Below are 115,343 nucleotides of genomic sequence, written 5' to 3' on the forward strand. Positions count from 1 at the left end.
ACAATCTCTTGGGCGTTCACTTGCGTTCCCCCGAGCGCTGAATGACAGAGGAAGTGTAGCCAAGACCGCAGAAAAGTTATTTCGAGAACAGCACACTAGATATGTTTCTTTGTCAAAGCCCAATACTCCTCGATTAAGGCCCCAGCGATAAAACGTTCTAAAAAAAATAGTGCTTTCGCGAAATTGCGCCCAAGTACTTATGGTCGTGACCACCTCTAGCCGCGTCCAAGGAAACTTGGCTGAGATATCGCTCTCAGCTAGTCGCCCGAACACTCCGGATGCTTTGAATGCCGTTACCGGTGCATACTTTTCCAGTGCATAGGCCACGAACGCTTTGGCGATTTGCATAAGGTTAGGATTCAGGTGGAGCGCAGCCCAATCTATCTTCATAGCCGTTCCGCCGTCGTACCACGTCCAAACGCTCAATCGAGTATCGACGTACCTTGGCTGGTCATTAGTGCGAGTTCGAATCGCAACCTGAGCCGGGCCCTCGAACACGTAGGCCGGAAAAGAGGAGGAGGGTGAAGCGTGTTCTTGATCGGCTGAATTGGTCACAGCGAACTTCCTTAACTGTCGAGTCGGCTCCAGGCTGCCGAGGCACGCTGGGCGTTGTGGAGGTTGGCTGACTCGGCTAGATAACGACTTGCATAACGGCGTGGCATCGTCGAAGTGTCAGACCAACCGCAGACTCGTCGGAGTTCGTCCGTGGCCCGCTCGAGGTCATACCCACGCTTCTCGACCAGGTAAGCCAAAAAACGGTCGGCAAAGGTGTGGCGAAAGTCATGCGCGGAAAGTGTAGACAACAACCCCGGATGAGCCAGTTCAATGGTCAGAAACAGCCGATCAAGGATGTTAGACATCGCGCGGATCGACAGCGGAAGGCCTCGGTCAGAAATGAACAAATAGCGGTACAGCAATTTCATCGGTTTTCCGTCACGCAGTGGGCGTCGCTCGCTCTGAATATAGCGCTCGTAGACCTCATACAACTGTGTCGAGATACCTACGGTCCGCCCGTGTGTTTTCAGCGCAGGTTCTTCCGCGCGCGGGTCGCCGGGATCATGTTCGCGGTCATTGATGCTGACATAGGCATGCTGAGAACCCTGATTGATATCCGTGGTGTAAAGCTTCAGAAGCTCTCCGCGACGGATACCGGTCTCCAGCAGCAACTCAATCATTAGCCAATTGCGCAACTGCAGTCGTTCCGGAAACGGATTCTCCGTGGCGCCCGGGCGAATTAGTGCGCGAATGATCCGGAGTTGAGTATCTGTTAGGCTGCGGTAACAAGTGCGGTTTGGCCGAGCATTGATGATATGGCTCTCAAAGCGCCGCTCAATGACGTCGGCGACATCTGCAAATACCACCTCGATGTTAGCCAAGGTGGTTGAGTTTTGACGGGCGCGCGGGATGTAACGGGTGACACACCAGGACAGGTATTGCTTCAGCAATTGCAGGTACTGGTCACGAGTACGCGGATTGATCTGCGGAAAAGGTGCCGTTGCAGCTGTGCCGATTCGGGCGACCAGATTATCGGCCTGACGGCCGCTTTGGAGCCAAATCGCGTAACCATCCAACAAGGCGAGAATCGCCTCAAAGTGACAGGCCAAGATGGCCTCATCGATATCCAGATCGCGGGTTTTGGCATAGGTGTAGAAAGCCTGGATCGCACGCAGGTGTGCTGCGGCGGTGTTGTATGCACGATGCCTGAGCTTGAGCTGGACGTAGATGAATGGGACTAGCTTGGGCAATGGCGCCGCCTGACCATCCTGCACAAGCAGCGGTACACGCTGACCAGAAGCGTAACGGCACTGAATCAGATTCATCGGCGGCCACCTCACTCAAGGACTCGCCATGAACACGAAGGACATGGCCCGTTGAGAGATTGGACGTCAGAAGCGGGTTTGTCGAATCAGTACCTTATGAACCTCATGAACATTTCTGACATAGCATCTGGTTTAACATAATATACATTATGCGTAATTGTTGCTGGGTGTGTCGGCGTGAGTTGGGGGCAAATCAATAGCTGTTTCAAGTTGTGCTGAGCCCGCATGGGCTAGCCACTTTCGACTTTATATCTGTCTCAAGTGGCTAACGCCACAGTGCGATCTTTGGATGTCAGCTTTTACTTGGGAACACCAGCACCGTGCTCTGTGTAAAAACTTTACCGTCAATCTCAATGGTGGTTGTTTTAGTAATGCTCATCTTGTTGTGTAAATGGCCGGACGTGCTTGCTTTATCACGACGCAACAGACCATCCGTAAGAATATTGATGCCCAGCGCACCGCCTAGCAAACTGATCAATCCTGTAAGCAAGCTGATGACCTGAGCCAGTATGTCCACCGTGGGCTCAGAGATGTCGCGAATCAAGGCTTCTTCATCAGGGGGTGTTGAACAATCCCGGTTGCGCACTGTGTCTGCTTGGCACTGTGTTCGCCATGAGTTCATTAGGTTTTCGGCAATAGTCCCAGCTATCATTTGTTGCTGATTTTTGTAACTGTTAAAGGCGTACCACGATGCCGCGCCCGGGACTATTGAGATAACGACTAGCATCAAGCCCAGCAGTACATGCTTACGAGCCACTGTTTGTATCGTGAACGTTTTGTCGGAGCGAATGGCACGATAAATTAGCCCTGTGAAAACTACCCATGCCAAGAGTCCAGTGCCGCAATATGTCCAAAAATCATTTATATCCATGCCAGTCCCAGCTGTTCATAGTGGTGCTCTAGAGAGCCTTTGTTAAATACCATGATTTATATATAACTAAACTAAATGCCTGTTTAGTTTAGTTATATATAAAGCAAATTTAGTTTCTTTTTTTGTGCGCATTAAAGTTGCTATAACCCTTCCCTAATTGCGCCTGTTGCTTAAACCACTGCACGATTAACGAGCTGTCAGCATTAGAGTTGGCTGACGGCTGTAAGCACAGCGAGTAGTTGCCTCCCGTCTTCAACGGTTGACCAAAGGGCACAACTAGTACGCCTCGGTGGATTGACTCTTCGGCTAACGTCAGGTCAGTCATAGCCACCCCCAGTCCACGGGCTGCGGCGTCCAGTGCTAGCTCATCCAGGTTGAAAGGTATATGTCTGTAGTTTTCCAGCGCCCTGCCCCCATTAGCGGCTAACCAATCGACCCAGGCTTGTTTGTCTGCTGATCGATGCAGTAAAGGCACGTGTACGAGATCCTCCATCGAATTCAGTGGCCCCATGCCCGGCGCGCACACGGGCACCAATGCTTCGTCAAATAATGCCAGGCACGCGGGATCATCACTGGCTACAGGTAAATAGAGGATGTAGGCGTCACTGTCACTGGCAGGTTCGACCTCCTCAGTGGCTACCGTCTCGATAGACAGCGAAACGTCAGGGTGATGGCGGTAAAAATCACTTAATTTTGGTAGCAGCCAGCGCACTGCTAACGACACGTGCATGCGTATACGAAAAGGACGCTTGTGTGGTGAGAGCTGATTTTCGAGGTTTTTCAATTGCTCAAGGATGGTGCGAGCGCTGCTGAGCACCTGTTGGCCCTGTGCTGTCAGGCACACATTACGGCTGTTCCTGACCAGCAAAGGCACTCCGAAATGCCCCTCCAGTTGCTGGATTTTGCGGCTTACAGCGCTTTGGGTCAGGCACAATTTTGGGGCCGCCGCTGTAAAACTGCCAGCATCGGCAACCTCCACTAACGCTTGCATGGCTTGAAGATTAGGCACGTGGCGGACTTTATCCATGCGTTTTGCACATAGCTCAATGACTTAATAGCGTTGGTTATATCACTTGGTACAGCTTAGATTCCACACACAGCGCCTGCGTCTATAAAAATCCTATGCCAATCGTGCATGTATTAGCGCATTTTGCGGCAGACAACCATCAACGAGGTGATGCGTGAACAATGAATGTGGCTGGATCAGCCTCGCTGGAACGTCTCCCAATCGTGAATCGTTAAAAAAGACTGAAAAAACCGACTGGTTGATTGTGGGTGCGGGTATTACCGGTTTGTGTGCAGCGCATTCGCTTGCGCAGATGCACCCAGAGGCACGCATTGTGATTGTTGACCGCCAGCGCGCAGCGCAAGGTGCATCAGGACGCAATTCCGGGTTTGTGGTCGCGCACGAAAACCCGAGCGACGCCGAGTTGTTTGGCAGCTCAGGTTTTACTGACTTTGAAGTGGACACTTCTATTTCAGTGGCTGCCACCGAGGAAGTCCGCCAGCGCATTGAACAACACAGCATTGAATGCGAATACAGAGACTCAGGCTACTTTTTCGCTGTTAATGACCCGCGCAAGTTGACCCATGTGGAGGCAAAACTCAAAACGCTTCAGGCTGTGGGGGCCTCTGCTCATTTTCTGCAAGGCCAGGCGCTGGCCAGAAAACTGGGCACCGAGCATTACCATTCGGCTATTTGGTGCGGTAACGGCAATGCCCTGCTCCAGCCTGCCAAATATGTAAAAGGTTTGCTCGACGCGTTGCCAGCCAATGTGACGCTTTACGAGAACACTGAAATCACGGGGTATGAGCGCCTTGGCGGCGGCCGAATACGGGCCAAAGGAATCAACGCCAGCCTTGAGGCAAAACACATGTTGGTGTGTCTGAATGCGTTTATTCCGCGTGCCGCAATAGCCACCAGTAACACGTTTGCGATGGAACTCAGTGCCAGCCTCACCCGGCCTCTCAGTGACGAGGAATATCAGCGTATCGGCGAGGCGCAGCCCTGGGGCGTACTGTCGACCCGCCCTTTGGGTGCGACCGTGCGCTTGACTCCGGATCGCCGAGTGATGATTCGCAACACCGCAGAATATCGCACACGAGATTTGTCCGGCCTTGATCTTGAGGTCCGTCGAAAACACCATGTCCTTGGTTTGCAAAGACGTTTCCCCTGGCTTGTTGAGCAAGACATTCAATTCACCTGGACTGGCCACCTAAGCGCCTCTCGCAGCGGGCTGCCTTATTTTGCGAAGGTCGAAGACGGTGTGTTTGCGGTCGCTGGCTGCAATGGTTCTGGTGTTGCACGCGGCACATTATGGGGAAGGTTATTGGCAGAAATGGCCTCAGGAGTCAGTTCGCCTGCGTTGCAATCGGTGATAAGCAGAGCCGCTCCGGGCTGGCTCCCTCCCCGGCCCTTTTTTGACCTGGGTGCACGGGTACGCATGTGCGTCGAAGCGGTACGGGCTCGTACCGAAATCTAGGTTTTCAAACCGTATAAAAGAATAAAAACTCCTTCAAAGGGTGATCAAACATGCGAACTAACATGGTTTCTCTGGCGATATTACTTACAACCTTTTCAGCTGCCAGCAACGCAGAAGAAAGCGTCAATATTTCGAACTGGAACGGCTATATCGCCGATGACACCTTGACCACATTCACCAAAGAAACAGGGATCAAGGCCACGTATGACATTCACGACAGCAATGAGGTGCTTGAATCAAAGTTGATGACGGGCAATACCGGCTATGACGTCGTCAGCCCGTCCAACCACTTTTTGTCTCGGTTGATCAAAGCCGGTGCAATCCAGAAGCTCGACATAAATCAGCTACCGAACTGGAAAAACCTTGATCCCGTGTTAATGAAAAAACTTGAGGTCAATGATCCGGGCAATCAATACGGCTACCCTTACATGTGGGGTACGGCGGGTATTGGCTATAACGTTGAGAAGATCAAGGCGATTTTTGGTAACACGGATGTCACCCACTCCTGGAACCTGTTTTTTGACGAAGAAAACATCAAAAAGCTCAGTCAGTGTGGCGTTGCGATTATTGATAACCCTACGCAAGTGTTGCCCATCACACTCAATTACTTGGGGCTTCCCCACCATAGCCATGAGCCGGCAGATTATAAAAAAGCCGAGCAGGCTTTATTGAAAATCAGGCCTTATGTTCAATACTTCCATGCCTCCAAGTACATCAGCGATCTGGCTAACGGCAATATCTGCGCTGTGATTGGCTTTAACGGCGACGTGGTACAAGCGGCTACCAGCGCCAAAGAAGCCAAAAATGGGATCGACATTGCCTACTCGATACCGGATGAGGGCTCAACGCTGTGGCTCGACATGGTGGTTATGCCCAAAAGCGCGCCCCATCAAAAGAATGCGTATGCCTACATGAACTACCTGCTGACCCCGCAGGTAATTGCCAACATCAGCAACAGCATTCATTACGCTAACCCCAATATTGCGGCAGATGCTTTGGTCATACCTTCGGTCAAGCAAGACCCTGCGATCTATCCGCCTAAAGACGTGGTAGACAAACTGTTCACTGTCGAAGATCTGCCCCCCGCGATTGCGCGCTTAAGCACGCGGCTCTGGACCAAGCTGAAAAGTAATACCTAGCCCTACAACAAAAAGCGATCCGTCACGTTGCGCCTTTCATTGTCATCGCGCATGTCATAACTGACAGTGGTGGCAATGTTGGCGTGATGCGCCAGCTTTTGCGCAATCGACACGTCGTACTCTTCAATGACGCGGGTGATGAACGAGCGGCGAAAATCGTGCGGCATGATATTCACGCCCACCTGTTTGCCCCGCTGCTTGGCGATGTAATAAATGGCGTGTTTAGTGATGCGCTCTCGGGTGATGTGGTTGCCACGGCGAATTCGGTTAAATAAAAACTCATCGTCACTCACACCTTCTGGCAGGTTCGCGCGGCGAAAGGCTAGCCACGCTTCAAGTTTCTCAAATGCCCAAGCGGGGGCGAACTTGATCAGTTCTTTATTGCCTTTTCCCAGCACACGCAGACTGCGATCAACGGTATTGATTTGCTGCAAATCCATGTTGACTGACTCAGATTTGCGCATGCCTGAACCATACAGAATCGCAATAATGGCCGCATCCCTCAGCCCTTGCGGCCGAGGGTCAGCTGCGCACACTTCCATCAGCTCACGAATCAGTGTGCGACGCAGATTACGGCCCTTGGCCAAGCGCGAGCCGCCGCCCGCCTTCACAGCTCGAACCTTCATTAAATGGTCTTGGGTGATCAGGCTTTGTTGCCATGCCTGATTCATCACCCCGCGGATGGCATTTACGTATAGCGATGAAGTGTTGGGCGCATAACCGTCTTCACGTAGCGCAGCGACCAGCGCCGTGATGTGGCCCGGTTGCAATTGATGCCACGGAAATTCGTCGATTGAAGCGTCTTCAACGCCCAACCGGTCGGCAGCGTCCTGCAATACATAACGCATTGTTTGGCGGCTTGAGGGGGCCAGCCGCTCTAGATAGAGCACCACAGGTGCCTGGATCTGATTCAGCTGGATCGTTCCAGCCTGCGTTGTTGCGGAGTCAAAAGTCGACACAACCAATCTCGATACGGGTTAAAACAAGCTCGCAATATAACCCATGCTTATACATTTGCCGTGTACTTATAGCGTTTACGTTAACGGCGCATCAAACCCTCGGGCCAGCAGCAACGCCACGCCCAGCAGCATTAACGCAGTCGCTCGCTGCAATAAAACCTGGCGTTCCGGGCTTTGCAGCACGCGCTGAATCCGTTGCCCGAAGTAGCAATACAAGCAGCCGCTGGCAAACTGCAAAAGCAAAAAGGCCAGCCCCAGCACAGCAATATCCAGCGCCCGCGCCTCACTACCCTGCCCCGCAAACTGAGGGAACACGGCGCTGAACATGACGATGGTTTTAGGGTTTGAAAAACCGGTGAGCAACCCCTTGACAAAACGCCCCTTGAACCCGGTCTCCAGTGCTCGCAATGGTCTATCCAGACTAATACCGCGGCTGTTCCACTGCTTGTAAGCCAGATACAGCAGGTATGCCACCCCGATGTACTGAATCGTGCGACTGATTACCGGGTTCCCTTTGATCAGCTCAGCAAAGCCCACTGTAAAAATCAGAATGGACAGCAGGTACGCCGCGCTCGCGCCCAGTTGTACAGGCATTGAGCGCTTCAAGCCTTCCTGCATGCCAAACCCCATAAGTAGCAGCGTCATAGGGCCGGGGCTGAATGTCATGGTTGCGCAAAACATCAAAAAATAGGCAAAAGATGCGAGTGTCAGTTGGGTCGCCATCGGCAGGTAAATCCTTGTGGTTGCGCTCGAACGTACGCAAGCGGCCACGCACTCTAGACAGTCACTATCTCGTTTGGCAGATAAAGTCCGTACAAACTTGACCGGACTTTACTGGTAGCATCACCGGCAAAGTATGAGGTCCGGCATGCGCATTCCTGATATTGATTTCCACCCTGCTGCGTCCAAGGTTGAGCAAATTGTTCAAGCCCTCAGCGTCGCCATTGACCAAGGCCTGTTAGCGCCAGCAAGCAAACTGCCATCTGCTCGTGAGATGACCGAGCACTGGTGTGTGAGCAAATTCACGCTGATCGAGGCCCTTGATCGTCTTCGCAGCCAAGGCCGGATCACTTCCAGCCAAGGGCTTGGTTATTTTGTGGCGCCACAACTCGCAAGCCCTGCAAGGGCTGCTGGCCTGGACTTACTGCCACAGGATTTGACCAGCGTTTTGCGTCGCTCAATGATTGGCGCCAGCAGCGCGATGCGACCGGGCAGCGGCCACCTGCCTGAAAGTTGGCTGGAATCGGGGCCGTTGCGCTCCAGCCTGCGTCAAGCCAGCCGCTCGCCCCAGTTACGATTGGCGGGTTATGGCGATCCGAAGGGCTATTTACCCTTGCGGGTAGCTTTACAGCAAAAGCTGTTAAGCCAAGGCCTTGATGTTTCAGTTGAGCAAATCATTACGACGGCCAATACCGTGCAAGCGCTGGACATGTTGTTGCGCTTGCGTGTTCGTCCCGGCGACTGCGTGCTGCTCGACTCGCCCTGCTATTTCAACTTTCACGCTAATTTGGCGCTACAGGGTGTGCGAGTCATTACCCTTGAGCGCACGCACCAAGGGCTTGACCTGCAAGCGCTGGAAAGCATTTTCATCGAACAGCAGCCAGCGTTGTACCTGACCACCAGCATTTTGCATAACCCGACGGGGCACTCCTTTAGCCCGAGCCAGGCTTATGGCGTGCTGGAATTGGCCAAGCGCTATAACTGCCATGTGATCGAGGATGACCTCTACGGTGACTTGCACCCCAACCCACCCCCGCGGCTGGCTGCCTTGGCAGGACTTGAACAGGTGACATACCTGAGTGGTTTTTCTAAAACGCTGAGCGCTAACGTGCGCGTCAGTTATGTGGTCGCAGCCCCACAGCTGGCCGCTAACCTTACCCAGATGAAGCTCATGTGTGGCGGTATTACCTCTGAGTTGTTCGAGCAAGTGCTGTGCTCAATCCTCAACGACGGCAGTTACCACAAACATCGTAAGCGTGTAGTGCAAGGCTTGTTGACCTCGGGCGCACGGGTCACAGGCGAGTTGCAGCGGCTGGGGTTCACGTTACGCGGCCCTTACGAAGGCGGTTTGTTTATGTGGGTAACGCTACCAGCCGGTATCGATGCCCAAGCTTTGGCGCAGCACGCACTTGAGCATGACGTGGTGCTCGCGCCCGGCACTTTGTTTGGTTTTACTCCCGAGCTGCGGCACGCCATGCGTGTGAACGTGGCCCACAGCGACAGCTCGCAGGTGATGGCCGCATTAGAACGCTTGTTGGTTTAACGCAACTTGAGCGGGTCAACCAACCCGGCCGCAATCGCCATGCCCACCAAATCGGGCAGATGTTCAGCCTGCATACGCTTCATGACACGGGCTCGGTACAAGTCGATAGTTTTGGGGCTGACGGCCAGCAGTTCTGCAATTTCCCGGGTGGTATAGCCTTTGACCAGCGGCAGCAACACGTCTTGCTCACGCGGGGTCAGGCTCTGTAAACGGGCTGACAATTGCGTCAGCTCAAGGCTAGTGGTTTGTTGTGCATTGCCCTGGTGCAAGGCTTGTTGAACGCTGTCGAGCAGCATCTGCTGGTTGTAAGGTTTTTCGATAAAGTCATGGGCACCCGCTTTGAAGGCACGTACCACGATAGGTACATCAGCGTGCCCGCTGACAAAAATCACCGGCATGCTTATGCCCCGCTCTTGCAGTGCAAGTTGAACGTTAAGCCCGCCCATCGTCGGCATGCGAATGTCTAGGACAACACAAGCATTGAGCGTCGGATCGCATGCTTGCAAAAAAGCCTGCCCGCTGGTGAATGGCAAAGCATTAAGTCCCACTGATTCCAGTAACCAAACCGTTGACTCCAACATCCCTTGGTCGTCATCCACCACATACACCACGTGCTGCGCAGGAGTTGTCATTGTTTAAGCGCCTTGTTTTTGTTGTTGTGTGAGTGATCCCATCATTGGCAGCCTGCAAGTCAGCAACAAACCCTCGGCCTGCCTACAGGCATCCAGCTCCCCAGCAAAGCCTTCAATAATGCTACGGCTCATCGACAAGCCCAGCCCCAGCCCATCAGGCTTACTGGTGTAAAACGGCGTAAATAATTGTTCAAACTGCTCAGCACTCACACCCGGCCCTTGGTCTTGCACGCTGATGTGCAGCCAATGCGCGTCGTGGCTCTGCACGCGCAGTGTGATTGACGAAGGCTGCTGCAGATGCTGCTCACGATTGGCATCAATCGCATTGCGCAGCAAATTGAGCAAGACCTGCTCCAGCAACACTCGGTCAGCGAACACTAACGGCAAAATATCCGGCACATCTTGCTCAATCGTTACCTGCTGCTCTCGAGCTTCCCATGCGCACAAACTCACCGCCTGAGCGGCTATTTCGCGCACATCCAGCGCTTGCAGTGTGCGCCGGCCTTTGCGCAGAAATCCCCGCAAGCGCTTGATGACCTCTGAAGCATGATTGGCATGCAGGTTTATCCGCTCCAGCCCTTGAGCCACTCGTTCACGAGCCTGTGGGTTATCGCCCAAGGTTTGCAAATAGCGCTGGCTGGCATTGGCGTAGTTCACCACTGCGGCCAGCGGCTGATTGATCTCATGGGCGATGCCTGATGCCAACTCACCCAAGGTAATCAAGCGCGCGGTATGCGCCATTTCGTCCTGATGGTGCCGCTGTTGAGCCTCACGCAATTCGCGTTCGCGCATATCACGGGCTACCAAAGAGAAAAAGCGTTCACCCGAGCTAGAGCGATGCGCCAACAACAGTAATTGCACCGGTACCGAAGGTTGCGCGTTCAATGGCAATAGGCGGGTCTCGGTGCTCCATAAACCGTTAAGTTCAGCGCTGCGCCAGCCAAGGGATTTGAGCCGCTCAAGGTCTTTCGGACTTAAAAAAGCCTCAAGACATGGCATGGGTGCAGTGGGCGTGAGCCCAAGTATTCGGCGCCCCGCCGGGTTCAGATAAGACACGCCCCCCGCCGGATCAATAAACAGCACGGGGTCAGGATTAGCCTCAACCACATCGGCCAAACGCCGCTTGTTCTCTTCAGCTTGAACTCGTGCCGTGATATCGCGCGACACACTCACCACCTCAACCACCGCGCCAGTATAGGTTTCGCGAATCGCCCGGCTGGCGGTTTCAAACCACAAGTAATGCCCGGCGTGATGGCGAATGCGGTAGGTCATGGTGTGATAGCCATCGAGCTCTAACGCGTCGCTAGCCGGGCGCAGCACATGGGCCAGATCATGAGGGTGAAACAAGTGTTGAGCGCGGGTGCCGGTCAAATCTTCGGGCCAATAGCCAAGCAAGGTCCAAGAGGCCGGAGAAGCATCCAGAAAGCGCCCGTCCGGGGTATGGCGCGAGATCAGGTCGGTGGGGTTTTCAGTAATCAATCGATACAGGCGCCGTGCTTTGGCTGCCTCGCGGGCCGCCAGCAATTGGGCGCTGGCTTCACGCCCTCTGGCCAGCACGCACTGATTGTCAGGGTCAGGAATCAGCGTCCAGAGCCACAGCTGCTGATCACATTGGGCTTCAACCTTCTCAATCGCCCTTTGTTGTTGCAAGCAAGCGCGAACCAACTCAGGCGCATTGGCGGGCAACCAATCTTGCACATGGCTCAACGGTTTGCCCGCCAGCAGTTCCAACAAAGCCTGATTAGCCTGTAAAGGCTTTCCTTGCGCGTTGAGCACTACACTGGGTTGAGGGTCAAAGGTCATCAAAGCAAGTGCCATTGGGTGTCCTGAGTCTGAGTCGCGCTTTAGCATATAGAACAAATACTATATTGCTTAGGTATTACTTCCATATCAAACAACGAGTGAGCTATAAAGCAAGCCGGACATAAAACTGCACCCTTTGCTTTCGGCAAAGTGGGCAGCCATAGAGCTAACAATCAGCCACCGGAATGACCATCATGTCTATTTTTGAGCAAGGCCTCGGGCCTGCTGCTGTCAACCATATTGCCCTGTCACCTCTGAGCTTTATCGAGCGTACCGCCAGCGTTTACCCGGATTACCCTGCGATCATCCACGGGTCTATTCGCCGCAACTGGGCGCAGACCTATGAGCGCTGCCGGCGTTTGGCCTCTGCCCTGGCAGGGCGTGGTATCGGTAAAAACGATACGGTCGCCGTGATGCTGCCCAACATCCCGGCCATGCTCGAAGTGCATTTCGGTGTGCCCATGATTGGGGCCGTGCTCAATGCCCTTAATGTGCGACTGGATGCCGAAGCCATTGCATTTATGCTGGCTCACGGCGAAGCCAAGGTACTGATTGCTGATCGCGAATTCTATGACGTGATCCACACCGCCGTCGCCATGCTTGATCATCCTCCGTTGATTATTGATGTGGACGACCCCGAATACGGCGAAGGTCAGCAAGTCAGCGCATTGGATTACGAAGCGCTTTTGGCCGAGGGTGACCCTGCTTTTGAATGGCAATGGCCTGCCGATGAGTGGCAAGCGATCGCGCTCAACTACACCTCCGGCACCACCGGCAACCCTAAAGGCGTGGTGTACCACCATCGCGGGGCTTACCTCAATTCGTTGGGCAACCAAATGGTCTGGGCCATTGGTAATCACCCGGTGTATTTGTGGACCTTGCCCATGTTCCACTGCAACGGTTGGTGCTACCCGTGGATCATTACCGCATTGGCCGGGGTGCATGTATTTCTGCGTCGAGTAGACCCGCAGAAGATCCTCAACCTGATTCGCGAACATCAAGTGACGCATCTGTGCGGTGCCCCTATCGTGCTCAATGCGTTGGTCAACATGCCGCAGGCTGCCAAGGCCGCCATTGACCACCCGGTGCATGCGATGGTCGCAGGCGCTGCGCCGCCAGCCAAAGTTATAGGTGCCGTTGAGGAAATGGGCATCAAGGTCACCCACGTTTACGGCCTTACGGAAGTGTATGGCCCTGTGACCATCTGCGCCTGGCACGACAAGTGGGACGAACAGCCACTGGCTGAGCGCGCACAAATCAAGTCACGCCAAGGCGTGCGTTACCCCACCCTCGAAGGGGTAATGGTTGCTGACCCCAAAACCATGAAGCCCACCCCCCGTGACGGCGAAACGATGGGTGAAATTTTCATGCGCGGCAACACTGTGATGAAGGGCTACCTGAAAAACCCGAGCGCAACAGCTGAGGCCTTTGAAGGTGGCTGGTTTCACACTGGGGATTTAGCCGTGTGCCATCCCGATGGATATGTCGAGATTCGTGATCGTCTCAAAGACATCATTATTTCTGGCGGAGAGAACATCTCAACCATCGAAGTCGAGGGTGTGCTGTACCGCCATCCCGGTATTCTGGAAGCCGCTGTAGTCGCCCGCCCGGACGAAAAATGGGGCGAAACGCCCTGTGCATTCGTCACGCTCAAAGTCGATCATCAGCACACCCGCGAACAAGAAATCATTGCCTTTTGCCGTGAGCACCTGGCCGGGTTCAAAGTGCCACGCACCGTGGTATTTACCCTGCTGCCCAAGACCTCAACGGGCAAAGTCCAGAAATACGTGCTGCGCGACATGGCCAAAGCGCTGTAAATGCCCGCAAGTGCGTTCTTATTGAAGTGCAATAACGAGGTTTTGTGATGCCTGAATTCAACGCTCCGCTTCGCGACATGCGTTTTGTACTGCACGAAGTGTTTGAAGCCCCTGCCCTTTGGGCACGATTGCCTGCATTGGCTGGCCATGTCGATGCAGATACCGCCGATGCAATTCTTGAGGAGGCGGCCAAAGTCACCAGCCAGCTCATTGCCCCGCTTAACCGCAGCGGCGACGAGCAAGGCGCGCAATGGCACGCGGGCAACGTCACCACACCCGATGGCTTTAAATCGGCATACGCCACTTACATAGAAGGTGGCTGGGTCGGCTTATCGGGTAACCCCGAGTTTGGTGGCTTGGGCATGCCCAAAATGCTCGCGGTGCAGTTCGAAGAAATGCTCTATGGCGCCAACTCTAGCTTCGCCTTGTATTCAGCCCTGAGCGCCGGGGCTTGCTTGGCGATTGACGCCCACGCCAGCGAAACCTTGAAGCGCACCTACTTGCCTGCGCTGTATGAAGGGCGATGGGCGGGGTCAATGTGTTTGACCGAAGCCCATGCGGGCACTGATTTGGGGATTATCCGTACCCGTGCTGAACCGCAGGCTGATGGCAGTTTCTCCATCAGCGGCAGCAAAATATTCATCACTGGCGGCGATCAAGACCTAACTGAAAACATCATTCATCTGGTGCTGGCCAAGCTCCCCGACGCGCCAGCGGGCCCTAAGGGCATTTCGCTGTTCTTGGTGCCCAAGGCTCTGGTCAATGAAGATGGCTCCCTCGGCGTGGCGAACTCTGTTAGTTGTGGCTCAATCGAGCACAAAATGGGAATCAAGGCTTCGGCCACGTGCGTGATGAATTTCGATGGTGCCCGAGGCTGGCTGATCGGCGAGGCTAACAAAGGATTGGCGGCGATGTTCACCATGATGAACTACGAGCGCCTGTCGATTGGTATTCAGGGCATTGGCTGCGCTGAAGCTTCATACCAGAATGCACGCACCTATGCCCGTGAGCGCTTGCAAAGTCGGGCGCCAACGGGGGTTGTGGCTATCGATAAAATCGCGGACCCGATCATTGTTCATCCCGATGTGCGCCGCATGTTGTTGAGCATCAAGGCCATGACTGAAGGGGGTCGTGCTTTCGCCAGCTACGTGGGGCAACAATTGGACTTGGCCAAATTCTCTCAAGACCCACACGAGCAGCAGGACGCCAGCGCTTTGGTAGCCCTGCTCACCCCCGTGGCCAAAGCATTTTTTACCGACACCGGGTTCGACAGTTGCGTGCTTGGGCAGCAAGTATTCGGCGGGCATGGCTATATCCGCGAATGGGGGCAAGAACAGTTAGTGCGCGACGTGCGCATCGCGCAAATTTACGAGGGCACCAACGGCATTCAGGCATTGGATCTGCTGGGGCGTAAAGTGATTGCGAATTCGGGCACAAGCTTGCGCGTGTTTACGGCCCAAGTTCGCGCCTTTGCCCAACAGCCTGACAAACCTTACGCCACACAGTTGCTGGAGACCGTGCAGCGGCTAGAAGACTTGAGTGACTGGCTGCAAGCACGAGCCAAGCTCAACCCCAATGAAATCGGTGCGGCCTCGGTGGAGTATCTGCATCTGTTTGGTTATGTGGCATACGCTTATTTGTGGGCACGCATGGCCGATGTGGCGCAACGTTCGCTAGACGCTGATCCTGACTTTTACAGGGCCAAGCTGGCAACGGCCTCGTTTTACTTCGCCCGCTTGCTACCTCGAACCTTAAGCCTGGAGCAGTCGATTCGTGCCGGTAGCGAACCGTTGTTTGAGCTAGATGCCACGCATTTTTAAACCTTTCATAAAAACGGCGGCCTTTTGGGCCGCCGCGTAATCCACACACGCTATGCAGCCCGTTAAATACTCAGTGCATCCAGTACGAGTACCTCGCGATGCTCCAGCAAATCACCGACTGCTTCAGCCATCGCTCGATAATGCGGAGTGCTTTTATGGTGCTCAATCGCCTCCTTATTTGCCCAGCCTTCGATAAACACGAAGCGCTCTGGGTTGGCTTGGTCTACGTGCAAATCATAAAAATGACAACCTGCTTCGGCACGTGAGGGTTGCACGCAAGCCCGTAAGGCTTTCTCAAGTGCAGCGCCTTTGCCCGGCTTGGCGAGCAACGTGGCAACAATTTTTATTTCTTCAGACATTCGGGCTTCCTACAGGCTCGCGGCACTTTGCGATTTGAGCAATAAACGGGCAATTTCGTCTTTTACCAATAGTCGCTTCTCTTTGAGCTTCAATAACTGCTCATCCGAAACGCCAATTGCGTCGTTGGCCTCAGCCTTAACCACATCCTGGTCAGCCTGATCGTACTTTCTGAACAGCGCATCAAGATGATGATCTTGTTTGCGACGCTCGCTGGCGTTCTCTTTGCTGATACCCAAGTCCTGAAGCAGGTCATGTTTAACTGGCATATCTGCACCTCATTTACGCTTGCGTTAAAAAGTCAGGCTCTGATCGCAAGCCTGGTCGAAAAAAGGAGGCTTTGTCCTTGTACTCCCCTAAGCAATAGCACGCATTAACTCACTCAGAAAGCCAAGAGTGCTTTTAACCTTGGCCGGGGTAATTTTGTAAGGCGCGGGTCGCTGATTCGATGCAGCAGATCTGGCTTTAGCATCAGGAGTGCCAATTTAATGACTTGAGCCAGCAAAACAGCATTTTTTTGACAAATTAAGCTTTTTATCGTGGCTGATGCCCATTTCTCAGTGATAGGATGCTCAACATCCGACGTTTAAAGCGCCAACACAGTTGATACCTGAGGTGGAACAGAACAAGGAAGAGATTGAAATATCGCCTATGCTCTTTCAGTAACGCCTGAAATGTCATTTGTTTGACGTCAGATTGCGGGCACACCACCAATGCCAGCCCATCTGACTACCTGCAAAGTAGGGCTGCACTTGAGCGTATTGGATATTTTTAACCCCTAAGTATCCCAGGAGGGACGTTTCGCTTGGCTCATATCACTTTGGCCATCCACGGATTGCTCGACCAACAAATTGTGTTACGTGCAGGCGGCTTGTATTGGGTTACGGTCGACCAAGCTGCTGACGCAAAACTGCTCGCTAACCAGTTTATTGAAGCGATTCCAGAGCGTGTGCCCGCCACGCTGATCTCTTGTGCGAACACCCCGCAAAGCCTCATCAGCCGCCTTGCTCCTGACCGCGGCCCTGCAAAACTGCGTCTTTACGAAATCCCCAAGCGCGTTGTCAGATCGGCTCTGGAAACCCTGACACGGGAACTGAGTCGGGCCGGTGTTGCCCCCTCCAGCCAGATTTTGTTGGTATTGCCAACTGATAGCTGGGGCGACGCCGCTACCGCTAAACATCTGCAACGCTGGTGCGAGCGGATGCGCGTCTGGTTAGCCGAGCGCCAAGCAACCCTGCTGGTGATCGCACACGGCGAAGCCCTGCCCTTGCATCCCGAGTTATTGCAGCTCAACGAAACCCTTTCCGGCTTGAGTCGGCTGTACCGCCATAACGGGGATATTCGTTATCAACTGCATTTTTGGCACAACGAGTTGGGGGTGACGGCCGGGCAGGAGTTCAAGCTATCGGTGCAGAGCCAAGGGTTGACCTTGATCCCGAAAACAACGGTGGATACCCAGCCGCGAGTCGCTGACGACCAGCATGTGTACCTGGCTGAGCGCTCGGTACTTGAGGGCTCGCCTTCTTTATCCAAACATTGGTATTTGTTTGAAAACCGTCAGGCGTTACTCGAAGAGGCACAATCCGCTCATGCCGCGACCGTCGTGGTGGGCATCGACAACAGCTATCAATTGCTTGAGCTTGCGCAGCAGCTGCACGACTTACGTGAAAAATGCGGCCCGGCACTGAAAATCGTAGTGCGCGAAATGGAGCCTGCCGTGCGCTATCGCGATGAGCGTTTGTTGCTGGCCTGTGGCGCCAACCTGATTGTGCCTGATGGCACTCTGCTCTCACGTTTTTTGAGCATGATTGAAAGTGTTCAAGGCCAGCTCTGGCAATACAGCCAAAACAGTGACTTTGAAACCCTATTGCAGCGCCAGCGTCCGCCGCAAGTGCGTGGGCTGGTCAGCCCTCAAGTGTTCTTCGACACCCTTGAGCAGGTTTACAACGACAGCTCGGGCGAAGTGACTCATCAGTTGCTCAAGTTTCAACCGGTTCAAGGGCTCAGTGACGAGTTGTACTTAAACCAAATGTGCCTGCGCCGCTTTGGAGATATCGCCTGTCTGGTCAACGGTGAACTGTATTTGTTCTTGTTTGCTTGCCGTGCCGATGGGCTTGAACCTGCGCTGGGCAATATTTGCCGCCTGCCTTGGCGAGACTTATTCAGTCATCGGCAAATACTGTCAGGTTTGAGCGACTTATCTGAAGACGCCTTCATGCACGCACTGCCTGCCCCCCAGCATTTGCACATTCCGATTGAGCACACCGTCACCGAACCGCTGACCCCAGGCAATCACCCTCCGTTAACACCGCAAAGAATCACTTTGCCTGTCAGTGAGCTCACAACATGACGTTCATGAAGTTGCTTGATCTCATTGTCATCACCAGTGTGGTGAGCATTCTATTAACCCTGTTCTCGCGGCGTTTACGGGTGCGTTTGAAGATTCACTTCGAACAATACCTGCGACCGCGTTATATGAAATCACGCGGTGTTCGACGCCGTGCGCCTGCCAGTTCGTCTCAGAGAGCACCTGATGAGTCTGTTTAAGTCTCCCTCCTCCGCGCGGCAAATTTCCGGTCCATGGAAAGGCCTGGGGGCTTGGAATTTGTATTTTCTTGCCAAGTTTTTGTTGGCCTGGACCGGCCACTTAAATTTGCAGGTGCTGCCTAACGTGATCTTCGCGGTGGTGTTGCTGATTCCCATTGCACACCCGATGGTACGTCGCGCCCGGACACTGTTGGCAATCCCGGTGGCCATCGCGCTGCTGTACCAGGACACTTGGTTTCCGCCGTTCAGCCGTTTGCTTGCGCAGCCCGGTGTACTGGACTTCTCAGTGGACTACATCATTGAGTTGCTCGGTCGCTTCATTGACTGGCAGGTCTGCGCCATGTTGCTGGTGTTGATGGTCGGTTACCTGTTTTTCAATCAATGGCTGCGCCTGACCACGTTTACGCTGCTCGGGCTGTGCTGGTTAAGTGTGGGCAATCTGCAATGGCTGGTGCCGCAAGTCGCTGAACAGCCGGTGGCCAATGCCATGTCGGGCACGGCAACGCCAACGCCAACGCCAACGACTGTCGGCGCAGAGCCAGACGACGAAACGCTTAATGCCTATCTCGACACGTTTTACAAGAACGAAGCGCAGCGTAAGGTTGAGTTCAAGGAACCAGACGTCAAGCCTCCGCCATTTGACTTGCTGGTGATTAACATCTGCTCGATGGCGTGGGATGACTTGGAAGAAGTTGGTCTGCGCGACAATTCACTGCTCAGCCAAATGGACGTGATTTTTGACAACTTCAACTCGGCCACTGCTTACAGCGGCCCTGCGGCCATTCGCTTGCTGCGGGCAAGTTGCGGGCAGACGTCCCATGCGCAGTTGTACAAGAGCACCGCAGACCAATGCCTATTGTTTGATGACCTGCGCAAGCTCGGCTTTTCTGATGAGTTGATGCTCAACCACACCGGTGAGTTTGACGGGTTTCTTCAAGAAGTCCGCGAACAAGGTGAGCTCCCGCCGCCCGCACTGGGTGTCAACCCTGGCGTGCCACGGGCTTATGTCAGCTTCGACGGCTCACCGATCTGGCGTGACCGTGATGTATTGAGCAAGTGGTGGCAACACCGCTTGGCCGAAGACAAGCCGAATATGGCGCTGTTTTACAACACCACCACCCTGCATGACGGCAACCGCCAAGTGCAAGCGGATGGTGGCACCCAGCGCGCCGATTACAGCAGCCGGGCGCAAGTGTTGCTGGATGACCTGAATGCCTTCCTCAAAGAGCTGCAAAAAAGTGGGCGCCGCGTCGTGGTGGCCATCGTGCCTGAACATGGCGCAGCCCTGCACGGCGACCGCATGCAGATTTCCGGCATGCGTGAGATCCCTAGCGATTCCATTACTCACGTGCCGGTGGGCATCAAACTGATCAATATGGGTGACAGCGGGCAAACCGCGCCGCTGCACATCACTCAACCAAGCAGCTACTTGGCGGTCGCAGAGATCATTGCGCGTCTGTATGCCGACCCGGCGCTGGGCCAAGGTAAAACCGTTGATTGGTCAGCACTGTTGGCCAACTTGCCACAAACGCAAAAAGTGTCGGAAAACTCGGGAACCGTTGTATTGGATTACAACGGCAAACCCTATGTACGAATCAAGGAGGACGGCGGATGGCTACCTTACCCACAGCGCTTCAAATAAGTGCCGATGTCCTCTCGCGTAATGAGCGGTCAGATGATATTGCGCGGCTCAAGTCGATGATGAATCTGCCTGAGCTGGGGTATATCGATGTGTCCGCACAAATGGAGTTGCTCCAGGCCTTTGAGCGCTGGCCGCTACTGGCGCATCTGGAAGCGCAGCGCACACCGCAAGCACCTGAAGTTCAGCCACTGGACTTGCGAAAGCACTCGGAGAAAACTCAGTGACTGCGTTGAGCCTGCGAGGTATCCGTGGCGGGGGCGGCACCAGTTCAACGCTGGCCGCCTTGGGTTATGCCCTGCATACGCTGGGGCAAAAAGTGCTCGTGGTGGACATGTGCCCGGAAAACGCCCTCGGCTTGCACTTCAATCTTGACCTTGCGCCTTCCGGTGGTTGGGCGCGGGCTACGCTGGACCAACATCTTTGGCAGCAACAGGCATGGTCTGTGTTACCGGGCTTAAGCGTGTTGCCATATGGGCAGTTGGACATGGCAGAGCACAGTCAGCTGGACGCTCTGCTGCTCGCCAGCTCACAGTTGTGGAGCAAGCGGCAGGCCAGCTTGGCTGACGCTTATGACTGGGTGTTGTTTGACCTGCCGCAACGCTTGCAGGGGCATGCCACAAACCCGCGTTGCGATCTGTCGATCACAGTGATCAATGCCGACGCTGCTTGCCACGTACTGTTGCAACCTCAACTCACGCGCTCTGCGCTGATGATGGTTAATCGCTACGACCCCGGCATTAATTTACAACGTGATTTGGCACTCATTTGGCAGCACCGCTATGCAAGCTCATTGGTGCCAATCAGTCTGCATGCCGACGAAGCGATGGGAGAAGCCTTGGCCTGTCGTGAACCTGTGGGTCGCTACGCGCCGGGCAGCCTGATTGCTCAAGACATCATCAGTCTGGCCAGTTGGTGCCTGTTACGGGCCAGGAGGCTCGAATGATCGGCCGCTGGTTTCCTTATACGTACTTGCGCCGAGAGCAAAATTGCACGCGCTTTACAGCCTTCACCCTGGCGTTAATGCAAGCGCTGGGTTGGGTGTTTTTGCGCCTTGAATCTGCGAACTGGCAGGCACTGCGTGAGCAACACCGACGCTGGTATCCTCACTTGGCTGACAAACGCCCCACCATCGGCGATCCATTGCGTTATGCCATTCAGACGGTTTGGCTGCTGTTTGTGCAGCCAATCGACCACAACTTGGTTCGCCGCCAACGCGCTCGACGCCGCGTAAAGACGCAGCTACAGACTTATTTGCGGATATTGCAAAAGCCCTGGAATGTGCTGTCGGATGCCTTCGAGCGGTTGCCCAGCGCCATTGGTCCTCAGGTCAGCAAGGGCTCCCATTGGTGGGACGCCATGCGCCAACCCACACGCAAGATGCTGTATATCGCCATCGGCGTGATTGTGGTGGTGTTAACCCTGATTTGCGTGACCGAGCCTTTTGGCTATTTGGCGCAGTTGGTGTTTGTGGTGCTGTTGTGGGTGATCGCAATGCTGGTACGGCGTATGCCGGGCCGCTTCCCCACGCTGTTGTTGATATCGCTCTCGATCATCGTGTCATGCCGTTACCTGTGGTGGCGCTACACCTCGACATTGAACTGGAACGACACGCTGGATTTGGTGTGCGGGATGATTCTGCTGGCGGCCGAGACCTATTCCTGGCTGATCCTGATTTTGGGTTACATCCAGACCTCGTGGCCGCTTAATCGCCAGCCAGCGCAGTTGCCCGCTGACCCGCGTGAATGGCCGGTGGTCGATCTGCTGATTCCCACCTACAACGAAGAGCTGTCCGTTACCCGTGGCACGGTTTACGCCGCATTAGGCATTGACTGGCCCAGGGACAAATTGCGTATTCACTTGCTCGATGACGGCAACCGGCCCAGCTTCAAGGCTTTCGCCGATGAGGCAGGCATCAACTACATCGCCCGCACCGATAATCGCCATGCCAAGGCTGGCAACCTGAATCATGCGCTGACACAAATCGATGGCGAACTGGTGGCGATCTTTGACTGCGATCACATGCCTGTACGCTCTTTTCTGCAATTGACTGTGGGCTGGTTCCTGCGTGACCCCAAGTTGGCGCTGGTACAAACCCCGCACCACTTCTTGTCGCCGGACCCGTTCGAGCGCAACCTTGGCACGTTCCGTAACCGACCCAACGAGGGCGAGCTGTTCTATGGCTTGGTGCAAGACGGCAACGACATGTGGAACGCAGCGTTCTTCTGCGGCTCTTGCGCCATTGTGCGACGTACTGCGATTGATGACATAGGCGGCTTCGCCGTCGAGACCGTGACCGAAGATGCACATACCGCATTGCGCTTGCATCGGCACGGCTGGAATTCGGCCTACTTGCGGATTCCGCAAGCGGCGGGCTTAGCCACCGAAAGCCTGTCTGCCCACATCGGTCAGAGGATTCGCTGGGCTCGCGGCATGGTGCAGATCTTCCGTACTGACAATCCGCTGATGGGCAAAGGGCTGACGATTTTTCAGCGCATCTGCTACGCCAACGCCATGCTGCACTTTTTGGTGGGCTTACCGCGGATAATCTTCCTCACAGCACCGTTGGCGTTCCTGTTGCTGCACGCTTACATCATCTATGCCCCGGCGGTGATGATTCTGCTGTACGTGTTACCTCACATGATCCACGCCAGTTTGACCAACTCCCGGATGCAAGGCGCTTATCGCCAAACATTCTGGGGTGAGGTGTATGAAACCGTTTTGGCCTGGTACATCGCACGCCCCACCACCGTAGCCTTGTTCAGCCCTTCACGGGGTAAGTTCAACGTCACGGCCAAGGGCGGCATGATGGAGCAAAACCAGTTTGACTGGCAGACCGCTCGCCCTTATCTGGTGTTGTCACTGCTCAACGTGTTGGGTTTGGGTTTTGCCGTATGGCGCCTGTTTACAGGGCCTAAAGACGAAATCCTCACCATCTTGGTCAGCGTGTTGTGGGTCATTTATAACCTGCTGATTATCGGCGCGGCCGTCGCGGTGGCGGCTGAAGTGCGCCAGGTACGTCAGACGCATCGCGTGCAAACCCGTCTGCCGGGCGCCATCAAGTTGCTCGATGGTCACCGCTACCCTTGTGAATTGGTGGACTACTCCGATGGCGGGGTCGGTCTGATGTTGGGTCAAGCCTTGCAATTACCTGTTGGCACACCTGTGTCGCTGGTGCTTCAACGTGGTACCCGCGAGTTTGTCTTCACTGGCACCCTGACCCGCTCCCACGAGCTGTTTATGGGCTTGAATTTTTCCAAGTTGTCGCCCGAGCAAAAGGTCGAGTTTGTGCAATGCACCTTTGGCCGCGCCGATGCCTGGCTGGATCACAACAGCGGATTCGAAGCCGATAAGCCGATCCAGAGCCTTAGCGAAATCCTCGCATTGGGCGTCAAAGGTTATTACCGCTTGTATGAATACCTGCCTGCTTGGGTACGTCATGTTGCACGCCCGTTCATGCGAATTCTTCAGTGGCTGGGCAGCTTTTTGCCGCGCATGCCCAAAGCGTCCACCCCTCTTATTTCCCGGCCAGTGAGCAGATCATGAGTCGTTTCGCTAAAAAAACAGTATTTGCCAGCCTTGCGCTGATGACCTTTGCCACACAGCTGATGGCGGCTCCCCTGCCCTTGCCGAGCAATACGCCGGTGTCGCTGCCAACATCGGTGCCCGAGCAAACCACCGAGTCTCTGCCAAGTTGGACCGTTACTCGCACATTTGAGCAACTGGGCCGCAACGCTGACACGTTGCTGTTGGGGATCAATAGCGCAGAGCAAGTGGAATTCAGCCTGCGCCGCGATCGCATTGCCAGCGATGCGCACTTGCAGCTGGAGTACACCGCCTCGCCTTCGTTGATTCCAACCATTTCGCACTTGCGCGTGTACCTCAATGACGTGCTGATGGGCGTCTTGCCGATCGAGAAAGACCAGCTTGGGCGTAAAACCACCCAGCAAATGGCCCTTGATCCGCGCCTGATTTCAGACTTCAACCGCGTGCGTCTGGAGTTCATTGGCCACTACACCGACATGTGCGAAGACCCGGCCAACAACACGTTGTGGGTAAACATCAGCCGTGCCAGCAGCGTTACTCTGCAGGAACAGGCCTTGAGCCTGAAAAATGATCTGGCGTTCTTCCCGCTGCCGTTTTTTGACCCCCGTAACACCGGCAAGCTGGAGCTGCCGTTCGTGTTTGCCGCCAATCCCACTTTGGGTGAGCAAAAAGCCGCTGCCATTCTTGCTTCCTACTTTGGTAGCCAGTCCAACTGGCGCGGAGCTGAGTTCCCGGTACTGTTCGACGCCTTGCCGAGCGTACAAAACAAAGAAGCGACTCAGCCGACCATCGTCTTCGCCACCAACGATCACCGCCCAGCGTTCATGAGCGACTTGGAGAAGTTCCCAGCGGTGACTGCGCCCGTGGTCGAGCTGATAAACCATCCAAATGCGCCCTACAGCAAAATTTTGCTGGTAATGGGCCGTAACGAAGAAGACCTGACCACTGCTGCTAAAGCGCTGGCGTTGGGCGGCAATTTGCTGCGAGGTTCACGCGCCACCATCGACAAGGTTGAAGAGCTGCAACCCCGTAAGCCATACGACGCGCCAGCCTGGATGCGCACAGACCGGCCCGTGCGTTTTGCAGAGTTGATGAGCTACCCGCAGCAACTACAAGTCAGCGGCCTGCAACCACGGCCCATTACGTTGGACGTGAACTTACCGCCCGACTTGTTTGTGTGGCGCAACCAAGGTATCCCGCTGCGCACTCAATACCGCTACACCGCACCGACGGCTAACGATGATTCGCGTCTGAATATCAGCCTCAACGACCAATTCATCACCAGCCTGCCGCTGCAACGCAAAAACACCAGCAATCTGGAGGAGCTGCGTTTGGCCGTGCTGTCTAACGACTCGGCCAATGCCAACGACAAGTTGATTGTGCCGTCGCTGAAAATTGGCGACCGTAACCGCCTGCGTTTTGACTTCAACTTTGCCAGCACCGTCGGTAGCGCTCAGCGTGATCGTTGCCAGACCATCCTGCCGGCCAACACTCAGGCGATCATCGACGAAGACTCCACCATTGACCTGTCGGGTTATCACCACTACATCAGCATGCCTGACCTAAAGGCCTTCGCCCGCAGTGGTTTCCCATTCAGCCGCATGGCTGATATGTCGGAGTCCATCGTGGTGGTTGCGCCAAACATGTCGCCGACCCAAATCAGCACCCTGCTTGAAGCCGTCGCGGGTATTTCCGCTCGCACCGGCTACCCAGCGTTTGGCGTGCGTTTGAGCAATGACTGGGACAAAGCCTCCAAAGAAGATGCCGACGTGCTGTTGCTAGGCCAGATCGCACCAGATCTGCGCGACAACCCAGACCTGAGCGTATTGCTGCAACGCCAACACGACATGCTTGTTCAGCCCCACAGCAACACCGGCGTACACCCCAGTGATCGCCGTGGGCCATCCACTGATGCGCGCACTCAACCTGCCAGCCGGGTAGAAGTTACTGCGCAAGCGCCAATTGCCGCTATTTTGGGCATGCAGTCGCCGCATCATAACCAGCGCAGCATCGTCGCCTTGCTAGGCAATGACGACGCCGACTATGGGTTATTGCGTGAAACCTTGGGTGACACCGGCAAGTTGGACGCAGTGGCGGGCTCTGTCTCATTGATTCGAAGCAGCGGTGTGTACAGCCAAATGGTGGGCGATACCTATTTCGTCGGTAACCTGCCGTGGTGGTTGTTGCTGTGGTATCAACTCTCAGAACACCCGGTACTGTTGGCTGTGCTGGCGGTTATCAGTGTGTTGCTCAGTGCTTTCTTGTTGTGGCGTGCATTGAGCTGGGCGGCCCATCGTCGTCTGAACAAGGACGAATAAGCGATGAAACGGATTGCGGCCCTCGCCCTGACGTTGACCCTTGGTTTGCCCTGCCTGGCGAGCGCCGCAAGCTGCAACTGGCCCGCCTGGGACAGTTACAAGAACGCCATGATGACCCGTGACGGGCGCATCATTGACCGCTCTTCACCGGAGTTGATCACGACTTCCGAAGGCCAGAGTTACGGATTGTTTTTTGCCTTGCTTGGCAATGACCCGGACAGTTTCGCCACATTGTTGAACTGGACCCGAAACAACTTGGCCGAAGGCAGCCTTGAGGCTCATTTGCCCGCCTGGCTTTGGGGCAAATCAAAAGCGGGAAAATGGCAGATCCTTGACACCAACAATGCCACCGACGCTGATTTGTGGATCGCCTACACCCTGCTCGAAGCAGGACGTTTGTGGGGTAAACCTGAGTATTCGGCGCTGGGGCAAAACATGCTCTGGCGCAGCGCCGCCCAGAGCCTGCGCAAACTGCCAAAACTGGGCTTGATGCTGTTGCCCGGGGATGTAGGATTTGACAGCCCCGACGGTTGGCGCTTAAACCCCAGCTACTTGCCGCCGCAACTGTTGGCCCGCTTTGCGAAAATCTCACCTGTTTGGGCTGAAGTCGCCAGCAACCAACAGCGCATGCTGATCGAGGGCTCGCCCAAAGGGTTTGCCCCCGACTGGTTGCTCTGGAAGGCCGGTACGGGTTGGGCGCCTGACGCCAAAGAAGGCAGTGCAGGTGACTATGACGCCATCCGGGTGTACCTGTGGGTCGGGATGTTGGCGCACGACGCGGCTAATCGCCAAACCCTGCAAAAACACTTTATGCCTATGGTTGCACTGACCCAAACCTTGGGATATCCGCCGGAAAGTGTTGATGCCCAGACCGCTCAGTACACCGGCAAAGGCCCGGCAGGTTTTTCTGCGGCTATGCTGCCATTGCTGACCAGCACAGACTCGCCCGCCAAGTTGGTGCAACAGACCCGGGTGCAGCAAGATCCCCCCGCCCCTGATGCTTACTACAACCAGTCACTGCTGTTATTTGGCCAAGGCTGGGATGAACAACGCTATCGCTTTGACAAGGATGGACAGCTTTTACCGGCCTGGACTGACACATGCAAAAACTAAAGACATGGGCATTCGTGCTCAGTGGTTTGTCCACTGCCGCCTTTGCGCAACCGAGCAGCGTACAAGAGCAACAGCAATGGTTACTGGAGCAGGTGCGTGTTGGCGAGGCCATGTACCGCGAAGATTTGGTGCGGGACTCATTGGCCCGGCTTGAACTGATCGCCCCTGATGACCCGCAAGCGCTGGTGGCGTCAATTCGCCAAGCGCTGCTGGAGAAAAAACTGGAGGTTGCTCAAGAACGTTTTGCGCACTTGCAACAATTAGCGCCCAACTCGGCTGCGTTTCGTCAGGCGCAAAGCCTGATGAAGTTGCAAGACCCAGAGAGTCAAAAAGCCTTGCAACAAGCGCGCTTGTTTGCAGCTGCGGGCCGCCCTGAAGAATCGGCAGCTATTTTTGAACAATTATTCGGCGATGCACCACCCAACTTTGCCATCGCACTGGAATACCTGCGAATTCGCAGCAATATCCCCGGTCAGCGCCCCAAGGTGATCGATCAACTGCGCCAGTTGGATGGCCAATATCCAGGCAATGCGGGCCTTCGCCAAACATTGGCTGATCTGTTGTTCCGAGAAAAGCGTGCCCCTGAAGCGCTGGTCGTTTTAGAACAACTGTCTACCGACCCGCAAGCCAGCAATGCCGCTGCTGACCGCGAATATGAATACCTCAATACATTGCCGGTCGATCGCCAGACCTTGCTGGCATGGCAAGCATTCGTGAAACGCTACCCGGCGTCACCGACTGTGATTGAAGCCAACAAGAACTTACAAACCCAACAGCGATTATTGGCTGATCCTGCTTGGGTGGCCGGGGCGCAAGGCAAGCAGATGATTGAGCAATCGCGCACCCCAGTGGTTGCCGAAGGTTTGTTACGCCGTGCGCTCAAACATTACCCCGACGACCCAAGCCTTTATGGTGCGCTGGGCCTGGCCCTGCTTCGACAGAGCCGCTATGAAGAGGCCAACGCCACTTTTATAACAGCGCGCAACAAAGAGCAGGACACGTCCTATATGAGTCAGTGGCAAGACCTGATGGATGCCAGCCACTACTTGATGCTAATCAGCCAGGGTGAAAAGGCCCTGGACCGCAAAGACTTCGCCACTGCGCGCAAAGCGTTTCAGCAGGCGCGCACAGCCAAGCCTAACGATGCTGATGCGCTGATTGGTCTTGCCGGGGTTGCCCGAGGTGAGCTTAACGATATCCAGGCTGAAGCCTTGCTGTTGCAAGCGCGCAAACTCGAGCCCGGCAATGCCAGCGCAGTGCGGGCATTGGTGCGTTTGTACACCGCCCAGTCTGCTGAAAAGGCCAAGGCCTTCCTCGACAGCCTGCCCGCCTCCAGCCAAAAAGAATTCGCAGGCCTGCGCCAAACAATGGTGCTTGATGAGCTTAATCAACAGGCAGATGCCGCAACAGCCCGTAAAGACTGGCCGCAGGTGGTTAGCCTGTTGAGTAAAATCCGCAACATCACACCTGACGAGCCCTGGTTGACCTACCGCTTGGCCAATGCTCAACGTGAAATCAATCAGCCCGGCCCGGCTGACGACAGCTTTAAACAGTTGATGGCCCGCCAAGGGCAAAACCCGGAAGCGCTTTATGCCTATGGGTTGTACCTGTCGAGCACTGGCCGTGATGCCAGTGCATTGAGCACACTGGAGCGTCTGCCCGAAGCGCAATGGAGTGACTCCATGCGTGAGTTGGGCGCGCGATTACAGCGAAACGTCTTGGTTGCTCGCGCTGAAAGTCTGCGTACTGCCGGGCAAGAACAAGCCGCCATTGCATTGCTGATGCAAAACCCAAGCAACGAAGACCTGATGACTGTTGCAGGTTGGGCGCAGGAACGCGGCGACTATCGTCAAGCGCAAAACCTATACAGCCAAGTGCTACTAAAAGAGCCGAACAACACAGATGCGCGCTTGGGCCAAATCGAAACCCTGATTGCCAGCAAACAGCTTGTGCCTGCTCGTCAGCAACTGACGCAACTTCAACCTGCGCCTGACTCTGCACTGACGCCTTCACAGCAACGCCGTGTGGCCAACGCTTGGTCAGAACTTGGCGAGCCTGAAAAGGCCAGTGCGATGTTTGCTGAACTGCTCAAGACACCACAAGCCGACCCATTGATGTACCGTGATGCAGCACGTTTGATTTCCGCCAAGCAGCCGCAACAAGCTCTGGACTACTACGCCAAAAGCATGGCTGGGCAAGGGTTGATCACCCCTGAGCAGGCCAGCCCCCGTGACAACCGCGCCATGACTTTGGCCAGCCGGGCTAAAGACAATGACGACTGGATGGCAAGCAGTTTACGCAGTGATGTGGATGAGTTGTACCAGCGACAAAACCCTACCCTGCATCTGTACACCGACTACGGCTGGCGTTCGGATGACGCATCCAAAGGCACCTCCGATACCGATACCCGCACACGCATTTTGCAATTGGACTTACCGATTGCGGATGGCAAAGGTTGGGTGCGGGCTGAACAACTGAACATGAATGCCGGGGATTTTGAGACCAATGACGACGGGCGAGTGACTGAAGCCTATGGCACCTGCCAAGTGGGTCAAAGTAAGGATGGCGATACAAGGGGCTGCGCTGAAAGTTCGCAATCGGCGAAAGGCACAATGATGGCTCTGGGTTGGAAGAATTCACAGTGGGAAATTGACTTTGGCCGTACACCGGACACTTTCAAAGTGCCTAATTGGCTCGGCGGCATTGCTTACAGTGACAAAATCGGCTCATTGGGCTGGACACTGACGGGCTCGCGTCGGCCATTAAGCAACTCGATCGTTTCGTATGCCGGTGCTAAAGATCAGTTGACTGGCACCACTTGGGGGGGCGTTACCTCTAACGGCCTCACCTTGGGCCTGAGCCACGATGAGGGTGGCAAGGACGGTGTATGGGCCAGTTTCGGTCAACATTGGCTGCGAGGGCAGAATGTCGAAAATAACCATAAATCAACAGCGATGGCGGGCTATTACTACCGCCTTGTTGAGCGGGCCAACCATCGCCTGCGTACTGGGTTGACCGTTATGTACTGGGGCTATGACAGGGATTTAAGCGAATACACCCTCGGCCAAGGTGGTTACTACAGTCCCCAGCGCTACTACTCGATTGGGGTGCCAGTCAATTACGCGTGGCGCAGTGATAACTGGTCGTTGTCAGTGGAAAGCTCTGTGAGCTGGTCGAAGGCCAAAACCTCTAGCAGCAACCTGTACCCTTTGGACAACTCAAAACAAAAGCTCGACGAAATACTGGGTGAAAACGGCTATGACGTCATCGCAAATCCTGTTCTGGAGAAAGATGGCGGCAGCAGTAGTGGTATTGGTTACCGCGTGCAGGGGTTGGCTGAACGCAGATTGACCGAAAACTGGGTATTAGGTGCAGGCGTGCTTTATCAGCACAGCGATGACTACGCGCCCAGCCGGGCCTTGATGTACCTGCGTTACACCTTTGACGTGTGGAAAGGTAACTTGCCGGTACCCGTGCAGCCGTTGGTGCCTTACGCTGATTTCCGCTAGTTGATCGTGCCTACCTATTAATAATGCTCAGTAGATACCCGGCACAAGCCGGGTTATCTAGCAAGCAAGTACATGGAGGCTTGTTGGATCAGTTCTACGACACAAGTTCTTTGTGCATTAAGTGCTGATAAATATTTTTTCTTCGCTGGCCCAAGACCAATCGATTAACCGGGTGGTTAAGCCAGCGTTCCAACTGATCGCATTCAAGTGGCTTTTTGAGGCGTTTTTCTGCATTTTCGCGTGCTTTTTCCCACCATACGGGTGTGCAAGCCTGATCAAACGGGTTGGGATGAGGGTAGCAACCGTAGAGGATCTCGCGCATAAACTGGCGTTGCTGTTGGGGCAAGGCGAGTGTCACCACTTTATAAAGCAAACGCTGCAAGGCTGGTGGGCGTGGCAAAAAAGCAGTTACCAGACGCGTTTCATCCAAAGCAAAACTGCACGTTGGGTCAGCTTCGTGCTTATCCAACCATGCTTTAATTTTGGCGCGAAACAACGCCTTGCGGCTCCAGTAGTGGTGGATCAAGTCCGGGCAGTCGCTTACTTCTAGCGTGCGATAGGCTGCCACGGACAAACAAAACTCTTCTAGTGTGTAAGTCCCCTGGGCCAAGGGGTACAACTCATCCATCAGGGCAATGGATTGGTCTAGAACAGAGGCATCGTCTTTGTGCAGCCCTATCACCCCAGAGTTCAGGAGTGGCATCTGGTCGTCCGCCAGTTGGCGCTGTTGCAGCACCTCGGCCAATGTTCGGTAGAGGCACGCTTGTTTGTTAGCTCCGTAAGTCATGCTCATGGCGTTACATAAAAGAGTACCGGGCTTGACGCGGCGGAACAGTTCAAGTGGCGAGCCGTGGAAAAAGGTATCGGTATCAATCAACAACGTTCGTTCAGACTCGCGTAGCACGTGTTGCATCACTACGTGCTTTGCACGGAAGTGGTAGCCGTGCGGCTCAATCCAGCGTTGGCGCGTGCACTCGTCAAACTCACGCACCCGTACCGGCAAATTACGGTAAGGGGTCGGGTTGTCGGTGAACACCTGAATATCGAGCGCCTCGCCAGGCGTTGTACGCAAGCCTGCCAGCGCGCTGGCGATACTAAATAGCGCTTCTTGATGGTAGGTCGTAGCGCCATAAACTAAATAGACAAGTTGTGGCCGCGGTGTTGGACAAGAGATTGACATCTACTGCTAGTTTTCCGATCAAGTGGCATGTAAAAGAGGCCTTGGTATTCACCCAAAACACTCTTTTGAATGTGTTGTTATTGTTGATATTGCAGTTTTCGATTGTTTCAGGCGCTAAAACCAGAATTAAGCCGCGCAGTATATCGATGGCGAACTCCGGCATCCCTTGTTGTAATAAATGCTCACATATTTGTTATGCCAGCGTGCTGATGAATGGATTGGCAGCCGGTTTGTACCCTGCGCAGTTTCGGTCCAATGACGACTTCCCGATGCTGTTGCTTTGTACTGTTAATTCGACGATACCTTTTCACTGACTGGAGTGAGGCCGCGGGAGCCGTTGAACAGATCGATCGAGAGGTGCTTGAATTTACTGCTCAGTGTCATGCTTGCTACGAGGTAGTAAGCGTGCCTGGCCGAAGACAATCAAGTTTTGGGCCGCGCCTTCAGAACTTTAAGCTCAATGCCTCATCTATAGTGCTAGATGCCACTGAAGTGGTGGCTGGTCGGTTTCTACCCATAGAGGTAAATATAATGCGCATTACATTGGCTGTTCTTGCTCTGAGTGTGTTGGTTGCACAGGGCGCTATGGCCGCTGGAGATGGCACCTCTGCCGTCGGAGGCGGGGTTGGTGGCGTGTTGGGTAACATTGTTGGTCAGCAATTAGGTGGTTCTACGGGTGCCGCAGTGGGTGCCGGTGTTGGCGGTGCCGCAGGTAGCGCAATGGGTGCGCCCAAGGGCAATAAAACCGAAGCAGCCATAGGTGGCGGGCTTGGGTCCGCTGGCGGTTCGGTCATCGGTAACAAACTGGGAGGTACCACCGGATCTACCATTGGTGCAGGTCTTGGAGGTGCCGCCGGTGGTGCTGTGGGTAATAACCTTGCAGACGATGGCAGCAAACATAGCTCGGGCGGCAAGCATAAAAAGAGTAAGCATAAGAATAAACACCGCCGATAGACCGGTTTAAACCTATGTGGCAGCCCTTATTGGGCTGCTCATTGCACATCAGCGCGAATGACTGAATAAACGCGTGTATTACGCAATTTACCTTGAGCATTGTTTCGATCTTGTCTTAGGGTGCCTTCGAATTCAAAACCAGCTCGTTCGGCCAGTCGTTGACTCGCAAGATTTCGTTCATCCGTGGTCAGAAATACACGATTTGCATGCAAAGTCTTCATTGCATATTGCACCAATGCCTCTACTGCTTCAGTGATTAATCCGTCTCCAAGGCAATTAGTTCTCCCCCAGTAGCCGAGCTCAAAACGTCGCAAACCCCAGTGAACATAATGCAAGCCTCCGCCGCCTACTAATTTGCCGCTGGATTTAAGAATAAAAAACGCCATCAAATCTTCATTCATCAGAAACCGTGCGTAACCCTGACGGCACGATAACTCTGATTCATCTGCACTGGGGATGGGAGTTACCCACGCTAGCCAGTCTTTGAGGTGCTCTATAGACTCAACAATTGCTTGATTAAACATTACGCCATCACCAGGCTTGGCGACGCGAATCAGAAGGCGCTCAGTATGGATTTCTTCTGGGAGCTAATTGCGCGTGCACTGGGCAGGCAAGGCTTACCGATCGTCAGATTCGCGGGCACCTTAGGGCCTGGCATACGCGGCCTTCCTGCTGGATCAGAGCGCAATGAGTCCCTCATGGCGATAAAGCTGAACACCGTGCTAACCGTGAAATGGAGCACACCTTATTGCTGAACGTTAGCCCTGCGCACAAGAGCAATGCGTTGGCCCCGCAGACCTGCATGTCGCACAAGCATGCCGAGCAAGCGCTTCTCGCTCTATCGTTACGCGAGCGACCCCAGTACAATTGCCGCCATACATACGCGACCCTTTGCCTGATGACAGGAATAAATCCTGCTTTCATCGCAAATCAATTTGGGCATAGCGTGCAAATGCTGCTGTCCACCTATGCCAGATGGATCAGTTCCGCGTCTGACTGGAATGAAATATCCAAGTTCGAGATGTCGGAAATGGGTACTAAATAGGTACTGGCGCACCCCACGTAACTCTGTAACCCCCGCAGGATAACCCTTTGATCTCTACAGCTAACATCACGATGCAGTTCGGCGCAAAGCCGCTATTCGAGAACGTTTCAGTAAAATTTGGCGCAGGTAACCGCTATGGTTTGATTGGCGCCAACGGTTGCGGCAAGTCAACCTTCATGAAAATCCTCGGTGCTGATCTCGACCCGTCCGGCGGCCAGGTCATGCTTGAGCCGAACGTACGTCTGGGTAAGCTGCGTCAGGACCAGTTCGCTTACGAACAATTCACTGTGATCGACACAGTGATCATGGGCCACGAAGAGCTGTGGAAGGTCAAGGCTGAGCGTGATCGTATCTATTCGCTCCCAGAAATGACTGAAGCAGACGGTATGGCCGTCGCAGAACTCGAAACCGAGTTCGCCGAAATGGACGGTTATACCGCTGAATCCCGCGCCGGCGAACTGCTGTTAGGCCTGGGTATCGGTATTGAACAGCACAACGGCCCGATGAGCGAAGTCTCGCCAGGCTGGAAGTTGCGAGTGCTGTTGGCTCAGGCACTGTTCTCTGATCCCGAAGTGCTGTTGCTCGACGAACCGACCAACCACTTGGATATCAACACTATCCGCTGGCTGGAAAACGTGCTGACTCAGCGCAACAGCCTGATGATCATCATCTCTCACGATAGACACTTCCTGAACAGCGTCTGCACCCACATGGCTGACCTGGACTACGGCGAGCTTCGCCTGTTCCCGGGCAACTATGACGAGTACATGACAGTCGCGACCCAATCGCGCGAACAACTGCTATCAGAAAACGCCAAGAAGAAAGCCCAGATCAACGAGCTGCAAGCGTTCGTCAGCCGCTTCTCGGCCAACGCCTCGAAATCCAAACAAGCAAGCTCCCGCGCCAAGGCGATCGACAAGATCACCCTGGCCGAGGTCAAACCTTCGAGCCGTGTCAGCCCGTTTATTCGCTTTGAGCAGACCAAAAAGCTGCACCGCCAAGCGGTCATCGTCGAACATATGGCTAAAGGCTTTGATGGCAAGACGCTGTTTAAAGATTTCAGCTTTACCATCGAAGCGGGTGAGCGCGTCGCGATCATTGGGCCAAACGGCATTGGTAAAACCACCTTGCTGCGCACCTTGGTCAATGAATTGACTCCAGATGCCGGTACGGTCAAGTGGACGGAAGCTGCAGAACTGGGCTACTACGCTCAGGATCACGCCCACGACTTTGAAGATGACTACACCCTCTTCGACTGGATGGGGCAGTGGACTCAAGGCGAGCAAATGATTCGCGGCACTTTGGGCCGCATGCTGTTCTCCAACGATGACATCCTCAAGTCGGTCAAGGTCATTTCCGGTGGTGAGCAAGGTCGCATGCTGTTCGGCAAGCTGATCCTGCAAAAACCGAACGTACTGATCATGGACGAGCCGACTAACCACTTGGACATGGAGTCCATCGAGGCACTGAACCTGGCACTTGAAAACTACCCGGGCACCTTGGTCTTTGTTAGCCATGACCGTGAGTTTGTGTCCTCGCTGGCCACACGCATTATCGAGCTGAGCCCAAGTGGCGTGATCGACTTCAGCGGCACCTACGATGACTACCTGCGCAGCCAAGGCGTAGTGTTCTGATTTCAGACACTGAGTTTTGCTGAATAAGCGGTCATAAAAAACCCATCCTTGGATGGGTTTTTTATTGCTCAGAGATTTTTTTACAGACGTTTACTGATCTGCTGTGCGCAAGCCCGCATGGAGGTTCACGTCTAAAGACTTGCTGAAAAAACGCCCTGCCTCATAAATCAGATCGCGATGAATATCTTCACGGTCCACCCCTTTGGCATCGGTACATAACCCAGGCATTGCTGCTATTTGCTCGTCTGTGCAGGGCGCCATAAACACAAAATGCCCGGCCCCGGGTATCACCTTGAACTCAGGCGCGACGGGTAGTTTTCGTGCCAGCGCATCGGCATTTTTATCAGGGAACACAATCTTGTCCCCGTCGCCGCTGTAGAGCAGCACGGGCACATGCACGTCAGCCAATGTTTCACGACCGAACATCAAACTCATCGGTGCCATCAACAGAAGTGCTTTTACGCGAGGATCTGCGACGGGCTCCAAATCATCACGGTCAGCCACCAGTTCCCCTTGCGTCGTACACGCATCACGGTCATTAGGACGCTCCTCGCAGTAACGGCGCAAGCGATCCAGATCCGGCTGTGCTCCCGCCAAAATCAAGGCCGTCTCCCCTCCCGCTGAATACCCGATCACGCCCACTTGGTCTGCATGGATGTAGGGCGACAGCACCTTGTCCTCCAGCGTTGCACTGATGGCTGCGGAAATTTGCATCGGTCGCCCATAAAGATTGCTCAACGTGCCTAAACGGCTGTGGTCCTTGTAGTTGTCACCTGGGTGCAACACCGTCACGACCACAAAGCCTTTACGCGCCAGCGATGTCACAAGGTCATGCAAAGCAAGCGGTGTACCGGTATTGCCGTGCGACAGTACCAACAAGGGATAACGGCCCATCGCAATTTTGGCGTTTTTGGTGGCATTGACTTTATAACTGCCGATTTTGCTTTGCCCTTCAACCCCCTTTGAAGGGTAAAAGGCGATGGCATGCATCGGCTGATCATCGAGCGGGTCAAGAAACGTCAGGTGATGAAACCCCACACTCCAGTGCATGGCCGGCTCGGCCTGCACCCACATCGGGCAGCTTATAAAGACAAAAGCCAGTACCACGCGCAGACGCATCATGCTTGCTCACCTTCAATGGCGCGTGCTTTAAGCGCGCGTGGCCCAAATACCCACTCTTACCTTTTGCACATCTCAAGCCATCCTGTTTGGGCCAGACAAAAAAAACTCCATACCCAGGATGCGTGCCCAGAGTACAGAGTTTAGTGAATGAAGCGGCTTACGCTGCGCTGAACAAATCTTCATTAATTTGTGCGTGCGCATCGTTCATGGCTTTGCTACGCACCTCATCGCCATACGCCAAGCCATGGGCACGAACGAACTCGACATCGGTGATGCCCATGAAGCCCAACATGACTTTCAAGTAATCCTCGTGAGCGACGCCCGTAGACTGCCCTACGTGCAAACCACCGGAGGTCGAGACGACGATTACTTTTTTGTTACCGCACAAGCCTTCCGGGCCTGCTTCGGTGTAACGGAATGTTTGTCCGGCGACCGCAATACGGTCGATCCAGGCTTTAAGTTGGGTAGGAATGGTGAAGTTGTACATCGGCGCGGCAATAACCACGGCATCAGCGGCCAAAAATTGAGCCAATGTATCGCCACTCAACTGAGCTTCATGTTTTTGCGCGGCATCTCGCAGCTCTTCAGGTGTGCCCGCTGCCACCAAGGTTGCCGCAGAGAAGTGAGCGATGGCTTCAGAAGCCAGGTCGCGATAGTTGACCACAACACTTGGGTCGGCGGCCTGCCAAGCCTTCACGACTTCGTGGCTTAACTGACGTGAAGCCGAGTTGTCGCCCAGAATGCTGGAATCGATATGCAGAAGTTTCATGGTGATCTCCAAGTGAGGATCGCGACTGGGCGATCAAGTGGTGGCAATCCTACCTGTCAAAGCAATCGACGATAAGTAAGGCAAAATGCGATAGTTCGTCCCATCCATAGGACAGTGAGGCCGTGCATGCAGGATCTGAACGATCTTTATTACTTCGCCAAAGTGGTCGAAGCCGGTGGTTTTGCGGCGGCCAGCCGCATGTTGGGTATTCCAAAGTCCCGATTATCGCGTCGAGTCGCCGAGTTGGAAGATCGCCTTAACGCCCGCCTGTTACAACGCACTACACGTCAACTCAAGCTGACAGCGGTTGGCGAGCGCTATCTAAGCCATTGCCAAGCCATGTTGCTGGAAGCAGAAATGGCGGACGAGGCAGTTGCCAGCATGTCCAGTGAGCCCCGTGGCCGTTTGCGGGTGTCATGTCCTGTGGGCTTGGCTCATGAAATTATGCCGGGGGTTATCAGCTCGTTTCTCAGTGCCCACCCTCACGTACAACTTGAGGTCATCCTGCTCAATCGTCGTGTTGATCTGGTCACCGAAGGCATTGATGTCGCGTTACGGGTGCGTGAGTCAGGTGATGAAGACCCGCTGCTGGTGACCCGCCGACTGCGCCAAGCGCAAACCGTGATGGTCGCCAGTCCTCAATTTGCCAGGGATTGGCCGGTCAACAGCCCTGCTGACTTGAAACATATTCCCTTACTGGGTGCGCTTGAGGCCGACCGAATGGTGCATCTGCGCATGCTCGACGATCAAGGCCAAGCGTGCGATTTAGTGCTTGAAGCCAGATTGGGGGTCGATGATTTTATTGTGCGTAAAACCTGTGCCTTATCCGGCTTGGGCTTTACAGTGCTGCCCATGATGTATTGCGAACAAGAACTCAAAAACGGCCAGTTGGTGCAGTTGCTGCCAGGTTGGTCATTGCCTGGCGGTTGGCTGCATGCGGTCTACCCGCACCGGCGTGGCTTAATGCCAGCTGTGCGGACATGGATTGAGCACTTGGTGGAATCATTTGAGCGTTGTGGAGACAAGCTGCTATGACACGCACAATCATGAACAAACAACAGGTTGCCGCGTTCTGCCTCAGCTTGCCCGGTGTTCAGCAAGACATTAAGTGGGGCGGGGTTGAAGTGTTCTTTGTTGACCAGAGCAAAATGTTTGCCCTGTTCAATCTCAACGCTGAGGGACTTTCGTTCAAAGTCGAAAAAGAGTTGTTTTTGGGTTACATCGATCGTCCGGGCATACGCCCATCGCCTTATTTGGCGAGGGCGTACTGGATCAACATGCAAGCGCCCTACCCGATGGGCGCTGAAGAACTGCAAGACTTACTGCGGCGCTCTCATCAGTTGGTGGTCAGTAAACTGCCGAAAAAACGCCAGACAGGCTTACTGATCTAAGCGTTTAGAGATCCAGAAAGGTCATTTTCAGGAACAGCACGTCAATCCATACCGCCCAATGCACGGCCACGATCAGCCAAAACCAGATCTGGTACGACAGTTTGCGCGTTTTGTGACGAAACATTTGTTGCGCCACCAACGCTCCCGGCCAGCCACCTAGTAGCTCAACACCGTGCAGCACTTTCTCAGGGGTGCGCCATTGGCCGGCTTGGGCCTGATGCTTGTCGTACCAATACAGGCCAAATGCGAGCACGCTGGCAACCCCATACGCCAGCAACGGAATACGCGTTATCCCCGTTAGCCACAAGCTTGCGGCCCCCCCTAGCGGCACCGCGCACAACAGCGCGAAGACCAGTAGCTTTAGCTTCAAGCTGCGAATGGGTTGGCGGTTGTTGCCCGGCATCCCCACGTACTCGCGGCTGTTATGGGCTGATTTTTTCACGCTGATGCCGCCGACCAATTGATCCAGCCGAACTGCCAAGTGGCCAAAATCAACAAACCAAATGCAATGCGATACCAAGCAAACGCTGCATAACTGTGGTTGGAAATAAACTTGAGCAAGGCCCGCACAGCAATCATCGCGAAGATGAACGACGTCACAAAGCCAATCGCAAACACTGGCAAGTCGTCAGGTTGGAACAGGTGACGGTACTTGTAACCCGAATAAACAGCGGCCCCTACCATCGTCGGCATGGCCAGAAAGAACGAGAACTCAGTGGCGGCTTTACGTGACAAACCAAACAGCAAGCCACCAATAATGGTCGAGCCCGAGCGCGAGGTGCCGGGAATCATCGCCAGGCACTGCGCCAACCCGATTTTCACGGCGTCTTTCCACGTCATGTCGTCCACTGTTTCGGCGTGGATCACATGCTGACGACGTTCAGCCCACAACATAATCACGCCACCGATCACCAGTGCCGCAGCAACAGTAATGGGGTTGAACAAATATTCATGAATCACGTCAGCGAAAATCACGCCCAAGACAACCGCAGGCATCACGGCAATGATCAAGTTGACCGTAAAGCGCCGCGCGCTGGGCTGTGTGGGTAAGCCAACAACCACATCAAGAATCTTGCGTCGAAACTCCCAGACCACGGCCAGAATGGCGCCAAGCTGAATAATGATGTTGAACGCCATTGCTCGTTCGCCACCGAAGTCGAGCAAGTCAGCAACAATGATTTGGTGGCCTGTGCTGGAAATGGGCAAAAATTCCGTCAGGCCTTCTACCACTCCGAGAATCAACGCCTGTGCGGCAGTCCAAAGATCCATTGTTCCCCCATGAACCCTGCGTCGTGCAGGGTAAAAAATAGTCTGTGTTGGCCTGAAGTTCATCGCCGCGGGGTGAAAGTCAGGTGGTTAGGGTCGCCAAAATGGCGTGAAAAAAGTGTCTGAAATCAATAAAGATTCAGCTTTCTGCATTCCGGCCGAGATCCTATCAGACACGTTCCCATTTCGCTGCTATGACATTAGACGCAAGTAGCATGGGTTTGGTCTGCTAAGCATGCTTGGATGCAACTTAGTGACTACGACAAGAAGAATAAGAGGTGACGGTTCTATGAATACCTTACGCAGGTTGTCCATCAGTCAGCGTTTGTGGCTGATCTTGGTTGTGTCTATGACCATGCTGCTGGCATTGGGCTTATTAATGCTCAATCAAATCCATGACGACCTTTATGAAGGCAAAGCTCAAAAAACCCAGCACGTAGTGCAAGCCGCCAGTGGCATTCTCAACTACTACCACGGCCTGGAAACGGCCGGCACCTTGAGCCGTGAAGCCGCGCAACAGCAAGCACTTAGCGTGGTGAGCCAGTTGCGCTACGACGACGATGACTACTTCTGGATCAATGACCTGCGGCCCTACATGGTCATGCACCCCACTAACGCCAAGCTCGACGGCAAAGACCTGTCAGCCATCAAAGACCCGGACGGGTTTGCGATTTTCAACGAAATGGCCAACATCGCCAAAGCCAAGGGCTCAGGCACAGTCGACTATCGCTGGCCCAAGCCGGGCTCTGATGCTCCCGTACAAAAAACCTCATACGTGCAACTGTTTGAGCCTTGGGGCTGGGTGATCGGCTCAGGTGTGTATATCGATGACATGCAGGCCGAATTCTGGGGCCAAGTGTGGCAAGCGTGTTGGGTGGGTCTTGGCATAGCCATCATCATGGCGGCGCTGGTCACATTGATGGCCCGTAGCATTGTGCGACCACTGCAAGATGCCGTGCAGGCGATGGCCAATATTGCCAGCGGTGAAAGTGACCTTACCCGTAGCCTCGATACCCACGGGCAAGATGAGATCACGCAACTGGCCCAACACTTCAATGCTTTTGTCGCCAAACTGCGCAAAGTGGTGAACCACCTGCAATCCACCGCTACTGCTCTGGAGCAGTCGTCGACTGAGTTGGGCAATGACGCGACACAAGCCCAGCAGCGCAGTCAGCAGCAAGCCTTGCAAATGGACCAAGTGGCCACGGCCATCAATGAAGTGACTTACGCAGTGCAGGATGTTGCAAAAAACGCAGAACACGCCGCCAGTGAAATGCGAGGGGCTCAGGTGCAGGCCGAGCAAGGCCAGCAGAACATCGACAGCAGCCTGAGCCAAATCGCAGAGCTGTCGGTCACTATCAATCAAGCCGTTGAAGTGATTCGCACCCTGGCCACACAAAGCAGCGAAATCGGCAGCGTACTTGAAGTGATTCGCTCCATAGCCGAACAAACCAACCTGTTGGCACTTAACGCCGCCATTGAAGCTGCACGGGCTGGTGAGCAAGGGCGCGGCTTTGCGGTGGTTGCTGATGAAGTCCGCCTGCTGGCCCAACGTACCCAACAGTCGACCGCTGAAATCCAGTCGATGATTGAAGGCCTACAGAAACACTCAGAGGCTGCCGTGAACGTGATTGGCAACAGCAGCCGCGCGTCCCAGCTGACCATCGAGCAAGCCACTCAAGCGGGGCAAACCCTGAACAGCATTGCCCTGGCGTTGAGTAACCTCAATGGCCTGAACGCTTCAATCGCCAGCGCCACATCTCAACAGGCGCACGCCATTGAAGACATCAACCACAACGTGACCCAAGCAGCGGGCCTTTCGCAAAGCACGGCTCAAGCGGCTGAGCAGTCGAACTCAGCCAGTGTTCACCTCAAGGAACTGAGCGTGCAGCTCAATGGACTCATGCACCAGTTCAAGGCCTGAAAAACTCCGGCGGCGCAGTCTCAGACTGCGCCGCCGGTTTCGCCTGTCACTTGCCTTCTCGCGGCATAAAAGCCTCATCCACCCGCGCCAAATCCTGTTCGCGCAGGGTGCCCGCGTAAAAATGCAACTTGGTCCAAGCCAGTAGGTAGTCGTAACGGGTTTGTGCCAAATCGCGACGCGTGCTGTACAGCTGCTGCTCGGCGTTCAAAGCATCAAGGTTGACCCGCTCACCACCAAGAATGCTTTGGCGCGTGGACACGACCAATGCCTGCGCCGAAGTCAGGGCCTTTTGATAGGCGCGTAACTTGCTCACTCCGGATTGGCACGCATTGAATTGACGGCGCAGCTCAATCAGGGTTTCACGGGTTTTACCTTCCAGTTCGTATTCCACTTGCGCCAAGTTGCTGCTGGCTTGGCGCACAGAGGCCGACACCCCGCCACCGGCGTATAAAGGCATGCTGATCTCAATACCGATGGTGTTGGTGTCGTAACGCTGGTTGTAGGTGTTGCCGCTGTCAGACTCCATTTGACGCACGCTGGCATAGGCATTGAGCTTGGGCAAATGGCCTGCACGGTTTCGTTCAACTTCATAGCGCGCCACTTCCAGTGCTTCGCGTTGGGAGGCTAAAACAGGGTTGTTGGCCAGCGCCAGTTCATGCCAAGTCGAATAGGTGGCTGGCTCCAGCGCAAATGAGTTAAACCCTTCAGCCAATGGCATTAACGCGTGGATATCCACGTATGCCACACCGATCAAAGCCCCCAGTTCACGTAGCGCCGCGTCCTGTTCATCCTGTGCTTGAATTTCTTCTGCGGTGGCCAGTTCATAACGCGACTCGGCCTCCAGAATGTCAGTACGCGTGCCCTCACCTTGGCGAAACATGTGTTCGTTCTGTCGAAACTGTTGCTCGTAGGCCTTTTTCTTGGCTTGCGCGTTGTCGATTTGGTCCTGAGCAAACAGCGCTTGGGTGTAATGGGTGAGTACCCGCACCAACAGCTCTTGGCTTTTACTGCGAAAGTTTTCATCCGCAAACAGAGCCTGTGCGACGCCTTTTCGGTAGTTGGCATAGGCTTCGTAGTCGATTAGCGGCTGCTGCAACATAAAGGTCGAACCATAGCTGTTGTAGTTGCGATCCTCATGAGAGTCGCCACGTTCATTAAAGTAGGTGGCTTTGGAGTTATTACGGCCCTTGTTGTAGTTGTACGACAGTTTGGGCAACAGGCCTGCGCGGCCAATAATGCGATTTTCCAGGCCTGCGTCGCGCTCTTTCATGGCAGCGAGAAACTCGGGGTCATTGCGCAGGGCCTGTTCGTACACCTGAAACGGCCCCATCGCCTGCACGCTGGCAGCCATGCCAGCCCACAACAGCAACGCCACACTCAACATTGAAGCTCTTTTCATACGTCGCAACATCCTATTGCTCAGTCAACGCAGAACCTGCGCGATCCAACAGTGGTTTAAACAGGTAGTTGAGCAACGAGCGCTCGCCGGTGCGCACAAACATCTCAGCGGGCATGCCGGGTTTGATCACTAAACCATTAAGTTGCTCCAACGCCAGATCACTGACCGAACTGCGCAGCACGTAGTACGGCATACCGGTCTTTTCATCGAGCATCTGGTCCGCCGAAATCAGACTGACCTCTCCTGTTACCCGGGGTGTGCGGCTTTGGTTGAATGCAGTAAACAGGATGTCTACGGGCAATTGGCTGCCTACTTTGTCCACCAAATTGACCGGCAGGCGCCCTTCTACTTCCAACCGCGTGCCCTGCGGCACGATTTCTAGCAAGGTTTCTCCGGCTCGTACCACAGCGCCTTCAGTGTGCACGCCCAGATTCACGGCAATGCCATCAGACGAGGCGTTTATTTCGCTGTGTTGCAGATCAAAGCCTGCGGAGGTTAGCTGTTGCTCCAACGTCAAACTCTTGAGCTGAGCCTCGGCCAACTGGCTGCGCACTTCTTTTTGATACTCATCAATGTGCTGGGCCAGCTTGAGGCGGGACTCAAGAATGCCTTGCTCAATACGCCCACTTTCCCCCGTGCTTTGGGCCAAGTCTTGCTGCACTTGCGACAGTTGACGTTCGTACTCCATCAAGCGATTGCGCGGGATGTAGCCGTTTTCAGCCAATGGCCGCAAATTGCTCAGTTGTTGGCGTAAGGAGTCGGCTTGCGCCAGTTGATCGCCTCGTGCCCGGCGCATGCCGGATAGCTGTTGAGTGGCGCCCTCAATACTGGCTTTGAGCCCTGCTTGTTCGCGGGCGAATGCTTCACGCCGGCTGCTGAAAAGTTGTTGCTGACCTTCGAGAACCAAAGCCAAACGCGGGTCGGGGTCGTGGCTCAACTCAGCCGGGAAACTCACCTGTTGCAGGTTATCGCGCTCACTTTGCCAGCGCGCCAAACTGGCCCACGCCATACGGTATTGTGCCCGCAACGATTGCACATCAGCTTGGACTTGGGTTTGATCCAGACGAAACAACGGCTCCCCTTGCCTGACTGATTGCCCTTCACGTACCAGAATCTGACTGACCACCCCGGCCCCGAGCGATTGCACAGCCTTGCGCTTGCCAGACACAACCACCGTACCTTGTACGGGAATGCCTTCATCCAGTGGCGCCAAACTGGCCCACGCAAAAAAACTGCCCGCACCGACGATGGTCAGTACCCAGCCGAGCCGTGCATAAAATCCCGCCCCGCGTTCCTGACGTGGCGATTGATGGGTTGGTTTCATGATGTTGGCGTCCTTGCTCATGCGCCAGAACTCTGGGCCTGCGGCTGGTTCTGACGATTCAAACCGACAGCCGCGCCGTGATGGGCGGCCTGTTGCTGTTGTTGTGCGGCTGACAACGCTTTGAGCACATCGTCACGCGGGCCGAACACTTGGGCCTGACCTTCATTGAGCACTAGTAACGTGTCAGCCTGACCCAACGATGAAGCGCGATGGGTCACCAATATCACGGTTCGACCTTGTGCCTTGAGTTGAGCAATCGCGCTGCTCAGCGCTGCTTCGCCAACGGCATCCAGATTGGAATTAGGCTCGTCGAGCACCAACAGGCTCGGGCTCCCATACAACGCCCGAGCCAACGCCACGCGCTGTTTTTGCCCGCCTGACAGGCCACTGCCATCATCGCCCAGCAGCGTGTCATAGCCCTGAGGCAGGCGCAGGATCATCTCGTGAACCCCAGCCTGGCGAGCGGCTGCGACCACTTGCAGTGGGTCAGCTTCGCGAAACCGCGCGATATTTTCGGCAATGGTGCCGCTGAACAACTCAATGTCCTGTGGCAAGTAGCCGATGTAAGGGCCCAGTTGATCACGGTTCCATTGATGAATATCGGCACCATCAAGACGAACCGTCCCGGCCAACGTTGGCCATACGCCTACCAGTACGCGGGCCAATGTCGACTTGCCAGAGCCGGAAGCGCCCAATACGCCCAACACTTCTCCAGCGCCAAGACTGAAACTCAGGTGATGTAACGTCGGTATTGATTTGCCCGGCGGGCCCGCACTCACGTGCTCGAAGCTCACCTGACCGTTGGGGGCAGGCAAAGCCATGTTGTCTTCAGTCACAGGGTGTTCACGCAGCAGGCTATCCAATCGTTGATAGGCCATTTTTGCCGAACTCCATTGCTTCCAGACAGCAATCAGTTGATCGATGGGGCTCAAGACGCGGCCCATCAATATCGAACCGGCAATCATCATGCCTGCACTCATATCGCCCTGAATGACCAGCAAGGCACCTAAGCCCAGCACCAAGGACTGCAAGCACAAGCGTAAGGTTTTACTCGCCGAGCCAATGACTGCACCTGTATCGCTTGCGTTGTTTTGCTCAACCAAAAAACGTGAGTGCACGTCAAACCAGCGTTTGCGCAACACACCTAGCATGCCCATAGCCTGAATAGTTTCGGCGTTGTGCAGATGGCTGGTGGCCAATTGGCTGGATTGCTGGGAGTAAACGCTGGCCAAACTCAACGACTTGCGCGTCATGATCTCGTTGACACACGCCAGGCCAATCAACAGCACGGCGCCTGCCGTGGCGAACATACCCAGCCAGGTATTGAACATAAAAATCACAAACAGATAGACCGGAAACCACGGGGCATCAAAAAAGGCGAACAACGCGGGCCCTGTTACAAATTGTCGAATCAGGGTCAAGTCACCCAACGCCTGCCCAGCGTGGGCCTGACCACTGAACAAATTGCGCTCGAATGCTGCGCGATACACCTGCTTGTTGAATCGCCGCTCCAATTGGCTACCAATGCGAATAACGATAAAACTACGCACGGTTTCAAGTGTGCCAATAAAGATAAAGAACCCCACCACCATCAACGACAACATCGCTAATGTGGTTTTGTTTTGCGAAGACAAGACTCGGTCATACACCTGCAGCATGTAAATCGAAGGAACCAACATCAAAATATTGATCAAGGCGGTAAAACAGCCAACGCTGATCAATATGTTCTTATAGTCACCCAGCGCATGGATTAAAGGTGCGACGGGATTGCTTTTGAGTCGCTTCATGAATCTTCCTTGATCGATTGCTCGCGTTGATAACGGCCAAAGGCTGTTCCCCTGAACAACTTGTCAGGCGTAAAAACAGCAACGTTACTGGCACAGTCAATGCTCGCGCTTCATTGCGCGCATCTGATCCGTAGTTTTGAGGCCTTACTGTTTTATTGTGTGTGGCCTCGAAGGGCTAAACTCGCCAACCCACTATTCACGGTTTTCTTTTACGCTTCATGCGTAAAACTTTTCCTGACGTGAGCCGTGCCTCATAGATATCGGCTTCAGTACGATTCATATGCACTATATCCGTGCCTTTTTTATCTATAAAAAATACGCCGTCGGGTGTGGGTGTCCAACTAACAGGCACTTGCCCCAACCAAGACGCCAAGCACTTTACTTCTGGGCCGAAGGATTTGTTCTCAGCCAACAACTGCACCGTACACGTCTGTGCTGGATTGTCTTGTGAATAGAACGTCCAACCACCCGCCAACTGCGCGGGGCTTAGTAGCAGTAAGGAATTTGCCATAGCGCTCTCTGCGTTGAAGGTCAGCAATGTGGCGACACAGCCCATTACTTTGAAAAAACCGGATGCTGTCATGAGTGCTCCGAGGTGGGCAGAGAGCAGCGCTTGCGCGCTGCTCATGTGTAGGCCTGCTTAAACGACGATGTCGTAAGTCGCCACTTGCCCCACAGTATTCACCAGGAAGTCGGCAATAGCGTGACCGCTGAAGTCGACTTCAAGATGCCCCAGATTGCTGGCCTTGTCATAGCTGACAATGGCTTCGCCTGCACGACCAGTGAATGCGTTAACAAAGTTCAGCCCCTTGGCATTGGTGATCGCCGAGAGGTCGATTTTGTCGAGGCCGCTCTGGAAGTCCATGATGATGTCGGCTGCATGAGGCGCGGAGTCAGACACTGCGCCAAATACAAACACATCAGCCCCTGTGCCGCCCCACAGTGTGTCCGCCCCGCCGCCGCCGTAGATGATGTCGTTACCGGCACCGCCTTTGAGCACGTTGTTAGCGTTATTGCCGATCAACAGGTCGTTGCCTGAACCGCCAATGGCGTTCTCGATGGTGACGCCTTGGGCGATCGACACGTTCCCTGTCATGCCGCCAACGTCCGAGAACGAGCCCGCTGTAAGGTTGATTTTTTGGTTTTGGCTAAAGCCGGAGAAGTCCAGCGTGTCATTACCGCCGCCGTCCCATACCGAGAAAATCAGCTTGTCGCTGGCCGAAGTCGCACTGTAGAAATCGCGGTCAGCCGTGGAGTTGAACCCATAAACGGTGTCGTCAGCACGGGTTTCAAGGTTGGCGCCGTAGAGTTTCTGCACTGCCGCAATGTCATCCAGCAACGGAGCTGATGCGTATGCACCTTCGCCGGTTTTGGTGAAATGCTGACCGGTATTGCTTTCACTCCAATAGCTCATAACGCTGTAGGCGCGGGTGTCTTCGCCATAAACCGCATCCCGATAAGTTGGGTTGCCGTTGCCGGCGTTGTAGTCACCTGGGTGTGACAGGCCAAGGGTGTGGCCAATTTCATGGGTCAGGGTTTGACGACCGTAGTTGCCTTCCCCTGGGGTTTTGTTGACGTCATATTGGCTATTGATCAAGTACCACGACTCACCTTTACGCGAGCTGTTTGGCAAGTAGGCAAATGCGGCACCGCCATTACTTGCACTGAAGTTGGCGAAGGTCATGTGACCGTCATCGCCACGGGACGCCGGGCCCTCGGTAAACGTCACTTTGGCCACGTCAGCCCAAGACTCCAGAGACAGCTTGGCCTGCTCTTTTTGCAGGGAGGAGAATTGGCTGAAAGTCCCAAGCCCACGCATGGCATAACCCGGTGGTGGCGCAGTCAGGAACGTGTAGGTGAGGTTGATAACACCATCGCCGTTAAGGTCGTGCCAGCTCGCACCACTGCGCGTCAATTGGTCAGCGACCTGATCGACAGTGAACGACGGTTTGCCATTAACTAAATGATCGCCGCGATCATAAAAATGGCTGAAGTTATCAATCTGCGTGAAGGCAGAACTGACGCCGCTAATCGACTGGTCCTGATTAACGGACAGTGCCGCTTTCTCTTTAAGCTTCGACATGTAAACACTTCCTTGTTTATCAAATGAGAAGTTTTTGTCAAAAAAAGACGATCCCATGGCGAGATCGTCCTATCACTCGCCGTATATGGCGAGGCGAAATTGACACACCATGAAATATCTCGTCCAGCACTATTTTGACGTCAAAATGACATATTCCTCTAAGTGTCCGAAAACATTAGGCCTTTCGAAGAAATGATTTTTCATATGTGTGCGCAGGCAATGGCGTTATTCTTCACAGGAATAAGCATACAAGTTGAACGTTGAGCGCACCGTCCAACAACTGACCAATCAGTCTGAAGGTTTGCTGAAGCATCAACAGCCCCCTATTTATAAATATTTATATAAACCCTTTGTGGATAGATCATTTAAAGACAGGCCGTCATTTAAACGAACATGTGCCCTCCAACATTAGGGGGAGTGCAAACAATTAAACTTCGACTGAGTTTTTCAACACGTAAATGTCGCATTTGCATACGTTGTAGAGGCGTCTAATCTGCTAACGGCTCTAATTTGCGCGAGGGTGTAAACCCGCAACCAAACCTCCCAACGCGCAACTGACATCATTGATGCGGTAAGTGCTGGCGCAACAGCGTTTCGTCAACCGCCACAACGCTCAGTATCTGTTCAATGGCCGAGGCACTTGAACAACAGCTTCAAACCCACCCCGACAATTGTCACTTGACGGCCTAGGTGATTTGAGTTTTCCTGAAACCGGTTTCAGCGTCTCTCGCGAAACCGCCTGCGATAACTCAAATAAAAGGTTTCAGGCCGTGAACAGTTTTTCTGCCGCTCAGCGCTCTCGCGTCACCATGCAGGATGTTGCCCAGCGTGCTGGCGTTTCCAAAGCCAGTGTGTCGCGCTTTATTGGCGAGGACCGCGCGCTGCTGTCCCAAGCAATTGCCCAGCGTATTGAGCGTGCAATTGAGGAATTGGGCTATCGCCCCAACCAAATGGCCCGAGGCCTTAAGCGTGGCCGTACACGGCTCATCGGCATGTTGGTGGCCGATATTCTGAACCCCTATTCCATTGCCGTGATGCACGGTGTCGAAACCGCCTGCCGTCAGCATGGTTTTAACCTGGTTGTGTGCAACACCGACCGCAACGACGAACAAGAGCGCCAACACCTTGCCGCCCTGCGTTCTTACAACATCGAAGGGCTGATTCTTAATACCCTCGGCCATCATCCTGATGCGTTGCAAGCACTGCATCAGGAAATGCCCATCGTGCTGATTGACCGCAACGTCGAACAACTGCACACCGATCTGGTGGGCCTCGATAATCCGGGGGCTGTGCACATGGCGTTGGAGCATCTTCAACAGCAGGGCTTTCGCGATCTGCTAATGGTCAGTGAGCCGGCTGATGGCACCAGTTCGCGTGTCGAGCGAATCAACAGTTTCACTACCCAAGTGGCGCAACGTCCGACCTTGAGCGGTTCAGTGGTAGAAACCGGTTCGCAACTGCACGCCCGGATTCAAGCCTTCCTGCAAACACCCGGCGCTGGCCCTAAGGCACTGTTTTGTGCCAACGGGGTGGCGGCACTGGCGTGTACTCATGTGTTACGTGCGCTGAGGTGTCGCTTGTTTGAGGACGTGGGTTTAATTGCGTTGGATGACCTGGAGTGGTTCCCCTTGGTCGGCAGCGGCATCACCGCCCTCGCCCAACCTACTCAGCACATTGGCGCCAGCGCCGTTGATTGCCTGCTCGAACGTTTGGGGGGCGACAAAGCCCCTGCCAGGGCGCTGAACTTCTCCGCGCAGTTGATTATTCGCGGCTCTACCCAGCGCGCTATTGCCTGATTTTTTACGGCTGGCAAAACCTTGATCGGTGAGCCAAGCCTTTTGCCTAACAAAAAATGAAACCGGTTTCAGGGGTTAATAACAATGACGACATTTCCCGTTTCCATCAGTCTGTCCAGCTATGGCGCCGACTCGGTACGCCAGTGTGGGCAAGGCAGCTTTGTTGAATTGCTGGCCGGCGCCGGCGTAACGCGCATCGAGCTGCGCGAAGAGCTACTGACCAACGAAGACCCGCTAACGATTAGCCAGCTCATTAATGAGTACGGTCTTGAGTGCGTGTTTTCTTCACCGCTCGAACTGTGGGACGCCGGGCAAACGCGCCCTAACCCACAGTTGCTAAACACTTTGCAGCGGGCTCATGCTTTCGGCGCAACCTGGTTGAAAGTGTCTCTGGGCTACTTCACGGAGCACTGCGATTTGAGCAACCTGGCGGCATGCCTGAGCCAGCAGCCCGTTCGGTTACTGGTGGAGAACGATCAAACCTCCCAAGGTGGGCGAATTGAGCCGCTGCAACGGTTCTTCGACAAGGTAGACCAACTGCAAGTGCCAATCAGCATGACGTTCGACATTGGCAATTGGCAGTGGCAAGACCAATCGGCGAGTACTGCCGCGCGTCTGTTAGGACGGTACGTGACCTATCTGCATTGCAAGGGCGTGGCCCGACGTCCCGATGGCAAGTTGATTGCCACGCCTCCGACCGCCACCGACTTGCAAATGTGGCAACAACTGATGAACCACATGCCTCAAGGCCTGACTCGCGCCATTGAATACCCGTTACAAGGCACCGACTTGAACCGGCTGACCAGAGAGCACGTCGCTGTTCTGGCGCAACTGACCCATGCACAACAGGAACTGAGCCATGTCTAAGGTGGATGTACTGTCCTTTGGCGAAACGATGGCCATGTTGGTGGCTGAACACACGGGTGATCTTGCGCAGGTCGAGCGATTTCATAAACGTATTGCCGGGGCCGACAGCAACGTAGCAATTGGTCTGGCTCGTTTGGGTTTCAATGTGGCGTGGCTGAGTCGGGTCGGCGATGACTCACTCGGGCGTTTTGTGCTCAATGCGTTGCAAGCTGAAGGGCTTGATTGTCAGCAGGTGGCGATTGATCCGCAGCACCCCACCGGTTTTCAGTTCAAGTCTCGCGTCGATGATGGCAGTGATCCGCAGGTGGAATATTTTCGTCGCGGCTCGGCCGCCAGCCACCTGAACTGCTCCGTTATCACGCCACAGCTGTTGAGCGCCGGGCATTTGCATGCCACCGGGATCCCGCCAGCGTTGTCCGACAGTTGCCGCGAATTGTCGTTCGAGCTGATGCAGTCAATGCGAGCTGCCGGACGCAGCGTATCGTTCGACCCTAACTTGCGACCGTCGTTATGGGCCAGCGAGACGCAGATGATCCGTGACATTAATGCCCTCGCCGCTCACGCCGACTGGGTGCTGCCCGGTATAAATGAAGGCCGGTTGCTGACTGGCTATGACGACCCAAGCGACATTGCCGCGTTCTATCTGGATCAAGGCGCCGAGGCGGTCATCATCAAACTGGGCGCCAAGGGTGCGTTTTATCGCACGGCCCAAGTCGAAAGCTTCGTACCTGCGGTGCCCGTCGAACACATCGTTGACACCGTCGGCGCAGGGGATGGTTTTGCCGTGGGCGTGATCAGCGCACTGCTGGAAAACTGCGGCTTTGCTCAAGCTGTACAGCGCGGCAACTGGATCGGCAGCCGTGCCGTGCAAAGTCGTGGAGACATGGAAGGCCTGCCAACCCGTGACGAACTCGTTGAGTACAGCGCATCGCTTGCGCGAGCGGCGGTTCATTGATTCACCCCTCAACCCTGTAACTCAGCTCAACCGTTACCTGCTGCGACAAAAACAACAAGCTCAGGAGCACCGTTATGCAAACGCTAAAACTCGCTGCCCGTCGGTGGTGGTACATCATGCCGATCGTGTTTATCACCTACAGCCTGGCTTACCTGGACCGCGCCAACTATGGCTTCGCCGCGGCCTCCGGGATGGCTGAAGACCTCAATATCACCCCCGGCTTGTCATCGTTACTGGGGGCGCTGTTCTTTCTCGGGTATTTCTTCTTTCAAGTGCCTGGCGCGCTCTACGCTCAGAAAAACAGCGTTAAAAAGCTGATTTTCGTCAGCCTGATTCTCTGGGGCAGCTTGGCGACACTCACGGGTGTGGTGTCCAACGCCTACACACTGATCGTGATCCGTTTCATGCTCGGGGTTGTTGAAGCCGCTGTCATGCCCGCCATGCTGGTGTATTTGTGCCACTGGTTCACCCGTGCTGAACGTTCACGGGCCAATACGTTTCTGATCCTTGGTAATCCCGTCACCATGCTGTGGATGTCCGTGGTTTCAGGCTATTTGGTGCAGCATTACAGCTGGCGTTGGATGTTTATTGTCGAAGGGCTGCCTGCTGTGCTTTGGGCGTTCATTTGGTGGCGACTGGCGGATGATCGGCCTAGCGAAGCCAAATGGCTGAGCACACAAGAGAAGCAAGACCTGCAAAGCGCATTGGATGCAGAACAAGTCGGCATGACCCCAGTTAAAAACTACGCCGCCGCGTTCCGCTCACCCAAAGTCATCTTGCTGGCATTGCAGTTCTTCTGCTGGAGCATTGGCGTTTACGGCTTTGTATTGTGGCTGCCCTCGATCCTCAAGCAAGGCGCACACATGGACATGATCGAGGCCGGCTGGCTTTCGGCTCTGCCCTATCTGGCGGCGGTCATCGCGATGCTGGGTGTGTCGTGGGGTTCGGACAAACTGCAAAAGCGCAAACGCTTCGTCTGGCCACCCCTGTTGATCGCGTCCATCGCCTTCTACGGGTCCTACGCCTTGGGTGCTGAACACTTTTGGTGGTCTTACGCGCTGCTGGTGATTGCCGGGGCCTGTATGTATGCGCCGTACGGCCCATTTTTTGCCATCATCCCGGAAATTCTGCCCTCCAACGTGGCGGGCGGCGCAATGGCGTTGATCAACAGCATGGGCGCTTTGGGATCGTTTTCTGGCTCATATTTGGTGGGTTACTTGAACAGCGAAACGGGCTCGCCGGGAGCGTCTTACCTGCTGATGAGTGGCGCACTGCTGATTTCAGTGCTGCTCACTCTGATGCTTAAGCCCACGGCCAAAAACCCGGCAGCGCCCAAACTTCAGGGCGCTCAGCGTCTTGCCCATTCTTGATTTCAATAGCGGTGACCCCCTTGAAAAAACACGTCGTGCTCTACAAGAAACTCTCGGACGCGCTGATGCAGCGCTTGCAAGACAAGGCTCAGGTCACGCTGATCGAGCGTCTTGATGCGCAAGGGCTCAATCAACTGCGAGCGGCCCTGCCTCAGGCTCAAGGTTTGCTGGGCGCCAGCCTTAAGCTTGACGCCCATCTGCTGGATTTGGCGCCACAGCTAGAAGCCATTGCCAGCGTGTCTGTTGGTGTCGATAACTACGACATCGACTACCTTACCGAGCGCAAAATCCTGCTCACCAATACCCCGGACGTACTCACCGAGACCACCGCTGATACGGGTTTTGCCCTGATTCTGGCCAGTGCCCGGCGTGTCGTCGAGTTGGCGACCCGTGTGCGCAACGGCCAGTGGCAAAAAAACATCGGCCCGGAGCATTTTGGCACCGATGTTCACGGTAAAACCCTGGGCATTATCGGCATGGGCCGCATTGGTGAGGCTTTAGCTCAGCGTGGGCACTTTGGCTTTGGGATGCCGGTGATCTATCACAGTCAATCGCCCAAACCTGCGGTTGAAGCACGTTTTGGCGCGCACTACCGCAGCCTGAACGCTTTGCTCCAAGAAGCTGATTTTGTGTGCTTGACATTGCCGCTCACGGCCGAAACTGAAGGGTTAATCGGCGCAGAACAATTGGCACTGATGCGCCCCGACAGCATCTTCATCAACATTTCTCGGGGCAAGGTGGTCGACGAAGCTGCTTTGATTCACGCCTTGCAACAAGGCCAGATTCGCGGTGCAGGGCTGGATGTGTTTGAGCGAGAGCCTTTGGACCCTGCCTCACCCCTGCTGCAACTGGATAACGTGGTGGCCACGCCGCATATCGGCTCAGCCACCATTGAAACCCGTGAAGCGATGGCACGCTGCGCCGTGGATAACCTACTGGCCGCGTTGGCGGGCGAGCGCCCGGCCAACTTGGTTAATCCGCAAGCGCTAAGGTAATCAGTTACCGGCCTTGATTTTGGTCCACACCCGCGTGCGGGTGCGGTCGATGTTCAGCGGCATGGCCTCCAGTGCAAACAATGTGTCCATCATTGCAGGGGTTGGATACACCTTGGTGTCAGCCTTGATTTCAGGGTTGACCAACGCGTCGGCCTGCTCATTGCCATTGGCGTAATGCACGTAGTTGCTGATCCCGGCCATCACGTCCGGGCGCAGCAAGTAATTCATAAAGCTGTACGCTGCTTTTTCATCGGGCGCATCCGCGGGCATGGCGACCATGTCAAACCAGATGGCTGCGCCTTCTTTGGGGATTGAATAGCCTATGTCGACCCCATTTTTAGCTTCTTTGGCTCGGGTTTCAGCTTGCAGAATGTCACCAGAGAACCCCACCGCTACACAGATATTGCCGTTGGCCAAGTCGCTGGTGTACTTGGACGAGTGAAAGTAGCTGATGTAAGGGCGGACCTTGAGTAGCAGCTCTTCCGCTTTTTTGTAATCTGCCGGGTTCTTGCTGTGGTGGGGCAACCCCAGATAATTCAGTGCGGCGGGTAGTACTTCGGGGCCGTTGTCCAGAATCGCCACGCCACACTTGCTGAGTTTTTCCATGTTTTCGGGTTTGAAGATCAAATCCCAAGAGTCGACGGGAGCATCATCCCCCAGCACTGCTTTAACTTTTGCGATGTTGTAACCGATTCCGGTGCTGCCCCACAGATAAGGGAAGCCATGTTCGTTACCTGGATCGTTGGCTTGCAGCGCTTTGAGCAATACCGGATTGAGGTTCTTCCAGTTCGGTAGCTGGCTCTTGTCGAGTTTTTTCAGCGCCCCACCCTGAATCTGTCGCGCCATGAAGTGGTTGGACGGAAACACCACGTCATACCCCGAGTTGCCGGTCATCAACTTGCCGTCCAGGGTTTCGTTGCTGTCGTAAACGTCGTAGCTGAAACCAACGCCGGTATCACGCTCAAAGTTCTTCAGCGTGTCAGGCGCAATGTAGTCCGACCAGTTATAGATTTTTACGGTTTCGCCAGCCTGACACAGGGTACCGGCGAGCATCAGAGGTAACAGGGTCATACGGATCATGATTCGATTCCTTGCGTATTGTGAGCAGCTGTTTTTATCGGCAGGTTTCGGCGATCAAAGGATCAATACATAAGTCTTGCGCACGGTTTCCTGGATATCCCAGATGCCGGTGCTATTGGCAGGCAACATCAGTGCATCGCCCGCTTCTATGGTCAGTGGCTCGCCCTCGTCCGGGGTGAAGGTGCAGCGCCCTTGAATGAAGTGACAGAACTCTTGCGCCACAATCTGGCGTCGCCAGCGTCCGGGCGTGCATTGCCAAATACCGGTTTCGACGCCATCGTTGCGCTCAACACAGGTCACAGAGGTGATGGCGACCGGATGGCCCAGGGGCACCGCCACTGGGGCCGACTCATCCAGCACGACATGGCCGGTGTTTTTGAACTGAGTGATGCTCATGTGATTTTCCTGATCCACGTAGGGTTGGGTTAGCGCATTAAACCTTCCATAAAACCGGCCAAACGGCTGGCGAATATCCGACGCCAGCGTGCGCTGTTTGGGTTTGCCAAGGTTTGGTCTTCGTACACAAAGCTGCGAATGATCGCGTTGTAGCCCAGCCAGCGGCAGGGTTCAGGCTCCCAGCTTTTGAGCGCCTTGAGCCCCCCTTCAGTCAGCACCCAGGGCTGCTTGGCCTCAAGGGTGTCACGCTGCAAGATCAGATCGGCCAAGGTTCGTCCGCCCAAATGGCTAGCCCCCACGCCTTCTCCGCCGTAACCACCGGCCAAGGCAATGCCCTGTTGGCGATCGCAGAGCATGTGTGGATGAAAGCGCCGCGACATGCCCAAATTGCCACCCCACGCATGACTGATGGGCACGCTTTGCAACTGAGGAAACAACTCGCCAAACAAGTAGCGACGCAGCTCAATTTCACTTTGGCTCAGGTCGAAGTCATGGCGCAGCCGCCCCGCAAACTGGTAGCCGCCCCGAGCGCCAAATACCAACCGGTTATCAGCGGTGCGCTGGCCGTAGGTAACTTGGCGGCTGCTTTCGCTGAAGGCTTGCCCTTGTGACAGCCCGATGCCATCCCACGTAGCTACTGACAAGGGTTCGGTGGCGATCAACAAACTCTGTACCGGTAATTGATAGCGCCCCAAAGGGGCCAAGGTATTGGCATAACCTTCAACGGCAGGTACTACCCAGCGGCTGCGTACCTGTGCTTTGGCTGTGCGCACACTGCCCGATTGCCAATGGGTGACGGGGCTTTGCTCAAACAGTTGCACACCCATGCGCTCAACTGTTCGGGCCAGCCCGCGAACCAACTTGGCTGGGTGAAGGGTTGCCACATGCGGGGTGAAAATTGCGCCATAGGGCTTGGCCACGCGGAGCTGGCGGGCAAGTTGGTCAGGGCTAAGCCAGTGATAGTCGGATTCGTTCAAACCTTGGGCGTATAGCCCGGCCAGATACTGGCGCAAGCTGGTTTCTTGCTCCGGATAACGCGCTGCGCAGTACAGTGCGCCGCCCTTGCGGTAGTCACACTCAATGCCCTCATGCTCGATGACGCGCTTCACTTCATCAGGAATGCCGTGAAGTAATTCAAACGACGTCCGCCGCTCCTCCGGCGACAAGCCTGCAAGCAGGCGGTCTTCTCCTAACAAGTTGCCCATCAGCCAGCCGCCGTTGCGCCCGGAGGCACCAAACCCTGCGGTTTGGGCCTCAACGATGGCAATGCTTAATTCAGGCGCATGTTGCTTGAGGTAATACGCCGTCCAAAGCCCGGTATAGCCAGCACCAATGATGGCCACGTCAACATCGAGGTCATGCTCCAGCGATGCTCGCGGCGTAAGATCGTCCTGTTGATCCATCCATAAGCTGATTGCGCGCCATGCTGGCATTGCCGACTCCACACTGTTTCAAGAATGGGCCGATCCTAGCGTTTGGCTTCAAGGGGCGTCTTGCGTGCGTACCCGCAAAGAAATTTGTTTGGCGTAAGCCTTGGGCGATTGACCTGTGTGCTGGCGAAAGCAGCTGTAAAAGGCAGAAATAGAGTTAAACCCCGCCGAAAAGGCCAAATCATCGATTTTGATCGTCGAGGCTGACGCCTCCAGCGTTGTCAGCACATGGCGCAAACGGGCTTGGTTCACATACCGGTAAAAGCTTTGCCCCAAGACTTGATTGAGCAAATAGGACATCTGGTTGCGCGTATAGCCACAGGCGTTGGCCACTTGTTGCAAGTCCAATTCAGGGTCAAGGTAGGGTTGCTGCTGCTCGAAATAACTCTGCAGGTCTTGGGCCATAAAGCTCAACTGCCGGGCTGACAAACCAAGACGACTGACTGCCGGACGCAAGGGTGAGGCGCGTTCTGCATTGAGCGGTGCTTCATGCACCAGCGAAGCATACTCATTGACGCGCCACACCAAGCCATCTCGTACGGTGATGGCTTCACTGGCTCTAAATGACACCAATCCTTGGCTGCCGCGCAACGTCATGCGGTACTGAATGAATGCCGTATTGCCATCGATACGGATGCGGTCACTGTGCTCAAGCGCTTCATCTGGATCCCTTGGCATGCTCAGTTGCACGTACTCACGCAGCTCATCATGCACCATGACCCGGTTCTGAAAAAAATCGTGATACCGCACCTGCGGGTGATAAAGCGCCATCACCCCATCCAGATCCCGATGCTTCCAGCACAAGTGGTAGCGCATAACGGTTTCGCGGGTGGCCTGGGTTTGTTCGGGGCCGTCATCGGGGACTGACATAATTTGCTCGAAAACAAAAAACTGAGAGTGCCTAGTTTGAGCGCTTGCTTCAATGCCCGATGGGCAAGGTGCGACAGTGCACAAACGTGAAATGGCGCACGCTAAATCGCTTCAGTGCATGATTTGCATCAAAAACCGACCAAACATCCCACCTCAAACCAAGAAAAGGCTTAGCGTGATGCACTTGGGGTGCTAGGTTTAAACACGAAATTGTCGCAAACACACATGGCCGGGTTAGACGACTGGCTGTCCCTACTGTGAGCTAAAGGAAGCGCTCTTATGAACCAGGTGGGCAATATCAACAAAGTTACCTTTCCAAACGCGTGCCAACTGATGCGTTGGCATTTTCACCCAATGGGCTTTGAGGCGACCATGGACGCGCCGGGAAGCATGATTGCCCGGCTGTTTGACAGGGCCAGCGGCGAGACGATGATCGCCATCGCCGGCATTCCGTGCTCAACCGTGATGAGTGCCATGGAAGTTGGGCGCATCATTCAAGCCGTGGAGGACGAACTCGAGAGTTTCGTGCCGCCAGCGACTTGGCAGGCCTTGGCCTAGCCTGCTTGGAGCGCGGCTTGCCCGCGCTCGCACCGCCTCAGTTGACGTCTACATTTACCGCACGCAGGTCCTCAAAGAACGCCTTCCCTTTAGGGATACGTTCAGAGGCCCGCGGGATATTCGGCCCTTGCGCGTCCTGACTCTCTACATACCAATAACAATGCTTCACTGCGCGGGTAATGCCGACGTACGCCAATCGTAAAATTTCGTCCTTCTGCGCACTGTCGTACGACTCAGGGTCACCGTCCTTGGCCAGACCGGCAATGCGGTACACCTGATTTTTATAAGGCGAAGACGTCAGATGCTGACAGTCACCCAGCAAAAATACGGCATCGGCTTGCAAGCCCTTGGCGCTGTGATAAGTCAGTAACTTGAGCCTGCGAAGTTCAGGCGCCAAGTTAGAATCAACATTAATTAAAGATTGAATTTCCTTTTCTATCAATAGCTTGTCGCTACTTTTTCGAAACAACATTAATACGCTGTCGCCAGCGTTGTAGTGCTCAATCAAGCGGGCCGCCAAGTCTTGATCGTCCCGGTTGAGCACATGCACGGGCAGCAAGGCTTTGGGCTCTCCACTGGCCTTGGCGCGCTTGCCCGCAATGGCCGGGGCCGCACGCACAATGTGTTCGGCAGCATCAATGATGTGCTGATGGCTACGGTAGTTGTCACTGAGCATCACCCGCGTGGTGGCAGGCGAAACGAACTCTTTGTTGAACGCCATAAAATACTTGGGTGAACTGCCGCGCCAACCGTAGATTGATTGCCAGTCATCCCCCACGCACAGTAAGGAAGAGCGCTGGGCCGCACGCCCAACGTGCATTGCCGGGCCACGACTGCGGATCTCACGCAAGCTGGCACGCAGCCATGACACGATTTGCGGCGACACATCCTGAAACTCGTCAATCATCAAGTGCGACAACGGGCGCAACTGCTCGTGGCTCAGTAATTTGAAGTTTTGTGGGGTGTTTTCTCCAAACAGAGAGAACATGCGGTTATAGGTCATGACTGGGGGCGACAGCCCAAGCAAGTGATCTTCCAGAGCGCGCCAAAACAAACTCAAGGCTTCAAAGAAAAAACGGTCAGGATCGTCCTTGGCAAAGCGCATGCCTGCTACGGCTGCGGCCACGTCCAGGCCCAGGTTCTCGATAAAACCGGCGGCTGCCACAAAGCAGTCCAATAACGGCGCCGAACTCAACTCGCCTTTAATCTTGTAATCAAAGCCAGGCCCTGAACTTGCGTCTTCACCTAATGAAGAAACAATGCGCTTCGCGTCGTCATAGGTTTCTAACCAAATCAATGGCTTATTGCAAAAAGCTCGAAACAGCGTTCGCTTGACAGCCCACTCGGCACGCACGCTCAACTTGGCATTAGGGCGACTCAAGTTAGCGCTCTCGCGTGGGTCAAACCCCAGAACCACCCAAGCATCCAGCGCGGGGATATAGCCGTGGCAATGAAACAACGCGCCATTGATTTCGACTGTTTGCCGATTGGGCTCGATCCCATTGATGGGCCACGCCCCCGCTGCAAACCATAAGTCCTCCAAGGTGTCGCACAGCTCCTCGTCACGCTTGGCGGCAAGCTCTGTCACCGCCATGCGCTTTTGCACATCGGGGTGTTCACGCTCAAGTTCTTTGAGCTGTAAAGCGTGTCGACAAAGAGGAGCCAGCGTTTCACGAAAACGCTCATTGCTAGAGTAAAGACGGTGGTAGCAGGCGTTTAACTGATGGCGCTGGGCATCATTAATGCGCAAATCAAAGGGGTTGCTGTCAGTGTCGTCATCGCCCTGCAAGTTACGCGTGTTGAGGGTTTCAAAGGCCTGCAACTGGCTGTAACCCGGCAAGCTGCGCACCATTGGCAGAATGCGTGAGTGGAATGTGCGCACCACCTCGCGAGCTTCCTTAAGGGGCAGCGTGTGCCCCCAAAGGGCGAAGATCTCCACTAACTTGGTGATGAAGTCCTTACGCGATTCCCGAGTGAAGGTCACCACCGTCATTGAGCTGAGTTCAAACCCCAGGTAGTGCTTGAGCAGCAAAATGCGCAACACCAGCGAGGTCGACTTGCCGGCCCCCGCTCCCGCCACAACCGACGTTGAGGGGGTATCACTGAAAATCATCTTCCATTGCGCAGCACTCGGTTGCGCGTATTCAGGCAAGCGTGCGGCTACATCGGCCTTGATCAGTTTTTTCAACTCAGGGCTTAACGGCAAGCGCCAGTCATCAAATAAGTCATCGTCAACACCGGGTGCACTTGGGGTTTGAGGCCGTTTATCGCTGATCAAGAGCACTTGCTGGCCTTGTTCCAACCCTTCGGCATGCCCTTCTTGAAAGCCATATTCGACTCCGGCGCTGTGCCCGCTGCGAAAACCATCGGCCTGCCCATGCAACCATGACGCTGCATGCTGCGCCTGCAAACGGTTTAAGCCACTGCCAAATAATCTGGCGGCTAAACGTTTGAGCAAAGGTAATTGGGTAACGGGGACAAGTTCGGCAGGCAATTCGGAATTGTGTTGCGGCACGCTGACTCCAGGGTATGAGGCTGTCGGGGTGGATGCGCTATGGTCGCTCCATTGCGTCCAGACTTCTAGCTAATTGCTTGAGCATCAGCTGTTTAGAACACCTTGTGAACGTAAACACCGTGGCACTCACACGCCTGATAATCTATTTATTCGATTGTTTTAACGTATTTTTTAATCTTTTTGTCGATATGTTCCTGATGGAGAATGGCCCACATCATCAACCGGGTATCTGTTGTCACAGTAAACCTGAACAGGAGAACAATCATGCTCGAACTCAGACCCTTCGCGACTCTGGGCGGCGCACACCACGGTTGGTTGGACGCCCATCATCACTTTTCGTTCGCGCAGTACCATGACCCAAAACGCATGCACTGGGGCAACTTGCGGGTGTGGAACGATGATGTCATTGCGCCGGGTACTGGCTTCGCGCAACACCCGCATCGCGACATGGAAATCATCACTTATGTGCGTGAAGGCGCGATCACTCACGAAGACAATTTGGGCAACAAAGGCCGTACCGAAGCGGGAGACGTACAGGTCATGAGCGCTGGCACCGGAATCGCTCACAGCGAATACAACCTGGAAGCTGCGCCGACCAAGATTTTCCAGATTTGGATTATCCCGAATCAAGCAGGCGATGCACCTTCGTGGGGGGCAAAGCCATTTCCTAAAGGCTCGCGTGAAGGCTTTGTGACCTTAGCCAGCGGCAAAGACGGCGATCACGAAAGCCTGCGCATCAGGGCTGATGCTCGATTGGTTGCGGCCAATCTCAAAGCAGGAGAAACCGCAGAATACCGTTTGGAAAAAGGCCGACGGGCCTATCTCGTGCCTGCAACGGGTGTCATCGAAGTCAATGGTTTACGTGCTCAAGCTCGCGATGGTGTGGCAGTTGCACAAGAGTCGCTGCTGAGCGTTACCGCTATCGAGGACAGTGAAATCGTATTGGTCGATGTTGCTTGATGGCGGACGTTAAAAGGCCGAACACAGCGCCACTGGGTTCGGCCTTTTTGTACGAGATTGAGGTTCAGCGTGTGGCCAGACCTTCAGGGATTGCTTTTCGACGCTGAATAAAATAGCCCAAGACAGCCAGTGGCGCCGAAGCAAGCATGACTTCAACAGTTATTTGAAGTGGAAGGTTGATATAAGTCGACACCAGTAAACTGGCCAGAAAGCACAGCCCTAATTGCAGCGTATTCTGCAACGCTGCGGCTTTGCCGGAGTTATCTGAAAATGGCATGAGCGCATTGGCCACAACAATCGGGTAACTTGCGCCATTAACCAGTGCCATCAAGCAAAACGGAATCAGCAACGTGGTCAGGGTTGGTTCGGTTTGTGTTGCAACGACGTACAACCCCACCATGCTCGCGCAATAGGCCAGTAACAACCAGGGCAGCAATGAACGGCCCTTGATGTGCTGCAGGGCACTGCGGCAGCTGTAGCCACCCAGTAAAAAGGCCAGCGTGGGCAAGGCGTAACTCAAACCAATGTCGTTCGGGCTATACCCCATATCGCCGAGGATGAACGGAGACGCTGTCAGCCAAGCAAAGAAGCTGGCCGAACAGGCCGCGAAAATCATCACATTGCCGCTGAAATTGGCCGAGCGAATCAACTGCCAGTAGCTCACGTGCGGCTTGACTGACGTGGTGCTTGGGCGCGGTTTTTCTTTAAGCAACAACGTAGGAACTATCAACAATAGAGCCAGCGCAAAGAGCGCCGCAAAAATAGCCTGCCACCCCAAATGGTCCAGCAACACCGCACCTAACAAAGGCGCCAGTGCAGGTGATAACGCCATCAACGGCATGATGCTGGCAAACACACGGTTCGCTTTGTCTGCCGGATAACGGTCGATTACAAGCGCCTGCCACGTCACAGCCGCCGCACAGATGCCAATGGCCTGAATAAACCGCACGCTTAGCATCAGCACGGCACTCTCGACCCACAACATTCCCAGGCAACCCACGGCAAATAACGACAGCCCGGCTAGCAGCACAGGCTTGCGGCCCATGCGGTCAGACAGTGGCCCCCAAATCAGCTGCCCGAATGCAAATCCCGCCAAGAAAATGCTCAGGCTTGCACCCACTGCCCCCGCTGAAAGCTGTAGTTCTGTGCGCAATGTGCCAAAGGCTGGCAGGTACATATCCATCGCCAAGTAGCCCAGCATGCTGAGTCCGGCGAGATAACAGGTAAAACCAAAAGAGTTTTTCATGAACACCCAAATACTTGCCATCAAACAATTTGTTGACTGGCGGGCATTATCCATCTGACCATTTGCTTGTGAAGCGATAATAATTGTCAATTGACATCAACTTATTTGAAGGCAACTTGATGTGGTCTGAATACTCTTTGGATGTAATTGACGCGGTTGCCCGACACGGCAGTTTCAGTGGTGCGGCACAAGAGCTGCACCGCGTGCCTTCTGCCATCAGCTATACCGTTCGCCAATTGGAGCAATGGCTGGCCGTGCCTTTATTTGTGCGTCGCCACCGTGATGTTGAACTAACTCCGGCTGGCAAGCTGTTTGTTAAAGAAGCCCGTGACGTGATGAAAAAAATGCTCGGCACTCGACGCATGTGTCAGCAAGTCGCTAATGGCTGGAGTGGTCAGCTACGCGTGGCGGTGGATTGCATCATCAAACACTCGCGTTGCACGCAAATGGTGCTCGACTTTTATCGACACTTCCCTGACGTGGAGCTGCTGGTTCAATACGAGGTGTACAACGGCGTGTGGGATGCGCTGGTCGATGGCCGCACCGACATTGCGATTGGTGCGACCCGCGCAGTACCGGTAGCAGGCAGTTTTGCTTTTCGCGACATGGGGCTTTTTCACTGGTTATGCGTTGCCAGCCCGAAACACCCGCTGGCATCACTCAAAGGCCTGCTCACTGATGAACAACTGCGGCCTTATCCTTCGTTGTGCATGGACGACACTTCACGCAACTTGCCCAAGCGTGATACCTGGACGCTGGATAACCAACGCCGCTTGATGGTGCCTGATTGGGCCAGTGCATTGGCGTGCCTGAGTCATGGTTTGTGCCTGGGTATGGTGCCCGCACATTTGGCCCAGCCTTTGATTGATCAGGGGCAACTGACTGAACTGCACTTGCAACGCCCCTTCCCGCCCAGCCCATCTTGCATTGCGTGGGCACAAAACAATCACTCACCGGCCATGAGCTGGTTGCTGGAATATCTGGGTGACAGCACAACCCTCAATCAAGAGTGGCTTAACGATATTGCTGCTCTGGATTAATGTTCGAACACAATGGGATACAACGACGCCACCAACATAAGCGCCATAGTCAGGTTGAAGACCATCAGCCACTTAGGTTTGGCCAGCACTGTGCGCAATGCGCTGCCACAGCCTGCCCAAACGCACACACTGGGCAGGTTAATGAGTGCAAAGACCATAGCGATGACAAAAACGTTAGTAATGTAGCCCTGCGATGGGGTGTAAGTGGTGATTGCACCGACAGCCATTACCCATGCCTTAGGGTTGACCCACTGAAACGCTGCAGCGCCCCAAAACCCCAACGGCTCGCCGTGCGATGCCTCTGATGTAGACAGCGGCCCTGAAGTCGCGACTTTCCATGCCAAGTACAACAAGTACGCTGCCCCCACATAACGCAACACCGTGTAGGCCATCGGCATGGCCTTAAATACCCCGCCCAACCCTAAACCTACGGCCAATACCAACACCATAAAGCCGCAGCTAATACCCAGGGCATGAGGAACGGTACGGCGAAAACCAAAGTTAACGCCAGACGCCAGCAGCATGGTGTTGTTAGGGCCCGGTGTAATGGACGAAACAAACGCAAACATCGCAAAGGCAGATAACAACTCAAGGGAAAATGGCATTATTTGATCCGACGGTAAGGGCGAGTTAACTCACCCTATCGGATTGTTTAGCCGGGACTACGTTACAGCTACGAACTATTTTTACCGCACACATTTTGTGACGTTGCGCCAAAAGCCCTTAAACCTTCAGCAGATAAAACTTTGTAGTCAGAGCAACTTCTGACTTCACTACATTGCTTTCACATCACCTTCACATCCCGAGGCCTAAATTGAACTCACTCCTTTAGTGAATCCCTCTTGGCCCGCCCCCCAGCGGGCCTTTTTTTGGGCGTCCATTAACCTCGTTAATCCTCCAGCGCCTTGACTGCTTTAGCCGGTTTAACGGCGTTGGAAGCCTTGCCCGGAGCCACTGGTTTGCTTTCTTCAGCAACAGCGGGTGCGATGTCTTTTTCTTGCTGAGGTAACTCGTCAACGGTCTTAAACAATTCTGCCGGGGTCACAGCGCCTACTTTTTCAATTTTTTTCTCACCATCTTTGCCGATCAAAATCACTTTGGCGTCATCAATGATCATGCCTGGCTTTAGACCCCGAATAAGAGACATGGTGGATTGAGGGTCCAGGTCTTTACCGTCACGTTTGCCTACAATCCCCACAATTGTATAAAGCACCATGTTGCGTTCATTAAAGGCCTGCCGATTGGCTGGCTCATCCAACGCTTTTTTCAAGTTAACCAGTGTTGGATCTGCATCCGTTCGAGCAACAATGATCAGTGGGCGGGCTTTACCGACGTCTTGATCCAAAGGGCTTGGCACTTCGGCAGCGTGTGCAATACCCGTCACGAAAAAACCGGCGAGCAACAGTGAGCGGATAAACATCCAGACCTCCTTTTTAATCATCATGCGGACCGATGGCCCTACAGTCCAAAACCTTATGAATCACAGCGTTGGCCTGCTTTTCGAAAGCTTAGGCCAATGGCTTGATCTCGCAACCGAGTGCTTGGACTTTGCCTTTCGCGTTTATTTTTTGCAACTGCAAGCCCGTCACAATTGCTTAAGCGCTGCACGCTTTTTGGCCCGCAGCTGACGATACAGCGCGAAGGCCGCAACCAATGCGATAACGCACACTACGATTGGCAAGCGATAAGGTTTAAGGTCACCCAACAGCCCTTCAAGAAACTCCCCAGCCCAATAGCCTGCACTGGCAAACAGTGCGGCCCAGACCACTGCGCCCAGTAAATTGATGCAGGCGAACTTAAGCGGTGAAACCTTACACGCTCCAATCACCATCGGCCCTACCAGACGCATGCCGTATAAAAAACGCACTGAAAATATGGACACCGTTGGGTGCTGATTAATGAGCTGTGTGACGTGCTCAATGGTTGCCTGCTGTTTATGCAAGCGCGGCAACAGGCGAGCGCCAAAGTAACGTCCAGTCCAAAACAGTGCCTGATCACCCAACATGCCAGCCAGACTGGCGTAACCGATCACTGGCAACAACGCTAAAACATGCTGATGAGCCGCCATACCGCCCAGAATCAGAATGGTTTCACCTTCGAGCAGACACCCAATAAAGATGGCGAGATAGCCGTAAGTGGTCAGCCAGTAATTGAAATCAATGTGCTCAAACATGCGTGTCTGAAAGCTCCCTTAAAGGTTTTAAACGCCATGCAGCGTAAAACTTAGTGCCGATGGCGATGATGGATGTCGGGAAAATGCGGGTGGCTATGTCGAATCGCGCTGTGCTGATGTGCGTGGCTATGCGTTGTGTCTGTGGTCAGCGCTTCGTCGTGGTCATGCAGGTGATGTTCATCGTGGCTATGACGATGTGTATGTTCCAAAGGTTGATGCAGATGCTCATGGCTATGTCGCTCAGTAAGATGCAACCAAACGCCCACACTCATGAACAGTGCAGCGACCCAAAACACTGCCGACACCGATTCATCCAGCACCGCAATGGAAATGGCAGCCCCCAAAAAAGGCGCTGTCGAGAAATACGCACCAGTGCGTGCAGCCCCCAGCCCTCGCAGTGCCAGCACAAATAGCACCAAACTCACACCGTAGCCTAAGAAACCAATAGCCAGCGTGGGGCTCAATACAGAAAAAACAGGAAACCTGGCACCCAGCATCAGCGCAATGATGCAGTTAACCAACCCGGCAAATAAACCTTTGGCTGCGGCAATATAGAGCGCATCAGACGCAGATACCTTGCGGGTCAGGTTGTTATCTACCGCCCAGCACAAACAGGCAAACGCGACGGCCAGCGGCCCGAGCATGGATTGAGCGGTAGTTACCACCTGACCTGCGGGCCATGACAGAACAATACCGCCCACAATAATTGCGACCATGCCTAGCACAATCCTGCGGTCTGCATTTTCTTTAAACACAAACCAAGCCAATACGGCGGTCAAGACAGGCTCCAAATTAAGCATCAGCGACGCGGTCGCCCCGCTAGTGCGAGTTAACCCCATCATCAGCGCGACAGGGGCAAGCACGCCGCCGAAAACAATAGCACCCAGTAGCCAAGGCCACTCGCCTGCAGCTAAACCTGACCTTTTCCAACCCTTATCCCTCACACAGCGCACAAGCAGCAGCCCCACCCCGCTGCCTAAATACAGCAACCCGGCCAACATAACAGGAGGGATCTGAGCACCCAGCACTTTGGCCAAAGGCGTACTGGCGCCAAACAGTGCCGCCGCCGCCAAGGCATAAATAACACTCGTATTCATCGCACCTACTTCTTTTAGTCGTGCAAGCAGCCTAGCTCAGGTAGAGCAATTGAAAACGATCGACTGTCAGTAACGCCTCAGAAATAAGACACCACGACCGTATATTTTTCGTACACCAAGCCAGCACTTTTTCCGCGCAAACAGGGCGCTATTTCATAGGCATATGATTTTTCGAGTGTTTTAACCACCTCCAGACAAAAAAAATGTACTTAAATGGACGTTATCGAACTTGCCTCATTGGCGCGGGCTCTATATATTCGTCCACCTGTCACGCAGGCTCTTGAGTACTTTGCAGGTTAAAGCACCTTCCTTCCTGACTCGCTTTATAGCGCTACCGCCCGAATGGCGAAATTGGTAGACGCATGGGACTTAAAATCCCCCGTTCGAAAGGACGTGCCGGTTCGATTCCGGCTTCGGGCACCAAACAAATCAAGGGCTTGCATGAGATTCTTCATGCAGGCCCTTTTTTTTTTGCACCGAAAAAATTCAGGCCGCTCCGCAATTCTAGATTGCTCCCCCCTCCCCCTTGACGTCCTGCCGAGCGAACACAAAACCAAGAATTCGCCAAGCCTTCATCTGTCCCAGTCTTTTGCCAATAACCCTGCGCGACTTTAAGAGCAACACTACTTGCCCTCGACTTGGGGTTTGCACCATAGCCGCCGTACTTTGAGTGCCTTATGGCTTTCAATGCCATTGTGCCGTGCTGTGTTGGATCGAAACCCTTCCTACGCGAAGCTATCAATGTAATTACCCATCTGTGCCTTGTAGTCCGCAGCGGCATTTAATGCGATCTGTAAGGCAAGGGACTACTCGCCAAACGGATTTGCCCGATAGACCCCGGCACTGACAAATCTTCTTACTGAATACCCGCCAACAGGTGGAAAACAACAATAAGAAGAGGTGTCAGCCATGAACACAGCTGTCAGTGCCGTGCGCGTTGCAGTGGTGCAGTTCGATCCGCAAGTCGGGACGCAACACTGCCAAATCAATCTTGAAAACAGCCTGGATCTGGCCCTGCAAGCGGCTTTGAACGGGGCAAATTTGATTGTGTTACCGGAGTTGGCAAACACCGGCTACTTGTTTGCCAATAGGCAAGACGCTTATGAGCATGCCGAAGCCGTTCCTGACGGGCCCAGCGTTCAAGCATGGATCGAGTTTGCTGAGCAACATCAGGTGTATCTGGTGGCAGGGTTGGCGGAGCAAGACGGCATGCAGCTGTTTGATACCGCCGTGTTGCTTGGGCCAAGCGGGTTTATCGGCAAGTACCGAAAAGCCCATTTGTGGAACCGCGAAAAACTTTGGTTTACACCCGGCAATTTGGGCTTTCCTGTCTTTGAAACACCTATCGGCCGCATTGGCCTGCTGATCTGCTGGGACATCTGGTTCCCTGAAGTGCCTCGGCTGCTGAGCCTGCAAGGCGCCGATATTATTTGCAGCTTGAACAACTGGGTATGGACGCCCCCGCCCCTGTTCGACGAAGCCGGCAAGTGCATGGCCTCGTACCTGACGATGACTGCGGCCCACGTTAACAACGTGTATATCGCCGCCGCCAACCGCATCGGCGAAGAGCACGGCGAGCGCTATCTGGGCTGTTCTCTGATCGCTGGCACCAATGGCTGGCCGATTGGCGCGGTCGCTCCGGCTGATGAGCAAACCATTCTCTATGCCGACATTGACCTGTCGACGGCTCGTAGCGCCCCGATCTGGAACAACTTGAACGACCTGTGCCGTGACCGCCGCACGGATGTGTACGAGTCGATGCTCGGTTATCGCCTGCACCCTTACCTGCCACGTTGATAAGGGGATTGCTATGGATACCTCTCCTGTCGCTGTCCGCTGGCTCCATCTTGCTCTAATCATTGGCCTAGCGATCAGCGCTGCGGCCTTGGGGGTCGGGCTCTCACTCAACTACTCGGTCGCGGGCTCTGGTTACTGGCCCAGCTACGCTGACATGATGTCGAACCTGCCTTCCCCCTTGGCTTGGTTGCGCTGGGTGGTGGGCGATATCAGTGAAGTGGCGTTTTATAAGCATGAGTTCGCCTCGTTGGGGCTATTGCTCGGTGGTGCTCTGGGGTACTGGGCTAGCCGCTATGCCAAAGCATGGCAAGGGTTCAGCATCAGCTACGGCACAGGACTGTGGCCTTGGTTGGTCACCAGTTCATTGCTGGGCTTGCTGCTGAGTAATGCACTCTGGGGCTGGACTCTGACTGCCGACACCTGGCAGCCCACCTTCGCGGCGTTCGTGTCATTACCAGCGGCGATGGTGCTGTTATTTGGTGGCGGTTGGAAAGTCACCCTTAACGGAGCCATCCTCGGTGCAGTGCTGGTAACGCCTTCATGCCTGCTGATCGTTAACTATGTGTGCCTGCCCCTTGGATTACCCGTAGTCGTCGGCAATGTTTTGGGCATGGCGGTGGGGAGCGTGGTTGCATTTGTGTTGTGTAGGGTGCTGCCCGTTTTGGTGAGTTCCAAACCTGAGCAAACATCAACCCATCGGGCTCCAGCGCCTGCCAAAACGCCGGACTATGGTGTGATTTGGACATTGCGCCGAGTCTTGGCTGACTTTTCAGAAGCGCCATTCTATGGCAATGAATGGGCCAGTGTGGGTTTGCTAAGCGGCGTTCTGCTGGCCTATGCCTTGAATCCGTTAAGTCCCGCTTATGGCTCAGGCTTGTTGTTGCACATCGTCGGGGCGCAGGCATTGACCTCGCTTACAGGTGTCCTTGTGTGGCGAAAACAATGGCAAAAACGGGGTTGGTATCCCACTTATGTGCCCTTGGTTTCCGTGGTGCCCGCCGCTGTACTCACTTATGGCAGCAGTGTGAGCGTCATGGTCGCCAGCGCTTTGCTCGGGGCTCTGATCGCCCCGCCATTGGCGTGTGCCATTGCTCAACGGTTGCCAAAGTATCTGCATCCTTACATTGGCAATGTGCTGTCGATGGCGATCAGTACTTTGCTGATCGTGCCCATAGTTGGGGCTCTAGTCGCTGACTAGCCCTTTTATCCATTGCGGCGAGCTTCGTCCATTGAAGCTCGCCCACTACTGAGCGGCGGGATCAATCATGTCACGACCCACAATAGCCATCGCCACGTTGGGCGGAACCCTGAGCATGCAACACGGCGAAGCGGGGGAAGGCATCCTCCCAGTACTCGGAGGCGAAGCCTTGCTAACCTGCGTGCCGGAACTCAAGACTCTGACCGACATACGAATTGAAAGCCTGAGCCTGTTACCCAGTGCCTCTTTGGACTTCGACTTTTTGCTGCATGTGTTGAGTTGGGCTAAACGCCAAGTTGAGCAAGGCGCACAAGGCGTGGTCATCACCCAAGGCACCGACACACTGGAAGAAACCGCAGCGCTGTTTGAATACTTGTGGGATCACGACGAGCCGTTGATTTTGACTGGTGCCATGCGCTGCGCGGGACACATAGGCGCGGACGGGCCAGCGAATTTGCTGGATGCTAGCCGCGTTGCATTGAGTGAGTCGAGCCGCAAACGCGGTGTATTGGTGGTCATGAACGCAGAGATTCATGAAGCGCTCCACGTTCGCAAAACCCACACAATGGCCTTACAGGCTTTCAGCTCGCCCATTGCCGGCCCAACAGGATTTGTAATCGAAAACAGCGTCCAGTATCTGCGCCCTGCCGACTCACGCTCGATATTGCCTTGGCCCGCCCGCACCACACAAAAAGTGGCTTTACTGGAAGCCACCCTCTGCGCCGATACGCTGCTTTTGGAGCAGCTTTTGTCGTTGGGTTATGAAGGTTTGGTAATCGCAGGATTTGGTGCAGGTCACGTCAGTGAGCAGTGGGCGAAGGTGCTGGAACCGATTGCCGCAAAAATCCCGGTGATCGTCGGCTCACGCACGGGGGCCGGAGTAACGGCGCACAACACCTATGGTTTTGTCGGAGGCGAAATTGATTTGGCCCGTAAAGGGCTGCACATGAGTGGGGGTTTGTGCCCCCGCAAGGCTAGGGTGTTGCTGTGGTTACAGATAGGCAGCGGTGACAAGGTGGAGCTAAAAACACCCCAAGTCTATTGAGGCACCCTATGGCGTCGGGCACACTTCAATCGACTTGTTAAACCAAAAAGGACTTTGCCAATGCCATTCTCGTTCGAAGAAAGAACCTCTTTGCTCACACTCAAGGGGGTAGGCCCAACCGTCATTACTCGGCTTGAACAGATGGGCATCACATCGCTTGAAGAACTCAGAAAATCGGATGTTGGCGACATCCTGGCTCAAGCATCAGCAGCATTAGGCTCAACGTGCTGGAAGAACAGCCCTCAGGCCCGATCAGCCATTACAGCAGCCGTAGAGCTTGCGAAAGACTCCATAGACAACCCTTCGGCAGTTTAAATTGGTGCGCATTCAGAATCGGCCCCCCACTGCTTGATCACTTGGCTTGAGCGCGCTGCATATCTGCTCCAGAAACGGGAGCAGTTGCCCAAGTACAGGGCAACGGTAATAAGCGAGTGGGATGTTTTTAAAGAATCCGATAGAGCAATCGTTCGATCCGAACCCGGCTCACCCGGCGCAAGAACTTGGCCACTGCTGGCGGGTAGTCAGTGAGTGTTTCCAGCCCCTTGTAGCTGTCAATGCGCTGGGTATGGGCAAAGATAGCGTCCAGTTCCTGGCGGCGAGGCTCCAGTAACTCGCGACGTGGATCGTCGATCAATAAACCGTTTTCCAAGTCGAGGCGGAAGGCGCGCGGGTTGAGGTTGTTGCCCGTCAGCAAGGTATAGCGATCATCGACCCACATACCTTTAAGGTGATAGCTGTTATCGCCCTCACGCCACAGGTGCAGGTTCAGCAGGCCGTTATCAATCATCCGCTGATGTGTTTTTGCAAACCGGCGCAAACTCAGTTCATACAAATACGGTAACGCGGCGATGACCCTGAACGGTTCGCTTGGCGGGATGTAAAAGTCATTGGCCGTCTTGTCACCGACCACAATATCAATCCTTACTCCACGCTCCAGAGCCCGGTTGATTTCGCGGGTCACCGGTAACGGCAAGTTGAAGTACGGCGTACAAATGGTCAATTGCTGCTGACTACTGGCAATCAATTCGCAAATGACACGGCTCAACGGGTTGTTTTTGCCCACGCCCAATAACGGGCTAACAGACAAGCCAAAGTGACCGACAGTGCCGGCGCTGGTGTCGTAGCTGGCCTTTTTCAGGCGGCTGCGCAAGTCGCCGATAGCGCTACGCAAGCTGCGGGTGCTGGGCAACGTGGGTAAATCGAGGCGATGTACCGCTTGGGTTGCAATCAAGTCGTCAGCAACAAAGCGCTGCATCGAATCAGCTAGCGCTTTGTTATGCAGCACGTGATAACGATCGAAGCGGTATTTGTCGAATTTGTGCAAGTAGACGTTGTTCAGACTCGCGCCGCTGTAAATCACGCAGTCGTCAATGATGAAGCCTTTAAGGTGCAATACCCCGAACAACTCACGCGTTTGTACCGGCACGCCGTAGATCGGTACGTGGGTCGTGTGCGCTTCAGTTTGTGCCCGATACCAAGCAGCATTACCGGGCTGTTTGCCTGCACCGATCAACCCGCGCTGAGCGCGCAGCCAATCCACGACGACGACAATTTCAAGCTCGGGGCGAGCCGCTTTGGCCGCGTGCAGGGCATCAAGAATTTCTTGCCCGGCTTCGTCCTGTTGCAGATACAAGGCCACCAGCGTAATTCGATGGCGTGCTGCTGCAATCTGATCCAACAGGCAGCGACGAAATTCTGCGGCACTAGGCAAAATGCGAAAAGCATCAGCAGTGAGTGGAAAACTGCGCAGCTTAGGCAGCAAGGAGCGTTTGAAGAGCGACGGCATAGGGCTCGCTAAGGGTCGAATGCGAAGAACCGCGAAGCTTACACGATTGGGCTTTGAAGCTGTAGCCGCTAGCCTCTAACGATTCTGGGCTGCCACGCTTAGCAAGCGAGCGATGTCCCGGGCGCGATCAGTTAATAACTGCGCAGCATGGGTGCAGGCGTACTCCAGGCTCATCGGGCCGCTGGTCACTGCGAATGCAGCGTTGACCCCGTGCTCATACATTGTTTGGTAACCCTCGCCCAAGGTGCCGGCAAGTACCACCACTGGCACGTCATGTTGTTGAGCAATGCGCGCCACGCCAAACGGGGTTTTGCCACGCAGGGTCTGGGCATCAAAGCGGCCTTCTCCTGTAATCACCCAATCAGCCCCTTTTACCGCACTCTCCAGGTTCACCAGTTCTGCGACCACTTCAACTCCGGCTCGAAACTGAGCGCCGAAAAACGCCTTGGCCGCAAAACCCAGACCTCCCGCCGCACCCGAGCCCGGCTCGTCACGCACATCCTTGGGCAAAACCTCAGCACAGTAGTCCGCAAAGCGCCCTAATGCGCTATCCAGTTGCTTGACCTGCTCTGGCGAAGCACCTTTTTGCGGCCCAAAAATGGCTGACGCCCCTTGATCCCCGCACAAGGGGTTGTTGACGTCAGCTGCGATCTCAAAACGCACTTCAGCCAAACGTGGATCAAAGCTGTCCAGGTTGATACGTGCAACGTGCGCCAGTGCCAACCCGCCATGCGGCAAAGGTTGATCCTGTGCGTCAAACAAACCCAACCCCAGTGCCTGAAGTGCCCCCGCCCCCGCATCGTTGGTAGCGCTGCCGCCAATGGCCAAAATGATGCGGTGAGCACCTGCATCCAGTGCGGCCTTGATCAGTTGGCCCGTACCAAAGGTGCTGCTGGTGCAGGCATTGCGCTGGTTGAGCGCGACCAATTGCAAACCGCTGGCTTCGGCCATTTCTATGATTGCTGTGCGACTGTCTGGCAGCCAGCCCCAACGCGCCTCGACCTCTGTGCCAAAAGGGCCTTGCACGAGATTGCGCCGCAACTGGCCATTACCTGCCGCCACGATGGCCTCAACTGTGCCTTCGCCACCATCGGCCATCGGGCATTTGACCAACTGGGCATGGGGCAATACATCGGCCAAACCGGCGGCAATGGCATCAGCGACTTTTTCGGCACTCAGGCTGTCTTTAAACGAGTCGGGGGCAATCACGATTTTCATGGGCGCATCTCCAGTTCTTATGCCTCCATGCTGCCAGCAACGTGGCACAAACACGCCAGTCTGGTGCACAAGCAATCACAGGCTTTGTTGTTCATTTTCACAAGCTCAAGCGCCCTGGGGCAGTAACTGCACGCCCAAATACAGCGCCAACATGCCGTTAAGGCTCAATGGATCAATGCCGCTCAGCTCTGCGATGCGCTCCATGCGATAGCGCAAACTGTTGCGGTGAATGCCCAGGGCATCAGCACATGCCTGACTTTGACCATCGTGCTCACACCAACTGCGCAGCGTAGCAATCAATTGGCCGTTACTGTCTTTGGTCATGACCTGATGCAAAGGGGTGAGCAGCTCTTCAAGAGCATCATCATGGCGATGGCGCCATAGCATCACCGGCAAACGATAACGCTTGAGCATCAGCAGCCGGGTTTTCGGGAGTACCTCGCGCCCGTACGCCAATAAGTCTGCGACCCTGCGATAACAGCGGCGCAGCCCCTTCAAATCAGCGGCCTGCGCGCCGACAGCCATGCGCAATACGTTCCAGCCCAAGCCGTCGAGTTTGTCTAATAAGCGCAGGTCATCAACCACAGCAGTCGTGGGCCGGCACCACAGTAAGGATGCAGGTGCCGGGCTCACACACCAACTGTCCGGGTGGCGTGATTGCAGCCAGAGGCTCAAGGCTTCGGCACTCTGCCCTTGGCCCAACTCAAACAGACACGGCATACGAGGCAGCTGTGGCTTAAGGCCCAATTGCTGCGACTCATCAATAAGACGTGCTGAATCTCCGTTTTCGCTCAGCAACAAGGCGACCAGGTCATCACAGCGCTGGCGCCGCCATTGCTGCTCGCCCTGCTGGTAACGCTGACTCACCAGCATCTCGGCAGTCATGCGCACCAACTCGGCGTAAGTGCGCAACTGCTCCGGCTCGCCGGTTAGCCCCAGCACACCAATCAGCCGTTGATCGAGCAGCAAGGGTAAATTGATCCCCGGTTGTACGCCTTTGAGGCACTTGGCCGTTTGTGCGTCAATTTCAACCACTCGCCCATTGGCCAGTACCAACTGCGCCCCTTCGTGCCGTGTATTGATGCGCTCAGGTTCGCCACTGCCAAGGATCAGCCCTTGGCTGTCCATGACGTTTACGTTGAATGGCAATATGGCCATCGCACGGTCCACGATGTCCTGGGCCAAGTCATGATCAAGTTCGAACATAGGGTGGCAGTCCTTATTAATATTTATTCGCGAGCACACGTGCACAGGGTTTTGCGTCGTTAACTGAATTTGCGATTTGCCCTATAACCTGCCGGGCCTCAAGCTACACGCTTCCGAATAATCATAAAGCGTGTTTCAACGAGGCTGTTGTGTCCAAAGGTATTGTTTTATCCGTTTTGGCGTCGAGCCTGTTCGGCGTCATGTACTACTACACCTCCCTGCTCTGGCCCTTAAGCGGTGCCGAAATTTTTGGCTGGAGGATGCTTCTCACCCTGCCCTGCATGACTCTGTTTATGTGTTTCTCTGGTGATTGGCGACTTGTGCCAAAAATCGTAATGCGCCTGCGTGAACAGCCTAAGTTGTGGTGGGCCTTGCTGGCCTCCAGTGCGCTGGTGGGCGTTCAGTTGTGGCTGTTTTTGTGGGCGCCGCTCAATGGCCACAGCCTGGATGTGTCGCTGGGTTACTTCCTGTTGCCACTGACCATGATCCTCACCGGACGCATGGTGTATGGCGAGCACTTGTCGCATCTGCAAAAAATTGCCGCCGCGCTCGCCACCTTTGGTGTCGCCAACGAAGTGTATCGAGTGGGTGGGTTTTCCTGGACGACTCTGGTTGTGGCAATCGGCTATCCCCTGTACTTCGTGCTGCGTAAGCGCGTGGGCACCGACAACCTTGGTGGCTTGTGGCTCGACATGTTGTTGTTAATGCCTGTGGCGCTGTGGTTTGTCCAGAGCGGGGAACAAGGTTTTGATGTGGCCAGCCATCGTCCAGCGCTCTACACACTCATCCCGTTGCTGGGCGCAATAAGTGCTTTGGCCCTTATCAGTTACATCCTTGCGAGCCGAATGCTGGCATTCAGCCTGTTCGGCTTACTCAGCTATGTAGAGCCTGTGCTGTTGGTGTGTGTGGCGTTGCTATTGGGGGAAAGCATCAGCGCTGGGCAATGGCTCACTTACCTGCCGATTTGGCTGGCGGTGTTGGTGTTGATCTTTGAAGGACTGAAGCACCTGACTCGCCATCGCAAAGGTGTTTGACCTTTTTTGCTGTGGGGCGATTGCTATCAGCTCGCTCCCGCAGTGCTTTCAAGCCACAAATCAACGGTGTGACACGTAATTTAACGACCGTTAATCTTTTTTTTAAAAACACGAACGCTTGTTTAAAACGGTTTTGGCCCAGTAATTGCTTGGGTATTTTTGTTTTGAGTATTTCCCCCAAGAGGTTCAGCCAAGCTATTGGTTTAAAAGAGATTTGCCAACGGCCGCCGACAGCCTCAATCTATGTGCCCACTCACACGAGTAACGCAGTAGATCCATCGAGGTTGTTGTGTCTAAAGGTATTGTTTTATCGATTTTGGCTTCATGTTTGTTTGGCGTTCTGTACTACTTCACTTCCCTTCTCTGGCCCCTCAACGGTCAAGAAATTTTCGGCTGGCGAATACTCATCTCGCTGCCCTTCATGACACTCTTTATCTGCCTCAGCGGCGACTGGAAATGGGTCCCTCTCATATTTCAGCGCATGCGCGCCAATCCGGCCTTGATCCCTTGCGTATTACTCACCAGCTTTTTGGTAGGCGTGCAGCTGTGGATGTTCATGTGGGGCCCCTTAAATGGGCACGGTCTAGATGTGTCGTTAGGGTACTTCCTGCTACCACTGACGATGATCCTCACCGGGCGCATTGTTTACGGCGAACACCTCTCACATCTGCAAAAAATTGCCACCGCACTGGCCGTGGTGGGTGTGGCCAATGAGCTGTACCGCACAGGCGGGTTCTCATGGACAACGCTAGTAGTCGCCATTGGCTACCCGATGTATTTCGTGCTGCGCAAGCGTATCGGTATCGACAACTTGGGCGGCCTATGGCTGGACATGCTGTTGATGGTGCCCGTGGCCTTGTGGTTTGTGCTTGCCGGTGAGCATGTTGACCTAGAGGCACAGCGCCCGCAGCTGTACATGCTTGTTCCTCTAATGGGCATCATCAGCGCCGCGGCGGGGTTTGCTTATATTCTGGCCAGCCGTTTGCTGCCATTCAGTTTGTTTGGATTGCTCAGCTACGTTGAGCCCGTCTTGCTGGTAGCGGTGGCGCTCCTCTTGGGTGACAGTTTGGAAGACGGGCAATGGCTGACCTACGGCCCGATCTGGCTTGCCGTCGTGGTGCTGATTATTGAAGGTTTAAAACATGTGAATCGCCTTCGCCGTTCTATCTAGGTTTCAGCGGGCAACCACAGTTTGAAACGCGCCCCACCCAAGGGCGCTTGCTCAACGCTTAACGTGCCGCCTTGGGCTTCCAGGGCGCGCCGACTGATCGCCAGGCCCAGCCCAAAGCCTCCGGTCGCGCGATCACGACTACGATCAAGGCGATAAAACGGCTCAAAAACGCGCTCGCGCTCCTGCTCAGGCACGCCGATTCCATCGTCGTCCACCCACAGCTCACAGCCCTGTGCGCTGACATTAACCCCTACTTGAATACGCCCATCGCAATAACGCATCGCGTTGCGCAACAAGTTCTGCACCGCGCGCGCAGTCAAACGCGGGTCTAGGGCGAATCGAGCCTGTGTGCCCTGCAGCAACACATCGAGCACGATGTGCGGGGCTTCAAGCTCTTCATCAAAGCTGCCGAGGATGCTATCGATAAACTCATCGAGCGAAACTTCAATCCGCTCAGGCGCCAGTCGGGGGTTTTGCAATCGGCTGAATGACAACAACTCAAGCACCAGCTCATCAAGTTCCCGTATGTGGCCAACCAGTACTTGCAAGCGTTCACGGCTGGCCTGCGGCAGGTCGTCACACAGCACCAGCGCCAAGCCAAAGTCCAGGCGCGTCAATGGCGTGCGAAGTTCGTGAGATACGGCATTGAGCAGGTCGCGCTGTTGATTCAGCAGGTTTTCGACATCGCGGGCCATCGTGTCAAACACAGCGGCCAAACCATGAATGTTTGAACGCGGCGATATCTGCGTTCGCTCGCTCAGTTGCCCTTGACCAATGCGCGCGGCAGTGTGCTTAAGCCGCTCCAGGTCACGCCAATGCGGGCGCAGCCAAAGCAGCAACCCGCCGAGCAAAGCTGCTCCGATCAACACGTTGATGCTCCAATACAACACATTCATGTCAAATGGATCAGGCGGCATGACCAGTTCAATCGCCGACTGGTTATCAAGCGGCGATACGACCAAAGTGCGCCAGCCCCACTCGCCAATGCGTAAAACGCCCTCACCTTGTTGCAACTGGCGCTGCTCTGCGAGGTTGAATTTGGAGTCGGTGATGGGCAACAAGTTAACCCGCAACGGGTCGAACGTTGTGTCAAGCTCAGCGGCCAGCGCGGGCCATTGTTCACTGGGAATTTGATGAAACTGCTTGACCAGCAGCGTTTGCATGCCGCGTGACATGTCAATGTTGTAGTTCATGAAGCGTTCGTGGAACACCCTCACAATTAGTTCTGGCACCAAGTAAATCGCTGCGCCAAACGTGACTATCGTGACCAGATACAGCCGAATCAGAACCTTGAACATCAGCTCAACATTCCCATTCAGAGCGACTGAACAGATAGCCCTTGCCCCACACTGTTTTGATCTTGCGCGCCTCCCCTGCGCAATCATCAAACTTACGGCGCAACTTGGAGATGGCGACATCGACTGAACGATCAGTACCGTTGAACTCAATGCCGCGCAAACGCTGCAAAATTTGATCGCGACTCAGGACTTCGCCAGCGTGCCGCGCCAGCACCACTAGCAAGTTGTATTCCCCGCTCGACAGCTCAACTGCTTGCCCACGCCAGGCCACAGTGCGTTCCGAAAGGTCGATACACAAGTTACCGATCTGTATTTGGTCATTGGCTACGTGTGGCTCAGCCAAACTGCTGCGGCGTAGCAAAGTACGTACGCGAGCCAACAACACGCGCGGCTCGCAAGGTTTTGTCACATAATCGTCAGCACCCATCTCTAGCCCTAACACTTGGTCATGGCTATCGTCGCGCGCAGTCAACATTAGAATGGGCAGGCTCGCAGAGTCGGCCCGTAACAAACGGCACACTTGCAGCCCATCAAGGCCAGGCAACATGAGGTCAAGAATGACCAGATCCGGGGACGTGTTTTTTGCTCGCTCGCGCACTTGATCACCCCGCGCAATAACGCTGACCTGATAGCCATTTCGCTCCAAATAGCTGGCAATCAGCTCAGAAAGAGCGGCGTCGTCTTCGACCAGCAAAATAGTGGGCATAGTCACTGCTTACAGCCAAGAGAAAAACGAAGGATATACAACCTCACACGGACAGGAGCACAACCTTCACACTTTTTCACATACGACCTACATAGCTTCACAACGCCGCTTGCGTGCTGCCCTTAGCATGCCAAGGCATTTACAGACACATCTCGCATATTTTAGAAGGCATGTTCATTGAAAAAGCTCTTTGCCCCGCTATGCCTTACAGCGCTGGCACTGATCCTCAGTGCCTGTGATAAAAGCCCGAACACCCAAGACAAGGCGCCTTTGGTCAAAGTGCGCACTGAAGTCATTGCCACTCAATCACTCTCCATCAGCAATGAATTAAGTGGCCGCGTGGTTGCTCCCCGGGTTGCGCAAGTCAGCGCCCGTGTCGCAGGGGTCGTGTTGAAGCGTGCTTTCGAGGAAGGCAGCGAAGTTAAGCAGGGCGATGTGTTGTTCTTGATTGACCCGGCCCCATTCAAAGCTGATCTGGACAGCGCGTTGGCGGCGCTGCGCAAATCGCAAGCCCTCGCTTTGCAGGCAAAATTGCAAGACCAGCGCTACGGCGCGCTGATTGAAAGTAACGCTATCAGCCGCCAGGACTATGACAACGCCCGCGCACAAAGCCAGCAGGCTGTAGCCGAAGTCGCTGCGAATCAGGCGGCCGTTCAACGCGCCAAGCTCAACCTGGGGTATGCCACGGTTACAGCGCCCATTTCTGGTCGAATTGGCCGTGCGCTGGTGACCGAAGGCGCATTGGTGGGCCAAGGCGAGGTCACACCGTTGGCACGCATCCAGCAGTTGAACCCGATTCACGTCGATTTAACGCAATCTACTCGCGACCTTGATGGCTTGCGTGAGTCATTCCGTGCGGGCGAGTTGCAGCAAGTGGGCAAAAATGAAGCGCGTGCGACCTTGATTCGTGACAACGGCAACCTGTATCCGCTGCCTGGCAAATTGTTGTTTACCGATATCAGTGTTGAGCCAAGTACTGGGCAAATCATTTTACGCAGTGAGTTTCCCAACCCTGACTATGACTTGCTACCCGGCAGCTTTGTGCGGGTGCGGCTTGAGCAAGCGGTCAATAAACAAGGGATCAGCGTGCCGCAACGCTCAATACTGCGCGACAGTGCCGGTGTGGCGCAGGTGCTGCTGCTCGATGCCGAGGACCGAGTGCAGCAGCAACCGGTGCAATTGGGCGGGGTTCAAAATGACCGATGGATCGTTAACTCAGGGCTAAAACCCGGAGATCGCATTGTCATTGAAGGCCTGCAACACGCGCGCCCTGGCGAGCAAGTGCAAATTGATGACCCCACACCTCCCCTCGCACAGCCCACGGATCGGTGAACATGCCGCAGTTTTTTATTGACCGCCCGATCTTCGCGTGGGTAGTTGCGTTGTTCATTCTGCTGGCAGGCGCTTTGGCTATTCCGCAGCTTCCCGTGGCGAAATATCCCGATGTTGCGCCGCCACAAGTAGAAATTTATGCGGTGTACCCCGGTGCTTCTGCGCAAACGCTGGACGAAAGTGTTGTCAGCTTGATTGAGCAAGAACTTAACGGCACGGATGGCCTGCTGTATTTCGAATCCCAAAGCAGCCTTGGCAGCGCAAGTATTACGGCGACCTTCAAACCTGGCACCGACCCGGAAATGGCGCAGGTTGATGTGCAAAACCGCCTTAAAACGGTGGAGTCACGCCTGCCACAAGCGGTCATTCAGCAGGGTTTGCAGGTCGAGAAAATATCGTCGGGTTTTCTGATGTTAGTCACGCTAACCGCCGACAACAGCAGCGCGCTCGATGAAGTCGCACTTAGCGATTACTTGGCCCGCAACGTGATGAACGAAATCAAGCGCATCGACGGTGTTGGCAAAGCGCAATTGTATGGCGCCGAACGGGCGATGCGAATTTGGATCAATCCGCAAAAATTGATCGGCTTCAACCTAACACCAGCCGACGTCAACACTGCGATTGCCAACCAGAACGCACAGGTCTCTGCCGGCAGTATTGGCGACTTGCCCGGCCGCCCAACGCAAGAAATCACGGCCACGGTGCTGGTAAAAGGTCAGCTGTCGACACCACAAGAGTTCGGCGACATCGTGCTGCGCGCTAACCCGGATGGTTCAACAGTGCGTATCAGTGATGTGGCGCGGGTTGAGATTGGCAGTCAGGAATACCAATACGGCACCCGTTTGAACGGTAAATCCGCCAGCGCATTTAGTGTGAAACTGGCGCCCGAGGCCAATGCCCTGAGCACGGCCAATTTGATTCGCGCCAAAATGGACGAATTGAGTCGCTACTTCCCGGCAGGTGTTGAATACACCATCCCTTATGACACTTCCCCCTTTGTGAAAGTCTCGATCACCAAAGTGATTTACACCTTGGTCGAGGCTATGGTGCTGGTGTTTGCGGTGATGTTCCTGTTTTTGCAAAACATACGCTACACACTCATCCCGACACTGGTGGTGCCTGTAGCGTTGATGGGAACCTTTGCCGTCATGCTGGTGCTCGGGTTCTCGATCAACGTGCTGACTATGTTTGGCATGGTCTTGGCGATCGGCATTTTGGTAGACGATGCGATTGTGGTGGTCGAAAACGTTGAACGCATTATGGTCAGCGAAGGCCTGTCCCCGCGCGAGGCCACCCGCAAGGCGATGACGCAAATCAGCGGCGCAATCATCGGCATCACGCTGGTGCTGGTCGCAGTGTTTATTCCGATGGCCTTTATGCCCGGATCGGTGGGAGTGATTTACCAACAGTTCTCTTTGTCGATGGCCACCTCTATCTTGTTTTCTGCATTTTTGGCGCTGTCGTTAACCCCTGCACTGTGCGCGACGCTACTTAAGCCTATCGCCAAAGGTGAGCATCACGCCAAAGGCGGTTTTTTTGGCTGGTTCAACACGCGTTTCGAGCGTTTGTCTGCGGGGTACGAGCACTGGGTTGTCCACCTCATCAAGCGCAGCGGCCGCTATCTATTGGTGTATGGCGCCTTACTGGTTGTTTTAGTGCTGTGTTTTGCACGCCTGCCCTCTTCTTTTTTACCGGTAGAGGATCAGGGCTACACCATTACTGATATCCAACTGCCGCCGGGGGCTAGCCAAAACCGGACCCTCAAGGTGGTCGAGCAGATCGAAGCTCATAACGGTGCAGAGCCGGGAGTGGGTAATACCACCATGATTCTGGGTTTCAGCTTTTCGGGTAACGGCCAAAACGCAGCGCTGGCCTTCACAACGCTCAATGATTGGTCGCAACGCGATGCTAAAGACTCTGCATCCGCTATCGCCGATCGCGCCAACAAAGCATTTGGCGAACTAAAAGACGCGATTGCCTTTGCCATTTTGCCGCCTCCGGTCAGCGGCCTTGGGACATCGAGCGGTTTTGAGCTGCGCTTGCAAGACCGCGGCAGCGTTGGCTATGACGTGCTGATGCAGGCACGTACTGAATTGCTGGCCCTGGCTGAAAAAAGCCCGGTGCTAGCCAATGTGCGAGAAAGCGCTTTGGCCGAAAGCCCGCAAGTCCAGCTTGAGGTTGATCGCAAGCGTGCCAACGCGTTAGGCGTTTCCTTCGAGGACATTGGCAATGTCTTATCGACAGCCGTGGGCTCTGCTTATGTCAATGACTTCCCGAATCAAGGCCGTATGCAACGGGTTGTGGTTCAGGCTGAAGGCGATCAGCGCAGTCAGGTCGAAGACCTGCTCAAGATCAATGTGCGCAATAACCTTGGCAAAATGGTGCCACTTTCGGCCTTTGTCCAAGCCAACTGGATTCAAGGCCCTTCACAACTGACGCGGTATAACGGCTACCCCGCTATCAGCATTTCCGGCGAGTCAGCTCCCGGTCACAGTACGGGCGAGGCCATGCTTGAAGTCCAACGCCTGGTTGACCAGTTGCCTGCGGGACTGGGTCTTGAGTGGACCGGTTTGTCGCTGCAAGAAAAACTTTCAGGAGCGCAAGCGCCAATCTTGTTGGGGCTGTCGCTATTAATCGTGTTCTTGTGCCTGGCGGCGCTTTATGAGAGTTGGTCTATCCCCACTGCGGTACTGTTGGTCGTGCCACTGGGCGTATTGGGGGCAGTATTGGCAGTGACTTTTCGCGCAATGCCCAATGATGTGTTTTTCAAGGTGGGCTTGATCACAATCATTGGCCTTTCCGCCAAAAATGCCATTTTGATCATTGAATTTGCCAAAACACTGTACGACGAAGGCCATGATCTGGTGGACGCCACCGTGCAAGCCGCCCGCCTGCGCTTACGCCCAATTGTCATGACCTCTTTGGCCTTTATTCTCGGCGTTGTTCCGTTGGCGCTTGCAACAGGGGCCAGTTCTGCCAGTCAACAAGCCATTGGTACGGGTGTTATTGGCGGCATGATTGTCGCAACTCTGGCCGTAGTCTTTGTGCCCGTGTTCTTCGTGGTGGTGATGAAACTGGTCAGAAGGACGCCTCGTCAGAGTTAAGCTACGGCTACGCGTGCTAAGGTGCTGCAACACTCAGTAACAGGGATTGTTTATGCCGCATCTTGCACGCACTCATCCAAGGCTGACTGCAGCCGCTGTGCTCGGCTTGGCAGTGGGGATCTTTGCCCCTGCTGCTACGCTGACATCCAAGTTCTTGCTGGGCTGGAATACTGCCGTTTGGCTGTACTTGGCACTCACCTTCTGGCTGGTGCTTCGCTCAAAAGCCAGTGATGTGAAACGTACAGCCGCGATTGAAGATGAAAATGCCAGCATGGTGCTGTTCACAGTCTGTATTGCTGCGATTGCGAGCTTGGCGGCTGTCACTTTAGAGTTGTCCGGTAACAGCAGACTCAATGACGCTGACCGACTGATGCATTATGGCTTCACGGGGCTCACGGTCATCGGATCATGGTTGATGATTGGCGTCATTTTCAGCCTGCACTACGCCCGTCTTTTCTATAACGATGAAGGCACCGAACCCGCGTTACGCTTCCCTGAGGGATTGCTAAACCCTGATTACTGGGACTTTTTGTATTTTTCCTTCACCTTAAACGTGGCAGTGCAAACCTCTGATGTCTGCATTGCCACTCGTGAATTGCGTAAAGCGGTGCTGGCTCATTCGTTACTGGGTTTTTTATTCAATACAGCGGTGTTGGGTTTTTCGATCAACATTGCTGCCGGCTTGTTTTGACCAGACCAAAAAAAGCGGCAACCTCAGGGTTGCCGCTTTTTTAAGATGGCTAACTTAATCTGTTGCCAGGACGCCGCGACGAATCTGGTCTCGCTCAATGGATTCAAATAGAGCCTTGAAGTTACCTTCGCCAAAGCCATCATCGCCTTTGCGCTGAATAAATTCGAAGAACACAGGGCCCATCAGGTTTTCAGAGAAGATCTGCAGCAGTAAACGCTTGTCCCCTGACTCGGAAGAGCCATCCAGCAGAATTCCACGCGACTGAAGCGCGTCAACCGACTCGCCGTGATTGGGCAAGCGGCCTTCAAGCATTTCGTAGTAAGTGTCGGGGGGCGCTGTCATGAAGCGCATACCGATTTTTTTCAGCGCATCCCACGTTTTGATCAAGTCATCACTGAGGAACGCAACGTGCTGAATGCCCTCTCCATTGAACTTCATCAGAAACTCTTCGATCTGGCCTGCACCCTTGGACGACTCCTCGTTCAACGGTATGCGAATCATGCCATCTGGCGCCGTCATGGCTTTAGACGTCAGCCCGGTGTACTCGCCCTTGATATCGAAGTAACGAATTTCGCGAAAGTTAAACAGCTTCTCGTAGAAGTTGGCCCAATAGGTCATACGGCCGCGATACACGTTATGTGTAAGGTGGTCGATGATTTTTAGCCCGGCGCCTACTGGGTTACGATCAACGCCGTCGATAAATACGAAGTCGATGTCGTAGATCGAGCTGCCCTCACCGTAACGGTCAATCAAATACAAGGGAGCACCGCCAATGCCTTTGATGGCAGGCAGATTCAACTCCATTGGCCCGGTCGGGATTTCAATCGGCTGCGCGCCCAACTCCAGAGCGCGCGTGTAAGCGTGTTGCGCGTTACGCACCCGGAACGCCATGCCGCATACAGAGGGGCCATGCTCAGCCGCAAAGTAAGACGCCACACTATGGGGTTCATTATTGAGGATTAGATTGATCTGACCCTGGCGATAGAGATGCACGTCTTTGGAGCGATGGGTGGCAACCTTGGTGAAGCCCATGATTTCAAAAATGGGTTCAAGGGTATTAGGGGTCGGGGATGCGAACTCAATGAATTCAAAGCCCATCAGGCCCATTGGGTTTTCGTATAGATCAGCCATTTTGGCGCCTCATCATGGTCATTTTTAGAATTAACGTTGGGTTATTTGCTAAGAATGCAGAGGCTGACCGGAGGCGCGCAGGAGATCCCGCGTACACTGCGCGCGAGAAAATCACCGTAGATCAGTTGGAACCCGAATATCTTCATTTCGACCCATCTCGGTACGGGCGGGGCTTCTGCTTGCAGAAGTCATTATTCTTGTATGCGTAAGCGGATTCTACATGGCGTAATCTTGTTTGTCCTACCTTCTATGTGATTTAGCCGGTAAGCGGTGCTAGCCTTAAACAATCAGGCGACCTTAAAAGCCTTTCCATTTGCAGTCTAGGATTCTGAATGCCTTTCGCTCTGAAATTGACACGCAAATGGACTGATCGCTATGCGTTGATTGTGCTCAGTGGGCTACTGCCTATCGTGCTGGGTGTCTTTATTGTTTTTTGGCAAGCCAATCGCTCTCTGGAGCTGGAAGCTCGTCACACAGCAGATGAAGCAGTTCGTCAATTCGATCTCATGCTCGATAACGCTGCCCTCGCTGCTGATGTGGTACTACCACTCGCGGGCCAGCATTGCCCTCAGGTTGAGCTGGCCTTGCGTGAACAAGTTACACGCAGGCCTTTTGTTCGCTCTGTGAATCTGGTTTGGAATGACCAAATTTACTGCACATCTTTATTTGGCGACTTTAAAGAGACGGTCAACCCTGGCAATTACGTCAATGGCACCTTGTGGCTTATGAAAGGTAACCCCATAACCCCTGACGAACCCTTGCTGGTATATCGGCGTGAGGACGGACGCCGCAGTGTGCTGGTCAGTCTCTATGGCTTTCATTTAGTCAATGTTTTGGGATTGATTAACGCTAAAACGCAGTTGCTTATTCAAGTGGGTGATACCTGGATTGATCGTTACGGACAAGTAAGCGACTCTGTGCTGCCGCACTACGCCGTCGCGCAAACTCTGGTCGGCTCTGAGTCATACCCCTATAACGTGGTGGCCGGTTTTAGCACGGGAGAAATTTGGCGAGTGGCTGTTACCGAGTACCCCGCACTGTTCGCACTGCTTTTGTTTCTGGGGGGTGTTTCAGCGGCTACTGTTAAAGGCCTTCAAAAGCGCTCATCGTCGCCGTCTCATGAGTTGCAGCGTGGTTTAGAAGCGGGAGAGTTCATTCCGTACTTTCAAGCCATTGTGCGCAGTGACAATAAACAATGGGCCGGGGCTGAAGTACTGATGCGTTGGCAACACCCTCGCGAAGGCTTGGTGCGTCCAGACTTGTTTATCCCTTTTGCAGAGCACTCGGGACTCATCATTCCCATGACGCGTTCATTGATGCAGCAAACAGCAATCTTACTGGCGCCCTACGCCCAGCACATGGAGCCAGGTTTTCATCTTGCCTTCAATATTACCGCTCGCCACTGTCAGGAGCTGGATCTCATTGAAGACTGTCGTCACTTCCTACAAGCGTTTCCACCGGGACATATCAAGCTGGTGTTGGAACTCACTGAGCGTGAGTTGATTGTACCTACAGAGATAACCCACCAACTGTTCGCAGCCCTCCATGAGTTGGGCGTGATGATAGCCATAGATGACTTTGGCACAGGGCATTCAAGCCTGAGCTATTTGCGTACCTTCAACGTTGACTATTTGAAAATCGACCAGAGCTTTGTTGCGATGATTGGGGTTGACGCCTTGTCTCGACATATTCTTGACAGCGTTATTGAACTGAGCGCCAAACTGAATTTGGGGACAGTGGCTGAGGGTGTTGAAAACAAGGAGCAAAGTGACTATCTCACAGCAAAAGGTGTGGAGTATTTGCAGGGCTATCTGTATGCACGTCCCTTAATAGGCGACCAATTCATCACGTCCATGCTGACACGTTTCGACAAGCGGGCTTAAAAACATAAATATTGTCATACCCTTCAACTAACAGCGTCTATTCTGTCAGCAGATAGAACGACTAAGCCCTTCATACCTTAAGCGCTCATGCTTTTTAGCGTACAAAAGGTGGTTTGAGTTTTATCCTGTTGGAATGTTCAAGAACTGAACTATTTCCACGTATATCTGTTAAACCTTTGTATAAAGAGGTTTGTTAATTCGTTTCAATTTCTCACCACAGAATGAACAACTGGAGTAACTACTGTGTCTAGACTTGCTGAGTTTCGCGCTGCTGAAAAGGCGCTCCAAGAACAACTGGCTCAATTGGAGGCGTTGAAAAATGATGCCGGGCTGAAAAAGGAAATTGAATTCGAGCAGAAATTACAGGGGCTCATGAAAACTTACGATAAAAACCTGAAGGATATTATCGCGCTTTTAGATCCAAGACCCTCTCACCCCAAAGCTGTATCTGCCCCTAAACAACGAAAAGCCCGTGTGCTCAAGGTTTACCACAATCCACATACAGGCGAGGTTATCGAAACCAAGGGCGGCAACCATCGTGGCTTGAAGGCGTGGAAAGAGCAGTACGGTGCTGACACCGTAGAGAGCTGGTTGCGTGTTTAATTACGCCATCAAGTAATGCGCTGCAAAACACAATAGTGTTAGCTGCTTGGGGCAACTGTAGAGACGAGCTGGCTCGTAACCGCCTGAAGAACTTGACGCTCACGCAATAAACACGCGCGTTCGTTAATGCTCCTTACGAGTAAGCTCGTTCCTACAGAAGATTTAATCGTTCAAATAACACCCTTCTAAATAAAGCGGTTACTGCCCGTTCCGCAAAAGATTTAATACATGTAAATTTGTATCATTTTGTTTGACGAGCTCGCCGCGCCCGAATATGCGAGAAAGGCAGGCTAGAGCTTGCTGGTACTCATTGCAGCGAACTTAAACTTATGCCTCCCACCGCTTTTATAGAGATTAACGGAGACAGAGAGGAGCTGAATTCACATTTTTTTCACACTCATTCTCACAGGATGAAAACTGCTAAAGGACTAGCGCCCCATGCCCGCTTCGGCGGGCTTCTTTTTGCCTGTGATTTACTGAAACTCGCGGTAGTCAGGCTGGCAAGGTCAATGGATAACGACTTTTTCATTGAAACGGGTTTGGCGCACGGCAGCGCATTCCGTATCATTCGCCCATCACGCTCACTGTAGCGACCGATCACCGACATACCATTTTCGGAGGGTTCATGAGCCTGCAAGACCTGAACAAAACCCCTGGCGTTACCGCTGAACCAGATAGCGCTACCCAAAATTTCGTTTTTAACCACACCATGCTGCGCGTCAAGAACATCGAGAACTCTCTTGATTTCTACACCCGTGTTCTGGGGTTCTCCCTCGTTGAAAAACGCGACTTCCCTGACGCTCAATTCAGCCTGTACTTTTTAGCTCTGGTTGATAAAGCACAGATACCTACGGACGACGCTGCGCGCACAGTGTGGATGAAGTCTATCCCTGGCATTCTTGAGCTGACCCACAATCATGGTTCAGAAACTGATGACAGCGTTGTTTATCACAATGGCAACACTGATCCTCGCGGCTTTGGCCACATTTGCATCTCGGTACCAGACATCCGTGCTGCCTGTGAACGATTTGAAGCGCTGGGCGTAGACTTCCAGAAGCGCCTGAATGATGGGCGTATGAAGTCTTTGGCATTCATCAAGGACCCGGACGGTTATTGGGTTGAAATCATCCAACCGCAGCCAATGTAAAAGTCGTACGCAAAAAAAACCCATGATTGCTCATGGGTTTTTTATTTCAGAGGCCTATCAGTCTGGCGCTGAGGTACGAATCAAGTGATCGAATGCACTCAGGGACGCTTTGGCGCCCTCGCCCACTGCAATCACAATCTGCTTGTAAGGCACGGTTGTTACGTCACCAGCGGCAAAAATACCTGGAATAGACGTTTCACCCCGTGCATCAACAACAATTTCGCCGCGAGGAGACAGCTCAATAGTGCCTTTGAGCCAATCGGTATTTGGCAACAAACCAATCTGAACAAAAATACCTTCCAGCTCGACGTTATGCACCACTTCTGTTGCACGATCCTTGTAACGCAGGCCGTTCACTTTCTGGCCGTCACCCGTTACCTCAGTCGTCTGGGCGTTAGTGATCACGGTCACATTGGGCAGGCTATTGAGCTTGCGCTGCAAGACCGCATCAGCACGCAGCTTGGTGTCGAACTCAAGCAAGGTCACGTGAGCGACGATGCCAGCCAAGTCGATTGCCGCTTCAACACCCGAGTTACCACCCCCAATAACTGCAACGCGCTTGCCTTTAAACAGCGGGCCATCACAGTGCGGGCAGTACGCCACGCCACGGCTGCGATACTCTTGCTCGCCAGGCACATTCATTTCACGCCAGCGGGCGCCAGTGGCCAAGATCACGGTCTTAGCTTTGAGCGAAGCGCCGCTTGCAAACGTGACTTCGTGCAGCTCGCCCGCCTTGCCTGGTAGCAAACGATCAGCACGCTGCAAATTCATGATGTCGACATCGTATTGCTTTACGTGTTCTTCAAGGGCAGTCGCAAGCTTAGGCCCTTCTGTTTCCTGTACCGAGATGAAGTTCTCGATCGCCATAGTGTCAAGCACCTGACCGCCAAAACGCTCAGCTGCCACGCCAGTGCGAATACCTTTACGTGCAGCATAAATTGCAGCCGCAGCACCAGCAGGCCCGCCGCCTATGACTAAGACATCAAAGGCTTCTTTGGCGCTGATTTTTTCGGCCTGACGCTCAATTGCGCTGGTATCCAGTTTGCCGAGGATCTCTTCGAGCCCCATTCTGCCTTGACCGAAATTAACGCCGTTCAAGTAAACGCTGGGCACTGCCATCACTTGGCGCTCAGTCACTTCGTCCTGGAACAACGCACCATCAATGGCCACATGGCGAATATTGGGATTGAGCACAGCCATCAAGTTCAAGGCCTGCACAACATCCGGGCAGTTCTGGCATGACAGCGAGAAGTAGGTTTCGAAGTTGAACTCGCCTTTTAACGAGCGAATTTGCTCAATAACTTCAGCACTGGCTTTCGATGGGTGGCCGCCGACTTGCAGCAATGCCAGCACCAGCGAAGTAAACTCGTGACCCATTGGGATGCCTGCAAAGCACAGGCTGATATCGCCGCCCGGGCGATTTAACGAAAACGACGGCTTACGCGCATCAGTTCCGTTGTCCAGCAAAGTGATCTGACTAGAAAGGCTAGCGATTTCTTTCAACAAGTCATGCATTTCACGGGATTTCGCACCGTCATCGAGAGAAGCAACGATCTCGATCGGCTGGGTAACCCGCTCCAGGTATGACTTCAACTGAGCTTTTAGATTGGCGTCCAACATACGGGCGATCTCCTTAATACTGAATTCTGTGTAAAAAAAACGCCCGAGCGAATGTCGCCCGGGCGTTTTGAGGGCGATGCTGCTGACAATTAAGTGCGGATCACCGCCCTTGTCTGGCTCACAGACTTAGATCTTGCCGACCAGGTCCAGCGATGGAGCCAAGGTGGATTCACCTTCTTTCCACTTAGCTGGGCAAACTTCACCTGGGTGAGCAGCAACGTACTGAGCAGCTTTGATTTTGCGCAGCAGCTCAGAAGCGTCACGGCCAACGCCACCATCGTTCAGTTCAACGATCTTGATCTGACCTTCTGGGTTGATCACGAAAGTACCGCGATCAGCCAGGCCTGCTTCTTCGATCAGTACGTCGAAGTTGCGGGAGATGGTCAGCGTTGGGTCGCCGATCATGGTGTATTGGATTTTGCCAATGGCTGGCGAAGTGTTGTGCCAGGCAGCGTGAGCAAAGTGGGTGTCAGTCGACACGCTGTAGATTTCTACGCCGAGTTTTTTGAACTCTTCGTAGTTATCAGCCAGGTCTTCTAACTCAGTTGGGCAAACGAAAGTGAAGTCGGCTGGGTAGAAGAACACGACAGACCACTTGCCTTTCAGATCGGCGTCCGACACTTCCACGAAGCTGCCGTTTTTGTACGCAGTAGCTTTGAACGGTTTTACTTGGCTGTTGATGATAGGCATCGTTGACTCTCCGTCAGGGTTGAAAAGTTGATGGGGTGAATCCTAACAACACATTTCGTATCTGGCTCATTGGCAAAGCTGATGCTTGCGATTGGTTTTGTCTATCAGGTGACACTATAGATAGAAGAAACCTAAATCTAAATATGGGCCACCTTACTGACTTTCAACTTGACGCCGATCAGTTACCGATACGTTTTTCTGCGCTTATGCTCATCCCGGTAAACGGGCTCGCTTCAACATAGCGCATGGCAGACTTGATGTCCTTCCAACCGACGTAATTCATCAGCGACTTCAAGTCCCAACCACTTTGATGGGCCCATGTTGCAAAACCGCGACGCAATGAGTGGCTTGTGTACTGTTCTGCGGCTATGCCTGCGCGCTCCAATGCCTGGCGCAGCAATGGGATTACGCTGTTGGCGTGCAACCCCTCCTCCCCCAGATTGCCCCAGCGATCAATCCCCCTAAATACCGGGCCGCGCACCAGTGCCGAGACATTCTGCCACTCGATATAAGCGCGTACGGGACACAAGCGCACCAGTGCAGGCGTTTGAAAGGTTTTACCCAGATTATCCCGATCGCTTTTACTTCGCGGCAAGTACAGGGTAATCCCGGAACCCGCGACCGCTTGCACGTGCTCAACCTGTAAGCGACACAGCTCATCACTGCGAAAACCTCGCCAGAACCCCAGCAAAATCAATGCAGCGTCACGCCTGGCGCGAAGCAGCCCGGGGTGATCGTCATTGGCTTGCGCTGATTGCGCTTCACCTTCAAGCCAATCGACGACTTTTTCCAGATGCTGCAACTGTAACGGCTCGGCTTGCTTCTCTTGCGCAGGGTGCAACGCCCTAATGCCTTTGAACACTTTTCGTACCACCGGAGCCTTTGTCGGGTCTGGAAACCCCTGACTGTTGTGCCATTGCGCAATTGCTGACAAACGCAACTTGAGCGTATTGATCGAGAGCTGCCCGGCATGCGCCACGAGATATCGCGCCACGCTGTCGCTGGTCGCAGGCAAAAAACCACCCCATGTCACTTCGAAATGTTCGATAGCCGCCCGATAACTGCGGCGCGTGTTGTCTCGGGTGGCGGCGTTTAGGTAGCGATCCAGATCGCTCATGCGCTGTTCTCTTGATTGACGTACTGAAATACAGGCCAAAAACCACTTTTAAGCCTCTAGCACGGGATAATACCAGTATATCCCGCCTGTTATTTGCCAATTAAAGACACAGATAGAAAATCAATATAGTATGTAATTACATGATACATACTACAGTACATAATCGTAGGAGAGAGCCATGGCCCGTGGCGGCGTAAACAAAGCGGTCGTTCAAATTGCACGCACGGCAATTCTGGCCCGTGGTGAACACCCGAGCATTGATGCGGTACGTATCGAGATGGGCAATACCGGATCGAAAACCACGATCCATCGATATCTGAAAGAGCTTGAAGAACACGACTCCCGACGCGGCGCCCCGCAAGAGCAAATAGGTGACGAACTGAGCGAGTTGGTTGCACGCCTCGCTCAGCGCTTATTGGAGCAGGCTCAAGAGCCAATAGATCGAGCACAGGCGCATTACGAGCAACTGAAGGCTGGCCTGGTCGAACAACGGAACGAAGCGCAGCAAGCTCAAGCACAGGTTGAGCAGCAGCTTGAGATACAAAATGCCGCACTCAATCAAGAGGCCGAAACCCTTAAGTCCACGCGTTCCATGCTGCAAACAGAGCAAACGCGTAACGCAGCACTGAATCAGGCATGCAGTGATTTCGAGATACGCCTTGCCGATCGCGACGAACAAATTCGCTCGCTGGAAGAGAAGCATCTACACGCTCGCGATGCCCTCGAGCACTATCGCAACGCTGTCAAAGAGCAGCGCGAACAAGATCAACGTCGTCACGAAGGCCAATTGCAACAGGTGCAAATGGAACTGCGCCAGGCACAACAAAGCGCACTGGTGCGTCAGGATGAGATTACTCAACTGCACCGCGATAACGAACGCGTGCTAAGTGAGAGTCGCGCCATGAGCAAAGAGCTGAATCAGGCAACTGATCAGCAGCACAAGCTCAGTAACCTTAATGAGCGACTAAGTACGCAGTTGAGCCAACTGGAAAGTGAGCGCACGCTGCTTCAAGAGCGCTTGAGGGTTGCCGCACAGGACAGCGAAGGCCTGAAAAAACTACAGGCTGAAGCAGATCAAGCTCATACAGCGCTTATGGTGAGGGTAATCAAGGCCGAGACTGCACTCGAAAGCCTTAAGGCACTCAAAGACGAAGAAGCTCCTGCGCCTGAAGTGTAGAGCTCAGACGTGATCTGACAGTTACCGGATTTTCAGTCGCAACTGTCAGATCACGTCAAGACATCTAGAATTTATCGTTTAACTGGCGTGCGCATGGTGACGAATTCTTCAGCCGCTGTAGGGTGCACACCAATTGTTTCGTCGAAATGCTGCTTGGTAGCCCCCGCCTTCATGGCAACTGCCAGGCCTTGCACAATTTCGCCCGCCTCAGGCCCTACCATGTGGCAACCCAACACCTTGTCAGTATCAGCATCGACCACCAGCTTCATCAATGTGCGCTCTTGGCAATCGGTGAGCGTTAGTTTCATAGGGCGGAAGCTGCTTTCAAAAATCTGAACCTTATGGCCCTCTTCAATGGCTTGCTCTTCGCTCAAACCAACAGTGCCAATAGTGGGCAAGCTGAAAACAGCCGTAGGAATCATCTTGTAATCGACAGGGCGATACTGCTCAGGCCTGAACAAGCGACGCGCCACTGCCATACCCTCCGCCAGCGCGACGGGCGTGAGCTGTATACGACCAATAACATCGCCAATGGCCAAGATAGACGGTTCAGCGCTCTGATAAAGCTCATCCACCTCAACAAAGCCACGCTTGTCGAGCTTGACGCCTGTGCTCTCCAGGCCGAGATTATCAAGCATAGGGCGACGCCCCGTGGCGTAGAACACGCAATCTGCAACTAGCTCTCGACCATCCTTGAGCGTTGCTTTCAAGCTGCCGTCAGCCTGCTTATCAATGCGCGCGATATCCGCATTGAATTGCACGTCCATACCGCGCTTAGTCAGCTCTTCATGTAAATGCTTGCGTACAGCGCCATCAAAACCGCGCAGGAACATATCACCGCGATACAGCAAAGATGTTTGCGCTCCCAAACCGTGGAAAATCCCGGCAAACTCAACAGCAATGTAACCTCCACCCACCACCAGCACGCGCTTTGGCAGCTCTTTGAGGAAGAATGCCTCGTTAGAGGTAATCGCGTGTTCATGACCAGGAATTTCCGGGATCTGCGGCCATCCACCTGTGGCTATCAAAATGTGCTTAGCGGTGTGGCGCTTGCCATTGACTTCAACTTCATTGGGCCCGGTCAGCTTGGCGTGACCTTCTAACAACGTAACGCCGCTGCTAACCAGCAAATTACGGTAGATGCCGTTTAGACGTTGAATCTCGCGATCCTTGTTGGCGATTAGTGTCGCCCAATCAAAGCTGGCCTCACCCAAATTCCAGCCAAAGCCCGATGCCTGCTCGAAATCCTCAGCAAAATGCGCCCCATAGACCAGCAGTTTTTTAGGTACACACCCCACGTTGACACAGGTGCCACCCAGATAACGACTTTCTGCTACTGCCACCTTGGCACCGAAGCCTGCGGCGAATCGTGCAGCCCGCACTCCACCAGAACCCGCACCAATTACAAACAAATCAAATTCGTAAGCCATTTATTCCTCCTAGGCAGGCCATCAGCATAATCGCTCCAGCGCGATTGACCAGCGCCGGGTCTAGCTCTAGACCAAAAACAACAAAGCCACCCTGAGGTGGCTTTGCCTTCAAACACTCAGCACGCTTGCTCTATCAGTAAGCTTTGCCAGTTTTGTAGAAATTCTCGAAGCAAAAATTGGTTGCTTCGATGTAGCCTTCGGCACCACCACAGTCAAAACGCTTACCTTTGAACTTGTAGGCAATCACGCAGCCATTTTGCGCCTGCTTCATCAAGGCGTCGGTGATTTGGATCTCGCCACCCTTGCCCGGCTCGGTCTGTTTGATCAGCTCGAAAATGTCCGGGGTCAAAATGTAGCGACCAATGATCGCCAAGTTTGAAGGCGCATCTTCCGGCGCTGGTTTTTCAACCATGTTGCGCACACGGTACAAGTCATCGCCGATCAAATCGCCGGCAATAACGCCATACTTGTTGGTTTCTTGAGGGTCAACTTCCTGGATCGCAATGATGGTGCAGCGATACTGGTTGTACAGCTTGACCATCTGCGTGAGTACGCCGTCACCTTCAAGGTTGACGCACAAGTCATCTGCCAGCACCACAGCAAAAGCTTCGTCGCCGATCAGCGGACGCCCTGTCAGAATTGCGTGACCCAAGCCTTTCATTTCAGTTTGACGTGTGTAGGAGAACGAGCACTCGCTCAGCAGACGACGAATACCCACCAGGTATTTTTCTTTGTCGGTGCCTTTAATCTGGTTTTCCAACTCATAGCTGATGTCGAAATGGTCTTCCAGTGCACGCTTGCCGCGACCCGTCACGATGGAGATTTCATTCAAGCCAGCATCCAGCGCCTCTTCAACGCCGTACTGAATCAGTGGCTTGTTCACCACCGGCAGCATTTCTTTAGGCATGGCTTTGGTCGCTGGCAAAAAGCGAGTGCCGTAACCGGCTGCTGGGAACAAGCATTTCTTGATCATATGAGTCCTTAACAGGGCTGTACGTACGAATTTGGCGCAGTCTAATCAGGCGGCAGTCACCTTACAATGCCCCCCGATAGCATACTGATGCCAACATAGAGAAATTTTGTGCCAGATAGTTCATTTCTGACCGTTTTTTATGTTTTACACGGCGCCATTGAACCTATGAAAAGCCCTCATGGTCTGCTGATCATGGTGCACAAGCTTTAGCTAGAACAAGCGTGAAGCCCTTGATGATAGGCGCTATCATCACGCCACTAACTTAGCTAACAAGGCAACTATTCGATGTCCGCAGCAAACAGTGTCAACGGCTACCTGATCAAGCAAATCCAATCCGGCGCCTGGTGGATTACAGATTCATCTGAAGAAAACGTTGCAGGCCCATTCAGTTCAGAGCAAGACGCTATAGCGGTTGCCTCGGTATTGCAGGACCAGCCTACTGCTCCCGCGCGTCGTGGCAACAAAAAATCCTGACACTTTAGTGATGACCAAGGCCCAATGAATAAACCTTTTGCACTAATTGCACTGCTCGCCCTTGGTGGCTGCGCCACCTCTTCGAACACTTATCTGCCTAACGGCGAACAAGGGCTAAGCATAGACTGTTCTGGCGAAGCCATGTCTTGGGCCAAATGCTACGAGAAGGCCGATGCTTCTTGCGCCGGGACGGGGTACAGCATCGTTGGATCAGATGGCACGCCGGCCGTGGCTGAAAGCGATAAAACCTTAGGCATCGACGTAGGCAACTTCAAGAGCCGAAACATTGTTGTAATGTGCAAGTAGCCCGACCGCAGACCTGATCAAATATGGATTTCGGCAAACTTGATCCCCAGCGAGCGAACAGTCTCGATTAGCGAGTCTAGGCTGGCGAAAGACTCAACTTCATCTTGGTCATCGACCAGGAAAAAGCTGCGACCTGCACTCTTCTTGAAAAATACAATCCACTCGCCAGCCATGGCCGGATTTTGAATGACGTGGGTCGCCGAGATACTCCCATCGGCATGCCGGGCTATAACGTGTTCTCGCTTCATTGTTGGTTCCAGAAAAACTGCCGCTCGAAAGCATACTCGGCGGCAGTTGTGTACAAAAAACAGACTTTATCGAGCCCCGCCCCACAACAGCGCAATGACGTAATCAGATGACAAGTGCGACTGGGGCCCATTACGCATATAAAAAATTGACGGCATTAAAACACTCGCCAAATCTTATGGGCGCACGCACCTGATCGAAGCGTTGTATTAGTTACCAGAAATACAGTGCGTGGCAGCTTGCCGAATATCACCTGGACGGATGGGCACATTAGACATGCTTTCATAAACCTTGATGCTGCTACCGCCTGAGCGCTCTTCGATATCAATTACAGCCGTTGGCCCTGAGGTGAGTTTTTGCGGGACGATAACCCGCAGACCTTCCTTGTGCGGCTCAATCTGAGGGGCTTTGCGCGTGCTTGCCAATTTTTGCACCAAGCATTGAGCGTAAGCGTCTGGCTTTTTGCCAGAGATCACACTCATCGTGGGCAGTGTCTGCTCAATGTCAGTGACTGATGCACAGCCACCCAAAGCCAACACGACCACCAATACGCCCCACTTCATACAAAACCTCCGCTAAAGACCCTACGACAACAGATCTCTAAAATTTCTCCCTGCAATCAGGGAATTAATACTGAGTAGTGGCGAAATATCTGAGTTTTGCGTCAGACTCCTCTACATGGCCGCATAATAATCCGCTTTAGCCCCTTGGTTGGACTAAAGCACGTGTTATGGTCGTGATTTTTTAGCAAAAGCCCACTTTTGGAGCCTAAATGAAATTCATTCACCAACGTGAGCACCTAAATGAAGATGACATTGTTGTCATCGAGTGCTCCCATCCCTGCAATATTCGTTTGATGAGCGATGCACACTTTCGCAGTTTCAAAAATGGCGGTCGCCATTCTTACCATGGCGGTGCCTTTGACAAGTTCCCCGCTAGAATCACAGCTCCTAGCACGGGGTTCTGGAACATCACCATTGACACCGTGAGCTCTCGAGCGATTAGCGTCACGCGCAAACCGACACTCAAGCACTCCATTAAAATCGTACGTCGCTCCAGCTCAAAACTCAGCTGAGCCTAAGCGCGACCTTTAACGCAGGAAATACCGTGGCAACCACTAAGTACGTCATCAAATACAAACTCAATGGCGAGCGTCGTTTTGAGTTCGCGTACCTTGAAACAGGCACTGTAGAACAAGCTCGCGCAGCACTTGAAGCCATTCACGGCGATTCAGACGATGTCATCACCGACATCAGCGTAAGCAAGGCACTCTAAAACGTTTATGTCCCTCGACCTGTTTGGCGAAGACGATCTGCAACAACCCGCCCGAATCGAAAGCATTGGCGCTCAAGCCTGCATACTTCGGGGATTTGCCTTGCCAAGCATCGATGACTTACTCAAGGCGCTCAATGATGCGCTGAGCCAGTCCCCCTTTCGACAGATGCAAACACCGGGCGGCTACACGATGTCGGCCCAATTAAGCAGTTGCGGCAGTCTGGGCTGGGTCACTGACGCCAATGGCTATCGATATAGCCCTATCGATCCTGTGAGCGCCAAACCTTGGCCCGCTATGCCGGCTGTTTTTTTGGAGCTGGCTCAAGCATCCGCCAAAGTAGCAGGCTTCAACGACTTTGTGCCCGATGCATGTCTGATTAACAGGTATGTCCCGGGTGCAAAAATGTCTCTGCACCAAGATAAAAATGAGCGTTCTTACAGCACGCCCATTGTTTCTATCTCGTTGGGATTACCTGCCATTTTTCAGTTCGGTGGATTTGAGCGAACTGACCCGGCACAACGAATTTCGCTGTTTCACGGGGATATTGTGGTCTGGGGAGGCGTTGACCGCTTGCGCTACCACGCAATCATGCCCATTCAACCTGGCCATCATTCTTTACTCGGCGGACAGCGCATCAACATCACCTTGCGCAAGGCCGGATGAATTGTGGCCCCTCCATATTTACCGTGAGCTTCAATACCACTCGACATAGAAAATTGTGCGGCTGAATGCACAGTTGGTCATACGACCTATTTGCGTTTTAAAGCCAAAAATCACCGTCATTAAACTTCGATTGTGATTTAAATAACGTCCGCAGGCCGGTCTTGGGCTGTAGACGTCAAGGGCTGAATGTTTTTGCTCGCAAAGCGCTATATATTTTTGTGCATACCGATTATCTTCCTACCGCCCAGCCACAACCTAATAACGATGGGCAGCCCTTGTCTTTTACGGAGTTTCGTCATGGATGTTCGCGCTCTACGCTTCGCCCCCACTGCTCTCGCCGCATTGTTGGGGTGCTTTATTGTTGGCTCAGCACAGGCTGACGAGGTTCAGGTCGCAGTGGCTGCTAACTTCACGGCTCCGATTCAAGCCATTGCAGTCGATTTTGAAAAAGATACCGGCCACAAATTAATCGCTGCTTATGGCGCGACGGGGCAGTTTTATACCCAGATCAAAAATGGCGCACCGTTTGAAGTATTCTTGGCCGCAGACGACAGTACGCCTGAGAAGCTTGAGCAAGAAGGTGACATCGCTCCTGGTTCACGCTTTACCTATGCCATTGGCACGCTGGCGTTATGGTCTGTAAAAGACGGTTATGTGGACCCGGCAGGCAAGGTGCTGGAAAAGAACGCGTTTAAGCATTTGTCCATTGCTAACCCCAAAGCAGCACCTTATGGGTTGGCGGCCACTCAGGTACTCAACAAGCTGGGGTTGACCGATAAAGTCAAAAACAAGATTGTTGAAGGCCAGAACATCACTCAGGCTTATCAGTTCGTCTCCACAGGTAACGCAGAGCTTGGCTTTGTGGCCTTGTCGCAAATCTACAAAGACGGCAAGGTCAGTAACGGCTCTGCATGGATTGTTCCCGAAAGCCTGCATGACCCAATCAAACAAGATGCTGTCGTTCTGAAAAAGGGCGAAAACAACCCCGCTGCCAAAGCCTTGAATGAATACTTGAAAGGTCCAAAAGCAGCCGAAATCATCAAATCCTACGGTTACCAACTGTAAATATGCCGCTTTCGAGTGCTGATTTTTCCGCAATCTGGCTGACGTTCAAGCTGGCGTCATTGACTACGGTTATTTTGCTGTTGGTTGGCACTCCGATAGCGTTGTGGCTAGCCCATACGCGCTCCAGATTACGAGGGCCAATTGGCGCTATAGTCGCCCTCCCCCTGGTATTGCCGCCCACTGTGATCGGCTTTTACCTGCTGATTGCAATGGGCCCGCATGGTTATGTGGGGCAAGCTACCCAGGCGCTCGGGCTGGGCACATTGACATTCAGCTTTGCGGGGCTGGTGATCGGCTCCGTCATCTATTCCATGCCCTTTGTTGTCCAGCCGTTACAAAACGCATTCACCGCTATTGGCCACAGGCCACTTGAGGTAGCTGCCACGTTACGAGCTAACCCGTGGGATACCTTTTTTACGGTTATGTTGCCACTCGCCCGTCCCGGCTTTATCACGGCGGCAATTCTGGGCTTTGCCCATACCGTGGGTGAGTTTGGTGTGGTGTTAATGATCGGAGGCAACATCCCTGAAAAAACCAGGGTGGTTTCGGTGCAAATTTACGATCACGTAGAAGCGCTTGAATATGCTCAAGCTCACTGGCTGGCCGGAGCAATGCTGGTGTTTTCATTTCTGGTGCTGCTGATGCTTTACTCCAGTCGCAGAACACAAACGAGCTGGGGCTGATCATGGCAACGCAGATCACGATTCAGCTGAACCTTAGTTACAAAGGCTTCTCACTGGACTTGGATTTACAGTTGCCTGGCAAGGGGGTGACTGCATTGTTCGGGCACTCTGGCTCGGGCAAGACCACCTGTTTACGTTGTATCGCAGGGCTTGAACGGGCTGGGCAGGGTTTTGTGCAAATCAACGATGAAGTCTGGCAAGACAGCCAGCGCAACGTGTTCGTCCCTGTACACAAACGTGCACTCGGGTACGTTTTCCAAGAGGCCAGTTTGTTTCCACACTTATCAGTACAGGCCAATCTTGAATTCGGCCTACGGCGTATTGCCCCACAGCAACGACGTGTCGATATGAGCCATGCGACTCAATTGCTAGGGATTAGCCATTTACTGGATCGGGCGCCCAGTCACTTATCGGGCGGCGAACGCCAGCGAGTCGGCATTGCACGGGCTTTGCTCACCAGCCCAAAGTTGTTGTTGATGGATGAGCCATTGGCAGCACTGGACAGCCAACGAAAGCGCGAGATCCTGCCCTATTTGGAGCGTTTGCACAGTGAGCTCGACATTCCAATACTGTACGTCAGCCATTCACAGGATGAAGTCGCACGGCTAGCAGATCACATCGTATTGCTGGACGAAGGCCGTGCGCTCGCCAGCGGGCCTATTGGTGAAACCCTTGCTCGACTGGATTTGCCGCTGGCGCGAGGCGATGACGGCGGCGTAGTCATAGAAGGCCGCGTTGTTAACTATGACGCTCATTACCAGTTGATGACCTTACGGCTCCCCGACAACAAGCAGTATCTGCGAGTGACGCACGCCCCTCTGGCGATTGAGCAGACATTGCGCGTAAAGGTGCAGGCGCGCGATATCAGCCTGAGCTTGAGCCCCAGTGAAAACAGCAGCATTCTCAATAGCCTGCACGCCACAGTCATCAGTGAAACCTGTGCCGACAATGACGCACACGTGCTTGTGCGCCTTGATGCTGCGGGCGCTGTCTTGCTCGCGCGTATCACACGCTACTCACGTGATCAGCTAGGCCTGTATCCTGGCCAATCGCTTTGGGCGCACATTAAAGCAGTGGCAGTCCTAGCCTAGATTTTTGGTTCCGGCATTTGTCGGCGCCGAATAAAATGGCGCACGGTGGCGACAGCCAAACCGACCAGTAGCCCCAGTAGTAATCCCAAGCCAACAATAAGCCCCTTCTTCGGCTTAATCGGATCAACGGGGGTTTGAGCTTTGCGATCGATACTCACCAGACCCAAGTGGCTCATATCAGTATTAAGATTGCGCAACCGCACAACTTCAGCACGCAGTGGCTCAATATTTTTCAGAAATAGATCTTCATTGGCCCGCTTACTGAGCATTTCTACCTGACGATTGACTTCAAGCAGTTGTAGTTCCTTGCGGATTTCCGAGATGCGCTCATCGGTGAAATCATCCGTGGTGCGCTTCAGGAGCGCCGTACGTTCTGCTTCCAAAGCTTGTGTCCCCATAAAGTACAAAGGGATGGCTTGCGAAGTGATTTCAGTGCGCATCAACCGAGAAGAGCTACCTTGCGCGGCATCCGCCATCGCCGAAGGGGTCGTCGGACGGCTAATCCCCAAAGACTTGGCTATAGCAATGGCTTCATTCAATTGATCGATTCGGGCATCGCGCTCGATTTTAAGCTGCAAACGCAACGCTTCTAACTCATCTTTTAGCTTGGCGCGCTGCAACGTGTCAGCCTCAACCAAGGTTGCAATTTTGCCTTCTTTGTCAGCTTTATAGCCTGAGCGGGCGGCGTTGATTTTTTCTTCCAACTCACGCAAACGGTTGTTAACAATAACTTTGAGATCAGCGCTAATTTGATCCCGTTGGGTGTTGATCGCATAGTCAACAAAACCATTGAGGATTTCGACACCATTGACTTTTTCGGGGTAAATCAATTCCAAGCGTATAAAAGGGCTCAGCGTGTCAGTTTTTTTAGGGTCTGGCTGAACCAGGTTTATCGCATCACGATTGAACAGCTCAAAACTCTGCTCTGGCGACAGCCCTTTCCTCTCCAGTGCGCTGAACAGCTGCGGGTGGTCGCGATAATAGTTCAAGCGCGTTTGATAGGACTCCAGCGCTGAGCCGACTTTGAGCAGGGCTTCTTTGGGCGGGAGTTTGTAGACCTCTGAACGGTTCAGGGCATCCAGCTCGTTAGTCGCCGCTGGGCGCAGCACAGAGCTGGCCTGGTACACCGGCGGGGTTACCAGCACGTAACCCAGTGCTATAAGGCCTGCTACCGCGGTTGTACCTGCGATAATTTTCTTTTGCTGCCAGAACGAGTGAATCAGCGCAAACAGATCAATCTCATCGGTTGGAGTTTCTATAGACGGATGCTGAATAGTTTTCAAAAAAATGCACCTTATGAGTAGAACTTCTTGGCAAGTTCAACGTTTGTCTGTTTAACCACATAAACGCTACCTGACGATACAGGTACCTAGGACAGCCTATTCTTCAAAAAGATCCTCGTTCTTTAGAATCAAGCACATACCGCCACAAAATCAAGTGATATCAAAGTGATATTTAACTTATTTAATAAATAGTTGAATCTCCGCTCAATATTGACAACTTCAGATACGCAAACAAAAGAAAAATCCTACATATTTTCTATTCCAGCATGAAATATGCGAGAGGCTGTACTGAAGTGGATTTTCCTGCACAGGCCCAATAGACGATGCGCAAAAGCACGTCTATCACCTAGACGCTGGTCAGCAGATGACTGACCGGCAGAGACGCTCAATAGCAAAGGCCTGTTCATTTGAACCCGGCATATTTCATCGGTCTGTGTAATTATCACCACCACAAAAAAGCATGCTTACGTGTGGAGTAATAATCAGCATGGATATTTTCCAGGCGATGCGGGTGTTTGTCCGCGTGGTCGATACCGGTAGTTTTACAGCGGCCGCTCAGGCGTTGGGGTACTCCACTGCGCAAACCTCACGCTTGCTTTCTGAATTGGAAACCTCGCTTCAAGCCCGGCTGCTACAACGCAGCACACGGCGTCTGGCACTGACCGAAGTGGGCACGCGCTACCTTGAGCGTTGCCGTGTGATTCTGGGCGAGGTTGAGGATGCCAATGCCGAAGCAGGTGGCGCGCATTTGATCCCGCGTGGCCATTTACGTGTGCAGTCCACCACCGGTATTGGCATCCAGTTGCTGGCACCTTTGGTGGCCAAGTACGCCGAGTTATACCCGCAGGTCAATGTCGATCTAACGCTGTCACAGCGTCAACCCGACCTGCTTGAAGAGGGTCATGACGTGGTGATCACACTGTCTGCCAACCTCCCCGACTCGGAACTGGTGGGCCAGCAACTTGGCGCGATCTACAGCGTCATCAGCGCCGCGCCCTCTTACCTTGAGAAGTATGGTGTACCTCAAACGCCGGACGATCTGGACAACCATCGGTGTCTGCACCTGATCGACCCCTTGTTCACAGACAGTTGGACCTTTCGCGATGAGAAGGGAGAACAATTGATTCGCCCTCGCGAAATTTTTCGAGTCAATGTGGCTGAAGCGATGGCCCAAGCGGCAGAAGCAGGTCTTGGGGTGTGCCTGATGCCTGATTATGTAGCCGTAGGTTCTTACCAACGCGGCTCTTTGGTGCGCTTACTGCCCAATTATCGGCTGCATGAAAAGAGCATTTACGCGCTCTACCCTTCGCGCCGATTTCTGGATGCAAAAGTCAAAACCTGGGTGGAGTTTCTTAAAGAGGAAATCCCAAAAACACTGCAAGGTCACCAGGCCATCGTTGATGACCCGGCGCATTGGGCTTAGAAGAGCGTCAGCATGGGCCGCTGGTGAGTTTTACCCCGGAAACAAAAATGGGTTGAGCCCGCTTCGAGCAAAACCTTCTTGTTCGATTTTGGCGTCCAGCACCAGCGAAGCCAGATCGTCAGCGAAAGTTTCCAGTTTGGGGTCGCGATCCAAGTACAGCACTTTGAGATAGCTATGGCAGTCCAGACAGCTCTCGGCCTTGATACTCGCCTCTTTACTGTCAAGCGACCAATAGTCCAAATTGCCGGTTTGTTCGCAATTACTGCACTTGGCACGGACCATGTGCCAACGGCTTTCACAGAGCCGGCAATGCAAGTAGCGCAGCCCATTCTGCGCCCCACCCAGCACCACACTGGTGCTCGGCTCGCTGTTACACACCGGGCAAAATTGGCGATGTTCGCCATAGTCTGCTCGACCGCTGGCAGGCAGTTGAGCTGCCATTTGCGTCCAATACAGCGACAGGGCCGCCCAGATAAATAACGCACGCCCACTGCCCACTTCACTGTGGTGACCACTTAACAAGGCACTGGCCTGCTGCTCAAGCTCGGCTGGCGGAGTCTCGCGCAAACTGGCAACGACTTCCTCTATCGCCGCCGTGGCAGCTGGCAATTTATCCAGTAACTGCATCAATACCTGCTGCCAGTAGCCATCACGTACCAGGTTCACGTAGTCCAGTGGTGCCTGCTTTGAGCCGATACGCGTAGCGGCCTCTTGCGCCAGTTGCTCAGGTAATGGCTGCTGCTCTAGTACCTGCTGCTGAGCCTGCACCAGTTCAGCCACAAAATTCAGGTAATCCCCCATCGTGTGATCGCTGGCCAATTGGCGTAAACGCTCAGCGCGACGCGAGTAATGCTGCTTCAGTTTGGGCAACAGCAACGGTGTGATGCGGCCAATACCGCCCGTGGGGGTTTCGATCGGCGTGAGCTTGATGCTGCTCATTTACTGTCCTTTTTTGCATTGACCTGTTTGAACCAACGGTCGTGGTGGGTCTTGGCCCACGCTCGGGAAACATAGCCGGTGACCATACCGCCAATTGAACCCTTGACCCAGAAGCCCATGTAGGCGTGCCCCATAATCAGGAGGATCAAACAAATGCCAGTGAGTGAGTGCATCAGTGCGCCCACTCGAATCACAGGGATCGGGAACCACGGCGCGAAATACGGGCGCCAGATCAACACACCGCTAATCAACAGCAATGTAATCAGGCTCATGATTCCCCAGAACAACAGCTTTTGCCCGGCGTTGTATTTGCCCACCTGCAACGCTTTGTTGTGACGCCCCATCAACACGTCTTTGACGTTGGCGAACCACAGACGGTCTTCAGGCTCTGGCAAGTTGTATTTGACCAACCGTACAAACAGAAACATCAGCGCCAAGAACACGACTACACCCAAAAAAGGATGAAGGATGCGTGCCAACTGCGGCGTACCCAACACTGAACTGAGCCAGCTCATGGATGGAAAAAACCACGACAAGCCCGACAGCGCCACCAACATGAAACAAATCACCATCAACCAGTGGCAAATACGCTCAGCAAACGGGGTACGCAAAATCATGTCTTTGCGGTTCATGACTGCTTCTCCTGATCCTTGGGCGCCGTGGTGTCGTCGTCTTCATGTGACTCATCGGTCGTCAATGGCCCAACGCCCACGTAGTGGAAGATGGTTCCTGCCAGGGTGGCAAAAAACGCCACGGCCGCCAGGGGTTTAAGCCAACCTTTCCAGCCCTGCACCACATTACTGATGCGCGGGTCTGCTGGCAGGTTGTGATACAGCTGCGGCCTGTCGGCATGCTGCAACACATACATCACGTGGGTGCCACCCACGCCCTGCGGGTCGTAAACCCCCGCATTGGCAAAACCACGGGTGTTGAGCTCAGCTACCCGTTCGTTACCCAAATGCTTCATGTCTGCCTTACTGCCGAAGTTGATGGCACCGGTCGGGCAGGTTTTTACGCAGGCAGGCTCTTGCCCCACGCTGACCCGGTCGATGCACAGCGTGCACTTGTAGGCTTTGTTGTCCTTTTTGCTGATACGTGGCACGTCGAACGGGCAGCCGGCAATGCAGTATCCGCAGCCGATGCAGTGATCAGAGCGAAAATCCACAATGCCGTTGGCGTATTGCACAATCGCCCCCGGCGCCGGGCAAGCCGTGAGGCAGCCCGGCTCGGCACAGTGCATGCAGCCGTCCTTGCGAATCAGCCACTCCAGCTTGCCACCCTCCTCCTGCACCTCGTCAAATCGCATCAGCGTCCAGGTTTCAGCGGACAAATCGGCCGGGTTGTCATAAACCCCAACGTTATGCCCGACCTCGTCACGCAGGTCATTCCACTCCCCGCAGGCCACCTGACACGCTTTGCAGCCGATGCAGATGGTAACGTCGATCAATTTGGCGACTTCCACTTCACTGTCACGCACCCGTGGCGCGGGCGTCAGACTGTTGGTGGCGGAGCGCTTGATAATGTCTTGTGATTGCATGGACATAAGCTATCTCCCTTAAGCCTTTTCAACGTTGACGAGGAAAGCTTTGTATTCCGGTGTTTGCGCGTTCGCATCACCCACTGCTGGTGTCAGCGTGTTGGCCAAATAACCTTTGCGGGTTTCACCTTCGTAGCCCCAGTGGCAGGGGATACCAATGGTGTCGACCTCTTGCCCCCCCACCAACAAGGTGCTGATGCGTTTAGTCACCACCGCCTTGGCCTTGATATAACCGCGCTTGGTACTGACCTTGACCCAATCCCCTTGTGCAATCCCCTTTTTCTTGGCCAGGTTCTCGCCGATTTCAATAAATTGCTCAGGCTGCAATACCGCATTGATCCGCGAATGCTTGGTCCAGTGTCGGAACAACTCGGTAATCGAATAGGTCGTGGCCACGTAAGGAAACTCGGCAGCTGTACCAAGACGTGTCTGGTCGTAAGGGAAAATCCGCACCGTGGGGTTGTAAACCATGTTCTGGTGCAAGGGGTTACGCCCGGTCGGAGACTCAGTTGGCTCGTAATGCTCCGGGAGCGGGCCGTCGACCAGCGCATCAATCGCGTAAAGCCTGCCTACACCTTCAGGCAACATGATGAACGGGCTCGCTGCACTGCTTGGAGGCAGGGTCGCCGGGAAGTCCGGCACATCAATACCGGTCCAGCGCTGGCCGTTCCACTCGATGATTTTTCGTTCTGGGTCCCACGCTTTGCCTTGTGGGTCGGCGGAGGCGCGGTTGTACAGAATCCGTCGATTCTGTGGCCAGGCCCACGCCCACCCCAAGGTGCTGCCCAAACCAGAAGGGTCAGCGTTATCACGCCGCGCCATCTGATTACCTTGTGGCGTCCAGGAGCCCGCAAAAATCCAGTTAAAGCTGGCCGTGCTGCCGTCATCGCGCAATTGCGAAAAGTCACTGAGCAACTCACCTTTACGTACGGTGATATTGCCTTGGGCGTCTTTGAGGTCTTGCAAGGCGTAGCCATTGGCCTCTTGCGCCACCTCTTCGGGCGTCGGGTCCAACGGGTCGCGGTAATCCCACGCCATATTCATCAGGGGGGCCGGGTTAGCCCCGCCCTCCTGTTGATACATCTCGCGCAGTTTCACAAACAGGTGCCCGAGGATCTTGCCATCGTGCCAAGCCTCGTTAGGCGGTGCTGCCCCCGCCCAGTGCCATTGCAACCAGCGGCCAGAGTTTACGATTGAGCCGTTCTCTTCGGCAAAACAGGAGGACGGCAAGCGAAAGACTTCGGTCTTGATGTTAGCGGGATCCACGTCGTTCTGATCGCCGTGGTTCTTCCAGAAGCTCGAGGTTTCCGTCACCAGCGGATCAATAATCACCAAGTATTTAAGCTTGGAAAGCGCTGCACTGGCCTTGTTCTTGTCCGGGAACGCCGCAATCGGGTTGAAGCCCTGAGCGATGTAACCGTTGACCTGGCCGTCGTACATCATTTCCAGATAACGCAACACGTCGTAGCTTTTGTCCCACTTTGGCAGCCAGTCAAAACCCCAGCTGTTGTCGGCAGTGGCGTTATCACCCCAAAAGGTCTTCATCATGCTGACAAAGAACTTGGGGGTGTTTTGGTAGTAATTAACCTGCTCTGGCAGCAATGTTTTGGGCGTGGTTTGTTTGAGATAGGTCGCCAGATCCGTTTGTTGATCACTGGGCAGGTTCATATAGCCCGGCAAGCGTAACGACAGCAGGCCAATATCGGTGTAGCCCTGAATGTTGGAGTGACCGCGCAACGCGTTAACCCCACCGCCCGCCATACCAATGTTGCCCAGCAACAATTGGATCATGCCGGCGCCGCGAATCATCTGCACGCCGCTGGAGTGGTGCGTCCAGCCAAGGGCGTAGAGGAAGGTCGCTGTACGGTTGGGCGCACTGGTTTCGCCGATGATGCGGCAAATCTCTAAAAAATCTTCTTTAGGCGTGCCGCAAATATCGGTCACAACCTCAGGCGTGTAGCGACTGACATGCTGTTTGAGCAGGTTCCAGACACAACGTGGGTGACTGTAGGTTTCGTCGCGTTTGGCGTGACCATTTTCGTCAAGCTCATACATCCACTCGGCGCGATCGTATTGCTTCTTCTCGGGGTCAAAACCGCTAAACAGGCCTTCATCAAAACTGTAACTGTCACGCACAATCAGCGGCGCGTTGGTGTAAGCGCGCACGTATTCGTGCTGGATCTGATCATGGGTAATCAAGTAGTTGATCATGCCCATCAAAAAAGCAATGTCAGAGCCGGCCCGAATGGGCGAGTAGATATCGGCGACGGCCGCACTGCGATTAAAGCGAGGATCGACCACAATCACTTTTGCGCCATTGCGGATTTTGGCTTCGATGACCCACTTGAACCCGACCGGGTGCGCCTCGGCGGGGTTGCCGCCCATGATCAGCACCACGTTGGCATTCTTGATGTCGACCCAGTTGTTGGTCATTGCGCCACGGCCAAGCGTAGGCGCCAGTGCCGACACCGTTGGGGCATGGCACAGGCGTGCTTGGCAATCGATGCCCAACATGCCCAGCGCACGAGTGAAGCGCTGATCCAAAAAACCGGTTTCGTTACTTGCGGCAGACGAACACAGCATGCCTGTGGTCAGCCAGCGGTTAACTGTCACGCCAGCGGCGTTTTTTTCAATGAAATTGGCGTCGCGGTCGTCTTTCATTAGCCGCGTGATGCGGGTGATGGCCTCGTCCCAACTGATGCGCTGCCACTCGTTGGAGCCCGGCGCTCGGTATTCCGGGTATTTGAGGCGTTGTTCGCTGTAGATGAAATCAATCAGGCCGGCACCCTTGGGGCACAACGAGCCGCGGCTGACCGGATGATCCGGGTCGCCTTCAATATGGAAAATGCGCGCTTTGGCGTTTTTCGCCCCATCGCCCAAGCTGTACATCAAAATGCCGCAACCCACTGAGCAATAGGTGCAGTTGTTGCGGGTTTCTTTGGCGCGCAGCAATTTGTATTGGCGCGAAGGATCTGCTTGAGCAAGTCCAGGGGCAAACCCCAGTGTCGCTACGGTTGCAGTCGCAACACCGGCCGTACAAAGTTTGACGAACTGTCTTCTTCCGACGTCCATACATCTCCTCATCACCCGTGCGCTATGCAGGGATACAGAGTCGCTCCCGCCTCACGGTGACAGGATGCGCTCAGGCTTTTTATCTAATTGACCTTAGCCAACTTCTGCTCGCACGCGAGGAAAAATTAACCCTAAGCAATATGACAAAAAGCCCTGAGAAGACATTGATGGAGGTCAACAGTGCAGCGTTTAGCTGCACTGGATCAAGGTTAGATCCCTTGCAAGGCGAGATCCATTGCAAAGTAAGTGAGGATCATGTCGGCCCCAGCGCGTTTGATTGAACCCAAGCTTTCGCGCACCACACGGGCTTCGTCGATTGCTCCCGCCAAGGCGCCGAATTTGATCATCGCGTATTCGCCACTGACCTGATATGCCGCCAAAGGCAAACGCGAGGCTTCGCGAACGTCACGAATAATGTCCAGATAAGCACCGGCAGGCTTCACCATCAGCACGTCTGCGCCTTCCTGCTCGTCGAGCAGAGATTCACGAATCGCTTCGCGTCGGTTCATCGGGTTCATCTGGTACGACTTGCGATCGCCCTTCAGCGCGCTACCACCGGCTTCGCGGAATGGGCCGTAAAGCGCCGATGCAAATTTGGTGGAATACGCCATGATCGAGGTGTCAATAAAGCCCGCCGCGTCCAGAGCACTGCGAATCGCTTGAACTTGGCCATCCATTGCCGCCGATGGCGAAATGAAATCTGCGCCTGCGGCTGCGGCCGCTACGGCTTGCTTGCCCAGATTGATCAGGGTTGCGTCGTTGTCCACCCCGTGGTCGTGCATCACACCGCAATGGCCGTGAGAGGTGTACTCGCAAAAGCAGGTGTCGCTCATCACGATCATTTCTGGCGCGGCATCTTTGCAGATACGTGCCATACGCGAGACCAGCCCGTCTTCGCGCCATGAGTCGCTACCGGTCGCATCCAAATGGTGCGACACCCCGAAGGCCATCACCGACTTAATACCTGCGCGGGCATAACGTTCAATCTCGCCCGCCAGTTTCGACTCAGGAATACGCATCACGCCGGGCATGCTGGTGATCGGCACGAAATCATCAATTTCTTCTTCAACAAAAATCGGCAGCACCAGATCGTTGAGGCTGAATTCGGTCTCCTGGAACAGGTCACGCAGGGTTTGAGTGCGGCGTAAGCGGCGAGGACGAACGGAGGGGAACTGGTTAGGCATCATGGTTCCTGATGGGCAGGTTCATAAAACAAACGTCATAAGCAGACGAGCCTCGACCAAGGCTCAGCGGGGGCAACAAATACAGGATTGATACTTCAATTGCAAAATATCCGGACGCCTGTGGTCCGTTGTCGCGGCTACAAAACGGAGCAAAAACGGCCAGTTGATCATTTCGTAAAAAAGCGTAACATGCCGCCCCATGATTCTTGAACAGCTCAAAGCCTTGGGTAATGACACTCGCATGCAAATGATGGAGTGGCTCAAAGACCCGCTCAGTAATTTTCCGCCCCAGGATCATGGTGATCCTGCGATTGGTGTGTGCGTGACGCATTTACAGCACAAGGCCGGGTTGTCGCCGTCTACCGCATCAGCCCATTTGGCCATCTTGCAACGTGCAGGTTTCGTACTGACAACACGCATTGGCAAGTGGACTTACTATCGACGCAACGAGCAGGCGATTGATGACTTTGCGGCTAGGCTGAAAATCGAGTTGTAATTTTTAACCATTCATTTCGTTATTTCGCGCAATGTAAAAACATGAGGACACCCCATGAGCACCAAAACCATCTTCGTTCAACCTGGCGGCGGCTATCACAATGTTGTCGTGGGCAGCAGCGAAGTGAGCGCCCCAGCCAGCGACGAAATCACCGTTCGCTTGCACGCCAACTCACTTAATTACCACGACTTTGCTGTGGTCAGCGGCATGTGGGGGCCAACCGAGAAGCGCATTCCGATGGCCGATGGCGCTGGCGAAGTAATCGCCGTTGGTGCTGATGTCAGCGAATTTAAAGTCGGTGATGCCGTGGTCAGCACCTTCTTCCCCGAGTGGATTGACGGCACACCCTTGGTGGAAGGTTTTGTCACTGTACCGGGTGACGGCATCGACGGTTATGCCCGTGAGCAGGTAACGGCTAAAGCGACCTCCTTCACTCACTCTCCTGTGGGTTATAGCCACGCCGAAGCGGCGACCCTCACCACTGCTGGCCTGACTGCCTGGCGTGCATTGATGGCCGATGATTCGCTGAAGCCTGGCGATACTGTGTTGGTTCAAGGCACCGGTGGCGTTTCAATTTTTGCGCTGCAATTCGCGAAAATGGCAGGTGCCACAGTCATCGCCACGTCTTCAAGCGACGAGAAACTGGAACGTCTCAAAGCATTGGGTGCCGATCACGTTATCAACTATCGCAAAGACACTAACTGGGGCGAAACCGCACGCGCACTGACCGGCGGCCGGGGTGTTGATCACATCATCGAAGTGGGTGGCCCTTCGACACTTGAGCAGTCAATGATCGCAGTGCGCGTTGCTGGGCACATTTCAATCATTGGTATTTTGAGTGGTGTCTCTGGCGCAATGAACTTTGTTCCCGCGCTGATCAAACAAGTGCGCCTGCAAGGCGTATTGGTGGGCAGTCGCACTCAGCAGCAAGACATGATTCGCGCTATCAATGCCAATGGCATGCGCCCGATCATTGATCGTCATTTCCCGCTGAGCGATATCGTTGAAGCCTTCAAGTATCAAGAGACCAACCAGCATTTCGGCAAGATCTGCCTGGACATCTAATCGGTGTGGCAACCGGATGGCGCATTGACAGTGCGCCACCGGTTTCTCTAGATTCGAGCTTTTGCCGAGCGAACTCATGAGTCTTGAATCTGTACGCGCGTTCTTCAACACCAATGCCCCAGACCTGAGCATCATCGAACTGGCCACCAGCACTGCAACCGTCGCGTTAGCCGCACAGGCACATGGCGTTGAGCCGGGGCAGATCGCCAAAACGCTGGCATTTCGGGTCGGTGATCGCAACGTGCTCTTGGTGGCCCGAGGCGATGCGCGCATCGATAACAAAAAAATCAAACTCGCGCTTGGCAGCAAAGCCAAGATGCTTGATGCCGACACAGTGGTGGCGCTCACCAGTCATCCGGTCGGTGGTGTATGCCCATTTGGGTTGGCCACTGACTTGCCTGTGTATTGCGATGTTTCCCTCAAAGACTTCGCCGAAGTCATGCCCGCTGCAGGTGCAACCCACACAGCTGTACGCATTTGCCCTACGCGGTTGGCAGAGTTGGTGAAAGCGGAATGGGTAGACGTCTGTCAGGCCGTAGAGACAGTCTGACAAATGAGCTGAAGGCTCTATTACGGGCATTACAGCTTCATTAATTGTCAGACAATGTAGAATCCGTACTTGAGATCGATTATCATCCGCGCCTTCTGCTGCGCCCTCCTTCGACCTACATAAACCAAAAACTCGCAGGAGGGTGCTGATTTAAGGGATTAATTTGAGGCGCACATGCACCGCTTTTCTTTTAGCAAATCGTTGATTTGCGCAACATTGGGGATCGTCACTCTGCCGTCTTTCGCGGCCCTTCAACCCGTGTCAGAAGCAGCGCTAGCTGCCGAAACCGACAGTTCATGTCATTTCAACCAAGACACCAGCTACGATTGCACCTCAACCTATCGCTACACGATTTTGAGCAATAACGGTCGCGACATGCTTTCGCGCATCGATTTCGCCTTCCCTGAAACTGACACCCTGCAAGTGATTAAAGCCGAGTCCACACAGCCCGGCGGCAAGCCCGTTGCACTGTCCGAAACACAAATTGACACGCGCATGGCACCCAACCCCGACCAAGGATTCCTGCGTTTAAAGCAAACGTCTCTGGCCTTCCCCAACCTGCGCGTCGGCACACTCATCAGTTACACCCTGCGTGAACATTTTGCTGCCAAACCCCTGACTCAACACTTCCATTACGCCATGGTATTTGCGCCTAATGCTGTGCGTATGGACCGCTACAAAAGCAGCTTTACGGCCGATAAACCGATAATTTGGCGCAGTGAGTTAATGGAAGATTTCACCTTTACGCCATCTGCCGATAACAAAGCGTTA

Annotated in this window: 102 protein-coding genes, 1 tRNA gene and 1 pseudogene (1 of these 104 running past the window's edge); 54 read left to right on the forward strand and 50 right to left on the reverse strand. The window is 54.0% G+C overall.

Annotated elements, in window-relative coordinates:
• From ACZRJQ_RS16410 to ACZRJQ_RS16425, 4 genes and pseudogenes are all read right to left on the reverse strand, one after another.
• Nucleotides 1-555, reverse strand: a pseudogene (locus ACZRJQ_RS16410) (hypothetical protein); the annotation flags it as partial.
• Between the two features lie 11 nt (nt 556-566).
• A complete protein-coding gene (locus ACZRJQ_RS16415; protein ID WP_463979377.1) occupies nt 567-1,820 on the reverse strand; it encodes a tyrosine-type recombinase/integrase in 1,254 nt (417 codons plus the stop codon).
• A gap of 292 nt (nt 1,821-2,112) precedes the next feature.
• Nucleotides 2,113-2,691 carry a hypothetical protein gene (locus ACZRJQ_RS16420; protein ID WP_463979378.1) on the reverse strand — a complete coding sequence of 193 codons (579 nt, stop codon included), beginning with the start codon at nt 2,689-2,691 and terminating at the stop codon, nt 2,113-2,115.
• A 109-nt stretch (nt 2,692-2,800) separates the two neighbouring features.
• Nucleotides 2,801-3,718, reverse strand: coding sequence for a LysR substrate-binding domain-containing protein (locus ACZRJQ_RS16425; RefSeq protein ID WP_463979379.1), 918 nt, complete (start codon nt 3,716-3,718; stop codon nt 2,801-2,803).
• A 154-nt stretch (nt 3,719-3,872) separates the two neighbouring features.
• Here ACZRJQ_RS16425 and ACZRJQ_RS16430 point away from each other — a divergent pair, with 154 nt between their 5' ends.
• Together ACZRJQ_RS16430 and ACZRJQ_RS16435 are read left to right on the forward strand one after the other, a co-directional pair.
• Nucleotides 3,873-5,174, forward strand: coding sequence for an NAD(P)/FAD-dependent oxidoreductase (locus tag ACZRJQ_RS16430; protein WP_463979380.1), 1,302 nt, complete (start codon nt 3,873-3,875; stop codon nt 5,172-5,174).
• A gap of 50 nt (nt 5,175-5,224) precedes the next feature.
• The gene (locus ACZRJQ_RS16435) at nt 5,225-6,313 is read left to right on the forward strand and encodes a polyamine ABC transporter substrate-binding protein (RefSeq protein ID WP_463979381.1); all 1,089 of its coding nucleotides are present in this window, start codon (nt 5,225-5,227) and stop codon (nt 6,311-6,313) included.
• Nucleotides 6,314-6,315: 2 nt separating this feature from the next.
• Here the strand turns inward: ACZRJQ_RS16435 and ACZRJQ_RS16440 are convergent, their stop codons facing one another.
• The gene (locus tag ACZRJQ_RS16440) at nt 6,316-7,227 is read right to left on the reverse strand and encodes a site-specific integrase (RefSeq protein WP_463979513.1); all 912 of its coding nucleotides are present in this window, start codon (nt 7,225-7,227) and stop codon (nt 6,316-6,318) included.
• 120 nt (nt 7,228-7,347) lie between these two features.
• Nucleotides 7,348-7,995 carry a LysE family translocator gene (locus tag ACZRJQ_RS16445; RefSeq protein WP_463979382.1) on the reverse strand — a complete coding sequence of 216 codons (648 nt, stop codon included), beginning with the start codon at nt 7,993-7,995 and terminating at the stop codon, nt 7,348-7,350.
• A gap of 145 nt (nt 7,996-8,140) precedes the next feature.
• On the opposite strand from ACZRJQ_RS16445, the gene ACZRJQ_RS16450 reads away from it, so the two are divergent.
• Nucleotides 8,141-9,535 carry an aminotransferase-like domain-containing protein gene (locus tag ACZRJQ_RS16450; RefSeq protein ID WP_463979383.1) on the forward strand — a complete coding sequence of 465 codons (1,395 nt, stop codon included), beginning with the start codon at nt 8,141-8,143 and terminating at the stop codon, nt 9,533-9,535.
• Here ACZRJQ_RS16450 and ACZRJQ_RS16455 read toward each other — a convergent pair.
• Both ACZRJQ_RS16455 and ACZRJQ_RS16460 read right to left on the reverse strand, forming a co-directional pair.
• Entirely contained in the window at nt 9,532-10,167 is a 636-nt protein-coding gene (locus ACZRJQ_RS16455; protein WP_463979384.1) for a response regulator transcription factor, read from the reverse strand. The two genes, ACZRJQ_RS16450 and ACZRJQ_RS16455, sit on opposite strands and share 4 nt — an antisense overlap.
• Nucleotides 10,168-10,170: 3 nt before the next feature.
• Complete coding sequence (locus ACZRJQ_RS16460; RefSeq protein WP_463979385.1) at nt 10,171-11,985, reverse strand: PAS domain-containing sensor histidine kinase; 1,815 nt, start codon at nt 11,983-11,985, stop codon at nt 10,171-10,173.
• Between the two features lie 179 nt (nt 11,986-12,164).
• On the opposite strand from ACZRJQ_RS16460, the gene ACZRJQ_RS16465 reads away from it, so the two are divergent.
• Both ACZRJQ_RS16465 and ACZRJQ_RS16470 read left to right on the forward strand, forming a co-directional pair.
• Complete coding sequence (locus ACZRJQ_RS16465; protein WP_463979386.1) at nt 12,165-13,787, forward strand: acyl-CoA synthetase; 1,623 nt, start codon at nt 12,165-12,167, stop codon at nt 13,785-13,787.
• A gap of 47 nt (nt 13,788-13,834) precedes the next feature.
• Nucleotides 13,835-15,607: an acyl-CoA dehydrogenase C-terminal domain-containing protein gene (locus ACZRJQ_RS16470; RefSeq protein WP_463979387.1), complete on the forward strand. Its 1,773-nt coding sequence runs from the start codon at nt 13,835-13,837 to the stop codon at nt 15,605-15,607.
• A 62-nt stretch (nt 15,608-15,669) separates the two neighbouring features.
• On the opposite strand, the gene ACZRJQ_RS16475 is transcribed toward ACZRJQ_RS16470, so the two are convergent.
• Together ACZRJQ_RS16475 and ACZRJQ_RS16480 are read right to left on the reverse strand one after the other, a co-directional pair.
• Entirely contained in the window at nt 15,670-15,966 is a 297-nt protein-coding gene (locus ACZRJQ_RS16475; RefSeq protein ID WP_463979388.1) for a putative quinol monooxygenase, read from the reverse strand.
• Between the two features lie 9 nt (nt 15,967-15,975).
• The gene (locus ACZRJQ_RS16480; RefSeq protein WP_463979389.1) at nt 15,976-16,233 is read right to left on the reverse strand and encodes a DUF465 domain-containing protein; all 258 of its coding nucleotides are present in this window, start codon (nt 16,231-16,233) and stop codon (nt 15,976-15,978) included.
• A gap of 536 nt (nt 16,234-16,769) precedes the next feature.
• Here ACZRJQ_RS16480 and bcsE point away from each other — a divergent pair.
• From bcsE to bcsC, 9 genes are read left to right on the forward strand one after another with little or no spacing between them, the layout of a single operon-like run.
• Nucleotides 16,770-18,314: a cellulose biosynthesis protein BcsE gene (gene bcsE, locus ACZRJQ_RS16485; protein WP_463979390.1), complete on the forward strand. Its 1,545-nt coding sequence runs from the start codon at nt 16,770-16,772 to the stop codon at nt 18,312-18,314.
• A gap of 5 nt (nt 18,315-18,319) precedes the next feature.
• On the forward strand, nt 18,320-18,511 hold the full coding sequence (gene bcsF / locus ACZRJQ_RS16490; protein WP_463979514.1) for a cellulose biosynthesis protein BcsF: 192 nt from the start codon (nt 18,320-18,322) through the stop codon (nt 18,509-18,511).
• Nucleotides 18,498-20,153 carry a cellulose biosynthesis protein BcsG gene (gene bcsG, locus ACZRJQ_RS16495; RefSeq protein ID WP_463979391.1) on the forward strand — a complete coding sequence of 552 codons (1,656 nt, stop codon included), beginning with the start codon at nt 18,498-18,500 and terminating at the stop codon, nt 20,151-20,153. Before bcsF ends, bcsG begins: the two co-directional genes overlap by 14 nt.
• The gene (bcsR, locus tag ACZRJQ_RS16500) at nt 20,123-20,377 is read left to right on the forward strand and encodes a cellulose biosynthesis protein BcsR (protein ID WP_463979392.1); all 255 of its coding nucleotides are present in this window, start codon (nt 20,123-20,125) and stop codon (nt 20,375-20,377) included. The genes bcsG and bcsR overlap by 31 nt, the downstream gene beginning before the upstream one ends.
• A complete protein-coding gene (gene bcsQ, locus ACZRJQ_RS16505; RefSeq protein ID WP_463979393.1) occupies nt 20,374-21,096 on the forward strand; it encodes a cellulose biosynthesis protein BcsQ in 723 nt (240 codons plus the stop codon). Before bcsR ends, bcsQ begins: the two co-directional genes overlap by 4 nt.
• Complete coding sequence (bcsA, locus tag ACZRJQ_RS16510) at nt 21,093-23,696, forward strand: UDP-forming cellulose synthase catalytic subunit (RefSeq protein ID WP_463979394.1); 2,604 nt, start codon at nt 21,093-21,095, stop codon at nt 23,694-23,696. Before bcsQ ends, bcsA begins: the two co-directional genes overlap by 4 nt.
• Nucleotides 23,693-26,014 carry a cellulose biosynthesis cyclic di-GMP-binding regulatory protein BcsB gene (gene bcsB, locus ACZRJQ_RS16515; protein ID WP_463979395.1) on the forward strand — a complete coding sequence of 774 codons (2,322 nt, stop codon included), beginning with the start codon at nt 23,693-23,695 and terminating at the stop codon, nt 26,012-26,014. Before bcsA ends, bcsB begins: the two co-directional genes overlap by 4 nt.
• A 3-nt stretch (nt 26,015-26,017) precedes the next feature.
• Nucleotides 26,018-27,127, forward strand: coding sequence for a cellulose synthase complex periplasmic endoglucanase BcsZ (bcsZ, locus tag ACZRJQ_RS16520; RefSeq protein ID WP_463979396.1), 1,110 nt, complete (start codon nt 26,018-26,020; stop codon nt 27,125-27,127).
• Nucleotides 27,115-30,636 carry a cellulose synthase complex outer membrane protein BcsC gene (gene bcsC / locus ACZRJQ_RS16525; RefSeq protein ID WP_463979397.1) on the forward strand — a complete coding sequence of 1,174 codons (3,522 nt, stop codon included), beginning with the start codon at nt 27,115-27,117 and terminating at the stop codon, nt 30,634-30,636. The genes bcsZ and bcsC overlap by 13 nt, the downstream gene beginning before the upstream one ends.
• A 94-nt stretch (nt 30,637-30,730) precedes the next feature.
• Here bcsC and ACZRJQ_RS16530 read toward each other — a convergent pair whose 3' ends face one another.
• The gene (locus ACZRJQ_RS16530; RefSeq protein WP_463979398.1) at nt 30,731-31,816 is read right to left on the reverse strand and encodes a hypothetical protein; all 1,086 of its coding nucleotides are present in this window, start codon (nt 31,814-31,816) and stop codon (nt 30,731-30,733) included.
• A gap of 531 nt (nt 31,817-32,347) precedes the next feature.
• Between ACZRJQ_RS16530 and ACZRJQ_RS16535 the strand changes: the two genes are divergently transcribed.
• Nucleotides 32,348-32,770, forward strand: a complete 423-nt coding sequence (locus tag ACZRJQ_RS16535; protein ID WP_463979399.1) for a hypothetical protein — start codon at nt 32,348-32,350, stop codon at nt 32,768-32,770.
• Between the two features lie 38 nt (nt 32,771-32,808).
• On the opposite strand, the gene ACZRJQ_RS16540 is transcribed toward ACZRJQ_RS16535, so the two are convergent.
• Entirely contained in the window at nt 32,809-33,345 is a 537-nt protein-coding gene (locus ACZRJQ_RS16540; protein WP_463979515.1) for a GNAT family N-acetyltransferase, read from the reverse strand.
• Between the two features lie 517 nt (nt 33,346-33,862).
• Between ACZRJQ_RS16540 and ACZRJQ_RS16545 the strand changes: the two genes are divergently transcribed.
• Nucleotides 33,863-35,449 carry an ABC-F family ATPase gene (locus ACZRJQ_RS16545; RefSeq protein ID WP_463979400.1) on the forward strand — a complete coding sequence of 529 codons (1,587 nt, stop codon included), beginning with the start codon at nt 33,863-33,865 and terminating at the stop codon, nt 35,447-35,449.
• 90 nt (nt 35,450-35,539) lie between these two features.
• On the opposite strand, the gene ACZRJQ_RS16550 is transcribed toward ACZRJQ_RS16545, so the two are convergent.
• On the reverse strand, nt 35,540-36,571 hold the full coding sequence (locus ACZRJQ_RS16550; protein ID WP_463979401.1) for an alpha/beta hydrolase family protein: 1,032 nt from the start codon (nt 36,569-36,571) through the stop codon (nt 35,540-35,542).
• Between the two features lie 157 nt (nt 36,572-36,728).
• A complete protein-coding gene (locus ACZRJQ_RS16555) occupies nt 36,729-37,340 on the reverse strand; it encodes an FMN-dependent NADH-azoreductase (protein ID WP_463979402.1) in 612 nt (203 codons plus the stop codon).
• Between the two features lie 126 nt (nt 37,341-37,466).
• Between ACZRJQ_RS16555 and ACZRJQ_RS16560 the strand changes: the two genes are divergently transcribed.
• Both ACZRJQ_RS16560 and ACZRJQ_RS16565 read left to right on the forward strand, forming a co-directional pair.
• Nucleotides 37,467-38,375: a LysR substrate-binding domain-containing protein gene (locus ACZRJQ_RS16560; RefSeq protein WP_463979403.1), complete on the forward strand. Its 909-nt coding sequence runs from the start codon at nt 37,467-37,469 to the stop codon at nt 38,373-38,375.
• A gap of 11 nt (nt 38,376-38,386) precedes the next feature.
• On the forward strand, nt 38,387-38,731 hold the full coding sequence (locus ACZRJQ_RS16565) for an MmcQ/YjbR family DNA-binding protein (RefSeq protein WP_463979516.1): 345 nt from the start codon (nt 38,387-38,389) through the stop codon (nt 38,729-38,731).
• Nucleotides 38,732-38,735: 4 nt separating this feature from the next.
• Here the strand turns inward: ACZRJQ_RS16565 and ACZRJQ_RS16570 are convergent, their stop codons facing one another.
• Nucleotides 38,736-39,134, reverse strand: a complete 399-nt coding sequence (locus ACZRJQ_RS16570; RefSeq protein ID WP_463979517.1) for a DUF1294 domain-containing protein — start codon at nt 39,132-39,134, stop codon at nt 38,736-38,738.
• A gap of 35 nt (nt 39,135-39,169) precedes the next feature.
• On the reverse strand, nt 39,170-40,000 hold the full coding sequence (locus ACZRJQ_RS16575) for an undecaprenyl-diphosphate phosphatase (protein WP_463979404.1): 831 nt from the start codon (nt 39,998-40,000) through the stop codon (nt 39,170-39,172).
• A 286-nt stretch (nt 40,001-40,286) separates the two neighbouring features.
• On the opposite strand from ACZRJQ_RS16575, the gene ACZRJQ_RS16580 reads away from it, so the two are divergent.
• Nucleotides 40,287-41,921, forward strand: a complete 1,635-nt coding sequence (locus ACZRJQ_RS16580) for a methyl-accepting chemotaxis protein (RefSeq protein WP_463979405.1) — start codon at nt 40,287-40,289, stop codon at nt 41,919-41,921.
• A gap of 46 nt (nt 41,922-41,967) precedes the next feature.
• Here the strand turns inward: ACZRJQ_RS16580 and ACZRJQ_RS16585 are convergent, their stop codons facing one another.
• From ACZRJQ_RS16585 to ACZRJQ_RS16605, 5 genes are all read right to left on the reverse strand, one after another.
• Nucleotides 41,968-43,332, reverse strand: a complete 1,365-nt coding sequence (locus ACZRJQ_RS16585) for a TolC family outer membrane protein (RefSeq protein ID WP_463979406.1) — start codon at nt 43,330-43,332, stop codon at nt 41,968-41,970.
• 1 nt (nt 43,333) lies between these two features.
• Nucleotides 43,334-44,665, reverse strand: a complete 1,332-nt coding sequence (locus ACZRJQ_RS16590; protein ID WP_463979407.1) for an HlyD family type I secretion periplasmic adaptor subunit — start codon at nt 44,663-44,665, stop codon at nt 43,334-43,336.
• Entirely contained in the window at nt 44,662-46,431 is a 1,770-nt protein-coding gene (locus ACZRJQ_RS16595; RefSeq protein WP_463979408.1) for a type I secretion system permease/ATPase, read from the reverse strand. The genes ACZRJQ_RS16590 and ACZRJQ_RS16595 overlap by 4 nt, the downstream gene beginning before the upstream one ends.
• A 196-nt stretch (nt 46,432-46,627) precedes the next feature.
• Entirely contained in the window at nt 46,628-47,059 is a 432-nt protein-coding gene (locus tag ACZRJQ_RS16600; RefSeq protein ID WP_463979409.1) for an AprI/Inh family metalloprotease inhibitor, read from the reverse strand.
• A 12-nt stretch (nt 47,060-47,071) separates the two neighbouring features.
• Nucleotides 47,072-48,514, reverse strand: a complete 1,443-nt coding sequence (locus tag ACZRJQ_RS16605; RefSeq protein WP_463979410.1) for a serralysin family metalloprotease — start codon at nt 48,512-48,514, stop codon at nt 47,072-47,074.
• Nucleotides 48,515-49,284: 770 nt separating this feature from the next.
• Between ACZRJQ_RS16605 and ACZRJQ_RS16610 the strand changes: the two genes are divergently transcribed.
• The 5 genes from ACZRJQ_RS16610 to ACZRJQ_RS16630 all read left to right on the forward strand — a co-directional run bounded on the left by ACZRJQ_RS16610 (nt 49,285) and on the right by ACZRJQ_RS16630 (nt 54,497).
• Nucleotides 49,285-50,310 (forward strand): LacI family DNA-binding transcriptional regulator, encoded by a 1,026-nt coding sequence (locus ACZRJQ_RS16610; protein WP_463979411.1) that lies wholly within the window; start codon nt 49,285-49,287, stop codon nt 50,308-50,310.
• 84 nt (nt 50,311-50,394) lie between these two features.
• On the forward strand, nt 50,395-51,177 hold the full coding sequence (locus ACZRJQ_RS16615) for a sugar phosphate isomerase/epimerase family protein (RefSeq protein WP_463979412.1): 783 nt from the start codon (nt 50,395-50,397) through the stop codon (nt 51,175-51,177).
• Nucleotides 51,170-52,132: a sugar kinase gene (locus tag ACZRJQ_RS16620; protein ID WP_463979413.1), complete on the forward strand. Its 963-nt coding sequence runs from the start codon at nt 51,170-51,172 to the stop codon at nt 52,130-52,132. Before ACZRJQ_RS16615 ends, ACZRJQ_RS16620 begins: the two co-directional genes overlap by 8 nt.
• Before the next feature lie 74 nt (nt 52,133-52,206).
• Entirely contained in the window at nt 52,207-53,502 is a 1,296-nt protein-coding gene (locus ACZRJQ_RS16625; protein ID WP_463979414.1) for an MFS transporter, read from the forward strand.
• A 20-nt stretch (nt 53,503-53,522) separates the two neighbouring features.
• Complete coding sequence (locus ACZRJQ_RS16630; RefSeq protein ID WP_463979415.1) at nt 53,523-54,497, forward strand: 2-hydroxyacid dehydrogenase; 975 nt, start codon at nt 53,523-53,525, stop codon at nt 54,495-54,497.
• Here ACZRJQ_RS16630 and ACZRJQ_RS16635 read toward each other — a convergent pair whose 3' ends face one another.
• From ACZRJQ_RS16635 to ACZRJQ_RS16650, 4 genes are read right to left on the reverse strand one after another with little or no spacing between them, the layout of a single operon-like run.
• Nucleotides 54,498-55,577 (reverse strand): polyamine ABC transporter substrate-binding protein, encoded by a 1,080-nt coding sequence (locus ACZRJQ_RS16635; protein ID WP_463979416.1) that lies wholly within the window; start codon nt 55,575-55,577, stop codon nt 54,498-54,500.
• Nucleotides 55,578-55,631: 54 nt separating this feature from the next.
• Nucleotides 55,632-55,973, reverse strand: a complete 342-nt coding sequence (locus ACZRJQ_RS16640; protein ID WP_463979417.1) for a cupin domain-containing protein — start codon at nt 55,971-55,973, stop codon at nt 55,632-55,634.
• A 29-nt stretch (nt 55,974-56,002) separates the two neighbouring features.
• Nucleotides 56,003-57,406 (reverse strand): NAD(P)/FAD-dependent oxidoreductase, encoded by a 1,404-nt coding sequence (locus tag ACZRJQ_RS16645; protein ID WP_463979418.1) that lies wholly within the window; start codon nt 57,404-57,406, stop codon nt 56,003-56,005.
• Between the two features lie 48 nt (nt 57,407-57,454).
• Entirely contained in the window at nt 57,455-58,273 is an 819-nt protein-coding gene (locus tag ACZRJQ_RS16650) for a helix-turn-helix domain-containing protein (protein ID WP_463979419.1), read from the reverse strand.
• 279 nt (nt 58,274-58,552) lie between these two features.
• Between ACZRJQ_RS16650 and ACZRJQ_RS16655 the strand changes: the two genes are divergently transcribed.
• Complete coding sequence (locus ACZRJQ_RS16655) at nt 58,553-58,831, forward strand: DUF1652 domain-containing protein (RefSeq protein ID WP_463979420.1); 279 nt, start codon at nt 58,553-58,555, stop codon at nt 58,829-58,831.
• Nucleotides 58,832-58,868: 37 nt separating this feature from the next.
• On the opposite strand, the gene ACZRJQ_RS16660 is transcribed toward ACZRJQ_RS16655, so the two are convergent.
• On the reverse strand, nt 58,869-61,346 hold the full coding sequence (locus tag ACZRJQ_RS16660; protein WP_463979421.1) for a UvrD-helicase domain-containing protein: 2,478 nt from the start codon (nt 61,344-61,346) through the stop codon (nt 58,869-58,871).
• 264 nt (nt 61,347-61,610) lie between these two features.
• Between ACZRJQ_RS16660 and ACZRJQ_RS16665 the strand changes: the two genes are divergently transcribed.
• Nucleotides 61,611-62,306 carry a pirin family protein gene (locus ACZRJQ_RS16665; RefSeq protein ID WP_463979422.1) on the forward strand — a complete coding sequence of 232 codons (696 nt, stop codon included), beginning with the start codon at nt 61,611-61,613 and terminating at the stop codon, nt 62,304-62,306.
• Nucleotides 62,307-62,370: 64 nt separating this feature from the next.
• On the opposite strand, the gene punC is transcribed toward ACZRJQ_RS16665, so the two are convergent.
• The gene (gene punC / locus ACZRJQ_RS16670) at nt 62,371-63,552 is read right to left on the reverse strand and encodes a purine nucleoside transporter PunC (RefSeq protein ID WP_463979423.1); all 1,182 of its coding nucleotides are present in this window, start codon (nt 63,550-63,552) and stop codon (nt 62,371-62,373) included.
• A gap of 119 nt (nt 63,553-63,671) precedes the next feature.
• Between punC and punR the strand changes: the two genes are divergently transcribed.
• On the forward strand, nt 63,672-64,592 hold the full coding sequence (gene punR, locus ACZRJQ_RS16675; RefSeq protein WP_463979424.1) for a DNA-binding transcriptional activator PunR: 921 nt from the start codon (nt 63,672-63,674) through the stop codon (nt 64,590-64,592).
• Here the strand turns inward: punR and ACZRJQ_RS16680 are convergent.
• The 4 genes from ACZRJQ_RS16680 to ACZRJQ_RS16695 form a co-directional block, all read right to left on the reverse strand.
• Nucleotides 64,589-65,197 (reverse strand): LysE family translocator, encoded by a 609-nt coding sequence (locus tag ACZRJQ_RS16680; protein ID WP_463979425.1) that lies wholly within the window; start codon nt 65,195-65,197, stop codon nt 64,589-64,591. The genes punR and ACZRJQ_RS16680 overlap by 4 nt on opposite strands.
• A gap of 284 nt (nt 65,198-65,481) precedes the next feature.
• Entirely contained in the window at nt 65,482-66,012 is a 531-nt protein-coding gene (locus ACZRJQ_RS16685; RefSeq protein ID WP_463979426.1) for a DUF4174 domain-containing protein, read from the reverse strand.
• Nucleotides 66,013-66,177: 165 nt separating this feature from the next.
• Nucleotides 66,178-66,765 carry a DedA family protein gene (locus ACZRJQ_RS16690; protein WP_463979427.1) on the reverse strand — a complete coding sequence of 196 codons (588 nt, stop codon included), beginning with the start codon at nt 66,763-66,765 and terminating at the stop codon, nt 66,178-66,180.
• Between the two features lie 50 nt (nt 66,766-66,815).
• The gene (locus ACZRJQ_RS16695; RefSeq protein WP_463979428.1) at nt 66,816-67,862 is read right to left on the reverse strand and encodes a DMT family transporter; all 1,047 of its coding nucleotides are present in this window, start codon (nt 67,860-67,862) and stop codon (nt 66,816-66,818) included.
• A gap of 336 nt (nt 67,863-68,198) precedes the next feature.
• Between ACZRJQ_RS16695 and ACZRJQ_RS16700 the strand changes: the two genes are divergently transcribed.
• From ACZRJQ_RS16700 to ACZRJQ_RS16720, 5 genes are all read left to right on the forward strand, one after another.
• Nucleotides 68,199-68,285 (forward strand) — tRNA-Leu (locus ACZRJQ_RS16700).
• A gap of 486 nt (nt 68,286-68,771) precedes the next feature.
• Nucleotides 68,772-69,659 (forward strand): nitrilase family protein, encoded by an 888-nt coding sequence (locus tag ACZRJQ_RS16705; protein WP_463979429.1) that lies wholly within the window; start codon nt 68,772-68,774, stop codon nt 69,657-69,659.
• A gap of 13 nt (nt 69,660-69,672) precedes the next feature.
• On the forward strand, nt 69,673-70,857 hold the full coding sequence (locus tag ACZRJQ_RS16710; protein WP_463979430.1) for a hypothetical protein: 1,185 nt from the start codon (nt 69,673-69,675) through the stop codon (nt 70,855-70,857).
• Nucleotides 70,858-70,924: 67 nt separating this feature from the next.
• Nucleotides 70,925-71,902, forward strand: coding sequence for an asparaginase (locus ACZRJQ_RS16715; protein ID WP_463979431.1), 978 nt, complete (start codon nt 70,925-70,927; stop codon nt 71,900-71,902).
• 60 nt (nt 71,903-71,962) lie between these two features.
• Entirely contained in the window at nt 71,963-72,217 is a 255-nt protein-coding gene (locus ACZRJQ_RS16720) for a helix-hairpin-helix domain-containing protein (RefSeq protein ID WP_463979432.1), read from the forward strand.
• 127 nt (nt 72,218-72,344) lie between these two features.
• Here ACZRJQ_RS16720 and pssA read toward each other — a convergent pair whose 3' ends face one another.
• The 3 genes from pssA to ACZRJQ_RS16735 form a co-directional block, all read right to left on the reverse strand.
• Entirely contained in the window at nt 72,345-73,688 is a 1,344-nt protein-coding gene (pssA, locus tag ACZRJQ_RS16725) for a CDP-diacylglycerol--serine O-phosphatidyltransferase (RefSeq protein ID WP_463979433.1), read from the reverse strand.
• A gap of 75 nt (nt 73,689-73,763) precedes the next feature.
• The gene (locus ACZRJQ_RS16730) at nt 73,764-74,906 is read right to left on the reverse strand and encodes a glycerate kinase (RefSeq protein ID WP_463979434.1); all 1,143 of its coding nucleotides are present in this window, start codon (nt 74,904-74,906) and stop codon (nt 73,764-73,766) included.
• 105 nt (nt 74,907-75,011) lie between these two features.
• Complete coding sequence (locus tag ACZRJQ_RS16735; protein ID WP_463979435.1) at nt 75,012-76,112, reverse strand: sugar diacid recognition domain-containing protein; 1,101 nt, start codon at nt 76,110-76,112, stop codon at nt 75,012-75,014.
• 149 nt (nt 76,113-76,261) lie between these two features.
• On the opposite strand from ACZRJQ_RS16735, the gene rarD (ACZRJQ_RS16740) reads away from it, so the two are divergent.
• Both rarD (ACZRJQ_RS16740) and rarD (ACZRJQ_RS16745) read left to right on the forward strand, forming a co-directional pair.
• The gene (rarD, locus tag ACZRJQ_RS16740) at nt 76,262-77,146 is read left to right on the forward strand and encodes an EamA family transporter RarD (protein ID WP_463979436.1); all 885 of its coding nucleotides are present in this window, start codon (nt 76,262-76,264) and stop codon (nt 77,144-77,146) included.
• Between the two features lie 289 nt (nt 77,147-77,435).
• Entirely contained in the window at nt 77,436-78,317 is an 882-nt protein-coding gene (gene rarD / locus ACZRJQ_RS16745) for an EamA family transporter RarD (RefSeq protein ID WP_463979437.1), read from the forward strand.
• Here rarD (ACZRJQ_RS16745) and ACZRJQ_RS16750 read toward each other — a convergent pair.
• Both ACZRJQ_RS16750 and ACZRJQ_RS16755 read right to left on the reverse strand, forming a co-directional pair.
• Nucleotides 78,314-79,615, reverse strand: a complete 1,302-nt coding sequence (locus ACZRJQ_RS16750; RefSeq protein ID WP_463979438.1) for an ATP-binding protein — start codon at nt 79,613-79,615, stop codon at nt 78,314-78,316. The two genes, rarD (ACZRJQ_RS16745) and ACZRJQ_RS16750, sit on opposite strands and share 4 nt — an antisense overlap.
• A 4-nt stretch (nt 79,616-79,619) precedes the next feature.
• Nucleotides 79,620-80,321, reverse strand: a complete 702-nt coding sequence (locus ACZRJQ_RS16755; RefSeq protein ID WP_463979439.1) for a response regulator — start codon at nt 80,319-80,321, stop codon at nt 79,620-79,622.
• A 177-nt stretch (nt 80,322-80,498) separates the two neighbouring features.
• On the opposite strand from ACZRJQ_RS16755, the gene ACZRJQ_RS16760 reads away from it, so the two are divergent.
• From ACZRJQ_RS16760 to ACZRJQ_RS16770, 3 genes are read left to right on the forward strand one after another with little or no spacing between them, the layout of a single operon-like run.
• On the forward strand, nt 80,499-81,653 hold the full coding sequence (locus tag ACZRJQ_RS16760) for an efflux RND transporter periplasmic adaptor subunit (RefSeq protein ID WP_463979440.1): 1,155 nt from the start codon (nt 80,499-80,501) through the stop codon (nt 81,651-81,653).
• Between the two features lie 2 nt (nt 81,654-81,655).
• Nucleotides 81,656-84,757 carry a multidrug efflux RND transporter permease subunit gene (locus tag ACZRJQ_RS16765; RefSeq protein WP_463979441.1) on the forward strand — a complete coding sequence of 1,034 codons (3,102 nt, stop codon included), beginning with the start codon at nt 81,656-81,658 and terminating at the stop codon, nt 84,755-84,757.
• 52 nt (nt 84,758-84,809) lie between these two features.
• On the forward strand, nt 84,810-85,448 hold the full coding sequence (locus tag ACZRJQ_RS16770; RefSeq protein WP_463979442.1) for a DUF1345 domain-containing protein: 639 nt from the start codon (nt 84,810-84,812) through the stop codon (nt 85,446-85,448).
• A 54-nt stretch (nt 85,449-85,502) separates the two neighbouring features.
• Here ACZRJQ_RS16770 and hppD read toward each other — a convergent pair whose 3' ends face one another.
• Nucleotides 85,503-86,579: a 4-hydroxyphenylpyruvate dioxygenase gene (gene hppD, locus ACZRJQ_RS16775; protein WP_463979443.1), complete on the reverse strand. Its 1,077-nt coding sequence runs from the start codon at nt 86,577-86,579 to the stop codon at nt 85,503-85,505.
• A 332-nt stretch (nt 86,580-86,911) separates the two neighbouring features.
• On the opposite strand from hppD, the gene ACZRJQ_RS16780 reads away from it, so the two are divergent.
• From ACZRJQ_RS16780 to gloA, 3 genes are all read left to right on the forward strand, one after another.
• Complete coding sequence (locus ACZRJQ_RS16780; protein WP_463979444.1) at nt 86,912-88,462, forward strand: EAL domain-containing protein; 1,551 nt, start codon at nt 86,912-86,914, stop codon at nt 88,460-88,462.
• Between the two features lie 243 nt (nt 88,463-88,705).
• Complete coding sequence (locus tag ACZRJQ_RS16785; protein ID WP_463979445.1) at nt 88,706-89,065, forward strand: histone-like nucleoid-structuring protein, MvaT/MvaU family; 360 nt, start codon at nt 88,706-88,708, stop codon at nt 89,063-89,065.
• A 625-nt stretch (nt 89,066-89,690) separates the two neighbouring features.
• Nucleotides 89,691-90,212, forward strand: coding sequence for a lactoylglutathione lyase (gene gloA, locus ACZRJQ_RS16790; protein WP_463979446.1), 522 nt, complete (start codon nt 89,691-89,693; stop codon nt 90,210-90,212).
• Between the two features lie 57 nt (nt 90,213-90,269).
• On the opposite strand, the gene ahpF is transcribed toward gloA, so the two are convergent.
• The 3 genes from ahpF to ACZRJQ_RS16805 form a co-directional block, all read right to left on the reverse strand.
• Nucleotides 90,270-91,832, reverse strand: a complete 1,563-nt coding sequence (gene ahpF / locus ACZRJQ_RS16795) for an alkyl hydroperoxide reductase subunit F (RefSeq protein WP_463979447.1) — start codon at nt 91,830-91,832, stop codon at nt 90,270-90,272.
• Nucleotides 91,833-91,958: 126 nt separating this feature from the next.
• The gene (gene ahpC / locus ACZRJQ_RS16800; RefSeq protein ID WP_016780891.1) at nt 91,959-92,522 is read right to left on the reverse strand and encodes an alkyl hydroperoxide reductase subunit C; all 564 of its coding nucleotides are present in this window, start codon (nt 92,520-92,522) and stop codon (nt 91,959-91,961) included.
• Between the two features lie 178 nt (nt 92,523-92,700).
• Nucleotides 92,701-93,639 carry a site-specific integrase gene (locus tag ACZRJQ_RS16805; RefSeq protein WP_463979448.1) on the reverse strand — a complete coding sequence of 313 codons (939 nt, stop codon included), beginning with the start codon at nt 93,637-93,639 and terminating at the stop codon, nt 92,701-92,703.
• Between the two features lie 178 nt (nt 93,640-93,817).
• Here ACZRJQ_RS16805 and ACZRJQ_RS16810 point away from each other — a divergent pair, with 178 nt between their 5' ends.
• A complete protein-coding gene (locus ACZRJQ_RS16810; RefSeq protein ID WP_463979449.1) occupies nt 93,818-94,816 on the forward strand; it encodes a DNA-binding protein in 999 nt (332 codons plus the stop codon).
• Nucleotides 94,817-94,887: 71 nt separating this feature from the next.
• Here the strand turns inward: ACZRJQ_RS16810 and gorA are convergent, their stop codons facing one another.
• Nucleotides 94,888-96,246 carry a glutathione-disulfide reductase gene (gorA, locus tag ACZRJQ_RS16815; protein ID WP_463979450.1) on the reverse strand — a complete coding sequence of 453 codons (1,359 nt, stop codon included), beginning with the start codon at nt 96,244-96,246 and terminating at the stop codon, nt 94,888-94,890.
• Between the two features lie 133 nt (nt 96,247-96,379).
• Nucleotides 96,380-97,219 carry a UTP--glucose-1-phosphate uridylyltransferase GalU gene (gene galU / locus ACZRJQ_RS16820; protein WP_463979451.1) on the reverse strand — a complete coding sequence of 280 codons (840 nt, stop codon included), beginning with the start codon at nt 97,217-97,219 and terminating at the stop codon, nt 96,380-96,382.
• Between the two features lie 285 nt (nt 97,220-97,504).
• On the opposite strand from galU, the gene ACZRJQ_RS16825 reads away from it, so the two are divergent.
• Both ACZRJQ_RS16825 and ACZRJQ_RS16830 read left to right on the forward strand, forming a co-directional pair.
• Complete coding sequence (locus tag ACZRJQ_RS16825; RefSeq protein ID WP_463979452.1) at nt 97,505-97,693, forward strand: hypothetical protein; 189 nt, start codon at nt 97,505-97,507, stop codon at nt 97,691-97,693.
• A gap of 24 nt (nt 97,694-97,717) precedes the next feature.
• Nucleotides 97,718-97,999 (forward strand): hypothetical protein, encoded by a 282-nt coding sequence (locus tag ACZRJQ_RS16830; protein ID WP_463979453.1) that lies wholly within the window; start codon nt 97,718-97,720, stop codon nt 97,997-97,999.
• Nucleotides 98,000-98,016: 17 nt separating this feature from the next.
• On the opposite strand, the gene ACZRJQ_RS16835 is transcribed toward ACZRJQ_RS16830, so the two are convergent.
• Complete coding sequence (locus ACZRJQ_RS16835; protein WP_463979454.1) at nt 98,017-98,247, reverse strand: hypothetical protein; 231 nt, start codon at nt 98,245-98,247, stop codon at nt 98,017-98,019.
• 207 nt (nt 98,248-98,454) lie between these two features.
• Nucleotides 98,455-98,808 carry a hypothetical protein gene (locus tag ACZRJQ_RS16840; RefSeq protein ID WP_463979455.1) on the reverse strand — a complete coding sequence of 118 codons (354 nt, stop codon included), beginning with the start codon at nt 98,806-98,808 and terminating at the stop codon, nt 98,455-98,457.
• 209 nt (nt 98,809-99,017) lie between these two features.
• On the opposite strand from ACZRJQ_RS16840, the gene ACZRJQ_RS16845 reads away from it, so the two are divergent.
• The 6 genes from ACZRJQ_RS16845 to modC all read left to right on the forward strand — a co-directional run bounded on the left by ACZRJQ_RS16845 (nt 99,018) and on the right by modC (nt 103,023).
• A complete protein-coding gene (locus ACZRJQ_RS16845; protein ID WP_463979456.1) occupies nt 99,018-99,320 on the forward strand; it encodes a DUF1883 domain-containing protein in 303 nt (100 codons plus the stop codon).
• 32 nt (nt 99,321-99,352) lie between these two features.
• Entirely contained in the window at nt 99,353-99,520 is a 168-nt protein-coding gene (locus ACZRJQ_RS16850) for a hypothetical protein (RefSeq protein ID WP_463979457.1), read from the forward strand.
• A 7-nt stretch (nt 99,521-99,527) separates the two neighbouring features.
• Nucleotides 99,528-100,184 carry a DNA oxidative demethylase AlkB gene (gene alkB, locus ACZRJQ_RS16855; protein ID WP_463979458.1) on the forward strand — a complete coding sequence of 219 codons (657 nt, stop codon included), beginning with the start codon at nt 99,528-99,530 and terminating at the stop codon, nt 100,182-100,184.
• A 297-nt stretch (nt 100,185-100,481) separates the two neighbouring features.
• Nucleotides 100,482-101,249 carry a molybdate ABC transporter substrate-binding protein gene (gene modA, locus ACZRJQ_RS16860; protein ID WP_463979459.1) on the forward strand — a complete coding sequence of 256 codons (768 nt, stop codon included), beginning with the start codon at nt 100,482-100,484 and terminating at the stop codon, nt 101,247-101,249.
• Between the two features lie 2 nt (nt 101,250-101,251).
• On the forward strand, nt 101,252-101,932 hold the full coding sequence (modB, locus tag ACZRJQ_RS16865) for a molybdate ABC transporter permease subunit (protein ID WP_463979460.1): 681 nt from the start codon (nt 101,252-101,254) through the stop codon (nt 101,930-101,932).
• A gap of 2 nt (nt 101,933-101,934) precedes the next feature.
• Nucleotides 101,935-103,023 (forward strand): molybdenum ABC transporter ATP-binding protein, encoded by a 1,089-nt coding sequence (gene modC, locus ACZRJQ_RS16870; protein ID WP_463979461.1) that lies wholly within the window; start codon nt 101,935-101,937, stop codon nt 103,021-103,023.
• On the opposite strand, the gene ACZRJQ_RS16875 is transcribed toward modC, so the two are convergent.
• On the reverse strand, nt 103,020-104,306 hold the full coding sequence (locus ACZRJQ_RS16875; protein WP_463979462.1) for a Wzz/FepE/Etk N-terminal domain-containing protein: 1,287 nt from the start codon (nt 104,304-104,306) through the stop codon (nt 103,020-103,022). The two genes, modC and ACZRJQ_RS16875, sit on opposite strands and share 4 nt — an antisense overlap.
• A 487-nt stretch (nt 104,307-104,793) precedes the next feature.
• Between ACZRJQ_RS16875 and ACZRJQ_RS16880 the strand changes: the two genes are divergently transcribed.
• The gene (locus tag ACZRJQ_RS16880; RefSeq protein ID WP_463979463.1) at nt 104,794-105,729 is read left to right on the forward strand and encodes a LysR family transcriptional regulator; all 936 of its coding nucleotides are present in this window, start codon (nt 104,794-104,796) and stop codon (nt 105,727-105,729) included.
• Nucleotides 105,730-105,759: 30 nt separating this feature from the next.
• Here ACZRJQ_RS16880 and fdhE read toward each other — a convergent pair whose 3' ends face one another.
• The 5 genes from fdhE to hemB all read right to left on the reverse strand — a co-directional run bounded on the left by fdhE (nt 105,760) and on the right by hemB (nt 112,461).
• Nucleotides 105,760-106,668 carry a formate dehydrogenase accessory protein FdhE gene (gene fdhE / locus ACZRJQ_RS16885; RefSeq protein ID WP_463979464.1) on the reverse strand — a complete coding sequence of 303 codons (909 nt, stop codon included), beginning with the start codon at nt 106,666-106,668 and terminating at the stop codon, nt 105,760-105,762.
• Complete coding sequence (locus tag ACZRJQ_RS16890) at nt 106,665-107,300, reverse strand: formate dehydrogenase subunit gamma (RefSeq protein WP_463979465.1); 636 nt, start codon at nt 107,298-107,300, stop codon at nt 106,665-106,667. Before ACZRJQ_RS16890 ends, fdhE begins: the two co-directional genes overlap by 4 nt.
• Entirely contained in the window at nt 107,297-108,205 is a 909-nt protein-coding gene (gene fdxH, locus ACZRJQ_RS16895) for a formate dehydrogenase subunit beta (protein WP_463979518.1), read from the reverse strand. The genes ACZRJQ_RS16890 and fdxH overlap by 4 nt, the downstream gene beginning before the upstream one ends.
• Before the next feature lie 18 nt (nt 108,206-108,223).
• Nucleotides 108,224-111,277: a formate dehydrogenase-N subunit alpha gene (fdnG, locus tag ACZRJQ_RS16900; RefSeq protein WP_463979466.1), complete on the reverse strand. Its 3,054-nt coding sequence runs from the start codon at nt 111,275-111,277 to the stop codon at nt 108,224-108,226.
• A 209-nt stretch (nt 111,278-111,486) separates the two neighbouring features.
• Nucleotides 111,487-112,461: a porphobilinogen synthase gene (gene hemB, locus ACZRJQ_RS16905; RefSeq protein ID WP_463979467.1), complete on the reverse strand. Its 975-nt coding sequence runs from the start codon at nt 112,459-112,461 to the stop codon at nt 111,487-111,489.
• Nucleotides 112,462-112,660: 199 nt separating this feature from the next.
• Here hemB and ACZRJQ_RS16910 point away from each other — a divergent pair, with 199 nt between their 5' ends.
• The 4 genes from ACZRJQ_RS16910 to ACZRJQ_RS16925 all read left to right on the forward strand — a co-directional run.
• Nucleotides 112,661-112,957: an ArsR/SmtB family transcription factor gene (locus tag ACZRJQ_RS16910; protein WP_019822791.1), complete on the forward strand. Its 297-nt coding sequence runs from the start codon at nt 112,661-112,663 to the stop codon at nt 112,955-112,957.
• A gap of 54 nt (nt 112,958-113,011) precedes the next feature.
• The gene (locus tag ACZRJQ_RS16915; RefSeq protein ID WP_463979468.1) at nt 113,012-114,022 is read left to right on the forward strand and encodes a zinc-dependent alcohol dehydrogenase family protein; all 1,011 of its coding nucleotides are present in this window, start codon (nt 113,012-113,014) and stop codon (nt 114,020-114,022) included.
• A 76-nt stretch (nt 114,023-114,098) separates the two neighbouring features.
• Nucleotides 114,099-114,572: a YbaK/EbsC family protein gene (locus ACZRJQ_RS16920; protein ID WP_463979469.1), complete on the forward strand. Its 474-nt coding sequence runs from the start codon at nt 114,099-114,101 to the stop codon at nt 114,570-114,572.
• A 174-nt stretch (nt 114,573-114,746) separates the two neighbouring features.
• Nucleotides 114,747-115,343 carry the 5' portion of a DUF3857 domain-containing transglutaminase family protein gene (locus tag ACZRJQ_RS16925; RefSeq protein WP_463979470.1) on the forward strand. It continues 1,275 nt past the right edge of the window, so only the first 597 of its 1,872 coding nucleotides appear in the window; the start codon lies at nt 114,747-114,749; its stop codon lies beyond the right edge, outside the window.

The sequence above is a fragment of the Pseudomonas sp. E315 genome (assembly GCF_055406205.1).

Coding starts and splice junctions, on each gene's coding strand:
- ACZRJQ_RS16810 (WP_463979449.1), top strand. CDS start 93,818: ATGGCCCGTGGCGGCGTAAACAAAGCGGTCGTTCAAATTGCACGCACG.
- ACZRJQ_RS16570 (WP_463979517.1), bottom strand. CDS start 39,134: ATGCCGGGCAACAACCGCCAACCCATTCGCAGCTTGAAGCTAAAGCTA.
- ACZRJQ_RS16880 (WP_463979463.1), top strand. CDS start 104,794: ATGGATATTTTCCAGGCGATGCGGGTGTTTGTCCGCGTGGTCGATACC.
- punR (WP_463979424.1), top strand. CDS start 63,672: ATGTGGTCTGAATACTCTTTGGATGTAATTGACGCGGTTGCCCGACAC.
- ACZRJQ_RS16640 (WP_463979417.1), bottom strand. CDS start 55,973: ATGAGCATCACTCAGTTCAAAAACACCGGCCATGTCGTGCTGGATGAG.
- ahpF (WP_463979447.1), bottom strand. CDS start 91,832: ATGTTGGACGCCAATCTAAAAGCTCAGTTGAAGTCATACCTGGAGCGG.
- ACZRJQ_RS16460 (WP_463979385.1), bottom strand. CDS start 11,985: ATGGCACTTGCTTTGATGACCTTTGACCCTCAACCCAGTGTAGTGCTC.
- ACZRJQ_RS16665 (WP_463979422.1), top strand. CDS start 61,611: ATGCTCGAACTCAGACCCTTCGCGACTCTGGGCGGCGCACACCACGGT.
- ACZRJQ_RS16735 (WP_463979435.1), bottom strand. CDS start 76,112: ATGTTCGAACTTGATCATGACTTGGCCCAGGACATCGTGGACCGTGCG.
- ACZRJQ_RS16645 (WP_463979418.1), bottom strand. CDS start 57,406: ATGCCAGCATGGCGCGCAATCAGCTTATGGATGGATCAACAGGACGAT.
- ACZRJQ_RS16835 (WP_463979454.1), bottom strand. CDS start 98,247: ATGAAGCGAGAACACGTTATAGCCCGGCATGCCGATGGGAGTATCTCG.
- ACZRJQ_RS16470 (WP_463979387.1), top strand. CDS start 13,835: ATGCCTGAATTCAACGCTCCGCTTCGCGACATGCGTTTTGTACTGCAC.
- ACZRJQ_RS16475 (WP_463979388.1), bottom strand. CDS start 15,966: ATGTCTGAAGAAATAAAAATTGTTGCCACGTTGCTCGCCAAGCCGGGC.
- bcsZ (WP_463979396.1), top strand. CDS start 26,018: ATGAAACGGATTGCGGCCCTCGCCCTGACGTTGACCCTTGGTTTGCCC.
- ACZRJQ_RS16580 (WP_463979405.1), top strand. CDS start 40,287: ATGAATACCTTACGCAGGTTGTCCATCAGTCAGCGTTTGTGGCTGATC.
- ACZRJQ_RS16595 (WP_463979408.1), bottom strand. CDS start 46,431: ATGAAGCGACTCAAAAGCAATCCCGTCGCACCTTTAATCCATGCGCTG.
- ACZRJQ_RS16605 (WP_463979410.1), bottom strand. CDS start 48,514: ATGTCGAAGCTTAAAGAGAAAGCGGCACTGTCCGTTAATCAGGACCAG.
- ACZRJQ_RS16690 (WP_463979427.1), bottom strand. CDS start 66,765: ATGTTTGAGCACATTGATTTCAATTACTGGCTGACCACTTACGGCTAT.
- modC (WP_463979461.1), top strand. CDS start 101,935: ATGGCAACGCAGATCACGATTCAGCTGAACCTTAGTTACAAAGGCTTC.
- ACZRJQ_RS16920 (WP_463979469.1), top strand. CDS start 114,099: ATGAGTCTTGAATCTGTACGCGCGTTCTTCAACACCAATGCCCCAGAC.
- ACZRJQ_RS16420 (WP_463979378.1), bottom strand. CDS start 2,691: ATGGATATAAATGATTTTTGGACATATTGCGGCACTGGACTCTTGGCA.
- fdnG (WP_463979466.1), bottom strand. CDS start 111,277: ATGGACGTCGGAAGAAGACAGTTCGTCAAACTTTGTACGGCCGGTGTT.
- ACZRJQ_RS16765 (WP_463979441.1), top strand. CDS start 81,656: ATGCCGCAGTTTTTTATTGACCGCCCGATCTTCGCGTGGGTAGTTGCG.
- ACZRJQ_RS16705 (WP_463979429.1), top strand. CDS start 68,772: ATGAACACAGCTGTCAGTGCCGTGCGCGTTGCAGTGGTGCAGTTCGAT.
- ACZRJQ_RS16720 (WP_463979432.1), top strand. CDS start 71,963: ATGCCATTCTCGTTCGAAGAAAGAACCTCTTTGCTCACACTCAAGGGG.
- ACZRJQ_RS16685 (WP_463979426.1), bottom strand. CDS start 66,012: ATGTTTATCCGCTCACTGTTGCTCGCCGGTTTTTTCGTGACGGGTATT.
- ACZRJQ_RS16750 (WP_463979438.1), bottom strand. CDS start 79,615: ATGTTCAAGGTTCTGATTCGGCTGTATCTGGTCACGATAGTCACGTTT.
- ACZRJQ_RS16915 (WP_463979468.1), top strand. CDS start 113,012: ATGAGCACCAAAACCATCTTCGTTCAACCTGGCGGCGGCTATCACAAT.
- ACZRJQ_RS16805 (WP_463979448.1), bottom strand. CDS start 93,639: ATGAGCGATCTGGATCGCTACCTAAACGCCGCCACCCGAGACAACACG.
- ACZRJQ_RS16695 (WP_463979428.1), bottom strand. CDS start 67,862: ATGAATACGAGTGTTATTTATGCCTTGGCGGCGGCGGCACTGTTTGGC.
- ACZRJQ_RS16620 (WP_463979413.1), top strand. CDS start 51,170: ATGTCTAAGGTGGATGTACTGTCCTTTGGCGAAACGATGGCCATGTTG.
- ACZRJQ_RS16450 (WP_463979383.1), top strand. CDS start 8,141: ATGCGCATTCCTGATATTGATTTCCACCCTGCTGCGTCCAAGGTTGAG.
- ACZRJQ_RS16445 (WP_463979382.1), bottom strand. CDS start 7,995: ATGGCGACCCAACTGACACTCGCATCTTTTGCCTATTTTTTGATGTTT.
- ACZRJQ_RS16530 (WP_463979398.1), bottom strand. CDS start 31,816: ATGTCAATCTCTTGTCCAACACCGCGGCCACAACTTGTCTATTTAGTT.
- bcsR (WP_463979392.1), top strand. CDS start 20,123: ATGGCTACCTTACCCACAGCGCTTCAAATAAGTGCCGATGTCCTCTCG.
- ACZRJQ_RS16830 (WP_463979453.1), top strand. CDS start 97,718: ATGAATAAACCTTTTGCACTAATTGCACTGCTCGCCCTTGGTGGCTGC.
- ACZRJQ_RS16845 (WP_463979456.1), top strand. CDS start 99,018: ATGAAATTCATTCACCAACGTGAGCACCTAAATGAAGATGACATTGTT.
- gorA (WP_463979450.1), bottom strand. CDS start 96,246: ATGGCTTACGAATTTGATTTGTTTGTAATTGGTGCGGGTTCTGGTGGA.
- ACZRJQ_RS16715 (WP_463979431.1), top strand. CDS start 70,925: ATGTCACGACCCACAATAGCCATCGCCACGTTGGGCGGAACCCTGAGC.
- ACZRJQ_RS16755 (WP_463979439.1), bottom strand. CDS start 80,321: ATGCCCACTATTTTGCTGGTCGAAGACGACGCCGCTCTTTCTGAGCTG.
- ACZRJQ_RS16840 (WP_463979455.1), bottom strand. CDS start 98,808: ATGAAGTGGGGCGTATTGGTGGTCGTGTTGGCTTTGGGTGGCTGTGCA.
- modA (WP_463979459.1), top strand. CDS start 100,482: ATGGATGTTCGCGCTCTACGCTTCGCCCCCACTGCTCTCGCCGCATTG.
- pssA (WP_463979433.1), bottom strand. CDS start 73,688: ATGCCGTCGCTCTTCAAACGCTCCTTGCTGCCTAAGCTGCGCAGTTTT.
- bcsA (WP_463979394.1), top strand. CDS start 21,093: ATGATCGGCCGCTGGTTTCCTTATACGTACTTGCGCCGAGAGCAAAAT.
- ACZRJQ_RS16650 (WP_463979419.1), bottom strand. CDS start 58,273: ATGTCAGTCCCCGATGACGGCCCCGAACAAACCCAGGCCACCCGCGAA.
- punC (WP_463979423.1), bottom strand. CDS start 63,552: ATGAAAAACTCTTTTGGTTTTACCTGTTATCTCGCCGGACTCAGCATG.
- ACZRJQ_RS16555 (WP_463979402.1), bottom strand. CDS start 37,340: ATGAAACTTCTGCATATCGATTCCAGCATTCTGGGCGACAACTCGGCT.
- ACZRJQ_RS16575 (WP_463979404.1), bottom strand. CDS start 40,000: ATGGATCTTTGGACTGCCGCACAGGCGTTGATTCTCGGAGTGGTAGAA.
- ACZRJQ_RS16565 (WP_463979516.1), top strand. CDS start 38,387: ATGAACAAACAACAGGTTGCCGCGTTCTGCCTCAGCTTGCCCGGTGTT.
- ACZRJQ_RS16550 (WP_463979401.1), bottom strand. CDS start 36,571: ATGATGCGTCTGCGCGTGGTACTGGCTTTTGTCTTTATAAGCTGCCCG.
- ACZRJQ_RS16710 (WP_463979430.1), top strand. CDS start 69,673: ATGGATACCTCTCCTGTCGCTGTCCGCTGGCTCCATCTTGCTCTAATC.
- bcsG (WP_463979391.1), top strand. CDS start 18,498: ATGAGTCTGTTTAAGTCTCCCTCCTCCGCGCGGCAAATTTCCGGTCCA.
- ACZRJQ_RS16600 (WP_463979409.1), bottom strand. CDS start 47,059: ATGAGCAGCGCGCAAGCGCTGCTCTCTGCCCACCTCGGAGCACTCATG.
- ACZRJQ_RS16780 (WP_463979444.1), top strand. CDS start 86,912: ATGCCTTTCGCTCTGAAATTGACACGCAAATGGACTGATCGCTATGCG.
- ACZRJQ_RS16635 (WP_463979416.1), bottom strand. CDS start 55,577: ATGATCCGTATGACCCTGTTACCTCTGATGCTCGCCGGTACCCTGTGT.
- galU (WP_463979451.1), bottom strand. CDS start 97,219: ATGATCAAGAAATGCTTGTTCCCAGCAGCCGGTTACGGCACTCGCTTT.
- ACZRJQ_RS16585 (WP_463979406.1), bottom strand. CDS start 43,332: ATGTTGCGACGTATGAAAAGAGCTTCAATGTTGAGTGTGGCGTTGCTG.
- ACZRJQ_RS16890 (WP_463979465.1), bottom strand. CDS start 107,300: ATGAACCGCAAAGACATGATTTTGCGTACCCCGTTTGCTGAGCGTATT.
- ACZRJQ_RS16825 (WP_463979452.1), top strand. CDS start 97,505: ATGTCCGCAGCAAACAGTGTCAACGGCTACCTGATCAAGCAAATCCAA.
- ACZRJQ_RS16465 (WP_463979386.1), top strand. CDS start 12,165: ATGTCTATTTTTGAGCAAGGCCTCGGGCCTGCTGCTGTCAACCATATT.
- ACZRJQ_RS16560 (WP_463979403.1), top strand. CDS start 37,467: ATGCAGGATCTGAACGATCTTTATTACTTCGCCAAAGTGGTCGAAGCC.
- bcsC (WP_463979397.1), top strand. CDS start 27,115: ATGCAAAAACTAAAGACATGGGCATTCGTGCTCAGTGGTTTGTCCACT.
- hppD (WP_463979443.1), bottom strand. CDS start 86,579: ATGGCTGATCTATACGAAAACCCAATGGGCCTGATGGGCTTTGAATTC.
- ACZRJQ_RS16455 (WP_463979384.1), bottom strand. CDS start 10,167: ATGACAACTCCTGCGCAGCACGTGGTGTATGTGGTGGATGACGACCAA.
- ACZRJQ_RS16655 (WP_463979420.1), top strand. CDS start 58,553: ATGAACCAGGTGGGCAATATCAACAAAGTTACCTTTCCAAACGCGTGC.
- modB (WP_463979460.1), top strand. CDS start 101,252: ATGCCGCTTTCGAGTGCTGATTTTTCCGCAATCTGGCTGACGTTCAAG.
- fdxH (WP_463979518.1), bottom strand. CDS start 108,205: ATGCAATCACAAGACATTATCAAGCGCTCCGCCACCAACAGTCTGACG.
- ACZRJQ_RS16425 (WP_463979379.1), bottom strand. CDS start 3,718: ATGGATAAAGTCCGCCACGTGCCTAATCTTCAAGCCATGCAAGCGTTA.
- gloA (WP_463979446.1), top strand. CDS start 89,691: ATGAGCCTGCAAGACCTGAACAAAACCCCTGGCGTTACCGCTGAACCA.
- ACZRJQ_RS16730 (WP_463979434.1), bottom strand. CDS start 74,906: ATGAAAATCGTGATTGCCCCCGACTCGTTTAAAGACAGCCTGAGTGCC.
- ahpC (WP_016780891.1), bottom strand. CDS start 92,522: ATGCCTATCATCAACAGCCAAGTAAAACCGTTCAAAGCTACTGCGTAC.
- ACZRJQ_RS16680 (WP_463979425.1), bottom strand. CDS start 65,197: ATGCCATTTTCCCTTGAGTTGTTATCTGCCTTTGCGATGTTTGCGTTT.
- fdhE (WP_463979464.1), bottom strand. CDS start 106,668: ATGAGCAGCATCAAGCTCACGCCGATCGAAACCCCCACGGGCGGTATT.
- hemB (WP_463979467.1), bottom strand. CDS start 112,461: ATGCCTAACCAGTTCCCCTCCGTTCGTCCTCGCCGCTTACGCCGCACT.
- ACZRJQ_RS16615 (WP_463979412.1), top strand. CDS start 50,395: ATGACGACATTTCCCGTTTCCATCAGTCTGTCCAGCTATGGCGCCGAC.
- ACZRJQ_RS16480 (WP_463979389.1), bottom strand. CDS start 16,233: ATGCCAGTTAAACATGACCTGCTTCAGGACTTGGGTATCAGCAAAGAG.
- ACZRJQ_RS16770 (WP_463979442.1), top strand. CDS start 84,810: ATGCCGCATCTTGCACGCACTCATCCAAGGCTGACTGCAGCCGCTGTG.
- bcsB (WP_463979395.1), top strand. CDS start 23,693: ATGAGTCGTTTCGCTAAAAAAACAGTATTTGCCAGCCTTGCGCTGATG.
- ACZRJQ_RS16535 (WP_463979399.1), top strand. CDS start 32,348: ATGCGCATTACATTGGCTGTTCTTGCTCTGAGTGTGTTGGTTGCACAG.
- ACZRJQ_RS16415 (WP_463979377.1), bottom strand. CDS start 1,820: ATGAATCTGATTCAGTGCCGTTACGCTTCTGGTCAGCGTGTACCGCTG.
- ACZRJQ_RS16435 (WP_463979381.1), top strand. CDS start 5,225: ATGCGAACTAACATGGTTTCTCTGGCGATATTACTTACAACCTTTTCA.
- alkB (WP_463979458.1), top strand. CDS start 99,528: ATGTCCCTCGACCTGTTTGGCGAAGACGATCTGCAACAACCCGCCCGA.
- ACZRJQ_RS16590 (WP_463979407.1), bottom strand. CDS start 44,665: ATGAGCAAGGACGCCAACATCATGAAACCAACCCATCAATCGCCACGT.
- bcsF (WP_463979514.1), top strand. CDS start 18,320: ATGAAGTTGCTTGATCTCATTGTCATCACCAGTGTGGTGAGCATTCTA.
- ACZRJQ_RS16910 (WP_019822791.1), top strand. CDS start 112,661: ATGATTCTTGAACAGCTCAAAGCCTTGGGTAATGACACTCGCATGCAA.
- ACZRJQ_RS16625 (WP_463979414.1), top strand. CDS start 52,207: ATGCAAACGCTAAAACTCGCTGCCCGTCGGTGGTGGTACATCATGCCG.